This window comes from Spirochaeta dissipatitropha (genome assembly GCF_054657935.1).
Window position 1 is genome coordinate 1 of sequence record NZ_BAAHXT010000014.1, and the last position, 99,706, is coordinate 99,706.

Below are 99,706 nucleotides of genomic sequence, written 5' to 3' on the forward strand. Positions count from 1 at the left end.
TATACGCAAATACAATCAACAAATAACACTATAATACGTATATTTACGTATTGCAAGCATATTAAAAGAATATTATTATACTTACGTGTAAAGACGCGTATAAACACGAATTAAAGCGTATTCAGATAGTTTAGATTTTCTGAATGCCTGATTTGTGAATTCGGGTAATGAAATGGGCATACGTGATGCCATAGGCACGACAGATATGTTTACCTAAACCGCTGCGCAGTTTAGGTCACATATCGCGTGCTTAAGGGGTGCCCCCTTAAAAACCCCGGAAGAGCCAGAGGAGGAAGAATGGCCCGACCCAAAAAGACTGCACACAACAAGCTTGACTGCTCTGTTTGTGTTCGTTTGAGTCGTGAAGAATATGATCGCTGGAAGGCAAAAGTAGCAGAAAGCGGTTTGAGCACAAGCGAGTTTTTCCGGCAGGCGATTATTCATAATCGCAGCAGTGTGCGCGCTCAGCGGAAAATCACGAAAGAACAACGCTCCAGGATTTATCTGTACAGCAAAGCAAGCAATAACATGAATCAGCTTGCCCACCGTGCAAACAGGGATCACTTGCGTGGACTGCTGGATGCAGAGACGTATCATTCTATTCTGATTGTACTTCTGCAGATTTCTGATTATTTGCGAAACGGAATAGCTGATGCTGATTAGAATTCGAGGTGGCAAGGCCGGTATCCGGGAATATCTGCAGACCGGGCGAAAGAAAGGACGTATACACAGCCGTGATCAGCTGGACAAGCGAGTTATTCTGCATGGAGATCTGCTGGCAGCCGAAAAGATATATGAGACTGCGCCGGGCAGGGGAGAGCGGTATCTACACATTACCATTTCATTTCGTGAGGATACCGTGCCTGTTGATATTCTGCGTGAGATCAGTAATGAGTTTCGGGACTTTGTAACTGCAGCCTATCGCAATGATGAGTTCTACTATTACTGCGAAGCACATCTTCCAAGAATACAGGCAGAATTAGATCAGAAAACAGGGCAGATGCTACAGCGCAAACCTCATCTACATATTGTAATTCCAAAGGTCAATCTGCTTACAGGGCAGCGTCTGGATCCATTCGGGAAAGTGCGTCGGCACATTGACTACATCGATGCCTTTCAGGAACAGATGAATAGCAGATATCAACTTGAAAGTCCAAAAGATCATAGACGGTTGAATATAACTGACCGAAGTGAAGTAATAAGTCGTTATAGCGGAGATTTTTTCCGACCCATCGGCAGAGAATTAAAGCAACAACTTCTACAGAAGGTATGTACCTGTGTTGATTACAATGATTTCAAGACATATTTACAGACACTTGGCGTGCTTCGGGAACGTAATTCCGGAGCTGATAACGCGTATCTGAATCTCAAGCGATCCCAGGACAAACGTGGAATAAATCTGAAGGAGTTTGTCTTCACTCGAAAATTCCTTGACCAAGCCAGCAAAGACCGTATAAGACAACTACAGAACCAGCTGACCCAATCGGCGCTCCTTCAGGAACAGGGTACAAGTTCTCCTGTTGTTTCGCTGGAAGAATTGTTAGCCGAATGGAAAGATCTGCGAAGCCGCGAGGTTAAGTACCTGAACAGTGGAAACAGGGCCCAGTGGAAAAAATACCAGGCAATGGACACCCAGCAGCGCAGACAGATGCTGAATGAACTGGAAGATACCTTTTATAAGCGCTGGACTCCATTGGAAGCAGAGCTTGAAGGTGTGGATTTATATTTACCCAGTGAGTATAAGGAAAACTTATTACAACAAGCGGATGCTGATGAATCCCATGATTCCGGTTCCCGTTCCAACCTACAGGAAACAGCAGAAAACACTCCAGATTCAGAAATCGGTCAGCTTCTTAGGGATGCTGAAAAAACAACAGCATATACAAGTGCTTACAAAAAATTTCAATCCATGTATGTCGAAAAATTGGATCTCCAATTACTTTTGAATCATTTGAGCCAAAGTCATGCAATCAAGATTGAAGACTACAAGGTTCGAAATGAAGATGGAAAAAATCTCATTCACATGAAGGATGGTAGATTGCTTTCTGGAATTGATTTTCTGATCGAAATACTACACCTTAGTCCTGATAATGCGCTACAGCTTATACAGCAGGTATGTAACAAAACGCCGCAACAGCAAAGCAATAATCAGCGAATCGATTATTCATCTGAATTATGGCAGGAATTCGCTTGTGAGAAAGAAAATGCATTACTCAAGATTGAACGAGCCAAAAGAGCAAATTATGAATTCGCAGCCAAGCAGCGAAGTATACTTAAAACCAATTATACAGAAAACAAGCGACAGATTTACAATACATACGCTGATAATCATGCTGAACGAAAAGCGGCTCTTTCAGTACTGAATATGGAAAAAGTCCATCGATATGAAGAAATCTATAACATTCAGCAACTACAGAATATTGAACTGGAAGCAGACTTCGCACAAAAATATAAATATTCAACCTGGTTATTCCGCAAGGCCGAGCAAGATGATGAAGAAGCCTTGCGTGAATTACAAAGATTACGCCTCTGGCAAAACCATTGGAATGATAATCATAATGCAACAGGTCCAGCCAGTCCGGAAATTAATAATACCGCTTTGCTCCTGCAGACATTATGGTCACATGCAATAAAAGAAGATGGTTCTGTGATTTATCACTATAAGGACAATGAATCCTTGATCGATTACGGACAGCGAGTTGAGTTCGTGAATAATGACCAAAAAGTCACCGAAACAGGATTACGCTTTTCGCTTATGAAGTATGGAAGCAATCTGCATATCTATGGCTCAGATGATTTCAAACGTGAAGTTATCTCTGCTACTGCCAGGATGAAACTGTCCCTCGTATTTACAGACTCCTGGATGAATGAAGAACTCGCAGCAGCTCGTAAGTCAGAACAAAGGACAAAAGAAAAGGGTAGAGGCCAATATTTTGACAGGGAATGAATGTATATCCAATACAATGTGATCATTTATGCATGTGGATTCCGAAATCAGTATCTATTTAAATACCGTAAGCATTCATGATTCACTACTGAAGGCTTAATTTATATGAATAACCGTGTTTATATTTGAAATAATCAGTTCAATGAACAATAATTGAACGATCATAGCAAATGAGGATAAATGTTTAGCACTGGTGCTTACAAAAATAGCGCATACACTTTCATTATACAATTTGAATATATACGAAACTCTGCGTGTGAATAGAAGTTTTCCAAAATTGCAAAGCAATTTTGGAAAACGAGGCGGCGGGCACGCCCGCCAGCTGTCCTACGTCGCTTCGCAACTTCGGACAACTGGCGGGTATCCACAATGTCCAGTACAAGCCTGCGGCTTTCCCTGGCCACTGCGGATACCCGCCGCCTCGTTATCGGCAATACCGCGCCAAGACAGAAAGTAGATGAAAGAATGGAAATGTGGAAGATCTTAAAATCCCCGCGCCCCAAGAAGCCCGGCGTCCATGCCGGGCTGGAGATGCAAAAGAACTTTTTGAGAAAGTTTATTGTGTATCAGGAGGTATTATTATGGTTTCATCGACTACAACAAAGTGGTTGACACAAAGGCCAAAGTGGCTGCAGGTTGCCGCAAAGCATCTACATGAATCCGGCAATTTGAATGATGAAGCCATTTCTGATCTTGCGATATTATGTCAGCAGGAAGCCAATAATGAGTTTCCTGATATAGATTGCAGCATCCCCGCTGGGGCTTTTGATGCGCATGATTCTGAAGAAATACGTTTATGTTCCATCAGTGAGGTTGCTGGGGTGAACAAACTGGCTCCCCGTAGACCACTTGATTTAGGTGACAGTAATATTGCTGTTGTTTACGGGCAAAATGGCTCCGGTAAATCAGGTTATGTAAGGCTTCTGAAACATATTTGTGGAGCCCGTGACTGTATCCGTGGACAACTGCACAACAACGTATTTTCGACTGAAGAAGTGGCTCAGAAAGCCAAAATTTCCTTTCTCAAAAGCAGTAGTCCAGCGGAGCATGAATGGTCAGGTCAGGGAATCTGCGACGATTTATGTTCCGTCGATATCTTCGATACTTCATTTGGCCGAGTGTTTATGGGGAGCGAAGATGAGGTCAGTTATGAACCTCCGGTCTTGTCCTTTTTCAGCAGACTGATCGATATTTGTGAGAGGGTTGCTTCCAAGCTTGATGCAGATGCCGGGGCACTTAAATCAAAAATGCTGAGTATTCCCAATTCTCTCGTTGGTTCCACCGGGGAGGCTTGGGTTCAAAAACTCAGCGCCAAAACACCGACAGATGAAGTTGAAGCCCATTGTTCTTTCACGCTGGAAAATGAAACAGAACTACAAGACCTCCAGAAAAGGATTTCTGAGACATCTCCAGCGGAAAAAGCCAAGCAATTCCGCACTAAGAAAAGTCATGCAGATGGCCTTGTTAATGATGTCCAGACTTACCTCAATCAACTTTCAGATGAGAATTGCAAAAGGATCATCGCCGCTAAAAAGAAATCCATTCTGAAAAAGTCGGCTGCCGAAACGGCGGCAAAAGATGTTTTCAGTGGCGCAAAGCTCGAAGGCGTTGGATCTGAGATATGGAAAGAACTATGGAGTACCGCACGAAAATATTCGGAAGAAGTGGCATACACTGGACAAGAGTTTCCTCATGTTCAGGATGATTCTGTTTGTGTACTTTGCCATCAACCTTTATCCGAAGAAGCCAAACAACGGTTCACCTCTTTTGAATCGTACATAAAAGGTGAAACACAAAAACAGGCCACAGAAGCAACCAGAGAGGCCAAACAAGCTATCGATGCTCTGCCCGATATTCCCAGTGCCGAGGCATTAAAAACAAAAATAGACGCTGCGGGGATTGAGAATGAGGACATCATTAAGGCTTTGAATGATACTCTCTCCTCCCTCCAAAAAAGAAAAACCCAAGTCCCGTCACTTGATTCAGAAGATGCTCTGGAGACCATAAGCCAATCCCCTGAATGGGTTGAAGAAATACGAAAAATTTCACAAGGCTATGAGGACAGCGCCAAGAAATATGAAGAAGATGCTGAAAAAGATAATCGTGTAGAACTGCAGGCCAAATTAAAGAATCTTCAGGCAAAAAAGTGGCTCTCTGAACAGAAAGCAGTCATTCAGGAAGAGGTTAAGCGCCTGCAAGCGCTCGAACGCCTTCAGGAGGCCAAAAAGAAAACCAACTCCAAAGCCTTATCCACGAAAAAGGGAGAGTTGGCGGAGACGCTAATTACAGATGCATTTGTTCAGAGGTTTAATGACGAGCTCAAAGCTTTAGGGGCATCTCGGCTTAAGGTGAAGCTAATCAAATCCAAGGTTTCAAAAGGTAAAGTCCTCCATACCCTTCAACTGGATGGCGCTACCCACAACCTGAATGAAGTCCTAAGTGAAGGTGAAAACCGCATCGTATCAATTGCGGCGTTTCTTGCTGATGTTACAGGCAGAACCTATCCGGCACCATTTGTGTTTGATGATCCTATTTCGTCTCTTGATCAGGATTATGAAGAAGCCGTCGTTCAACGTCTCTGCGCTATTGCCTCCGAGAGGCAAGTTATCATATTCACCCATCGGCTGTCGCTTCTGACCATGGTTCAATTATATGCCGGAAAGGTTAACATAAAGCCTGAGGTAATATGCATCCGGGAAGAACCGTGGGGAACCGGCGAACCGGGAGATACTCCATTTTTTGCTAAGAAGCCCGATTCAGCTCTGAAGCAACTAATCAATGATCGCCTTGCAAAAGCAAAGAAGCTCCTAAATGAACACGGGAAAGAAGTTTATGAGCCCTATGCAAAATCTATATGTAGTAATTTTAGAGATCTATTAGAAAGGATGATCGAAGTAGAGTTAATGGGCGATATTGTCCAGAGGTATAGACGGGAAGTACATACAAAGAAAATAGCAGGCTTAGCCAAAATATCTGAAGTTGACTGTAAATACTTTGATGATTTGATGACAAAGTATTCAAGGTATGTGCACCCCCAGCCAATAGAAGCCCCTGTTCGCCTACCAGAACCAGATGAGCTTGAAGCTGACTTTAACGAGTTAAAAAAATGGCAGGAGGATTTTAAAAGAAGATGAGGAATTATAAGAAGAACCGCCTCCGCACGTCCTGTGCTACGGCGGTGGGGCGCGGGGATTTTAAGAAACTGAAACCCGAAGAAGGCGCGGTACAGCCTATAACAGCGGCTATATGGTTCCGCTTCGCTTTACCCAAATTTTTGCTCCACTGCGTTCCGCAAAAACTTCATATAGCCGCGGGACGTTTTCCAAAATTGCAATGCAATTTTGGAAAACGAGGCGGCGGGCACCGCCGCCTCGTTATGGGCAATACATTTTTCTGAGGAGTTAAGGAATTGATTAAAAGCACAAATGAACTAAAAAGACTTTATGATAAATTAATGACAGATATAGCTGATTATTCAGGTGATATTTGTCCATTTTTTATCCAAGTTGGAAAAAAATATTTTGATGCGCCGAAAAGATTGCTTTTCATTGGAAAAGCTACAAATGGGTGGGTTACAAAGGAACGAAATTCAACAAAATTCTTTGATTTAAAAAACCCTGATAGGATTGTAAATCGACATGACCAAATGGAATGGGTTTATCATCTTGAAGGCGTAAATGAAAATTACAATACAAAAAAATCAGCATTCTGGAGACTAATAAAGAATGTATCTTTAGATCATTTGGGAAAGGAAGATTGGTACAACTATATTTCATGGTCGAATCTATACAAGATTGCTCCGTGGGAAGGAGGTAACCCAGGAAGTTATTTGCAACAACTTCAACGGGAAACTTGTATTTCGATTCTTAACGAAGAAATAAAAGAATTAAAGCCAAGTGCAGTTATTTACCTCACTTCTGGCTGGGAATCCTTTTATCTTGATTCGATTGGTTTGAGAAAGAGTAAGAATAAAGTGAAATCGTGGAGTGGTTACTCTTCAACATACCAAATATTTAATGAAATACTTTTCATTCAATCACATCATCCACAAGGAAAACCAGAAAAGGAACACAAAGAAGGTTTGTTAAAGATTCTAACGAAGATTACATAGAATGAAAAATGTACTGTCCATAACAGCGAGTACCCGGCTACGCTTCGCTCCGCCCCAATTGGCTCCCGTTGGTCACCAATTTCGGGTACTCGCAAAACGTTGTGCGAAAGGCAGAGCGCCAAGACATTGAAAAGGAAGATGGATTGATGATAAATACATTTCTTAACCCCGCCCCAAGAACGCCATTGGTGCTCATCGAATCGCACCAAGTCCTTGGCGGGCTAAAGAGATAAAAAGGATAAAAGATTTTATGGCAGAATCAGAAGCAAAGACAAGAAAAATCAGAATTGATGAGAAGCTTAAATCATCTCTTCTCAATTGGACAATTATACGCAATGATAATGTATCTGATTACTCTGCCTTGTCGGCCCATGCGGTCGAAGAATACCCCACAGAAACAGGTCCAGCTGATTATGCACTTTTCGTAGAAGGTAAATTGCTTGGCATCATTGAAGCGAAAAAGATTGCAGTTGGTGCAGAAAATGTATTAGAGCAGGCAAAAAGATACGCAAGAGGTGTTCCGAATACCCTTGGTGAATGGCGTGAATATAAGGTCCCATTCCTGTATTCCACAAACGGGGAACTGATTTTTCACCTTGATGTTCGCAAAAAAGAAAACACCTCTCACCAACTTATCGATTTTCATTCTCCTCAGGCCTTGCTGGACAAGTTTAATCGGGATACCGATAAAGCAGAACAATGGTTTTCAGATCGTCCAGTTAAGGAAATAACCCGCTTACGCCCCTATCAGATTGGTGCCATTGAAGCTATCGAAAACGGAATTTGCAATGGTAAAAAATCCATGCTTATTGCCATGGCCACTGGAACCGGAAAGACTTTTACGCTGGTTTCGTCCATGTACCGGCTTTTAAAATCGGGCTATGCCAAACGTATTCTCTTCCTTGTAGACCGAAGAGCCCTGGCAGCGCAAACCGTCTCTGCAATATCTGCCTTTGAAACTCCCGAAGGCTTAAAGCTCGACCGGGACTATGAAGTGTATAGTCAAAAATTCAAACGAGAAGATCTCGATGATGGAAGTAGTTTTGATTCAAAGGCCTTGCCCGAAGAGTATCTGACTAATCCTCAAGAGAAACACACTTTTATATATGTCTCCACCATTCAACGAATGACCATCAACCTGCTGGGAAAAGAGGCGGTAGCAGACTTTGAATATGATGTTGATGCCAACAAACTCGATATCCCAATCAATGCTTTTGATATTATTATCGCGGACGAATGTCATAGGGGTTATTCCGCTAGCGAAACCGGCCGGTGGAAATATGTCCTGGATTATTTCGATGCGATAAAAATCGGTTTGACGGCCACTCCGGCGACTCATTCTCTTGCCATGTTTAAAAACAAGGTTTTTTCGTACAGCACCGAGCAAGCAATCCTTGATGGATACCTTGTTGATTACGATGCCGTGAAAATCAAATCAGATATTCATATCAACGGGGCGTTTCTTAAAGAAGGAGAGATGGTTGGTGAAATTGATATGGCAACCGGAGCGGAAACACTTGATTCCCTGGAAGATGAAAGAGAGTTTAGCGCAAACGAAATTGAACAAAAAATCACTTCACCCGATAGCATCAGAAAAATTGTAACTGCTATAAAAAAATATACCGACCAACACGAGGCCGAGCATAAACGGTTCCCTAAAATGCTGATCTTTGCGGTCAATGATCTGCCTCATGCCTCCCATGCGGACGAAGTGGTGCGCACCTGCAAAGAGGTCTATAGTCAAGGCGATGATTTTGTAATAAAAATAACTGGAAGTCCTACGGTTGACAGACCACTACAGAAAATCCGCCAGTTCAGAAACCGCCCAGAGCCGAAAATTGTAGTCACCGTAGACATGCTCACCACCGGCGTGGATATTCCTGCCATTGAGATGGTGGTTTTTATGCGTATGGTCAAATCCCGTATCCTCTGGGTGCAGATGCTGGGGCGCGGTACACGACTTTGCCCCGAAATTAACAAGGAAAAATTTACGATCTTTGACTGCTTTGACGGCGGCCTCATTGAGTATTTCAAGAATGCCACTGATTTTAATGTGGATCTGAAAAAAGAGACCGTCCCCCTTTCCGAGATTATTGAACGTATTTATGACAACCGTGACCGGGAATACAACACCAATCGGCTTATCAAACGGCTCAGGCGCATTGAGAAAAACATGGGGGCCGAGGCACGGGAAGCCTTTTCAAAATATATTCCCGATGGCGACATGAAGGCCTTTGCGGATAGCTTGAAAATGAACATCGAAACTAAATTTACCGAAACCATGGCCTTGCTTCGCAACAAGGATTTTCAAAAGTTACTGGAAGATTATCCCAGACCCAAGAGAGTCTTTTTTAAAGGCTATGATATTGTGGATACCGTGGAAGATGAGGTTATGTTCCGTGTGGGTGATGAATACCAAAGGCCCGAAGATTATCTGAAACTTTTTGAGGTCTTTGTAAAAAACAACCCCGAACACATTGAAGCCATTGAAGTCTTGCTGTCGCGACCAGCCAAGTGGAATACGGATGTACTGGATGAACTACGGGAGAAACTTCGTAAAAGCGATTTTTCAGAAAAGGATTTACAACGAGGGCACGAGCTGGTGTATAAAAAACCTCTGGCAGATATTATTTCTATGGTGAAGCACGCTTCTAATTATGACATACCCATTTTAACCGCCCAGGAAAGAGTGGAAAAAGCCGTTGCCAAACTCATAGAAAAGCACAGCTTTAGCGATGAACAACTCAACTGGCTTTCGTACATAAAGGAACATTTAATCGAAAACCTCGCAATTTCGCAAGATGATTTTGAGATCATGCCGGTATTTGAGCGTCGTGGTGGATTAAACAAAGCCCGCCAGATTTTCGGGGCTGATTTTGAACCGATAATTCAGGCCATTAACGAGGCGCTAGCCGCCTAATGAATATTAATAAAGGAAAAAACTACTATGTCTGATGTTGTCAATAAACTTTGGGGCTTTTGCCATACTCTTCGGCATGATGGGGTGGATTACGGCGATTATATTGAGCAGTTGACCTATCTGCTCTTTTTGAAAATGTCTGACGAAAAGGGAATTGATCTTTCCACTATCCAGTACGAAGACAATAAAAAAATGGTCAAGCTCGACTGTTCCTGGACTCCCTTTACCCAAAAATCAGGGACAGAACTACTCGACGCCTTTGCCCAAATTTTACGAGCCTTAAGCAGGCAGACTGGCTTGCTCGGTGATATCTTCACCCAGGCCATGCCCCGCTTTACCAATCCGGTCAACCTGAAAAAAATCATTAACATGATCGACGAAGAGGACTGGTCGTCCATGGAGGTGGATGTAAAAGGGGCTGCCTTTGAAGGGCTTTTAGAAAAGTCCGCTGCCGAGGGCAAAAAAGGGGCGGGTCAGTACTTTACACCCCGCGTGCTCATTCAATCGATTGTCAATGTCATGCAACCCGACCCACGGGTAGCCAAAGAATACAAAATCTGTGACCCCGCTTGTGGCACTTCGGGGTTTTTGATGGTTGCCTATGAGTGGTTGATGCATATCACCAAAGGAGCGTTGGAACGAAAGGATGTTCTGCGGATTAAAAAACAGACCTATTATGGTCAGGAGCTGGTTCCGCGCCCAAGACGCTTGGCGTTGATGAACCTGTTTCTCCATGGTCTGGAGCCTCAAATCTATCTGGGTGACAGTATCTACGAGCCGGAACGGGGAGAGCGCTACGACTGCATTCTTACCAATCCCCCTTTTGGAACCAAGGGAGCCAACCAGGCCCCGGTGCGGGATGATTTTACGGTGAGCACCAGCAACAAGCAGCTTAACTTTATACAACATGTGGTCACCATTCTTAAACAGGGTGGACGGGCGGCCATGGTGCTGCCGGACAATGTGCTTTTTGCCGATGCCGCCGGGGATGTGATCAAATATCTGATGGAAGACTGCAATGTGCATACGATTCTCAGGCTTCCCAACGGCACGTTTACTCCCTACAGTCAGGGTGTAAAAGCCAATGTCATCTTTTTTCAGAAGGGTATGAAGACCGAAAATGTCTGGATCTACGACTGTCGTACCAATATTCCCGGTGTCACCAAGAAGGACCGTCCTTTAACCCTTGCCATGTTTGAAGACTTTGAAAAATGCTACGGTAACGATCCCAACGGTCAGGCCAAGCGCAAGGATCAGGGCGAAGAGGGTCGCTTCCGCAAGTTCAGTTATGCCCAGATCAAAGACAGGGATTTCAACCTCGATATTTCCTGGCTGAAAGATGAAAACCTCGAAGACCCCAACTCCCTGCCGGAGCCGCAGCTTTTAGTGGCTGACGCCATAACAGAGCTGGGCGCCTGTGTGGATGAGTTACAGATGATACTGGACGAGATTGAGGCGGAGGGGGTCGAATGAGTCTGTTAAAAAAAGACAAAGACTATTCGGCTTTTTTGCATGAGTTAAAAACTCGTATTCAATCAGTCCAGATCAAAGCAGCTGTCTCGGTAAACCGTGAGCTGATTCTACTCTATTGGGAACTGGCAGAAAAAATTGTCGCGAAACAAAAACGCAGCCAGTGGGGCGATGGTCTTTTAGCCCAAATGAGCAAGGACTTGCAGGATGAGTTCCCGGACATGAAGGGTTTTTCTCTGCGTAATTTGAAATATATTCGTCAATGGTATCTGTTTTGGGCTGACAGTGATGCAATGGGGCAACAGCTTGTTGCCCAAATACCCTGGGGGCAAAATCTACTGATTATCAGCAAGAGCAAAAATCACAAAGAAGCCCTATTCTATGTCCAAAAAACAATAGAAAACAACTGGTCTCGGGCGGTGCTGACCCATCAGATCGAGGGGAATCTCTTTGGTCGTAAGGGCAAGGCGCTGACCAATTTCACGGCATCACTTCCTGCGCCGCAGTCCGATCTTGCCCGGCAAACGTTGAAAGACCCTTATATTTTTGATTTTCTCTCTATTCGCGAGAAGCACGATGAAAGAGAACTGGAAGACGCGCTGGTGAGTCAGGTGACGAAATTCCTGCTGGAGCTGGGCGCAGGGTTTTCGTTTATCGGCCGGCAGTACAAGATCAGCGTGGACGATGAGGACTTTTATATCGACCTCTTGTTTTACCATGTAAAGCTGCACTGTTATGTGGTGGTGGAACTGAAGGCGGTGGCCTTTAAGCCGGAATTCGCCGGCAAACTGAATTTTTATGTGTCTGCGGTGGACGGAATTCTGAAAACCGAAAAGGACAACCCCACGGTGGGAATCATGATCTGTAAGTCGAAAAAGAAGACGGTGGTGGAGTATTCCTTAAAGGATATGCACAAGCCCATAGGGGTCAGTGAGTATCAACTAACTCATGCCCTGCCCGATGAACTGAAGTCCTCCTTGCCTACGATCGAAGAGATTGAAGCAGAGTTGGGAGGGGTTTCTCACGGAGGACACGGAGAGCACGGAGGGGATGATGAATAAATTGAAAAACTCTGTGAACTCAGTGAGCTCTGTGAGAGAAAAAAAAGTAGAGGTTTCTCACAGAGGGCACGGAGAGCACAGAGGGGGAATTGGTGAGGGATTGCCGCAGGGGTGGGTTAAAACAGGATTATTAACTATTTCAAGCATTAGAACTGGTAAATATGACGCTAATCATGCTACAGAGGAAGGCAAATACCGCTTTTATACTTGTGCTTATGAATACCTTAGGTGTGATACAAAAAATTTTTCAGGCGAATGCTTAATACTTCCTGGTAATGGTGCAAATGTAGGAGAAGTTTTCTTTTATGATGGAGAATTTGATGCATATCAGAGAACCTATGTCATTGAGAATATTAAGATAAAGCCTAAACTACTCTATTATTTCTTTTGTACAAATTGGAAAGAGAAAACAACTGAAACCCAGTATGGATCAGCAACTAATTATATACGTATGGGTAATTTTGAGGATTATTCAGTAATCCTCCCGCCCCTGAACGAACAAAAGCGCATTGTCGCCAAGCTGGATACCATCATGCCCCACATTGAGGCGGTGAAAGTGCGGCTGGACAAGGTGCCGGGTATTCTCAAACGCTTCCGCCAGTCGGTACTCACCGCAGCGGTCTCCGGAAAACTCACCGAACAATGGCGGGAAGAGCATCCGGAGGTGGAGAGCGCGGAGGTGTTGTTGGAGAGGATTCGAGGATTAAAAAACTTTGAAATTAAAGAATATCCATATAACTTGCCAGATGAATGGCTTGTGGTAGGTTTTTATGATGTTGCTAATGTAAAGTCGAACCTAGTAGACCCACAAAGCTTTCAAAATCATCCACATATAGCACCTGATAACATTGAGCGAGAATCTGGAAAACTACTTTCATATAAAACAATTAAAGAAGATAAAGTCACAAGTCCGAAACATCTTTTTTATAATGGGCAGATAATCTATTCTAAAATACGTCCATATTTATCAAAAGCTATTCTAGTAAATTTTGAGGGCTTATGCAGTGCTGACATGTATCCAATAGAATCAAAGATTGACTCAAAATATCTACTATACAATATACTTGGAGGAACTTTTCTCGATTTTGCGTCCACCGCTGGAACCAGAAGCGTACTACCTAAAATCAACCAACAAGAACTTGGGCAAATACCAATCCCCCTTCCACCCCTCTCCGAACAACGCGAAATCGTCCGGCAAGTGGACAAGCTCTTTTCCCTGGCTGATAAGGTGGAAGCCCATTACCAAAAGGCCAAAGCCCGGGTGGACAAGCTTTCCCAATCGGTGCTGGCCAAGGCTTTTCGTGGGGAACTGGTGCCGCAAGACCCGAATGATGAGCCGGCGGAAAAGCTGCTGGAGCGGATACAGGAAGAAAAGGCAAAGATGGAAGCAGAGCTGAAAGGTGCCAGAAAAAGAGGAAGTAAAAAATGAAATTATTCTTCGGTAAAATATCCACCAAAAAAGAGAAAGACCAAATCGCCCAGGGCTACTACCGGGCAAACAAAGACAGCAGTTGGTTTAACGGCATACAGCCCGGCGATTACTGCTTTACTATTGGCGGCGGTAAAATACAGCTCTGGCAGGCGAAGTCCTGGGGCAAAAAATCCGGCGATGATGTGTTGGAATTCGATATCATCCATAGCGACCTAGGTATCAATACCAAACAGCTTACTGCGATAAAATATTTCAACCTCACCATGGAGCTGGCAGTTCTCACCGTTCGTTCCACCGCCAAAAGCAAGAAGGCTTTTTTCCCCATAGAATACACGCAGGCCTTTACAGAAACCGTACTCAAAGACATCAACACCTACAAAAATGCCGATACCTTCAGGAATATCCATATTTTACCAGAAAGCCAAACACCACAAAACAACAGTGCGGATTTACAACTTTACAAGAACAACGGCACCTGGTCTTTATATGCCGGAAACTTTATTTCCCGGGATATCCTTGATGCCTTCAAAGACAATACCGGCATGTTGGGTAGCGGACAGATCAATAAAGATAAAACGATCGCCAAGATTATTGATGCTGGCAATAGCGGTAAAAAACTGCCATCCGATGAATTATCCATCTTGCAAATGTATGACCTTTTCTGTTGTAACTATAAAAGTAAGGAAATTGTCTCCGTCGAAGATTTAAGTGGCCAGGACGTGATCGCCGAAGAAAGTGAATTTGAAGCAGCAATCAGTGAAGAATGCAATATCATTCTTTATGGCCCCCCGGGTACCGGCAAGACCTATGAAGTCCTTTCCCTGATTGAAGACTTGGATACTAACGAGAAAGTAGGTGTTCAAATTGAACACAAGGGCACGTTGAATTTGAATAGAACATTCTGGCACCTTGCGCCGGGTCGTAATGGCTATCTCTGGGAAGATTTGAAGAAAGGCAACCGGCTTGGTTATGAATGGTGTGGAAAAGCGTTGGGAGATTTAACAAAACTCGCTTCAACCGTTGATAGCCATCAAATACGCCGCAGGTTTTCTCAAGTTAAGAAAGGCGATTACTTTTGCATCATTCGAGGCAGGCATTGCCTGGGGATCGCCGAAGCAAAAGAGAGTTATGATTTCGAAAAAGCCAAACAGGGGCCTTTCGATTTTCAGTCCTTGGAAGTCGTGTGGCTTGCCCAATTTGATACACCAATCCTGTTAAATACTTCATCGACTATGACGTTTTCAGGAATCAACGGTGGACAGCGGTGGAAACCCCTGATGGAAGGCCTGATCGAAAAAGGATTTACCTTTGGAGAAGAAGTCAAAGACAAAACCGTTTTCAAAAAACTGTATAAGTTCACCACCTTTCATCAATCCTACAGCTATGAAGATTTTATTGAAGGTATCAAACCACGCCTGTCAGAAGATAAAAATGAAGATGAAACCGAACAGATTGCAGAGATTGAATACGAGATAAAACCGGGTATCTTCTACAACGCCTGTGATAAGGCGGCTCAGCTTGCGGGGTTCAGCGATCTGCAAGAAGCCTTGCAGGATACCAAAGAAGGTCGCGCCGATATGTTTTCAAAGGCCCAGCCCTATTACCTCATTATCGATGAAATCAACAGAGGGAATGTAGCCAATATTTTTGGCGAGCTGATTACGCTGATTGAAAAAGACAAACGCCTGGGTGCTCAGCAGGAAACCATTGTTAATCTACCTTACTCAAAAGATGATTTTGGCGTGCCAGCTAATCTGGTCCTTATCGGTACCATGAATACCGCAGACCGCAGCATTGAAGCTCTGGATTCAGCCTTGCGCCGCAGATTCACTTTCATTGAATACGCGCCTGAACCGGAGCTGCTTGCCAAGCCTGCATATACATTGGAACATATAGATTTACAAGCTCTGCTGACGGCCATCAATAATCGTATTGAATTGCTTTTAGATAAGGATCATCTGATAGGCCACTCCTACTTCATGAGCATTAGAACCCTCGAAGACCTTAGGGCGACCTTTAAGAATAAGGTTATCCCCCTGTTAGAAGAGTACTTCTATGGAAAGCCGCAAATGATCGGTCTGGTTTTAGGTCCCGCATTCTTAAAACCAAAGAATTCGGTTACACTGTTTAGTGAATTTGACACCGACTTTTCTGATATACAGGAAAAGAAACGGTTCGAAATTAATATCCCTGACTCCTGGGATGGATACAAGGCTATCTATGGCCGTGATTAGGGTTTTTGAGTATTCACATCTTGCCGTAAACGAAGAGTTTACTGAGAAGCACTTTGAGCAGATTGTCAAATACAATGAAATGCACGGTAACAAGTATTTCAATATTGGGAATAGACGGGTTTACTTTAAAAACTATGTCGGGGTTTTGCAGGTTGGGAATCTCACCATCGAAATACTCCCAAAGGCCGACAGGGTTGAGGGTGAAGCCGCAAAAAACAAGTGGCACAATGCCCTTGTCTATATGCTTCATATCTGTGGTCACCTGAATATCGACAGCATAAGTCAGGCCGATTTACAGATACAAAAGTTATCACTTATCGATCTGTTTTATAAGGTCTTTCTTGCGGAAGTAGAGGCGATTGTCCATCAGGGGTTGATCAGGAAATATCGATACAATACAGACAACCGAAATTATCTGAAAGGACGCTTGATATTCAGCAAACACATTGCCCAGAACCACCTCCACAAAGAGAAATTTTACACCTCCGCACAGGTCTTTGATCATGACAATGTATTGAATCAGATCCTGTTGAAAGCACTTAAAATCCTGAAGCTCAAAAACAAGAGTAATCGTTTTTATAGTGAAGTGTGTGGCCTGCTCTATTATTTCGACAATATTTCCGAACCTCCTCTATCAGATAACACTTTTGATAATTTGACGTTCAACCGAAATACCGCCAAGTATGAAAAAGCCATAACCTTAGCCAGATTGATTATTCAAAATTATTCACCAGATATTAAAACAGGAACGAATTCTGTTATCGGCCTGCTTTTTGACATGAATATGCTCTATGAAAAAGTTGTGTATCGCATGCTTAAAAAACAGGAACCACAGTACCAGCAGCATAAGCTAAAACTATCATCACAATGCTCAAAGAAATTCTGGAACAGCAGAACCATCAGGCCAGATATTCTGGGAGAATTCATTTCTTCCTCAGACAATAATAATCAGTGCTTTATTCTTGATACTAAATGGAAGCGACCCAATGACGGCAATCCCAGCGATGATGATTTGAAACAGATGTTTGCCTATAATGTTCATTTTGGAGCCAATACCAGTATTCTGGTATATCCACAGTGCGATAAGCAGGTGTCAAAAAGTGATGTTTTTTATGACTCTGTATCTATCAGCCATGATTTTAAAAAGCATAGCTGCGCCACCTTTTACATTCAGCTGTTTAATGAAAATGGAAGTATTAATACAAACGCCAGTGTTGCATTGCTCAACTCGATAATAGAGAAGACGTCGGAGGTAGCACTATGAAATCCATCAAGGACATCCCCATTCACGAACGACCTCGGGAAAAATTGCTCAAACAGGGGGCTGCGTTTCTTTCCGACCAAGAACTACTGGCTATCATTCTTGGAAAGGGAACACAAAAGGATGATGTACTTGCTCTGTCAAAAAAGATTGTAAAAATCATCGACGAAAAAGGCCTTGCTTTTACCGCACATGACATAACCAATATTGACGGAATCGGAGCCGCCAAGGCCGCGTCTATTGCCGCCGCCTTTGAGTTTGTCCGAAGGAGAATAAAACCCGAAGGCTTAAAGATAAAATTTCCCGCAGATGTACTACCTTTGATACAGCATTATGCAGATCGAAAGCAGGAGCACTTTTTGTGTATCTCCATCAATGGCGCCAACGAAATCATGACTGTGCGAGTGGTCAGTATTGGCCTGATCAATAAAAGCCATGTTCACCCAAGAGAAGTTTTTGCAGATGTGATTTCCGAGAGAGCATCGGCGGTTATTGTCGCCCATAATCACCCTCAAGGTGAATTGAAGCCAAGCAGGGAAGATATTCAGATAACCAAACAACTAAAGGAAGCAGCCAGAATACTGGGTTTGAGCATATTGGATCATATCATCTTCAATACTAAAGGATACTTTTCCTTTGCAGAAAATGATGAGCTATAAAGCAGAAACCGCCTACGCGCGTCCATGCGCTTCGGCGGAAGAGGGGCGGGATTAAGAAATGAAGATAACCCCCGAGAGTTGCTCTGCCCATCATACAACACGGGGTATATGCGGCGTCGCTTTCGCTCCTTGGCCTTCGGTACATTTGCCCTACGGGCAAACATCATATACCCCGGGAACGCTATTGCATATGCACATAAAAGCCTCATCATCTCATCCCGATATAAGCCCACTCACACTGCGTCTCAGCTGCTCTATGTCACTTTCTGTCACGTGTGTATAGTGAGCCTCCATTTTCGTATTTGAATGGCCCACAAGGCGAATTACCTTTGATTCGGGTAACAGTCCTCTAATGTAGGAAACGAATGTGTGTCGTAATGAATGAAAATTTCTGCCAGATTGGAGATTCAACTGCCGCACTCGTTTTTGTAATGCCTTGGTTATTGCTCTGCCATCAAGAGGTCGATGTGAACCCGATGCAGAATAAATAAGATATGCCGTTGGATTATCTGCCCATGGATGATTATCTAAAAGCTCCTTTATAACTCTGACAGTCATTTCTGGCAAAACCACATTTTGACGGAAGGAATTCCATTTACATGGTTTGAGACCTTCTGTCTGATGCCAACTGTTCAGAATATCTACTGTATTGTCCTGGAAGTTCAGATTCTTGATCTGCAAACCCGTTACTTCACCTAAACGTGCACCAGTGGTTGCCGCAATCATGGCTGCTGCATATTTCCTTATATCTCCCCAGTGTTCAGGGTCATTAAATATCTGGTTCAGTTCTGAAACTTCAAAGATTTTCTGCTCACTCGTTGTTTCTTTTACTTTTCTTATACCTTGTCCAGGATTAACGGGAAGTAGTCCGGTTTCAGCAGCATATTGCAAAGCTACAAACAAGGCCTGTCTCGCTCTGTTAATGGTCCGATGGCTTACTATTTTATTCTCTGCAGCATTTTCACCAGCAGTGTATTCAGGAATTGTTTTATGTTCAAAAAAGTAGTTACGCCATTGCAGAATATTCTGGCGATTCAGGTCAGATAATTTTGTTAGGTTTCGGGTTTCAAAATAGGGGAGTACATATCTTTCCAGTACTCCAATACTATCCGTACAGTATTGTTTACTGATTGTCCGTCCTTCTGCGTTGAGACCTTTTACATATTCGGAGTTCTCATAATCCCAGAAATTCATGAGGTAATTGCGCAGATCATCCTTTGATGTAAATATGAGTCCCTCAGCTATCATTTGCCGGGCAATCTTCTCTGCAGCTGTTCGTGAGCCTACACCTGTTGATTTCATCATTTTGTAGGTAGGTTTTCCATTTCTACCGACTTGATCAGATAGAAAGCCCACATGGTAAATAGGCTTCCCTGCTTTATTCTTTTTCTTGATCAGATGGAATTCGGGTTCTGTACTACCGTACATACGATTATATACTGCCATTTTCTACCTCCGTCCAGAGCGAGGGTCTTCGGCGACCATTGGGCGACTGTTTAATGGTAGTATGGAATAGCAAAAAAATCAACTTGTTGTATTACAATGATTTATTTTACGTCCAACAGGATTCGAACCTGTGACCTACAGCTTAGAAGGCTGTTGCTCTATCCGGCTGAGCTATGGACGCATGATAAAAAAAGCCGGCCGCGTCTGCAACCGGCCTGATCGGGGTGGCAGGATTCGAACCTGCGATCTCCTGCTCCCAAAGCAGGCGCCTTAGCCACTAGGCTACACCCCGTTACGTGATCGCTATACTACCGATATCCGGAACTGTGGTCAAGTAAGCGGGCAATATTTTTTTGATCAAGTTTTCGTCTCTTGTAGAGTAATGCCGTTCCTATTATTATGTTGCTCATGAAACTGTACACATTCATGCGGATTGTCGAGATCCGTACCAAGATAATCAGTATGTCCAGCTTTGGTCTCGCTACACTGCTTGCCTATATGCAGGAGCAGGCATTTCAGCCTTTGCTGTTTGTGCTTATGCTTGCGGCGACTCTGCTGGTGGATATGGGCACCACTGCCTTCAACAGCTTTTACGATTATTATCGCGGGGTTGATGCCCTGGAACATAATCGGGAAAAGGACAAGGTATTGGTTCATGATGGAGTTGCACCTGGCCTGGCACTCCTCATTGCGGTCATTCTTTTCGGCATAGCAGTTCTGCTTGGCGCAATCATAGCTTTCATGACCAGTTACTGGATTGCTGCAGTAGGTGCGCTCTGCATGGCTGTCGGGTATCTGTACACGGGTGGGCGTTATCCTATCTCCTTTACACCGGTAGGTGAGGTTTTCGCGGGCGGATTCCTTGGTTCTGTTCTGTTTATAATTTCCTACTACATACAGACCGGGTTCTGGGATACTTCGGTTCTGCTGGCAAGCCTACCGTCGACATTTCTCATTGCGGCTATCCTGTCTGTCAACAATGCCTGTGATGTACAGGGAGACGCAGCAGCAGGGAGAAAAACCCTGGCTGTACTTCTGCGTCCGAACCACAGCTCACTTCCTGTTCCACTGTTGTATGCTGCGGGCATGTTTTCTCTGATTATCGCTGTACTTCTCGGTATTCTGCCAATTATAACCGGATTGGTTGTACTCCTTGGTCTTCCTTTATCGATTATTGAGTTTCGAAGAATGTATGCACGAGGGTTCATGCATGAAACCAAGGGCCCGAATATGGAAAGCATTTCGAAAATCTTCATGCAGTTCAGTGTGTTTTATGCTGCAGGAATTCTTGCTTCAAACTGGATTTATATCTAATGACAGATGAAGTACAGCGATTGAGAAACATTCTCGATATTCTCTCGCTTGAATTTCCGGATACCAGTCCACCCCTGGATTATAACAGCCCGTATCAGCTCATGGCGGCTGTGCTTCTTTCTGCGCAAACGACTGACAGACAGGTAAATGTTGTTACACCGGAACTGTTCAGACGCTTTCCGGATGCTGAGGCTATGGCAGCGGCTGATCCAGACGATGTTGCCGGGATAATCAAATCAGTCGGCTTCTATAAAACCAAGGCAAAAAATCTCGTTGCCGGCGCCAAACGTCTGTGCAGCGTATATGGTGGCAAGCTGCCTGCAGAAATGGATGAGCTGGTGACCCTTGCTGGCATAGGGCGAAAATCAGCTGGTGTGGTGCTGGCGCATGTCTACAATAAACCGGCAATCATTGTAGATACTCATTTTGGCCGTGTGAGCAGACGTCTCGGTTTTACCGCAGAACAGGATCCTGTAAAACTGGAGCTGGATCTGGCTTCCTGGTGGCCATCGGACACATGGAACCCTGCTTCAATGCTGCTGAATTTCCATGGAAGAGAGTGGTGTACAGCCAGAAAGCCAAAATGCAGCAGCTGTCCCCTTGCTGATTATTGTCCATTTCCTGAATTACAGGAACAAACGGAGCTCTGAATGCCTGACCTCCTGTGGAGACCGGAACTACCCGAAGAAATTTCAGCTATTTTTCAATCAGAAAATCTCTCGCTGCTTGGTATTGCGCCGGTAGATCCAGCACCTGAACTTCAACGCGAGTATCAGATCTGGCTTGAAAAAGGTCATCATGGCAGCATGGCATATATGCAGCGTCATGCTGCTGCAAAATATGAGCCTCGGGCTATGCTTGAAGGCTGTCAGAGTATACTCTTTGCAGGTCTAAACTATTATCAGCATCGGCCTGAGAGCACATCAAAAAATACCGGTAAGATAGCGCGCTATGCCTGGGGCAGGGACTACCACAAGGTACTTGGTAAAAGGCTTCTGCGTGTACGGCGTAAACTCGAGGAGCTGTACCCTGATCATCAATTCCGCAATTTTACCGATGCGACCCCGCTGTCCGAACGTTATTATGCAGGTCTGGCAGGTATCGGCTTTCAGGGACGCAACACCTTGCTTATTTCTTCCCGTTACGGCTCGTGGTTTGTAATCGGGGAAATTCTGAGCAGTCTTGATTTTGCTGATTTAATCAGTCTGAACCAGGAGCACAGCATCAAGGCTGTGAACGGTAACCCTCATGGTGACTGTCCCCGCAGCTGTCGGAAATGTATCGATGTGTGTCCGACCCAAGCCCTGTATGCGCCTCATCGAATAGATGCCTCACGCTGTATTTCATACCTGACTATTGAGCACAAGGGCAGTATTCCAGAGGAACTGCGACCCCTCATGCAGGACTGGATTTTCGGCTGTGACCTCTGCCAGGACGTATGCCCTCTGAATGTACGCCGACAGGTAACATCCGAAGCTGATTTTATCGCTGTGAAAGCCGGTCCGGAACTCGAGTTGAAGGAAATTCTCGAAATTCCGGATTCAGATGCTTTCACCAAAAGATTCGCTGGCTCACCGCTTATGCGCGCAGGCAGAAGCGGGCTCGTGCGGAATGCCTGTATAGCGGCAGCTAACAAAGGGTCTGTAGAGCTGCTGCCGCTTCTTGAAAAACTGACTCACGATGCTGACCCGGTAATTTCCGAGCACGCTTCATGGGCAGTACACAGACTTATCAGTCAATGAAACAATGAAATCCCTGAATATTCTGAATATTATTCTCTTCAGCATATGCACGAATTCCACTAATGATTTTTCCTGTCACATCGGGATCTATAAAGTTCACCGTTCCCGTCTGAATTGCGGATGCCCCGGCCAACAGGTATTCAATCGCGTCATTTGCATTCATGATTCCACCCATTCCGATTACAGGAATCTGTACTGCACGGCTGACCCGGTAGACACAGGCCAGGCCGACCGGTTTGATCGCCGGACCGCTGAGCCCACCGGTTTTCATGGGTAGAACTGCTTTTTTCTTTTTGATGTCAATGGCCATGCCGACAAGGGTATTTATGCAGCTGATCGCATCAGCGCCACCATTTTCTGCTGCACGGGCAATTAATGCGATGTCGGTTACGTTCGGAGAGAGTTTAATTATGACCGGCTTGTCTGTCCTCTTACGGAATTCAGCAGTCAGCGACTCTACCTGTTTCGGATCAGTGCCAATCGCCTGGCCACCACATTTGACATTAGGACAGGAAACGTTCACCTCATAACCCCAGACCTCGCAATGCTGTTCAAGGTAGTCCAGGGTAGCCAGATAATCTTCCGGCTGGCTTCCGGCGACATTCACAATTACCGGACAGGTCAACTGCTTCAGAAATGGATATTTCACACCTACAAATTTTTCACTGCCGACATTAGCAAGCCCGATGGAGTTAATCAGACCACCAGGGGTCTCAATCATTCTGGGAATTGCATTTCCGGGCCGTGGTTCGAGGGTAACGGCTTTTGTATAAAGCGCTCCTAGCGCATTCAGGTCGAATAATTCCTCGTACTCACTGCCATAGCCGAAGGTGCCCGAAGCCACACCAACCTGATTGGGAAGCGTCTTACTGCCAATGCGCACACTGGAATCAAATACAAATGAATCAGGCATTTTTCAGGCCCTCCCAGTCAATAAGTTCGGATGAGAAGACCGGGCCTTCCATACATACACGAGCATAGGGCTGTGGTCCGTGTACAGGGATTACACATCCCATGCATGCACCTACCGCACAGCCCATGGTCTGTTCCATTGATACAAGGCAGCTGAGTTCATGTCTGCTTGCCCATGCATGTGCAGCTGCCAGCATGGGATTCGGACCACAAGCCATAATAATTCCATATGAATGACTGTTGTCATTTTCAGACATGTTCGGAGGACACTGCTGCAGGGCATCTATTACCGTGCCATGTATGCCGTACGTTCCATCATCTGTGGCAATAAGAATTTCAATATCATGAGGCAGTGCATTCAGCGGAAGAAGATCCTTAGTCCGTGCGCCAATCACAAGGACAGGATTATAGCTTCTCAACGCTTCAGCGGTAAAAAGCATCGGGCCTATTCCGACACCGCCCGCAAGTAGAACAGGTCTCCCTGGATCAGGATTACTATCAGATGAAAGCTCTCGAGGAAAACAAGTCCCGAGCGGCGCAAGAATATCAAGTTTGTCGCCTTCATGACAACCACTCATGGCTTGTGTTGCAGCCCCTCGTTTCTGGTAGATACAGCGGACCAGCGCCCCGGAAACCCCGTCACCGGGAATAAATGCCGAGAATGCAAAAGGCCGGCGGAGCAAAGGAGATGGCCCATCTCCAATACGGAGTGTAAAGAATTGCCCGGGTTGCGGTACCGGAGCATCATCAGGCCAGGTCATGGTAAGTTCTATAAAATCATCAGCGACCTGTCTCTGATGAATAACTTCGAGCATTAGATGTTTCATGTTGTCCATTTTACTACAGTCTGGCTGTTTTGTTTAGGAGGAATATCGGCGTAAAGGTGCTTCATAGATAATTTCATTTATCTGGAAATCAGGTTTTTCATCATAGTACGCAGCAATCAAGCGCATGGCAGTAAGCGGCTCAAGTCCATTTCTGAGCTCTTCCATATGCTGGTTCCAGATCTGCGTTCCAGACTTATCGTATCCGGTATGGAATTCACCGATCAGATACCTCGGGCTGGATGTGCTTTCGGTGAAGTTCATGACCTCACTGGCAAGAATATTTTTAAGACAATCAGTCAAGCCTTTATCCTTGAGTTTGATATAGAGTGAATCATCGGTGAATTCAAGAGAATCAATATATAAACTGCCACCCCTGGCGCGCCTCAAATCAGGACTGACAGACAGACTCTGCCACTTTTCCGGCCTGGAACTGCCAAGAATTATTCCCTGTCGAACAGAGTAGGCGAGCGAGGATGATGAACCGGCCTCGAACGCAAGCGAATTCATCTTCATTCTGAACCTGTTTAAAAATGCAGAACGGTTGGAATCAAATACGAGCAACCATAGCATACTCTTTGCCTCAGTCATATCTTATGATATACTAAATTTCTGGAGAGTTCATCAATGCAGAAGCAAGTCAAAGACGTTTTACAGCAGGTTACTGATGTTGTCCGGATATGGCCCGGTATCGAGGCAATTACCTACATCCCGAGTGAGGATGATGTACTGGATCCCTATTTTTTCATTCGATTTGACGTCTATACAAAAAATGGCCTTCCCGACGCAGAGAAAAGAATGCAGGATCTTCATTTTGCCGGAGGATTCGAAACAGCCCCCTTTCATAAAAAAGACCGCTTTCTGGTACATGATATTCCTGTGCGGCTCGACTATAAAAATGTTGTGAGTTTACCTGATCCAGACGATCCAGCCACGGCAGCGGCTTTTATCAGCAGGGAAGAGGGCACATATCCCATGTTCCGTATTTCTGAATCCATTCCACTGTATGAAAAATCAGACTGGTTCATAAACTTTCAGAAGAGTCTCCGCAGTATAAATCAGGATGTATGGAAATTGCTGCAGGAACACTGCTTGCGGAGAATGGAGCATCACCTGAGTGACTATGGTGCAGCAGTTCATCGTAATGACCAGATATTCCAGAAAACTGCTCTGGCTGGTTTCATACGGGGACTCTGCAGCAGTCTATTTGCAATCAACAATAGATTTGAGCCATCCGGCCGAGGTATTCAACGCTACTTATTCCAGCTGGCTGAACTGCCTGAAGGATTCGAGGGAAGATTCGAAGTACTTCTTGAAAACAATCAAAAGCCTGAGCGGATTCTTGAAATTGCCGATATACTTACTAAAAGCATCCTTCAGCTTGCTGAGGCTCATAAAATTTACTGAGGAAAAATTACATGAAAAACCTCCCATCCATGAACATTCTGTGTGCAGTTCTGTGTCTGCTTTTGTTCAGTGCATGTACTGCAGATCCAGTCAGAGAAGTATCCACACTCATATTCCGGGATCACACCGGACAGAGAATCGAACTGTTTACTGATCAATACCCCGAGCATTTTACAGACAACGAGGCTGTTCAGCGATTTCTTCAGGCTGCTACATACAACATTGGCAGTATACGAAGCGCAGCGCATGTTTCAGATATAGATTCCGGAACTAATCTGTTCTATAGAATGGATAGTTTCAGTGATGCATACCATGTTCCTGATGGTAAGGTAATCCGCTATACCTTCAATGCTGTCTCTGCTCCATTGTTGTGGTTTACCATTAACGGGGAAGGTATCGTAAGCTCTGTCGGTGCTATTCCTTCCTTTTCTGCTGATGCCAGCAGTATCAGTGTTGAAATTCCTGTTATTGATGCAATACAGAGTATAGGGTTCATCTCCCTGAAAAAGCTTGACAGTGAATCATCATTTACCCCTCTGATGGAAGTCGTTGACCCAGGCACAGAGTTCATACTCAGTGGAGCAAGATACATTCAGCCAGCATCATTACGGGTACTTGCTAACGGGACCGGAATAGAAATCCAGGGACTTGATATGCTGCTGTCAAGAGTCCCCGATAATCAATTATCATTTCTGACGCTCGATTACAGCCACCAGTTATCGGTCTTGCCCCCCGGACAGCTTCCTGTACAGGAGGAGATTCCTCTGAATCTCCGTTTTACAGATGACACTGAAAAAGCATTCAGATTTCGTCTCCGTCCCGGTAGAAACAGTATTCACCTGCATGAAGGCTTCACCGGTGGAGAAATCAGCAGTCTCAGCCTTGGCACGATCCCGGATGATTTTATACTTCATGGCGGTTCTGCAGATCATGTCTCTAAATCAGCAGACATCCCGGAGCCGCTGCCCGCTGATCTGGGCAGCCTGAATCTCTACAGCCCCGACTACTGGCGAAACAGCAATTATGAGTTATTCAGCTGGAGTTTGTATCCCAATGTTCTCTTTTTTGATTTTTCCACATATGCCGTACAGGGGCGTTTTTTCAGCAGACTGGCTTTTTATGTTGAAAAGGCTGGATATCAGGGACAGCTTTTAAGCAATGAAGAACTGTCTGATCTGCATGCCTACAATGCGCACAACTACAACGGCGAGGGCTTATCCAGTTTCTTTAATTCGGCAGACGCCCATGGTTTCACTTTGAATCCTGAGGAAGAGCTACTGAGACAGATAGTTCTGGATGCTGGAATAATCACCGGAGAGCGCGGAAGTTATGAGGCTGGCAGAGGTGGCATACTGTCGATCAGTCAGCAAGCTCCATTCGGAACCGGACTCAGAAATCTTTTTCTTGTGCATGAGGCAATGCACGGAATTTTCTATGAAAACCAGGGTTTTTATGATTTTGTATGGGATTTCTGGAATAACGAAATGACGGAGCAGCAGAGGGAATTCTGGAAGTTCTTTATGGAAGCGATCAACTATTCGCCGGATGATACATACCTGGTGGTCAATGAAATTCAGGCATATCTGCTTCAATACCCGCATTCAAACAATAACTGGTATTTTTCGGTCCGCATGCCTCAGCGGATTCTTGAAACCTTTCCTGACAAGCGTCATGTAATCGACTCATTTAACGCGCAGAACCCTGGATTCTTCATTGATGCATCATTGCGAATGAATCGCGAATTATTCAGAACCACCGGGATGATAGGGGGAGATGTCCGCTGTCTCGTACCTTAGCACGTTCTTTAGATCGAATAAATAAAGGCTTGCTGATTCTTCTGATACCGTTGAATCAGCTCTGCGAGACTGATATCCAGTTCTTTATAGATTGCAGACTGAACCTTGTCCAGGAAAAAATCGAGGCGTTCAGCACCTCCAACTCCAGGCGCTACTTCGAGTTCGCCTTCCAGACACGCAAGAATATCATAAACCTTAATTTGATCAGGGCGCTTGTTAAGAGCATAACCGCCCTGGTTACCACGAAAACTCTGCACCAGTCCGCTCTTTTTGAGAGCAACAAGAATCTGTTCAAGGTAATGCTGGGGTATGGTATGTGCAGCAGCAATTTCCTTGATCTGGATAGGGCCTGTATCACTACGTACCCCGAGTTCCAGAACAGCCGTAAGTCCATATAAACCACGTGATGATAGGGTGAACAAAAATAGCCTCCTTGCAGCAACTGCTATCTAAACTACGTGAAGAGGGAATAAAAATCAATCTTTTTATACTATATTGATCAGCTTGACAAACGCCTTCCTGTCCTGACGTTTTTTCGGTATTTCGCTGAGGATGGATTTCAGCTGCCCTTCGTCCCATTCCGGCATCATCGGTAGCTTTTTCATCCATTGAGCGGGAAGCTCGAATCTATCCCATTCAAATTCCCGGCAGACGAGCTGCAGCAGCAATTCTTTTTCTCTGCTGTCCAGGGGACTTCTACTTGTTAGTTCTCTCAAAAATACGGCCATTCGATGCCAGTAGGAATCAACAGCCAGGGGCGGATCACTGCAGCATCGGCTACAGCCGAAACATGGCTCAGGTTCACAGTCCATTTTTCTTAAAAGGCTTTCCCGATGGCATCCTGGTTCATTTATCCACTCGATTAGCTGTTCAAGCCGTTTTCTCTGAAATCCTTTCGGCATCCGCCGGGCTGACGTGAGATCAGGAGGGCTGATCAGAAGTACAGCCTGGCAAGCAGTCCTGTCCCTCCCACCACGCCCTGCTTCCTGAATATAGGACTCCACTGATTGAGAGATGTCCCGGTGAATAACCGAGCGGATATTCTTCTTGTCTACCCCCATGCCATAGGCACAGGTCGATACGAGTATACCATCATTACTCGAGAAAAACCAGGATTCCAGAGAATCCTTGATCTGCTTTTCCAGCCCTGCATGGTAGAAATTGACACAGTCCCCGTGATCCTTCCTGAGGCGGGTAGCCAACTCTTCTGTGCCAGATCTGCTTGCGCAGAAGACAATTGCCGGTCTCGGCATTTCTGCTCCCGGTGTCCACATGGGTAACTCAGCAGTACCACCCCTTATTCTGTCTGTTGATCGAAACATCTCGACTATACAGGTATCCTTGTCTGCTGTCGCCATGATCCGGATAGCCATGTTAGGTCTGTCAGGTGTTCCAATGAGCTCCTGTGGTGAATAATCGGGGAATAGATTCTCACGTATGGTTTCCAGAACCTGCGGTCCTGCGGTAGCCGTGAATGCACTCAGTACAGGAATGCGGGCATAATTCTGTATTCGAGGTATTTCCAGATACCCGGGTCTGAAGGTCTTTCCCCACTCACATATGCAGTGGGCCTCGTCAACTATCAAATGCACAATATGCATATCTTTCAGCATCTTCAGGTTTGCATCCTGAATCATTGCCTCTGGATTACTCAGTATTGCCTTGATTTCCCCTTCTTTTACAGCGCGCCAGATCTTTGAGCGCTCCTGTTTTGATTGACCACCGCGTATTACAGCGGCAGGTATTCCAAGTTCGTCAAAGCGGCGTTTTTGATCCTGAAGAAGGGCCAGCAGGGGATACAGTACAAGCACAGGCCTTCCATCCAATGCAGTGGGAATCTGAAAACAGAGACTTTTCCCTGCTCCGGTCGGGAGAACGGCTATTTGCCCTCGTGGATGATACTCCTTGATGAATTCCGATTCTTCAAACTGCAAGGCATCCAGAATTCCAGCGATTACCATTCGTTGAACAGGAAACAGAAACGATATACCTGCATTCATCTGTGCCCATTCCTGTACCGGATCCGTATGATTTGATCTGTTGCTTTTCATACATAGAAAACACTACAGCAAAATACATTTACGGTTGATTTCTCAGCTTGATCTGAGTACTTTATCCCCATGGCTGACGGTAACGCAGGTGACAATCAAGGAAAATTCAACAGTCTCGCAGGACATTTTCTCATATCTGAAACTGATTTAATGGATCCTAATTTCTATCATTCAGTTATCCTGATTACAGATCATAACGAAGATGGTGCCTTCGGTCTGGTTATCAACAGACCAGCAGATATAGTCCTTCAGGATGTTGTTCCCGAGTTTGCTGATACAGCGGCCGGAATAATTCCGGTATTTGTAGGAGGGCCGGTTGAGCAGCAGTACCTGTTTCTGCTGCACGACGGACTTGACGGGATCGAGCTTCCTGAACCACATATGCATCCGGTAGATGGTGTCGTGTTTCAACCACTGACAGAAACCATAGCAGGATTACTACCTCAGATAATCAAGCAGGACCGGAAAACAGTTCGCAGGCATATACATTTATTCGCAGGCTATTCGGGCTGGTCTTCAGGTCAGCTTGAAGCAGAGATCCTGGAAGGATCATGGATCACGCATCCAGCATCCGCAGAAATAATTTTCCATTCTGATCCTGCTCAAGGTTGGCAGGATGCCATGTCACGAAAAGGTGATTTATATAGAATAATCGCTCAAACCGGATTCAGACCTTCCATGAATTGACAATTTTTCGGTCTATTTTGTTGACTTTCATTTCTTTTTACATAAAATTAATTCAATGATCAGGTCAATGTGCCTCTTTGCTTTTTTTCTGCTTGCCCAAATCTGGAATGTTTCTGCCATAGATACCCCGCGATTTGAGCAACTCAGTTATCGTGACGGCCTGGTTAACTCTGCAGTTTCATCCATTATCCGCGATCCTGACGGTTATTTATGGTTTGGATCACAATCAGGTCTTCACAGATATGACGGATATTCAATGGAAGTCATAACCAGTGTGCCTTTTTCCGATGAGGGCCTGAATCATCATCTCGTACAAACCTTATACATGAGCAATCAGAACAGTATCTGGATCGGAACTTATGATGGAATAAATGTTCTGGATCTGAACGATTATTCCATGCGTTCGTATCACACAAGTGCCGAAGTTGTGACGGCTATCGCACAGGATTCAAGCCAACGCTACTGGGCAGGCACTCTGAACGGGCTGGAACTAATTAACACCGAGAGTGGTGAAATGCGGCGTTTTCTTCATAATCCTGAGAATGAAAGAAGTCTTCCCGAAAACACTATCCGGACTTTGCACCTGGATTCAAGGGGAAATTTATGGATCGGGAGTTATGGTGGACTTTCACTCCTGATTGAGGATGCCGATGATCCAGCTGATTATGAGTTCAGAAATTTCAAAGTTGAAGATGGGCTGACATCTCCTTTTATAATGTCAATAACAGAAGACTCCGATGGGGATCTTATAATCGGTACCTGGGGCGGCGGTGTCCTGCGTTTTGATCTGAACAGCGAAGAATTTTCAGTCATCATTGATACCGCAGAACCGATATATGCACTTGCATATCACAAAGAATATGGTTTATTTGCTGGAAGCTGGGGAGGGGGGCTGTACCATCTGAATCCGCATGACGGCTCAGTCAGCAATGCGCGGCATAATCCACAGCAGGAACGCAGTCTTGCCCATGATATTGTATACTCACTACATATAGATGATTACGGGGTAATCTGGATCGGCACCAACGGAAATGGTATCAGCAAGCTTAACTACAATCAAAAAGATTTTATTCTTATCGATTCCCAGGGAGGTAGCCAGAAAGGTATTGCTGCAGCGAGGGTCAGATCCCTGCTTGAACTGGAGAATGGAAGCATACTTATCGGTTTTCAGAATGCAGGCATAGATCGATACGACAGAGACACGGGTATTGTCTACTCCTACAGAAACGGTAATGAACCGAATGGACTTGGTGACAATACCATAAACGATTTATTGCGCCTGAATAATGGTCTTGTTCTGGTGGCCAGCAACAACGGTATCTATGAATACAATCCTGAATCGAGAATTTTCAGACATGTAGATTATAACCCGGACCCTAACGGCAGCGTTAATGAAAACATTATCTACTCACTGACCGAACAGCAGGATGGTACTCTCTGGATTGGTACCTATAACAGAGGTGTGATCAAATGGGATCCAGATGGAAGACATGTTAGATTCGAACATGATCCTGAAAACCCGGGGTCTCTGAGTAATAACCTGGTCTACCAGGTATATATCGATAGCAATAATAACGTCTGGGTCGCTACCAATGTTGGATTAAATCTATATCACCCTGAATCAAGTACCTTCTCGCACTTTTTCCACGATCAGTCAGATACGAGTACCATTACGTCGAATTCAGTCAGCTCTATCTATGAGGATTCCAGGGGAATGTTATGGATTGGTACCAGAGCAGGCGGTTTAAACCTCTTTTCCCCGGAATCTGACAGATTTATCCGGCATTTCACCACCAACACGGGACTTGAATCAAACTCTATAATGTCAATAAACGAGGGCCCCGATAATTTTATGTATGTAGCCACCTCCAATGGTTTGCATACGATCAACCCGTTTAACTTTGAGATTAAAATTATTTCCGAAGCCGATGGACTGCCGATACGTGAATTTTCCGGTTCTTCTATTAAACTTGTCGACGACAGTCTTGTGTTCGGGTCATTCGGTGCCCTTATCCATATAAGCGAAAGCATTGTACCTACAACTGCAATTGAACCAGAGACAATCATTACCGATATCAAAATTCACAATGATTCCCTGCAGGATACAAACTCCAATAGAGTTCGGGAACTTGATTTGAGACACACAGATAACCGGATCGGTTTCGCTTTTGCATCAACTGATTTTACCTTGCCTGCGCGTAACAGATACGAGGTCAGAATGTCCGGTATTGATGAAGACTGGCAGCTGCTGGGAAACCGACAGTTCGTTGAATACGTGAATCTCTCGCCTGGATATTATTCGTTCAAGGTTCGGTCTACCAACAGTCATGGAATCTCTGATACAAGCGGACGGGAAATTTTTATAAGAATTCAACCGCCTTTCTGGCAAACTACTATTTTCAGAGCCGCGCTGCTTTTTATGCTTCTTGGTTGTGTCGTTCTGCTCAATTACCTGAATACCAACCGTCTTCGTATTCAGAACATGCGATTGGATAATCAGATCAGGAAAAGGACATCCGAACTGACAAAAGTCAACGAGGAACTCACAGCCTCCCAGGAAGAAAAAGATAGATTCTTCCACATTCTGGCTCATGATCTTCGCGGACCCATTGCAGGTTTAAAAAGTTTCAGTGAGGGTTTATATGAAGTCCGGAATAATCTGTCACCCGAGGATATCGAGGAAGCCCTTTCAACCATATTCGATACCAGTACGGGTATATCCAGTCTGCTTGAACGCTTGCTGGAATGGGGAAACCTTCAGCGAAACAGGGATCCACTGGTCTTTCAGCAGATCCTTCTGAAGGATCTAACTGATGAATGCTGTTCGGGGTTTGCCAGCATGCTGGAAGCCAAAGGCATTCAACTTACCGTTGATATTGATCCAGAACTGAATTTCTTTACGGATTCCAAGATTCTATCCAGTGTAATCCATAACCTGGTTCACAATGCTATTAAATTCAGCGAATCCGGGGATGTCATTCACCTGAAGGCAGCTTTGAACAGTAATTCCGAACTCGAATTCTCAGTCCGGGATACAGGAATCGGAATCCCGGAAGATAAACTCTCGGATGTTCTGCTTCTGGATAAATTTGAATCTACTCGAGGGACTGCCGGAGAAAAAGGCACAGGGCTTGGACTGCCTCTGGTGAAACAGCAACTGGGAATACTCGGTGCAGGTATGAAGATCAGGAGTGAGGAAGGAGAGGGGACGGAAATTACCTTCCGTCTCCCTCTGCAGGAAGAATAGCCCTTATTCCATTCCCCCGGTATTGTGTCGTTTTATCTTCTTGGTTGTTGTCATCGGAAGGGCTTCATTCAGTATACTGTGACGCTGTATTCGCTGATACGGAAGCAGCTCACGGTTAACTTCAGCAATTATTTCTGCAATTCTTTCGGCGCCCGGCCTGTTTTCAGGATTGGGATATACAAGGGCTTCGATTCCCTCTGTTTTCATTTTTTCATCAAGAACATAGCCACGGACCATTATCTGCTCTATTTCGTCGTACAGCTGGAACTGGTCTTCAATCTCTTCCGGATACACATTTTTACCGCCTTCAGTAACTATCAGCAATTTCTTCCGGCCAGTGAGGTACACGTAGTTATCCTTATCGATGTATCCCATATCCCCGGTGGTGAAATAACCGTCATCCGTAAAGACTTCCCGTGTTGCCTCATCGTTTCTGTAGTAGCCCTGCATGACCATGGGACCTTTAACAACTATTTCACCGGTTCCCTGTGCATCTATATTTATAAGCTTGATATCTGCCTGAGGCAGGGGCAGACCTACAGAACTTGTCCGGTACGCATATGTCGGATTCAGGGTAATTATTGGTGAGGTTTCAGTCAAACCGTAACCCTGAACAAAGGAGAGCCCCAGTTGATTGAACTGCTTGAAGGTACTCGAAGGTAAGGGTCCACCGCCGCTTATACATATGCGAATTCTGTCCATGGACAGTTTTGATCTCAGTCCGCGGAATAACGGCCCGCCTATATTGATTTTCAGAACAGTCTTGAAAAAACCACTGACAGCCATAAGGAATTTGATAATGCCGTAGAGAACAATTCCTTTTTCCCTGATTCCCTTCATCAGCCCCTTGAGAAGTTTGTTGAAGAGCATCGGAACACCAAGAAACATCGTTACATTTCCCTGTCGAAGATCCTTCAGAACCTGAGATACAGCCAGCTGCGGTGTAAATACCGTTTCGGCACCGACAGAAAGTGATTCGAGGAATACAGCCAGCATGGAATAACTATGATGCAATGGCAGCAGAGCATAAAAGACATCGGTATGATACAGCGTCATATGTGCCTGGGCAAGAAAACAGTCTGCTGTCAGATTTTGGTGAGTAAGCACAACTCCTTTGGCATCCCCGGTTGTACCGGAAGTAAACAATATAGCTGCAATATCTGATTCGGACCTGTCAGCACGCTCGAACGATTCTTCAGGAAGCCCGAAAATAAAGTTCTCCATGCCTTCATCCAGTGCGTAGAGATGCTTGATATCCGACTGAGCAGAGAAGTACTCAAATTTATCGTCATCGGCAAGCAGCATACTGCATTCAGCTCTCTGGAGGAGGCGATGAGTGTCCTTGCTGCTGAGCATATGATCAATAGGTACAACAACTCCTCCAGCAAAAAGTATAGCCAGATACGCAATCCCCCATTCAGGTGAATTCTTTCCGGTTAATCCGACCTGCATTCCCGGTTCCAGTCCATCATGCTGAAGTTTACCTGCCAGATGTTCAATCTTTATAAGTACTTCGTCATAGGTCCAGCTGCGTTCTTTTGGAACAAAGCTGCTGAAACAGCGCCGTTCACCAAAACGTGCGGCGCTTATTCTTACCATTTCCGGTATAGTTGGCCATTCTCCCTTGCACATGTCAGGTCTGTATTCTGCAAGAAAATCCCATGGATGCGTAGACATAATTCCTCCTTTCTGAAATCCGCTGCTACATTGATTTCCAGAATTTATAATTGTTCTCTTCAATTTCCCGGTTGTTCGGCATTCTGAAAAAGCGGTATTGCTCACCTGCCGAAAACATAAAACCGTGGCGTATGAACTTATAAGGTATCTTATCGAATGAGCTATCAAGCGCTAGTCCTTTCGAGGTTTTATCCCTGGCTACTTTAAGTTCAAAAATCGCATCCCGCAGTTTTGAGGGATGCAGCCCGGGAATAGGAGCCGGCATTAACGGATTTGATTCAAAATCCCTTAAAAAACTTTCGGTGTCGAATTCAAGCTGGGTGTAGAATAATGCCGGCACATTACGCATACTGTCAGTCCCGCCGGTTATTGATTTCCCGAATTCAATAAAATCAAGTTTGGTCAGAACAAGCATCCGCAACGGTGTTATTTCGGCGAATATCCGGAGAATTCCCGGTTCCCTTGTTTTTACATCATCGTTGGCAGGCTGCAGCTCAAGTACTGCTGCTTCCGGGCTAGTCAGATACACCTTCTGGATAGCATCAAAATCTACATGTTCAAGAACTCGATATATAGAAATAAACTTTGTGGCTTTCGGGCGGCCGTCTTCATGAGGAACCAGCTGTTTGAGACCTTCCTCAATCGCAAATTCCGGATGACGGTAGTTTATGTCGACCTCAGCAAACACGACTTTTCCATCATAATAGCGCGTACTGCCTGCTATATAATGTCTGGCAAACTGCTGCGGACTATACTGCGACGCAACCAGTGATGGATTCGGATACAAGATAAGATACAAGTGATTGATATATTCCATATTTACCCCCAATAGGAATTCAGCATTGGCGCAATTACCAGGCTGACAACGGCCATAAGTTTGATAAGTATATTGAGTGCAGGACCTGCGGTATCCTTGAAAGGATCACCAACAGTATCACCGACCACAGAAGCTTTATGTGCATCGGAGCCTCGTCCGCCTCCAGCTCCAGCTTCTATCATTTTTTTTGCGTTATCCCAGGCACCACCGGAATTCGCCATAAAAATCGCCAGCACAACACCCGACGCGGTTACCCCGACAAGAAGCCCCACCAGCATATCTATGCCGCCGGTAAATCCTACGATGACCGGTGTAAGTGAGGCGATTATTCCAGGTAGAAGCATCTGGCGAAGTGCGCTTGCGGTACTGATATCCACACAACGCCCGTAGTCAGGAACTTCAGTATCCAGCAGTATCCCGGGTTTCTCCCGGAATTGCCTTCTGACTTCTTCAATCATTAAAAATGCAGCCTTGCCTATCGCATTCATACTGAGTGCACTGAACAGGTAAGGAATGACGGCTCCCAGCATAAGTCCAACCAGAACACGGACATCCATAAGGTCTATTACCCCGGCTCCTGACTGCTCACGAAAACTGGTAAAAAGAATAATCGCAGTCAAAGCAGCAGAACCAATAGCGAAGCCCTTACCGATTGCGGCAGTGGTATTTCCTACAGCATCCAGTTCATCGGTTATTTCACGAACGCTTGCAGGGTAGCCGGACATAACAGCCAATCCGCCTGCGTTATCAGCGATCGGTCCGTATGCATCGACTGCAAGCTGAACCCCCAGTGTTATCAACATGCCCAGGGCAGCGATTGCTATACCGAATAGACCTGTCAGGGCATGACTTACAAGAATAGTAACACCGATAATCAGTATGGGAAACAGGCTGGACATCATACCCATGCCAATTCCGGTGATTATGGTTGTTGCAGCCCCTGTATTACAGCTTTCAACGATCTTCTTTACTGGATATGTATTGGTTCCAGTAAACATCTCTGTCAGAATACCAATGGCAACACCTGCGACCAGACCGACCATTACGCTTCCGACAAGCTCCCATAATCCAGCACCAGCAAACTGCTCACCGGACAGCAGGATCGCTGCAGCCGGAATGGTCAGAAGAGCAGCAATAATAGATGCTCCGAATGTACCTGTGTTTAATGCCTTTTGGGGTGATCCTCCAGGTTTTGCCCTGACCAGAAACACACCAATAATCGAAGAAAACAGGCCGATTGCACTCAGTATTATCGGGAAGGAGAACAACCTCAGCCTCATATCGACAGGAGCATCTACCGTCAGAGCAAGAATCATACTTCCGACAAGCGAACCGACAAAGCTTTCAAAGAGGTCAGCACCCATCCCCGCCACGTCGCCTACGTTATCGCCGACATTATCGGCGATAACAGCCGGGTTTCTGGGATCATCCTCAGGAATTCCTGCCTCTACCTTACCTACCAGGTCAGCACCTACATCCGCTGCCTTGGTAAAAATTCCGCCACCGACCCTCGAGAACAATGCAATGGAACTGGCCCCGAGAGAAAAGCCGGAGAGAATAGGAAGGATAACGCCGGAGATAGTATCCGGATCATCACCATAAAGAAAGAAACCAATAAGAAGTATGATGCTGGATCCCAGCAGAACCAGGCCTACCACACTCATGCCCATAACTGCCCCGCCTGAAAATGCTACCTTCAGAGCAGGATTAAGACCACGCATCGCAGCATGAGTAGTGCGGGAATTAGCAGCCGTTGCTACCTTCATTCCAATAAAACCAGCAAGAGCTGAAGCAAGCGCACCGACCAGAAAAGCCAGTGACTGCATACGCAGAGATCCTGTATTTGCAACTGCCAGAAAGGCAGTAACTATAACCACAAAAGGAATGAGCACCCGGTATTCCCGGTAGAGAAATGCCATTGCCCCTTCAGAAACAAAACCGCTAATCCGTTTTAGTTCATCACTGCCCGGATCCTGCTTATAGATCCAGCGCGTTCGAAGTAAAGCGAAGATAAGCGCGGTGAGACCGCCGCCGATTCCGGCGACGAGAAAAATTGCTTTAACCATTACCAAACTCCAGTTTTGTCTTTATTATAGTACTCATAATACTGGTCGAAACGGAAATACGCAAACGTTTCTTGAAAGGAAGGGAAAAAATGACTAAACAACTCAAGGTTTACGCCCGTGATTTAGCTGACTGTGACATACACTGCTTTTTACTTCATGGATTTGGAGCTGATGCTCACGATCTCATGAGTCTCAGTAATGAGATGCATACGAGCGCTGTTGTGGACTATCTTTATCCACAAGCCCCTTATGAAATAGTAATGAACGGTATGAAAAATGGCACTGCCTGGTTCCCGCGGAATGAGCCGGAAATTATGAAAGCACTTACCGGTGACTATTTTCTTGGTCTGAGCAGGATTGATCCGCCAGACATGAAACTTTCGGCGGATGAGCTTCTTGCATTTATTGAAGATACAGGAATGGATTGGAGCAAGATCATACTGGGAGGATTCAGTCAGGGCGCCATGATTGCGGTTGAAACTGCTCTCAGAGCCCCAAAACCACCTGCAGGATTGATGATATTATCCGGTGCCCTGGTAGCACGTGAGCGCTGGGCAGCACTTGCTTCTGAACTGCCGTCCAGATGGGGAAAAGACATACAGGTACCAGTATATCAGTCGCATGGCCGGCAGGATGCAATTCTCGATATTGTAGGTGCTGAGGAACTACAGGAACTGCTTTCTGAAAGTGGTGTTTTTTGCGGTGAGCTTGCATATTTCAGCGGGCCACATACAATTCCATTTGAGATTCTCAAAGACATTGCTGCATTTATTGATGAAACAGCAAACCGGGTAAAGGACTGATTTTTAACATGCGAATATCGGAAATAATGCACAGCAGCCGAGGAAGGTTTTTCTTCTCAATGGGAATCATCGTTGTTTCCGTATTCGCAATGATTATTGTACAGGCCAATATACATGTCGATCACTATATCGATTTACGAAGAAACGAGATCATGCGAATCGTTGAGGTCGGTGTGCACAGTCTGGATCCAGTCCTGAAGCAGTACCGCAGGGGTGATATCAGCTTTGCCAGGGCTAGAGAAGACGTGCTGTTTTCCATACTTGATCTCCGCTTTACCGAACAGGATGGAGAGAGCTATTTTTTTATCGGCACCTATGAACTTTCGCCCATCGTACTCCCTTCAGCAATGACTGATCGAGAATATCATCGAATACCGCACTCCTTTGCCCATGGCATTGACATCATGCATCAGTTAATTGAGGTTGCACGCAGTGAAGAAACCAGCGGATTCCTTGCCTACGAGGTCGTTGAACAAGAAAAAGTTCATTCCAGAATTGCATATGTACAGGGAATTCCTGAGCTGCAGCTGTACATCGGCGTAAGCCTGTTAACAACAGATATACATCAAGCGATTTCCGAGGTTATATTCAGGTCGGTGTTTTTCGGAAGCATAATTGTATTGATTATGCTTGCAGCACTTTATGCTGCCTTGAAACCTTTCACTGTTATCTCGAATGAACTGACCGGTATTTTCCTTCAGATAACCAGAGATCCTCTGGGCACACTGGAATTCAAGGATTTCCGTCAGCTTCGCTGGCATGAAGGTCAGGTGATTATTCAGGGACTCGAACGCATGCTGAACAGCCTCAGGACAGCCAGATTCAGGCAGGAAGTCTCAGAAGACAGGTTCAGGCGACTTTTTTCTGATTCCAGAGATGCAATATTGCTTACATCCGGTATGCAGCTGCTGGAATGCAATCCGCAGGCAGTAGAGTTTTTCTCCTCCTCCCGGGATCTTCTGATCGGCCGCGATATTCAGGAACTACTGCTGCATACTGCAAGTCTGCCTCCTTCTGAATTGAAATCCTTGTTTGAACGGGCAGTGGATGGGGAAACAGTAAGCCTCACTCTGGACCTGAATCGAAATAATTCCGCCATCGAGAGCCGATCGGTGGACATGAGTATTCATCCACAGTATCTCGATATGGAATTCGGATTTCAGATCGTAATGCATGATATTACCTCGATCCGTGAAACAGAAAAAATGCTGCAGAATCTGAATGAGAACCTCTACCGCACACTCTACAGTATTGGTGACGGGATCATAGTTACAGATTCGGAAGGAAGAATCACCAGGATGAATCGTGTAGCCGAGTCCCTGGTTGAATGGACTCAGGATGAGGCTATCGGACGGAACCTGAGGGAGATTGCCAGACTGCAGGATATTAACAGTGGGGCAGTTGTTTCATGGTCACTCGAAAATGTTCTTTTTAACAGCGAAGAAAACACAACCGAAATACGAGAACTGATTACCAGATTCGGCACAAGGCGTTCTGTATCTGAAAACGGTGCGCCGATACGCTCTGGTGACAATGTGATCGGTGGTGTGCTTGTCTTTCGGGATGTCAGTGCTCAGTTGCTCATGCAGAAGGAATTGCGTGAGAATCAGAGAATTCTGAGCCTGGTACTGGATTATACCCCTGTCGGTGTCGGGGCATTCACCCGCCGTGGAGATTTTATTTATGCAAATCCCCGTTTGTGTGAACTGCTTGGCTACAGCGCACTCGAACTGAGACGCATGAACTTCCGCGCTATTATTTCACCTGATGAGATGCATTCATACGCCAGAAACTTCCGGAGACTGATACTGGGGTCAGAACGGGAGTCTTTCGAAATCAGATATAAGAAACGGAATGGTGAAGAGCGATTTGCAGTTCTGCGCGGTGGCGGAGTACAGAGTGAAGGGGATCAGCGCAAGCCTGATTTTCTGGTAGTAATTATCCAGGATGTCACAGAAATGAAGCGCGTTCAGCAGGAAAGCAGTAAAAAGGAACAGTTGTTGATTCAAGCCGAGAAGCTGGCTGCACTTGGCGAACTCTCTGCCGGTATGGCTCATGAAATCAATCAACCTCTTACAGGAATCTCTATGGCAGCTGACAATCTACAATTCCTGTCCTCAGGACAGATTCCAGGAAAAAATATAAGCAGCGAATATGTCATAGAGAAAACCGGACATATTCACGATTACATAGACCGCATCAGGTCAATAATCGATCATGTACGAACATTTTCCCGGGAACAGCTGCAGGAGCAGCAACTGAAATTCCAGTGTTCGGAAGCTCTTGGAAACGCATTGAGCCTCGTTCAGTCACAATATAGGGGACATGGAATAGAACTGGAGATCGAACTCCTGGATGAATTCTGTGTCCGTGGAAACCTGTATCGACTGGAACAGGCAGTATTAAATCTACTGACGAACGCCAAAGATGCGGTGCTGGAAATGAAAAATCATAATCACCATAACAGCAGTGAATACCGCCCCCATATTACTTTACGAATGCAGGCAGCATCGGCAGATAGTCTGAATATCATTATCAGCGATAACGGGACCGGAATACCCGCCGAATTACTTCAGCAGGTATTCAATCCATTCTATACTACAAAACCGGTAGATAAAGGTACCGGCTTGGGTCTTTCGGTTACTTATGGCATTATACAGGAAATGGGTGGAGAGATCGAAATACAAAGCGATGAAGGGCATGGGACTATGGTATTGATCCGACTGCCGATCGCAGGAGATGGTGAATGCTGAATGTGTTGATACTGGATGACGAAGAAATTATCCGTACAGAGGTCAAGGAATTTCTGGAAAACTTTGGATACGCTGTTTTTGAAGCCGAGCGTCCATCTGCTGCCATGGAACTGCTTGGTCAGCAGGAAATTGATATTATGGTACTTGATATCAGACTTCCGGAAAAAGACGGACTGGAGGTTCTTAAGGACGTCAAGAACAGATATCCAGCTACCGAAGTAATTATGATCACCGGTCATGGTGACAGTGATACCGTTCTGCAAAGCATGAAACTCGGAGCATTCGATTTTTTCCATAAACCGATCCGCTTACTGGAAATTCGTACTGCAATTGAACGTACAGAACGCTTCCTTGATATTCAGGGAAAACTCAAGAAACTTGAACGAAGGTTTGATGCCGTCAGTACCAATCTTCAGAGAAGTATTGCTGACATCGTCGGTAGTAGTAAGGCCATTACACAAGTAATCGATACAACCTTGAAAGCTGCAGCATCACCGGATACATCCGTACTCATAACCGGTGAAAGCGGCTGCGGAAAAGAATTAATTGCCCGGGTTCTCCACTATGCCAGCCCTCGGGGCAGTCTGTCCTATGTTCCGGTTAACTGCTCGGCTATTCCTGATACCTTGATAGAGAGTGAATTTTTTGGACATCGAAAAGGTGCTTTTACTGGAGCAATTGAGGACAAGGCTGGTTACTTTGAGGTTGCCGAAGGCGGGACACTTTTTCTGGATGAGATAGGGGACATGCCCCTTCAAGCCCAGACGAAACTACTCAGGGTACTGGAGGACCGAAAGGTAAAACGGATTGGAGGAACCAGAGAAATACCTGTCAACCTGCGCGTGATTGCAGCAACAAATCAGGATATTCCGGAAATGATAGCAGAAAAGACCTTCAGAGGTGATCTGTATTATCGCATCAATACACTTGAAATACGGATTCCGCCTTTGAGAGAACGTCTTGAGGATATCGAGGAACTGGTTCTGCACTTCATCCGGGAGTTCAATCCTCGATTCCGGAAAAAAGTAACAGGAATATCGCCTGAGGCTTTAGTGCAGCTGCAGAAATACGATTTCCCCGGCAATGTACGAGAACTGAGAGGAATGATAGAGCGTGCTATGATTCTGTGTGAAGGTACCGTTCTGGCTGCTGAATCTCTCCTCATTCCTGAAAAAACAGATATGCAAGAGCAGACAGCTCCAGTCTCATCGAAAAAACAGGATGTTCCTCAGGTTCAGAATTATGACTGCAGCAGCTTCAGCATGCTCCTGGGTTCATGTGATAACCTCAGTCTGGACCTGCTCGATTCATTTGAAAGGGATTTGCTGAATGAGGCCCTGAAGAGATGTAAGCACAACAAATCCAGAACAGCTGAAATGCTTGACATTTCTATTCACGCACTTGGTCGTCGGCTGCGCAGACTGGAAATCAGTTAGACAGGAGTGCGTAAATTATCAAACCGAGATACTCCCTCATTGCTATGGAGCTGTTCCGCAGGCTGTTCAGATCAGGTAGGAAAGATTGAAAAATCGGACTGCTTCTCACGGCCTTGAAATCAACAGGCGCTGTGAGAATCTCACCTGTATAGGCACTGAAACTGTATACACTTCTTGGCATATGATATGCACTGGTTACAAGAATCAACTTTGGCTTCGGGTTTTCATTACGAAGAAGATTAATTACCTGTGAAGCATTTTCTGCGGTTGTGGTGCTTCTGTTTTCAATAATTATGTCTTTCCGGTCGACGCCGGCTGCAGTCAGCCAATCGGCAAACAATTCGGCTTCACTTATTGATTCTTCCCGATTCCTTACAATGCCACCGCTGACAAGTACAGGAAATCCTGTGTGCCTATGTAGCAGGTATGCTGCACTCAATCTGCTGAGGGCATCAGGGCGGATACCTATTTTGTCCGGTGAGCCGGGAACTGTTCCGCCGCCCAATACAACGATCAGACTTTCCCGCTCTTTATTTTCCTGCTCTGATATCAATCTGTATGCAAAATCTTCCAGGCCTGCATCCGTAAACTCTACATGTGAATGCCTGTTCTCCAGATTTTTAAGAATTGCAGAAGAAACCAGCTCAGTCGAAAACAGATAAATTCCCGCAGCGGTCAAGCAGAGCAACATAACGGCCGGCAGTTTTCGCTTCCTGAATACAGTAACAAGTAGAACTGCAAGGAGAAGCAGGAGAATAATATTCCCCGGCGGCCATAAAAAAGCTTCAATAAGATCCTGGAGTATACGAATCATGTGTTCACTATCGGCAGAAATCAGTGCTGAACTGAATGACGAATAAGGTCAGTAAAGTATGATTCGATCTCATCGAGCCATTGACGACGCTGTTTCGAGCTTGACCCATAGACCGGAGCAAATACCTGCGGAGGAAGTAATTTAATTGCACAGAAATCACTGATTGAACCGAAAAGACATTCCGCGCGTTCAGTTGCTGTTTCGACTGTACTGTCACTGCATAATACAAGCTGTAATGATTTATCTGCCCATAATCCATGGGATTCAGTATGGCCGGCTCCTTCAGTAAATCCATATGCGATTTCAGGCCTCAGCACCCTGTCCAACAGGCCCTTCAATATGGCTGGTGGTCCGCCCCACCATTCCGGGTATACGAGGACAATCAGCTTGCTATCCTGAAACTTCTGGATGTATTGCTGGGTCTGTGAATCAAACGGAAATTTCCTTCTTAGTTCAGGTAGTCCAAGCAGGGGATCGAAGCCCTCTTTGTACAGATTTATTTCACATACGGCTGCGCCTTGCTGTCGAGCCGTTGAAACAAGCCTGCCGGCAGCAGCGACAGTGAGGCTTTCTTCATCGGGATGAGCAGTAACACAGCAGATATTCATTGGTGTATATTAGCATAGATGTATTTTTTTAGGGAATCCTAACTTTTACTCTTTCCGAAAGATGCTCTTTTTAGTAGTATAACTAGTATAAAGAATTAAGAGGGAGGCAGCATGATTTCCAAAGCTGAATGTCTTGATGCTCTGCGGGAAGTTATTGATCCCGAAATTGGATTGAATATAGTTGATATTGGACTGGTATACAGAGTTGAACCGAAAGAAAAAAGTATTGAGGTCGATTTTACCCTGACATCACCAGGCTGTCCACTTGCAGATGTCATCATGCAGGATATCAATGATAATCTGCAGCAGGCTGCAGGCGAAGATGTAGAAATCATAGCTCAGGTGGTCTGGAGTCCTCCCTGGAGCATAGAGTTCATGAGTGAAGAAGCCAGGCTTGAACTCGGCTATCCTATCTAATTCTAGTAGTACACACACACAGGAGAAAAACATGAAAATTGAGATCCGCGATTTACACGCAAAAATTGAAGATACCCAGATATTGAACGGCATTAATCTCGAGCTTGAAAGCGGCAAGATACATGCCTTGATGGGCCCGAACGGTTCGGGAAAAAGTACCTTGTCGAATATTATTTTCGGAAGCCCGAGTTACGAGGTAACCAGTGGAGAAATTCTGGTAGATGGAACAAACATCCTTGATCTTGAAGCGCATGAACGGGCACGCCTCGGATTGTTTCTCGCTTTCCAGTATCCGGTTGAAATCCCCGGAGTGACTGTCGGCAGATTTCTCAAACGGGCAGTTGAAATCAGACACGAATCTCTGGGAAGTGAGATTACCGCCAGGGAATACATCAAGCAGCTTCGAGCTGCAATGGACTTCCTGGAAATAGATCAGCAATTTATTAACCGTTACCTGAACCAGGGATTTTCGGGTGGTGAAAAAAAACGGATGGAAATACTACAGATGATGCTCATGAAACCTAACTTTGCTGTCCTCGATGAGACCGACTCAGGTCTTGATATCGATGCATTGCAGGTTGTCTCCAAAGGTGTGAACACACTGAAGGGGAATAACTTCGGAGCACTCATTATAACTCATTACCAGAGAATCCTTAATTATATCCGCCCTGATTATGTACACATTATGTATAAGGGCCGCATCGTTACCTCTGGAGCAGAGGATCTGGTCACTACACTTGAAGAAAAAGGCTACGACTGGGTCAAGGAACAGCACGGCATAGAGGAGGACGCATGAGTGAAGTAACTGAAAACATCGATCTTGGAGAATACAAGCATGGTTTTTCATTCCCCGACAATTCGGTCTTCAGGGCCGAAAAGGGACTTACAGAAGAGGTTGTCAGAGCGATATCCAGATACAAGAACGAGCCACAGTGGATGCTCGATTTCCGGATCCAGTCACTAAAGGCGTTCAGGGAAAAACCCATGCCTAATTGGGGCGGGGATCTTTCTGCTATAAATTTCGACGATATCTATTATTACGCCAAGCCTACTGAGGAAAGCAAAGCCAGCTGGGATGATCTTCCGGATGATATCAGAAAAACATATGACAGACTTGGAATACCGGAGGCCGAGCAGAAATTCCTGGCCGGTGTAGGGGCCCAGTACGACTCGGAAATAGTATATCACAGCATACAGAAGGAACTCGAAGACAAAGGTGTTATTTTCTGTGCTCCTGAAGAAGCTGTTCTTAAATACCCTGAACTTGTTCAGCAGTACTTCGGCACCATTATTCCGTATAATGATAACAAATTTGCCGCTCTGAACAGTGCCGTATGGTCGGGTGGAAGTTTCGTTTATATCCCACCGGGCGTAAAAGTAGATGTTCCACTCCAGGCCTACTTCCGGATTAATTCTGAAAGTTTCGGTCAGTTCGAGCGTACACTCATTATCGCGGACAAGGGAAGCTTCGTTCACTATATTGAAGGATGTACTGCGCCTATATATACCAAGGACAGTCTGCATAGCGCAGTAGTCGAGATAGTTGCACTTGAAGGTGCGCGTGTCCGCTACAGCACAATCCAGAACTGGTCTTCAGATGTATACAATCTGGTTACCAAGCGGGCGATCGCCAATAAGAATGCAACCGTAGAATGGGTAGATGGCAATCTGGGCAGCAAGCGCACCATGAAATACCCCGCAGTATACCTTATGGGTGAAGGCGCTCACGGCGAGGTTCTTTCGATAGCATTTGCGGGTAAGGGTCAGGAGCAGGATACCGGTGCAAAGATGGTACATGCAGCGAGTAACACCAGTTCTGTGGTTACCAGTAAATCTATCAGTAAGGATGGTGGTACATCCAGCTACCGGGGGCTGCTAAAGGTCAATGACGGCCTTGAGAACGTCAGGTCTCACGTTGAATGTGATGCATTGATTCTCGATGAAGATTCAATCAGCAATACATATCCCTATATGGAAATCAAATCAGACGATGTCTCGATCGAGCATGAAGCAAAGGTAAGTAAGATCAGTGAGGATCAGCTCCATTACCTCATGACCCGCGGAATCGATGAGGAAGAAGCTTCTACAATGATTGTAAATGGTTTCCTGGATCCACTTATAAAACAACTGCCTATGGAATATGCAGTAGAGCTCAACCGCCTGATTGAACTTGAAATGGAAGGTTCGGTTGGCTAATACCGGCCAAGGAGATTTATACATGAGCATAACCAATACAAAACACTACACCGGTACAGACGCCATACAGGAATTTGTTACTTCAATACCAGGTGAACCCGAATGGCTCGGTAGCTTCCGGCAAGATGCGGTACAGGCTTTTCAGAACTCTGCATGGCCGGATAGTTCTGCTGATGAGGAATGGAGACGAAGCGATCTTTCGTTTCTTGAGTTCGGCAAGCTGTCATACGAGTTACCCTTCATGCCTTCACAGGCTATAGAAACTGCCGAATCAGGCAGCGCTGCCGCAAGCACCGCTATGGCTGAACTGGCGGGACCAGCAGTTCCTTTACAGGACCTCAGCGCATACGTGGCATACATGAATGGAGAGCTCGTATTACGCGCTGTAGATCCCGAAGCTGCCGAAAACGGGCTTGGAGTATACAGTCTTGACGATATCCGTCGGGGAGTTTTTCCCGAATCACTTACCGGGGCACTCGAGTCAGCTTTGCGCACCTCCCTTGATGCGGCTGATTCGCGTCCCCAATACTGGCATTATGCCCTTATGGACAGTCTGACTGTCGTGGTAGTACCTGAATTTCTTGAGCTTGATAAACCTGTTCTTGTTGATCAGCTGTTTTCAGGTGATGACATGATCCGTTCGCCACATATTGTAGTGCTTACAAAGGATGGCGGCAGACTCAGGATAATTGAGCGTTTCAGATCTTCCTCACCGGATGATGCAGTGCTTGTCACGCATGGAATCGACGGTAATTCAGCACCATCCGCTGCTGTTGATTATTTCCTTGTGCAGGATCTAAATTTTGAGAGTACTGTTCTCAGGTTCGGACGTCTTGACGTTTATCAATCCAGCCGCATGCATCATTTTGAAGCCCATTTCGGTGCTGATTTCGTAAAAGGTCGTATTGAAGCTGATATGCAGTCTTCCGGCACCGATGTTGTACTCAACGGTATATATTTCGGCTCAGAAGAACAGCATTTTGATATGCGGACTGTACAGCGCCATATCGGCCGGAACGCAAGCAGCCAGACCTTTTACAAGGGTGCTGTACGCGATGAAGCACATACCGTATATCAGGGCCTGATCGAGGTGAAACCCGGGGCAGCATTAACAGATGCCTATCTTACAAACAACAATCTCGTGCTCAACAGCGGTGCCTTTTCTGAATCCATACCGACACTTGAAATCAAGAATAACGATGTAAAATGTTCTCACGGCTCGACTACCGGGAAAATTGAACCAAGCTATATCTTTTACCTTATGTCACGGGGATTTGATCCTGTTGAAGCAAAAGCCCTCCTTGTAGAAGGCTTTTTCGCTGAAGTATCAGTTCAGGCACCTGGCTTCGTTCAGAATCAGCTGAACGCACTGGTCATGGACAGACTGCAGAAAGAGTATAATTAAAGCTATGGCAAAATGGATCCGTGCAGCACATGTAGATGATTTTCAGCGCTCTATCGTGTTTCGACACAAGCGTAAACAGGTCGCACTTTTCAAGCTTCCTGACGGCATTTTTGCACTGGACAATGTCTGTTCGCACGAATACTCGGAACTTGCAGAGGGCATGGTGGTAGATGGAACTGTTTACTGTCCCAAGCATGGGTCACGTTTTGAAATCTGCAGCGGGAAGGTTCTTGATCTTCCCGCTACATCAGATGTCAAAACGTATCAGCTAGATATTCGTGATGGTGAAATTTATATATACATATAAGCACTTTCTTCTGATCTGAAATTCTGATAGGATAATTACGTGCAAGATCAAACTCAACATGAAACCAGATATTTTACCGAGGACAGTATTGCCAATGCTGCCAGGATACTTCTCTCAGGCGGTCTGGTGGTTTTCCCTACCGAGACTGTCTACGGCATCGGGGCTGACGCTTCCAACGATACAGCATGCAGCTCTATCTACAAGGCAAAAAACAGACCCGAAGATAATCCTCTGATAGTACATCTGTATTCAATTGATCAGCTGGAAAATTGTGTGTCAGTGTTGCCGGAAGCAGCCAGAGAACTGTATGCGCGTTTCAGTCCTGGACCGCTGACAATAGTGCTGCCTAAATCAGACCTTATCTGCAATACAGCAACTGCAGGGCTCCCTACCGTAGGAATCAGAATCCCGAGTCATCCCATTGCCAGAAGATTTCTGGAAGCTGTACAAATTCCAGTCGCTGGTCCCTCTGCAAATATGAGCGGCAGGAACAGCCCGACAACCTTCCGTATGGTCATGGATTCAATGAAAGGAAGGGTCGATGCAATTATTGACGGAGGCGACTGTAATGTAGGCCTTGAATCGACTATTCTTGGCTTTGAAAACAATAAAATCAAGATCTACCGCCCTGGTGCAGTAACATACGAAATGATAGTCGAAGCCCTTGGCAAGGATGAGGTTATTACTCCATCCTTTAAGAAAAAGACAGTGGAGCGACCTGAGGCTCCCGGCATGAAATATGCACACTACCAGCCAAAAGCGCCTGTATATCTTCTGAGCGAAGTTTCAATCGAAACAATTGAGACCCGCTTTCCTTCAGGGAAGATCGGTTACATGGGTCTGCTGGATCCCAGTCCAGTACCGGAGCGCATTATAGTCAGGAATTTTGAGGACACCGTCAGCTACGCAAGAAACCTTTACCGCAGTTTTCATGATTTTGACGAACTGGGTTGTCAGGCAATCGTTGCCGAACTTCCCCCGAGGACAGGGCTTGGCATGGCATTGATAGACCGATTGGACAAGGCTGCCGACGGCAGAATACTCTGAACTATTATCCTTAGCCGTGCACGAATTTATACTGATCAGCATCAAGATGCCCGGATAGATACTCTGTCAGGGCATTTTTCATTTCTTCCACTGCTGAATCAGAATAACTTGCCAGGCCGTTTTTCGCCTCAAAACTATGGTAGAGAATATCCGAATCTGTTCGTGCACTGCGCAGCTGCTTCAGGAATTCCGTTGAAAGTCTGAATACCCCGAAACTGAACTGCTCGATAGATTCAGGCGGTATTCTGTCAAAAATAGAACTGATGCATTTCTTGTATATGTTTTCCCAGTCAGGAATTCTGATAACCGGGTCAAGACAGAGTCTTACACGCCATCCTTCTGCTACCGCCTGTCTGGCAGCTAACAGTCTGCCCTGAAATGAAGCAGTGCCACGCTCATACTGGGCTGCTACCGCAGACGGGGAGAGCGACCATACAAGTATTACATTCTGAGGTACATAGCCGAGTTTCTTACTGGTTTCACGCAGCACACTAAATGCATCGCTCTTACTACGAATTTCTATGGTGACTGCAGCTTCCATGGATTTATCAGCAAAGGAGAGGAGCCAGTCATTAATAACTCCGAAGTCCTGCTCCATGCCCAAGAGATCCGTAAGATAAGATATACTCAGATAAATTTTTTCATCGGGAAGATCTTTTACAGCCTGTACTGCATCTTCGTGATTCACAAAATACAGAAGGTGACCGGATTGATGCATCCCCTGAAGAAAGCAGTAATCACAATTAAAAATGCAGTTCCTGACTGGATCAATAAAATATACAGGAAGATTACCATGAAAACTGTTAACCCTCTCTCTGGCCTTGTACACTGTCTGACCATTTTTTACTGCAAGTATTAGGGCTTGTGATTTTTTCTGTATCTGAAAGCTCTGATTTTTCCGGTTAAAAATATCCTGATAGCGCTCAATTATCTGTACTGGAAGATACGAATAACGTTCCATAATTCTGATTGCCGCAGGATTACTCAAGGCATCCTTCTCTACATATAGCCTGCTGAACTTCACTTTTTCAACGCTCCCAGCATAGCTTCCAGTCTTTCATAGATCTGTATTCTGAGCTCGGCAGACAGCTCTTTGCTCTCTGTTTTTTTATCGGTCTGCAGGCGCATGATTTCCGTTCTGACTATATCCAGAATTCTTTGATCATATGACCTTTCACGCACCCTGAATTCCTGTAACCGCCTGGCGAGTATCTCGCTTCTTTGTCTGCTTAATCTCAGTGTTTGATTAATCTCCTGCAACTCTGACCTGTCCTGCTCATCGATTTCCCAATCGGGGAAGCTGCTGACTGCAGCATGATCCTGAACATACCTCATGATTCTTTTGACTGTATCAGTTTCTGCATCCGGTCTCAGATGAAAAGCCAGCATTGAATGTGTAGATATCAGCCTCTGCAGGCCCATGAGCAGATGTATAAATGTCTGCGGTGCCTCATGGCATTTCACACTGAACTCTGAATCCGGTGGAATCAAAATATCCGGATACCATTTAATGTCTGTGTTGTTTTCCGGCAGTATGGCAGAAATAAGTGCAGATTCTTCTGATATGCCGTTAAAAATCCCCAGATAACAAACGCGGGCTTCCGAAATAGATTTACCGATGTTTCTGCTGCCGGAGGATATTGCCAGAGCGCAGACTACAGGCAGAATAGCCGTTTCAGCATGCAGACAGAACATCTTTTCCTTGATAGTAAAACCATGTACACCAGGTATATCAAGGAAGGCAGAAGGCTTGGTCCATGCTGTATCGGAATCAAAGAAGGCTGCTGCTCCAGTATTAAACGCGAGTTCTATTTTTTTCAGTATATTTTGATTTTCACATATAAAGATCTGCATGGATTTAACAGCATTCAGCGCTTAAAATATAGTCAGTGCTGTCACCCGCGCTGATTTCCAGGTCCAGACTCTTGATCAGAACGGAAAAATACCGGTTATACGCAGCACTGAAATCGGCATTAAAAGCCTCCGGCAATCTGAATCTAACCGGGCAGTATGACTCGCCATAGCCCTGTGCATAACCTGATTCATCTATCTTCTCGACAAGTACTTCCTGCGTCTTACCGATCAATGATCTGCGGAAAGCGATCTTCTGATTATCGGCAATAGTCTGCAGCTGTTTAAGGCGTTCGGATTTAACCTTACTGTCGACGTGTCCGGTCATGCGCTCTGCCCTGGTTCCCATACGCCTGGAGTATGGGAAAATATGGATGTGTCCAAATCCGATCGATTCAGCTGCCTGGCAGGATGCCAGAAAGTCTTCTTCGCTTTCTCCGGGAAAACCAACGATTATATCCGTTGTAATGTTAAAACCGGGAATTAATGTCCGGATTTTGTCTGCTATAAAGCGATAATCAGCATAGCTGTACATACGCCTCATTGCCAGCAATATGCGCTCACTGCCGCTTTGGAGACAGAGATGCAGATGACGACACATTTTAGGATGTTTTAACAGTCCCAGAAATCGGTCGTCAAGTTGATCTGGTTCGAGACTTGAAATTCGCACCCGAAAATCCCCGGTGCGATGCAGAATTGCGTCAACAACATCTGAAAATGAATGATCCTGCCATATATATCGGCTCATGTTTACACCGGTAAGTACAATTTCCTTGAATCCGGCAGCTATCAGAGAATCTACTTCCTCGAGTATGTCCGGAAGCGGGCGACTGCTGCCGCGACCACGGACAAAAGGAATTATGCAGAAGGTACAAAAATTATCGCAGCCATCCTGAACCTTCACCATTGCTCGGGTGTGCACAGATCTGTCTGGAATACTGTAATGAAAAAGATCCTTTGGAAGCGCATTCGGATGAAGAAGCTCTCCCTTGAAATGAGAATGTACCATTTCAAAAATATGAGCCTTTCTGGCATTATCAACGGCATAGGTCAGCCGATCATCTGATTCCATCTGGTCTCGATGGCTGTCAACGAAACAACCTGTGATTACGGTTATGGAATCGTCTCTGGCATTCTGACGCAATGCGCGGTTCATTATGTTGCGGCTTTTACGGTCGGCTTTATTCGTGACTGTGCAGGTGTTTATAATATAGCAATCAGCTTTTTCAGCAGAATCTACCAAAGTATAGCCACCCCGACGGAACTGTGCCGCAAGTGAATCGCTTTCATACTGATTCAACTTACAGCCCAGTGTCTGAAATGCTACCTTTTTTGCTTCTGTATTTTTTTCTATCATATGATTATCGATGTATGTATCGCATTTACCTTATCATAATACTAAGGTAAATTCAACACATGACCTTCCATGGACATGTTGGCTGCGGAAGTTATTTTAACATCGACAAAACTACCCATAAGCTCATCAGTACTGCTTCCCTCAGGAACAGGGAACCTTACTATCAGCTTGCCTTCAGTTCTGCCGCTCAGATAACCTTCTTTTCTGTCCTTCCTGTCAACCAGAAGTCTTACCGTTTTGTTGGTCATTTTATCATTATGCTCACGGCTGATTTCCTGCAGCACCTCTGTGAGCTCATGCAGTCGACGCTTTTTTTCCTCCTGATCGATATCGTCCTCCCAACGTGCGCTTTTTGCACCAGGGCGGGGGGAATACATTGCAATATAAGCCATGTTATAACGGTACTCTTCCATGGCTTTTTTGGTGTTCTGAAACTGCTCTTCGGTTTCACCGGTAAATCCTACGATAATATCGGTAAAGAGGCTGGCTTCCGGCAGAATACGGCGGACGTTCATCACGACCTGACGGTAACGTTCAGTATCATACTGACGATTCATTTTAATCAGAACCTTATCATCACCGCTCTGTATGGGCAGATGAATCTGTTTGGCAAGTACAGGGTATTCTGCTATTACTTCAAGCAGTTCCTCTGTCATATCCCTTGGATGGGGACTGGTAAAATAAACCCAGAATTCCTTTCCGCTTTCTACACCGAGTTTGCCAATGCGTCTCATCAGTTCAGGGAAATCAATTTCGTCTCCATGTCGATCCAGTCCGTAGCTGTTCACATTCTGTCCAAGTAGAGTAATCGATTTATATCCTTGATGAATGAGATTTCGAACTTCATCGATTATCTCATCAGCCGGACGGCTGACTTCACGGCCCCTGGTGTATGGAACTGCACAGAATGAACAGAACTTATCACAGCCATTCTGGATTGGTATGTAGGCATCGAATCGGGATTGATAACTTGGTTTGACCTTCCAGTAGCCTTTTTCTGTATCAGTTACGCTCTCAGGCGGAAGCAGGTTTTCATCCAGCGCTCCGGCAGAAAGAGGTGTGTGAACTCCATATTGCCGGATCATCGAAGGAAGCTGTGGCAGTTCCTGTATTGTGAACAGCAGATCAAAACGTTTGAGGAATTTCTCCTTGTCCGCGGGTAGAATACACCCCGAAACGAAGGTAACCAGACTGCGTTTCTGCTTCCAGTCATTCCAGCGTGCGATCCGGGCATAGACACGGTCTATTGCCTTTTGACGGACGGAACAGGCAACTATACCGAGCAGCTGTGCTTCTTCTTCTATATCTGTACGCTCGTAGCCAAGACCTTCCAGAACCGAACTGATGCGTTCGGAATCTGAAAGATTCATCTGGCAGCCGAGGTGAACAAGGCAGTATTTCATAGCTACCCAAATTAGCATTAACTGATCGAAAGAATCAAGATTAAGTAAGCCTGCTCGTATCGGGAAGTATATCCTTGTATTCTGCCAATGCTGAATGTCCTGCTTCATGCAGACGGTACAAACCATGTCCACATCGCTCGAACCAGCCGTAATGATTGGAATACAGAATTGATCCGGCTTTTTCTGCTGCGCCCAGTTTTTTACATACGGCAGGACTTAATTCGCCATGCTTCTTGAGAAGGGAAGCAATAATAAGGGCTTCTTCCCGATAGGCACTGATTATCTTACCGCGGGTTCCCCCTGCTGTAGTGTCAGAACGCCGGGCATGAAATTCCCTGATAATAGCTCGTCGCCGTCTGGTTTTCAGGCCTGCCCTGTGATCCTTCGGGTGACAGACAATTTCAACCCTAACCCGATGTTTCATATATCTGACTATCATCAGGCCCAGGCAGAGACGTGTTATCAGTTTATGTTTGGCTTTCATATCTGGAATATGCCCGCTTCCTTTTACAGGTACTGCTATGTAGACTGAATCACAAGCCTCCTGCCTCTCTACTGCTTGAAGAATAAGCTTCATATTGATACTTTGCTTCAGCTCAACTGCGATCAATTCATCACCTCTGACGGCGGCAACATCGCAGGCAGCAATCTCACCCTTGACACTGTAACCGAGTTTTTCGAGGTAATTTTTGACATGCGGGTATAGATCCGATTCCTTGATTTCTGACACACGCCATGCTAGCATGAAATTTACTGACAGACAAGATTGGACGTGGGATCATGTATGGGTTATATTAATCAATCCAGGCTGTTATGTGACCATAAAAGGAGTTAAGAATGAATTTACGAAGATCAAGCACCGACAGGGTATTTGGTGGAGTATGTGGAGGCATCGCGTCCGCTATCGGCATGAGCTCAAGCACTGTCCGCCTGCTGTTCGTGCTGGCTGTTGTTATAGGCGGACTGAGTGCATGGGCTTATATAATTTTGTTGATACTGATTCCTTCTGAATAATTCCTCTTCAAGTTTTTTTCCGTTGTGAAACAGCGATAGGCTTCCATTTTTTTCTCTCATAGCGAGCGGCAGACATGTTCTGCCGCTCCTGTAGAGACGAAAGCTCATCACGCTGCTCCAGATATTTCTCATATCTGCTGACGGGAAGCTCACCAAGTGAGAGTGCTTGCTGTACAGCGCAGCCAGGCTCACCACTGTGTTTACAGTCACGGAATCTGCAGGATACGGATAATTCTGTTATTTCCGGAAAGCTGTAATCCAGATCATCTAAGTCTGCCCATAGCTGGAGTTCCCGCAATCCGGGAGTATCAATCATAAGGGCAGCCCCAGGGAGGCACAGGAGCCTGCTGCTGCTTGTTGTATGACGTCCCTTGTTTTCTATCCTGCTGACACCGGAAACCTGCTGAATTTCAGACTCACACAGTCTGTTAACAAGACTCGATTTACCTACACCGGATCTACCTATACAGCAGTAGGTCCTTCCGGGCTCTAATGCATTTTTCAGTTCATCCATTCCAGCACCGGACTGTGCTGATATCATAAACAGCGGAACATCTTCAGCTGTCAGTCTGCACATTGATAAGGTTTTCTCTATCAGTTCCGGATCAGCAATATCAAGCTTATTCAGAACTATTACAGCCTGGGCTCCACACGCAGCAGACATAGTCTGCATCCGCTCAAGCAGTCCCACACTGAAATTTCGATAACCATCCAGGGCGAAAAGAAACAGAATAGTGTCAACATTAGCAGCCAGCACCTGTTGATCCCCGCGGCTTCCTGAACTTGTACGCGAAAGACAGGTCCTTCGTGTGATCAGTTCCTGAATACTACGTCCTTCGTCAGATAGCAGCACCCAGTCACCTGTGACCGGATAATCACTGCTCTCAACTACTTGATATTCAAAAGCTCCTGTAATCTTTGCTCTTGACTCCAGTGCATCAGATTCCATTGCTGTGCCATGTATGACGGAGTACTCATGGTGATATTTGCCGACAATTCTGCCTATAGCCCATCCGGCAGGGAGCCTGGAGAATTGTGAAGCCTCATGTTCTGTGATTCCTAAATGCTTCAGTTTATACATGCTGGAGTACCTCCAGCGGGAAGGGCAGTCTGGTGAGCGGCTTTGCTGCCAATGCAAGCAAGGCAGTCTCACTGTCATCCGGTGCTATGCGGTTCAGCTTGATGACTCCGCATTCCCCGCAGCGATGAATAATGCTCCATTCTCCATTTGACTGTACATAAACAGAGATAGCCTGCATTTCTCCTCTGCAACCGCAACGTCGGTCCCCTGGACGTATATCGACATGCCGGCTGCATAGACAATGCGGACAATGGTTTCTGTTTTTTGTTGCACTTTCTGCCGGTATAACTGTTCTACCGCAATGAATACAAATGAAACTTTCCTGAGAAGTATGAATAATGTGTTTTTGGCGTGACATGCCTTCACCTCGAAATCTTTGGATCTCTCGCGTGGGGCAGGGTACACCTGTTCGTGAGCTTATCGATTCAGAACTCTGAATGCTTGTGGGTGTGCGAGGGCAAGCTGACAGGATTTACATCAAAAAAGGCATAGATCCTGGAACAGGTGCACCTATATTACAAAAGTTTTCATATAACAAATATCTACACCCTTATTCTCTGTTAGTCAACACTTTTCTCAGGGAATGAGTATGCCCCTTATGGTATAGAAAATCAGAGCAGATATCAGAGCTGTGCCAGGCACAGTTATAATCCATGCAGACACAACCCGAAAAATCACAGCCCTTTTAACCAGATCCTCACGATATTCCTTTCTTAGAGTTTTCCGTTCCTTCTTGGTGATATCTGTTTGGCCCTTCTTACCACGTCTCTTGAGCTCTCGGAGCATGAGTCCTTTTTCACGCACAGAAGCAGCTTCAAATGCTGTAAGAAAATCATGCATATCATCCGGATGGCTTGCATTATGTTTATGATGTTTTTCAATTCCCGCGATTATTCGCTGATAGTTGGCTTTCAGACGTTCTCTGAGGAAACCGACACCGAATACCGCACCGATAGTTACATGCGTTGTACTGACAGGCAGGCCAAGTTGTGATGCCAGAATTACCGTCACAGCAGCAGCCATGGCGATACTGTAAGCCCGCATATTATCTATGTCGGTAATTTCTGTTCCTACTGTCCTGATAAGCTTGGGACCGTACAATGCCAAACCAAAAGAAATACCTATTGCACCCAGGGCCATGATCCAGAAAGGAATATGGGATTGGGTCTGGATAAGACCAGTTTCAAGACTGGCAAAAATTGCAGCTAATGGACCGATCGCGTTTGCAACATCATTTGATCCATGAGCAAAACTGAGCAGTGCTGCTGAACAGATCAGTGGAATGGTAAAGAGATTGTTAACTGATTTCTTGCTGTTCTTCATTTTATGAGCATCTTTCAGCAGAAAATATCGTGTCAGCAGCAGGGCACATAGTCCGGTGAGACCACCCCAAACTACTGCAGTAAAAAAACTGACGTGTACTATGCGGCTCAAGCCCTTCAGAAGGAGGTATGTACTGAATGCCCATGCCATAAATCCAATTAATACTGGAACCAACTGCCCGGATGCGCTTACCATATTCTTGCGATAGGTTATGCCATGCTTGATAATGAACAGAAAGAAGGCCGCAAAAAAGCCTCCCATAAGCGGAGATATGACCCAGCTCGCTGCAATACGACCCAGAATTTCCCAGTTCGCAATATCCCAGCCCCCTGCAGCAATACCGGCCCCGAGGACACCGCCGACTATCGAGTGGGTCGTGGACACCGGTGCACCGAGAAAAGTCGCCAGATTCAACCACAGGGCAGCACCAAGAAGTGCAGCCATCATCAGCCAGATAAAAGCATCGGTTCCTGGAAGATTTGCAGGATTGATGATTCCGCTGCCGATTGTGCCGACAACATCACCTCCAGCGATAATAGCCCCGGCGGCCTCAAAAATTGCGGCTATTATGACGGCGGTACCGAGTCTCATGGCTTTCGCACCTACCGCGGGGCCGACATTGTTTGCAACATCATTAGCGCCGATATTAACAGCCATATAGGCACCAAATACAGCTGCGATCACCAGAGTAAAACTCAGATAGCCGTACTGAAACCAGGTAAAAAGGCTTACAGACAGAATAAACACCAGGGAAAAAGCCAGTCTCAGATAATCCACGGATAATGATTTGATTTGTTTTGACATGATTACATCCTGTTTCAAAGCACTTAAGGTAATCAGAAATAGTGCGTATGTCGTTTGGTTTTGATTTTATGTTTCAGACAGACAGTACTTTAGATAATAACTGCTGTAAAGAGTTAATTACAGTGATATACTCTGCATATATTAAATCAGATTAGATATGTCAGGAGTTTGCATGCGTTATGTACGAGTGAAATTGAGTGGGGAGTATTCGGAAATAGGACCACAGGTGGGTGGATTACGCGGTATGTCCAGTGGGCCGCATTTTCGCATGGATTATTTTTCCGAGCAGGTATTCAGAGTCTGCAGAAAGAAAAAAATCAGCACCGTATTGATAGTCAGGGACGATTCCTTTTCCGTATCTAATTTTGCGGCGCTTGAATCAATCCGGAACCAGCTTCTTATTCTCAAAAACTCCGGGAAAAGGCTTATATACAGTGCAAGCAATTACAGTATGCAGGATTGCTATTTATCCAGTGTCTGCCAGGAGAAAGCCATAGATCCACTTGGTGCTATAAGATTCCTCGGGATGTCGGTAACAGGAAAGTTTTTCCAGGGTTTGCTGGAAAAACAGAATATTAAGGCCGATATTATCAGACGCGGACGCTACAAGAGTGCGGGAGATCCCTTCCGCAGCAAGGAATACGATGAGTTCAACCGGGAACAGCTGGCGAGACTTCTGGAGGGTGCGGTAACAGAACTTCAGAATACAGTACGCGATAGCGGATTTATGACGGAAGAACAAATTCAGAATCTGTTGAACGGTACTTCCTTGACTGCTTCACAAGCTGCAGAGCAGAAACTGGTTCAGCATGTGAGCACCTCAGCTGATCTGGAAGATATGCTGAAAGAAGATAAAATCAAGTCTGCAAAACTACCAAAAGTAAAATCCCGCTACGGTCGGGGAAAAAGAATCGCTGTTCTTGTATTTGAAGGCGCAATTATGGATGGAAAAAATCAACAGCATCCACTATTGGGTCAGATAATCGGTTCTGATACCTTCATTAAAGAGATTCGCTCTCTGCGTGAGAATAAAAAAATCAAGGCCGTGGTGCTGCGGATCAATTCCGGAGGGGGATCAGCAACCGCATCCGATGCCATAGTCCGGGAGCTTGAAAGACTGAACAAGGAAAAACCCCTGGTAATATCCATGGGACAGATTGCCGGAAGCGGGGGGTACTGGATAGCAACTTGCGGAAGAAAGCTCTTTGCCCAGAACACCACAATAACCGGATCCATTGGTGTAATAAATCTTCACTTTGAGCTACAGAGTTTTCTGAAAAAATTCGGGATCTCAACTGATGTAATACGAGCTGGCAAATTTGCTGATATTGGATCTTCTCTACGCCCGATGACTGAAGAGGAGCATGCCTTTTATGAAAATGAAATTGAGCGGATCTACCAGCTGTTTCTCAAGCGATGTGCTGATTTCCGTAAAACTGATACGAACACCATACACAATGTGGGTGAAGGCCGCGTATGGCTGGGTTCGGATGCTAAAACTAATGGATTGATCGATGATATTGGAGACCTCTATAGCGCTGTCTCCCATGCAGCAGACCTGATTGACTGCCACAGATACAGTATTCAGTACGGTCCGCATATCAAGCAGCCCTGGATTCTGAGAAATATCGGAAAGAATAATGCTGCTGTGTATACAGGCCTGAATGCCATGGATAAGAATGTATATTCGGGTGTATCAATGAATGCAGATTTTGCTGTCAGAACAGCAAAAGAACTCGCAGCAATAAGTGGTAAGGTCCTGGCACTTGATCCGATGCTGATGCAGCTGCACTGACAGGCCTTGCGTATCAGGTAAAAAACATTTATCATCTGATTCACCGTTGCAGGTCCAGAATCTGCAGCAGTGAATCAAAAAATCAAGCGAAGGATGCATGCATGGGACGACGCGGTGAGCTGTTTTCAGCCAGGTCGATATCTGAGAAACGAGTGTTTTTCTTTAATGTAAAGGAAAACAGACGTGGAGATATGTTTTTAAATATCGTAGAGAGCAAACGGGGCAGTGAAGACGGGGCACCGGAAACCGATCGTCATCAGATTATCATCTACCAGGAAGAGCTTGAGGACTTCTATAAAGCCATGACCGATGCGGTGGAGCACATAAAAGGCCGACGCTGGCATGCATTCAAAGATCAAAGAAAAACACGTGAATCTCACAACGAGACTGAGTCCGGAGGAAAATCTAGATTCCGGATCAAGAACAGCGGTGATGACACTTCAGACGGCGTCCAGGAATCTGCAGACAGTGTCAAACCAGCAGGACCTGAAAAAAAAGAATCTGCTGGAAAGAGTATTGTCAGGAAAGTACGCCTGCGCCGCGAAAAGAACGTCGATGAATCGGAGACGGACCAAGCAGCTGAATAGCCTTTTTATGAGCAGCTGTCGGGTATCCTTTATGAAGCGAAAAGCCATAACCTGGCCATACTTCATCGGCTTCGGTCATCCATCTATCACGTGCTGTTTTTGCAAGAATAGACGCTGCCATAATCTCGGGAATCCGATCATCACCCTTAATTTCTGCCTGGCTCGGCTGACTGAATTCCGGACATCGGTTTCCGTCAACAAGAATCAGATCAGGGACCAGGGGAACTGCATCCCATGAGCTATCATCAGCTTTTCTGATAATGATACTTTCAGGCTGCGAGGGAAATTGGATTGCTGAGGGATCACGGCGGTGGACGCATGCCTGATACAGCTGGGAAACAGCTCTCTGCATGGCACACAGGCTTGCCTGAAGGATATTGATACTGTCAATTTCTTCCGGCCAGGCCCAGCCGATTCCGAATGCAAGAGAAGATGACCTGATAACCGTTTCAGCATAGGCTCTACGTGAAGCTGACATTTTTTTGGAATCCCTCAGGATTTCAATCGGGAAATTTTCCGGGAGAATTACTGCGGATGCTGTCACCGGGCCGGCAAGGGGACCCCTGCCTGCTTCATCGACTCCGCATACGAGCTCTGTTGACCGTGCTTTGTGCATGGTGATAGACTTTCATATTATTATTGATTTTACTACTGGGTTGAACTTGAGGGAGGGCGAGTGTTTTTAAAAAGTGTCGAAATTTTCGGCTTCAAATCCTTCGCAGATAAAAGTCGTATCGAATTTTCGCCGGGTATTTCGGCTCTGCTTGGTCCGAATGGCTGTGGAAAAAGTAATGTTGTAGATGCTATCAAATGGGTGCTCGGGGAACAGGCGAGCAGGAGTCTGCGTGCCGAAAAAATGGAAGATGTCATTTTTAACGGTACGGATTCCAGAAAGGCACTCAATATTGCTGAGGTTACCCTCACATTATCTAACGATACCGGCCTGCTTCCCCTGGATGTCCCTGAAGTTGAAGTCAAGCGTCGACTGTTCCGCTCGGGCACCAGCGAATATTTCATTAACGGTGCACCAGTACGTCTCAGAGATCTGCGGGAGCTGTTCTATGATACAGGAATCGGAAAGTCGGCATACTCCATTATGGAGCAGGGTAAGATAGACCAGGTACTTTCTACTAAACCAGAAGAGCGCCGGACAATCTTTGAAGAAGCCGCCACAATAACCAAATACAAAATGAAAGGCCTGGAAGCCGAGCGGAAACTTGAGAAAACCGTTGAGAATATGGGGCAGGTCCGCAATATTCTCTCGGAAGTAGAAAAGCGCTATAACACACTGGAAAAACAGGCAATCAAAACCCAGCGCTATCGTGAGCTGAAGGATATCATTTTCCATACGGAGGTCGACCAGACGCTTCTCAAGCTCAGAAAAGCAATTAACGACCGTGACAAAACAAGTCAGCAGCTTCAGGAAGCCATTGAAAAACGGGATGAACTGAAGCAGAACATTGATCAGATAAACGAAAGTCTTGAAGAACACATGGAAGAAGTTCATTCCATGGAAGAAAAACTCGTTGAAGCCCAGAAAAATCTATATCGTCTCGAAGTAGAGCAGAAATCAAGTCAAAGTCGCAGAGGCATGCTTGTCGAACGGCTTGAAGAGGTTGAGAGCAAGATTTCCAGTGAGACTGCGCGGCTTGAGGCTCTTAGACAGACTATCGAAAGAATTGAAAAAAGCATTGCAGTCAAAAAAGAGCAGTGTACAGATATCAACAGCCGAATTCTCGAACACGACAAGAACATTGGTGAATTTCAGGAATCAATAGAATCAGCTTCAAGAAGAATCAAGGAAAACGAACTGTCAGCTGTACAGCTGAATGAAGAAGTGGCTACACTTGAAAACGATCAGGAGCAGCTAAGTGAAGAACTTCGCGGAGTCACCGATGTAATCGTTAAGGAGCTTGATGAACGTCTTCGTGAAAGCGGATATTCCAGTCGTCAGCGCAGCGAACTTGAAGAGAAAATGCGACATGCCCTTTCATCAGTACGAATCAGTCTTGAAGGGAAAAGTGATACCCTCGGAGACCTCAGTAAACGTGATTCAGTCAATGGAACTGAATTAAAACCAGTTCTGGAAAGTTTACTTGAACTGCCAGGGAAATTGCGTGATACCGAGCTGTTGCTGGATGAATATCACGCAGCAAGCCCTGCTTTTCTTGATGACTTTCTGGCGCCAGAAGGTATAATTACCAGAAAACGTGAAATTGACGACAGCATCTTTGCCTGTCGCGAAAAAATCCGTGAGAACCGTAGCAGGATACTGGAATTACAGGAAGAAAACCGGAATCTGCAGCGCAAGCGCGACGAATACCGCAAGACTCTTGAAGAACTTCGCCTTAACCGGGTCCAGCTGCAGAATCAGCTTCAGACCCAGGAGCAGGAAATACAGAGAGATGTCCGCAGTATAGAGCAGCAGCAAAAAAGCTGTGCTGAGATCGACCAGAGCATATCAGTCGAACGGGACAGGATACAGGGATTGAAGGAACATATTGCCCAGGTCGATGCTCAGTTCGCAGAACTCTCCAGTGCAGAAAAAACCGCCAGAAAAGATCTCGATAAGCTCAGTACACAGATATCATCGCGAAATAAAAGTGTACTTCAAAACGAAAAGCAGGTAAAAGATCAGATGCAGTCTCTTGCCAGACAGCAAGAGAAGGTTGAGCAGATTCATCTCAAGGAAGCTGATATCAAGGCTGATATCAGAAACCTCTATGAAAACTTTCGTGAGAGACATTCCCGTGACCTCTCGGAGTTTGAATCCCGTACTTTTGAAATCACTGAACAGTATTCAGAAGTAAGAGACCATCTGCAGCGTCTGAAAGGCGAACTCAAGGATCTTGGTCAGGTGAACCTCATGGCTCCCGAGGAGTTTGCAGAGGTAAAAGAGCGGTTCACGTTTCTCAACAAACAGCTTGATGACCTGGCCCGTGCAAAACAGGACCTTGACCGTATTACCGCTGAAATCCGCAAGGAATCAACCCAGATGTTCCTTGAAACATATGAAAAAATTAAACGGAACTTTCACACCCTGTTCAGAAGACTGTTCGGAGGTGGCCGGGCAGAAATCCGCCTGGCCGATCCGGATGATGTCCTTGAATCAGGAATCGATATACTTGCCCAGCCTCCCGGAAAAAAACTTGAGAACATCAACCTGCTCTCTGGCGGTGAACGATCCATGACCGCAGTTGCACTGCTTTTTGCCACATATATGGTAAAGCCTTCGCCGTTCTGTCTGCTCGATGAGATTGATGCAGCTCTTGATGAGGAGAATGTTGGTCGCTTTGTAGGAGTACTTACCGAATTCTCGAAAAGCAGTCAGTTTATTGTTATTACACATAACAAGAAAACCGTCGGCGGTGCCCAGACTCTACTAGGTGTAACTATGGAAGAGTCCGGGGTTTCAAAGATTATTTCAATACGTCTGGATACCAGACCAGAGGAATCAGAGGAGCTTGAGGAGGAGGAAATTGCAGAACTTACCTGATATTCCGGTAAAGCTCATCGTACGGGCCACCCTGGCTGTCTCTGTACTGATTGTTGTCTTGCTACTGATTATTTCTGCTTTCAGCGGTAGATCGGATAGGAACAGACAGCCAGCAGCAGTCGCAGCCCCTCAGGTTCTTTCACCTCTTGAACAGATTATCGGGCCGCTGCAGCTTCATCACTTTATAATTCCGAATCCTGAAGAACAGTACATGAATCCGCAGATCATTCCCTTCCGGGAAACAGGAAGTCCCTGGTCTGAAGAAGAAATAGAACCATTCTGGCTGGATCCCTTGATGATCGGTCTTGAAGAGACAACGAAAGAAAACCGACGTCTGATACAGGAATTATATGAAAATATACCGTAATGTAATGCTGATTCTGCTGATTCTCATTTACTGTATTTCCTGTGCCAGCATAGCAGAGGAATCCGAAGGCCCGGTCGAGCCCGTGGAAGTAATTGATACGATTGGCCCCGCGGATTCTGTGCACTTGCCACCAGAAATAGACCCGGATATTATTGTCAGACAAAGAAGCAGTAATGCTATGAGTGATGAACAGACACCTGTACTCATGCTGCCTGAGGTTCCTGTTCAGCCTGCTGAAATCCTTGACAGGCTTGTTGTCCAGCAATCCTGGTCTGATATTCCCCTGAAAGTTCCAGAACCTCCGGAAGCCACAGTCCGTCCAGTCGAAATCCCGGAGCCAGCTGATACCGCAATATCCGATCCGCCATCTCCATCGATCACATCTGCTACTCCAACTAGTGAAGCTGCTGCAGTCCCAGGTCAGGTTACTCAAACCCCTGCAGCAGACAGAAACACTGGCAGCCGAATAACACCGCTTCATGACAGTCCTCCGGACATCAGCGATCGAAAGGCAGAGATTACACAGTCTTCTGCTGTGAATCAGCCATTTATAGTACTTCTGCCCGGCGACGCCTGGATTTACATCGGCGAGGAATCAGGAAACCCCGATATTTCTTTCCGCTCACGAAGCAGCGATGACGGAGATACTGTATTTCGATTTATTGCTGAAACTACAGGTGATTATCTTCTTGTGTTCCAGCGCCAGGATTTACAGAAAGGACTTACAGAACGGAAGCTCGCAGAAATAACCGTACTCAGAGCACTTCCTCCCGGTGAAGAAACCGCAAGCACTGCAACTGCTGATACTATCAGCGAGCAGGAAAATCAAACTGATGCCGGTTTACTGTCAGGTAATGAGCCGGATGATAATACCACTGAGAATTACATCTTCCAGGATATGGCTTCTGCACTTGCTGAAGGGGACAGTTCAACTATCCGGGAAACCATAAACAAGCAATATCTCCTGCCGGAATCAGGCAGAAATCTCCTCGATGATATCGATGCACTAAGTTCCGCAGCAGAGATTCTCAGAAGCAGCTATGATCCTGGAGACAGCATTACTGCACGAACCCTATCAGCTCTGAATGAAATATCTGCCCTGGGACCTGAGGGGCTATTCTGGCTCGGACAGCATTACGAAAGCGTTGGTGTCAGGGATTATCAACAATCGGTACGGTTTTACGAGCAGTTAATCAGACAGTATCCATATCATCAGTTAGCCGAGCAGGCAGGTGTTCGCAGTCGTTTTATCCGCAGACATTTTCTGGACATCCTGTAGAGCTTTTTGCAATTTCCTCTGTAAAACAAAAAAATCAGAAATCCCGCTGTTTAGCCATGGAATTTCTGGGCAGCTCTGTTCCGAACATGTACGAGGATGGACGCTGCACTGAATCGAGAGAATGGGCTGCCCATGACCGAAGACTTTGCTCGAGACTAATGTTGTCTTCAGGAAAACGGTGTTCAGCACTGGATGGAACAATAAATATTTTAAGTCGGGTTCCTGCCTGGCTATCATAACTACGCACAGATGCCTCGGATACCTGATCCAATCCTGCGAATAATTTCTCTATTTGTGCCGGGTATACATTTTTACCCATGATCTGAAGCGCATGGTCTTTTCTGCCATGCGGAATGAATTTCCTGCTTTCAAGCCATTCAAGATTATCCGGTGGTTCAAGTATTGCCTCCAGTCCGGATCTGGTCAGTCCTGCATGACTGTATTTCCAGTAGGGAAAAAGGCAAAATGCTGCTTCAGAATGTCTGCGCCAGCCGATACCGGAAGTCTCACTTGAACCGAAAATTTCGATGTAATCTATGCTGCTGTTGTTCAACCAATCAGCATCCTCTGTAGACAGTGGAGATGTAGAACTGAGTACAGTTATACCAGCCGGAAGACTTCTGTCCTGTAAGCGCCATTGCCGGATCCATGCAGGAATGGATAACACGATATCTCCCTCAGTGAGTTCCGGAAAAGCACCATGCTGCCTCACTGCAGGCAGTCCACTAAGGGAAGGAAGCAGTATGGAAAACAGAAAGCCGTAAATGTGATGTGCAGGAACAAGCGATACTATTCGTTTTCTGCCTTCATGAATCAATGACAGGACAGTCTCAACTTCTTCCTTGAGTAAATCAGTCTGATGAACGATCTTTTTCGGACTACCGCTGCTTCCCGATGTAAAAAATTTGATATGGCTGCTGTAGTATGAAAGGGAAGTTTCCAGTAGGTTACTCCAGTTCATAATCCCGGGCTTTGCAAGCAGAAGATCTTCCAGGCCTGACTCTTCGATAAAAAAGATATCATTCAACTTGCCTGCAAGCATGGCTATTTCCATTGAATCACAAAACAAGGGGGCTGAATTCAGAAGCCCATCCGGATTTTCATCAGAAACCGGATGGGGGATTTCTGTATAATCTCTCATACTTGACAATTCTGATTGAACGAAGTCGCTCAGAAAGCGACGACAGGCTGCTGTATCAAGCTGCATAGATCAGATTATATTCTTTTCACAAAAATGTAGAAGCCGTCACCGACCACAGACTTGATCATATGAACCTTCACTTTTGTCGGTGTCATTTTATAATCGAAGACATATTCAAACATGGTATTCAGATCATCAGAAGCTACACCTGCCTTGAATTTACCATAAAATTCAGGTTGGTTTGTACAAGGAGCAACTTCTGTAAAAAAGTTCTTGCCGATTACTGCTTTGGGGTCCCTACCGGTAATATCCCCCTCGGCCTTGTTGTAACTGAGAATTCTGCCTGCAGCATCCAGTTTAATAGCCCCGAATGCCAGACCGTTAATATCAGAATCATTCAAACTGGACATAACGTTTTTCACATCTTCAGTTCCGAATTTAATTACTTCCATCATTTTACTCCTTGCGCTGTACACAGCTATGTTGTAAAGATAGTAAGATATAGATGCAAAGACAATCAGTTTATCGTCATGGAGTGTAGATGAAAGATCAAAAGCAGCTGCCACCGAACAAATCCTCAACCCCGCTCACCGAAAGCACGCTCGTCAGAACCTGTATCAAGCTGATTCTTGTGTTCAGCACTATTTTTATGGCTACTCAGATTGGATTCGTTTTCAGACCCATTATCGTGCTTTTTTCGACCCTTTTCCTGCCAGTACTTATTGCAGGAGCATTTTTTTATCTGCTCAACCCGGTTATTACATTCCTGCATCGTCTGGGACTGCATAGAACCCTGGCTATATTACTACTCTATATCGCAGTGATACTGTTGCTCGTACTCATTGTCAGTCTGGCAGGCCCGCCTTTGAGCCGGCAGATCGAAACATTAATAAACAACACGCCGAATCTCGTACGCGAAGCCCGCATCTATTTCGAAAACCTGCAGCAGCATGAACTCGTTGAACGCTTCATTCCAGATTTTTCAGACATCTCGTTAGGTGAGAGGGCGGCCGAGATTATAGAGGATCTCTACAAGGGTATAGGCAGAAATCTTCAGGCCTTCACCAGCTTTGTTACCGGTATTACGCTTGTTCTGTCGACAGTGCCGTTTATTCTGTTCTTCATGCTGAAAGACGGTCATCATTTGCCGAATGCAATAATGCGTTTTTTTCCTCCGGAATACCGTCCGGAAGGTAAAGAAATTCTCATGCATATGAATGCAACACTCGCGGCCTTCGTACAGGGTCAGATGATTGTAAGCCTTTTCGTCGGTACATTTGTCTATCTGGGCTATCTGCTGATCGGAGTTGATTATGCCTTGTTGCTGGCTTTTGTAGCTCTTGTTACCAATCTCATTCCCTATGTCGGCCCGATAATCGGAACGGTTCCCGGCCTGGTTGTTGCTCTGTTGATTTCTCCGGTCACAATGCTTCAGGTTCTTGTGCTGATAATTATAGTTCAGCAAGTGGAAAGCCAGCTCATATCCCCGCTTGTAATGGGAAAAAAGCTGAAACTGCATCCCCTCACAGTGATATTTGTGTTGCTGACCGCTGGCAGTCTCGCAGGATTTTTCGGGCTACTGCTAGCCGTTCCCGGTTATGCAGTAGCCCGAACAGCAATTGTGCATGGTTACAAACTATATATGCTGAAATTGAGAGCTGACAGAAAAATCATACGCCTCTGATATTTTGACCTCTTTCGGAAATCAGCGATCGCTTTTTCTCATCGAGAGAGAAATACGTTTACGCTTACTATCCACATCCAGAACCAGGACATTCACTTTCTGTCCAACCTTGACCACCTTGTGAGGGTCCTGGACGAATTCGTCAGCCAGCCGGCTTATGTGAACCAGACCATCCTGGTGAACACCTATGTCAACGAAAGCCCCGAAAGCAGTAACATTGGTGACCACGCCCGGCAGGAGCATGTGCTCACGCAGATCACTGATCTCGTTTACTCCATCGGCAAAACTGAATTCCTCGAATCCCTGACGCGGGTCACGGCCCGGTTTTTCAAGTTCAGCCATAATATCCATGAGGGTCGGCATGCCTGTATCATCACTGATGTATTTCTTAAGATCAATTTTTTTCCGGAGTGATGCATCATTCATAAGATCATGCACACTGCATCCCAGATCTTTAGCCATTTTCTGAACAACCGCATAGCTTTCGGGATGCACAGCGGAAGAATCCAGGGGATTTTTTGCCCCGCTGATGCGCAGAAACCCCGCACACTGCTCAAAGGCCTTGGGGCCGATTCCCGGTATTTTTTTCAGCTGTGCCCGTGAAGCTATAGCCCCTTCGCCGTTTCGAAACGTCACTATTGATTTGGCAATCTTGTCGGATATACCAGAAACAGAACGCAACAGCTCTCTGCCGGCCATATTCAACTCAACACCAACCTTGTTCACACAACCAGTAACAACATCGTCCAGACTGGTTTTCAGAAGCTTCTGGTCAACGTCATGCTGATACTGACCGACACCAATGGATTTAGGATCAATCTTGATCAGTTCCGACATTGGATCCTGTAGCCGGCGTCCTATAGATACAGCACCTCGAACAGTAACGTCAAAGTCGGGGAACTCATCGCGTGCAGTCTGCGAGGCAGAATAGATGGAGGCACCACTCTCGTTGACCATTTCCACGGGAATCCCCAGCTGCAGTGAGCGACAGAAGTCTGCAGCCTCTCGACCTCCGGTTCCATTCCCGACAGCGAGGGCCTCGATTCTGAATTTCTTGACCAGTTCCCTGATGATTCCGGCACTTTCTTCTTTCTTGTTTCCGGGTGGAAGAGGGTAGATAGCCGTATTGAACACCAGTTTTCCCTGGGAATCCAGACAGACCAGTTTACATCCTGTTCTCAAGCCGGGATCAAGAGCGAGAACAGGTTTTCGACCGAAGGGCGGTGACATGAGCAGTTCACTTATATTTTCAGAAAAAACCTGAACTGCCGCAAAATCTGCCCGCTGTTTGAGTCTGGACAGCAGCTCATTCTCAAGTGAAGGCTTCAGGAGGCGCTGATACGCATCCTCGGCAGCAGTTCTGACGAAATTGCTGTCTTCGCTGCGGCCCTTGACAACACGCCTCTCTATAGCCCTCATTGCCGTTTCGTCTTCTGGCACCGCATGAACAGCAAGAACACCTTCTGCCTTACCACGCAGGATTGCAAGTATACGATGGGATGGAGCATCAGCAGCGATTTCGCTCCAGTCAAGCCAGTCAGCAAACTTGGAATCGCTCTTCAGTTTTTCGGTATCCTGTCCCTTGGCTGGCACAGAAATAAGTTTCGCCTTGGTTTCAAACAGACTTCTGAGCTCTGTACGAACATCAGCATCTTCATTTATCCATTCTGCAATTATATCAGATGCGCCTTGAAGGGCAGAATCTACATCCGGCACCTCAAGTTCCGGATTAACGAAGTCCACAGCCTTTTCCGGCGGCCTGCAGCCTTTTTGTGAAAAAATAATTTCAGCAAGTGGTTCCAGACCCCGCTCCCTGGCTATACTGGCCCTTGTGCGGCGTTTGGGACGGTAGGGAAGGTATATATCCTCAAGCCGCGCCATTGTTTCTGCGGCTTTAATTTCCTTTTCAAGCTCTGGACTCAGCTTATCCTGGTCGGCTATGCTTTTCAGCACAAACGTCCGTCTGTCCTCCAGCTCCTTCAGCTTTTCAAGTGAATCACGAATGCTGATAATCTGGACATCCTCCAGACCACCTGTCCGCTCCTTCCGGTAACGTGCAATGAAAGGTACGGTTGCTCCGTCATTCAAAAGTTCAGCTGCCGCAGAGACCTGCGCAATACTGATTCCGGTTTCTCTGGCAGTTCGTTCAATGATAATGTCTGACATATATTGACTATACACCCTGCTGAGCTATCTGCTCAAGCTCGTCCCATCTTTCAAAGGCAGACTCGAGTTCAGCCTCTGCTTTCTGGAGCTTTGAACTGTATTCCGGTATCAGTTCAGCATCGTTTTTATATACTTCTGGATCAGCAAGCTTCTCCTGAAGAACTGAAATTTCTTCTTCGAGTGCAGAAATCTGATCAGGGAGGGTCTCCAGTTCCTGTTTTTCCTTGAAGCTTATCTTCCGTTGACGGCTCTGCGGACGGTCCTGAGTGGGGGGCTTACTGTTTTGTGACAGATTACTATCAACAGCTACATTATTCAGATTTCTGTTACGCCAGTCACTGTAGCCGCCTACATACTCTTCAAATCCAGCATCGCCTGTAAAAACAAGACAATCGCTGACCACATTATCAAGGAACTCGCGGTCATGACTAACGAGCAATACCGTACCGCTGTATTCAAGCAGAAGATCTTCAAGCAGATCAAGTGTTTCCATATCCAGATCATTGGTCGGTTCATCCAGCACCAGCAAATTCGATGGCTGCGCAAACAGTTTTGCCAGCAGTAATCTGTTCCGCTCCCCGCCGGACAGAATCTTAACCGGGTTCCGGGCTCTGTCCGGTTCAAACAAAAAGTCCTGCAGATAGGCATGTATGTGCCTGGCTTTTCCGTTTACCATGATCTGGTCATCGCCGCCGCTGAGGTTTTCCTGTACTGTTTTCTCAGGATCCAGCTGACTTCGCATCTGATCAAAATACACCGTCTGTATGTTGGTTCCCAGCCTGACGCTTCCGGTATCCGGTTTCAGATCGCCGAGAAGCAGTCTGATCAAGGTTGTTTTCCCGGCACCATTAGGTCCGGCAATTCCTACTTTATCTCCCCGCATTATACTGGTATGCAAATTTTCTATAACGGCAGCCCTTTCTCCGGGGTAGGTAAAACTGACATCATGAAGTTCAGCCACCAGATCGCCCGAACGGCCTGATTCCTGCAGACTGAACTGGACATTACCCTGACGTTCCCTTCGCTGCCTGTATTCATCACGCATTCTCATAAGAGCCCGTACGCGGCCTTCATCCCTGGTTCTCCGGGCCTTCACACCGCGCCTCAGCCAGGCTTCTTCCTGGGCCATTTTTTTGTCGAACTGAACACGCTGCTGCTTTTCTGCGGCAAGCAGTTCATCTCTGCGCTGCAGGAATTCGGTATACCCACAGTCGAAACTATACAGTTTTCCTCTATCCAGCTCGGCAACACGGTTACCCACAGCCCTGGCAAATGCCCTGTCATGAGTTATCATTACCAAGGTTCTGGCGTTCTTTTTGAGATGATCTTCAAGCCAGATAACCGTATCTATATCCAGATGGTTTGTTGGTTCGTCGAGCAGCAGGACATCTGCCCCGCCGGACAGAACAGCAGCAAGCATAACCCTGCGCCTTGCACCGCCGCTCAAAAAGGACAGATCATCTTCAGGATTAATGCCAAGGCGGTTCAGATAAATTTCCGCATCTACCCGTGTAGCAGCATACTCAAGACAGTAGTCTATCGCCTTGCCCTGCGATGCGGCATCTGACTCCTGATCAAGATACAGAAGCTTTATTTCTCTGCTCACCGCACAGTCCCCGCTGTCCGCAGTGTACTGCCCATTCATTAAACGAAGAAGAGTGGATTTTCCGGCACCGTTCCGACCGAGAAGACAGATTCTGTCACCTTCCTGTATATGTAGATCAATTCCGTCGAACAAAGCTTCATCGCTGAAACGCAGACGGAGATCCTTTAAACTGATCAGAGCCATTATTCCTCCTGATTGTGTAAAATTTAGATGAACCGGGCCTGCTCATGAATATCTTCGATCTCTTTCATCCAGAAAGCCTTGCTTCCCCAGGAAGGAAAATCACTAATAAAGCCTTTATCCATGCGCTGACGTGCCGACCATGCCAGATAATAAATCATTCTCATCAGGCGAAGTCCTTCAATATATGATTTCCACCGGTAATCAAAGCTGCGGAACTGCTCGTAACCTTCCGCGATCAGATTGAACTCCCTCGGGCATTCTTCCGCTCGTTCGGGAAGCAGCAGCCAGATATCCTGAACCGCAGGCCCGAGCATCATATCATCAAAATCTATGAGAAGTAGTCCTTCCTCTGATCTGTCAAGAATATTCCCTCGATGAAAATCGCCGTGTATTCTGAATCTTGGCAGCTGTGAAAAGTCGTCATTGATCTTGAGAAGAAGTGATTCGACCAGTTCGAAGAAATCGTTTGCCAGATCGGGGTGTACACAATTGCTTTCCCTGAGTTCCGCGACATAAGAATCCAGAATGTCCCGAGGAGTCCAGCTGATTCTGTTTTCAACATTCCTCATGGCTGACACACTGTGCAGTCTACCCGCAAGTGCACCAAGCCTGAGCCAGTCATCATCGGATTCAGCATCAAAATTACGACCGCTTCGTTTAGGAAACAAGGCAAAAGAAAACTCTACAGATCTTTCATCGGAAGAGGATTCGACACTGAACAGACTGCTTCCATCCTCATCACGCAGGGGAGCAACCGTAGGTATTTCTGAACCGGCACAATCAAAAATAAACTCATGTTCTTCAAGAATTGCCTCATCTGTCCACCTGCCGGGTCGGTAGAACTTTGCCATGTACGGTTTGCCGGCAGCATCTCTGACCTCATAAACCCGGTTAATATAACTATTATATTGATTTATCGTTCCATCCAGTTCTATGCCGATGGCTTGTTCTACTGCCGGTATAATCAACTCTGGCCGGAGCTGCTCAAAATCAGCACTACCTTCGGCTGCATTTATTTCTGGGTTATTCTGCATATTTTTCGACTGTAGCATGAATAGAATTGCTTGTAACCAGTATTAGTAGTCATGGAGGTTGTCATGAATAAATATGTGACAGCAGTTATAGTTGCAGCACTGCTTTTGGCAGGTATATTACTGACCGGAGGCTTTTATCTGGCTGTAATTCATTTGTCTAATGCTCCGATATGGCTGGCAGCAGTTGTTGCAGTCGGGCCCATTGTCGGTACAGCAGCAGTAATAACAGCATTCGTGCTTAGAATAAAAGAACTGAAAAAGGAGAAAGAAGATGATTATAGTAAATACTGATTTTGTATCAGACAAGGAATGCAAAACCATTCAGGTAGTGAAGGGTTCCATGATTCAGACGAAACATGTCGGTCGTGATGTAATGGCGGGGATTAAATCCCTGTTTGGAGGTGAACTCACCGGATATTCACAGATGATCAACGAAGCCAGAGCAATCGCAACCAAGCGCATGGTACAGGAAGCTGAAACACTGGGCGCAGATGCTATTATAAATGTGAGATACTCATCGAGCATGGTCATGACAGGTGCTGCAGAGATGATGGTCTACGGAACTGCTGTTACCTTTTCATAATCTGAATCATTATCTGAATAAATCCTGCAGGACAGTGCTGTTCAATCAGCCTGTCCTGTAGAATGAATAAAGCAGTGAAGATCATCTGCTTTTCTTCGCTTTACAAAGTTCTGAGGACTTAGATCCTGGAAGTTCCTGATCCTGTTTCGGCATTGCATGCCCTTACGGGTCAGGGCGGTGCACTGGCAACCGTCAGCTATGTACTGCTTCCAGGCGATATAGTCATCTTTATGTATTCCACATTCAGCTGCGAAAAAAGAATCTCGATCCTTGATCATTGCAACAATGTCCTGTGGACTCGGATGAAAACTACAACCTATCGGCTCATAGATGGCTTCAGTCTGTATACCATTCTGGTTTAGCGCGTGTACTACTTGTTGAATCTGTTGGGGGCTGATTTCCTGCATATAACCCAGTATAGCCCATGATATAGTTCAATACCAGTCAAAAATAAACTTCCGCATGAAGCTGGGAGGAGGGGATCCCCTGTTCCTGCAATATATCAAAAACCTCATAAATCATATCACAGTTCCCGCAGAGGTAGCATCTCGTGGTCAAATCACTTACAGGATTCTGTCTCAGGTAATCCGTAACCCTGCCGGTAAAAGATCCGGTATCTTTATCTGTAGGCTTGCTCAGACAAACCGTGAACCGCTCATGAGGGTAAAGCTGCCAGTCATAGTTTTCCTCACTGTATCTGACCCCGTGCAGCAGTTTGTAATTCAGGCTTTTATTATTACTGAGCATACTGTGGAAGGGAGATATCCCGGTACCGCTGGCCACCATCAAAACAGGGCTATTGTCCTCAGATAAAGTAAAATATCCGAACGGTCCCTCAACCTGCAGGTGATCACCTTCCCTGAGCCCGTATAGTTTTCTGCTCACTGTACCGCCTTCAACAAGCTTGACGAGTATCTCCAGATACTCATCCTCTGGACTTGAATAGATACTGTACTCACGAACGTGAAGATCCTTATCGATACCTACTGTGATATACTGACCAGCAGAAAACTGCATGTTGTTGCGGTCAAATCTCACAATAAATGCAGAAGAACTGAGATGCCTGACTGAATGGACTGTATAAACTGACATTACATGTCTCCTGCACTGAAATCACTATTGGCCATCGACAGTATCTCAGCAAACTCATGCTTTTCAACCGGGAGTACAGACAATCGATTGCCCTTCTGCAGTAGACGCATTCCCTCAAGTGCAGGGTTACTCTTCATTTCATCCAGAGAAACGATGCCTGGAAATATTTCTTCAAGTTTAACATCAACCATATACCATCTGGGATTATCGGCACTGGCCTTCGGATCAAAATAGTTACTTTCAGAATCAAGAGCCGTGAAATCCGGATATCCTTCGCGAACGACGCGGCAGACTCCGACTACACCGGGCGGCGAGCAATTACTGTGGTAGAAGAGAACAAGATCATTTACTTTCATATCATCCCGCATGAAATTGCGCGCCTGATAGTTTCGAACGCCATCCCAATGCTCGGTTTGGAATGGCTTGGCAGCAAGATCCAGTATGGAAAAGGTTGAAGGTTCAGTTTTAACAAGCCAGTACATGCCGAGTAAATTACTAGATTAATGCTTCCTTGTCGAGTATGGATGTTGCCTTTCACCGGCCTATGGGGCTACATTATGGGCATGCAAAAACCTGATTGGCTGAAAATTTCTCTTGAAACCAACGCCGGATTCACCGGTATCAAACGGCAGATGAGGGCTGGTAATCTGCATACTGTCTGCGAAGAAGCACGCTGCCCAAACATACACGAGTGCTGGGGACAGCATAAAACAGCTACCTTCATGATACTCGGTGACACATGTACCCGCAGATGCAGATTCTGCAGCGTGAAAACAGGTCTGCCCGGAGAACTCGATGTCACTGAACCTCGAAAGGTCGCTCAGGCAGTCAAGGAAATGCAGCTCAAGCATGTCGTTATTACTATGGTAAACCGCGATGATCTGAATGACGGCGGATCCAGAATCATGTGCAATACCGTGCTTGCAATCAAGAATCTGTCACCGCAGACCAGCGTAGAAGTACTGGCATCCGACATGATGGGCAAAACTGAATCAATTGCAGTTCTCATGGAATCAGGTGCAGAAATAATGAGTCACAACCTTGAAACTGTTCGCAGGCTGACCCCCCTGGTGAGATCCCGCTCGACTTATGAACGAAGTCTGGATTTTCTGCGAATCGCAGGCGAGATTGATAAAACGGCAGTAATCAAATCAAGTCTCATGGTTGGTCTTGGTGAAAGCATTGAAGAACTCGAAGAAGCTATGGATGATCTTCTTGCCAACAATGTAGGAATGATGAATATCGGCCAGTATTTGCAGCCGACCAAGGCTCAGCTTCCAGTACAGAAATACTACCATCCAGATGAATTTGCTGCCCTGAGAGAAAAGGCCCTTGCAAAAGGCTTTCTGCAGGTGCATTCCGGTCCCCTTGTGAGATCCAGTTACCATGCTGGCGAAAACTACTCGGAATACCGGAAGCAGATACATCCACTGGCAAAAGATCCAGAGCTCTCGGCCTACGTCTGATCAGTGCGTTTCCTGCCGTGAATTCTTCCACCCGACCTCCTCAGTAAGAAACCAACCAGATAGGGGAACAGGGTATTGGCAGCAAGAAATAAACGGCCTGATGCTGTACTTGCATGAAGCAGCTTTTTCGAAAAAGCAGCACGTAAAATTACCAGGGCACTCTGGCGCTGAGTTGAACCTGAAGATCTCGAGTGGTGTACCAGCTGACCGGCAGCGTTGAAAATCCGCTTTTCCGGATCGTTTTCTGTAAACCCCAGTGCTGCCAGAGAAATATTTACTCCACTGTGACGCGTTTCAATCGAGACAGATTCTGCCAGTGCAAGCAGGGCCATGCGTGAAGCGGAGTACACTGCGGTATTCGGGAATCCCCTGATTCCAGCAAGACTGGATACAATGACAGCCCTGCCTCGACTCTGCTTTAACTCTGGAAGCGCTGCCTGTAGACAATAGCTCGTTCCAATGAGATTGACCGAACAAATCTGTCGAATGACCTCTGGACTGGTTTCTTCAAATAAACCTCTCATTGACAGCCCGGCATTCAGAACTATACCATCAAGTCGGTGAAAGCGCTCTCTGGCAGTGTCGACAAGCCTGGATGCTGTCTCCGGGTCCGATATATCACCAGTGCATATCTCGATGTTGCTCCGCAGGCAGTTGGTGTCCTTCTGAAGCGAGTCCGCGGTGGTGTTTACCACAATAGAATCGCGACCATGAAGCACAATAAATGCCCCGTATTCAAGCAGCACGCGAGCAGTTTCCCGGCCAATTCCACGAGATGATCCAGTTACAATCCAGACTGAGCCGTGAATCTTCCTGATTGTCCCCGCCGAAAGTTTATCATTCATTATTCGATAATAAAGATCTCGGCTCGGCGGTTCAATGCCCTTCCGTCAGGACTATCATTATCTGCGACAGGCTCTGTGCCGCCACGTCCTGTGTACAGAAACCTGTCTGCAGGTATTCCGCGCTGAACCAGCTCCTGGACCATTGACTCGGCACGCTCAACAGAAAGTCTGAGTTGATTTTCGGCAAGACCTATGTCAGCTGTATGACCTACTACAAGAAAGGTAATGTCCGGGTTCACACGCAAGGCTTCCTTAAGACTTTCAGACAGGCTCTGCAAGCGATTGCGCTCCTCAGGGAGGAAGCGTGCCTGATCCGCCACGAAACGCAGTGCAGGCAACGAGAGACGTATACCAAGCTCGGTCTCATCAATACGTATCTGATCAGCAGCCTGGGCTTCGGGGATAGTCTCCCAGGCAACTGCAGGGCCAGTTTCAGGTATACGGTCAGGCGCTGGCTTTTCCTGTTCCTGAATATCCTGTCTGGCAGCAAAACGCTCCCGCAGAGCAGTTGTATTTCTCGAAGCAGGAGTATCGAAAAATGTCAATCTGAATCCGCTCATAGTTACTACAGTACCATCCTGATACTGAAATCTATCATCCAGGGTATCCCGGATAAATAGAGGACGGGTACCATCTGCGGACATGTAGATGTGGAGAATATGTCGACCTTGTATGGCACTCAGTTCCGGATCTCCGTGTCGGTCCTGACCCTGTCTGTACCTCAATGCATATTGCGCTGAAATAACAGCGGCATCCTCTCCATTATATGTATCGAAACCTTCAAAACGATAGCCGATGTACACCGGCACTCTGGTAAGTGCATTATCCTGAAAGGGGTCCACAATAACTTCGCCATATGCTTCCCAGGTATCACCGGGAGAGAGCTCTTCATTCGGAAAGCTTGGTATTGATCGTACAGCCGCAGCATTTCCTGGACTGTGTATGAAATATCTCCCGTCATGGGATATATGCAGATCGATCGGGATTACATCATTTACAGAGCGGGCTGCAAGGCGTTGATCACGGACGGTTGTAGACAACTGGAATGCGCTCCCCCTGTAACTCGTTCCGGGGGGGAGGTCTCCGCCTATATTAAGATCTATTCTCTGCACCTCATCGAGAACAATTCTTTCCTCTCCGTAACGGAAACCCAGATAATTGTTGTTAAGATGCAGACGCACACTGGTCCTGGTTGTTATTGTCATCCGGTCACCAGGCATAAAGCCGAATAATACAGCTTCTTCGCTCAGGATCGTGCTGCTTACACCGCAAAGAAAAAGAACAAGAAACAGTATTTTATGGAAGTTCAGTTTCATAATCAGCAATTATAGCTTAGACTGATATAAAAATCACTTATGGAAGGTGCAAACATGGCAACAGAGATACGTAATCGATTGAATAAGCTAATGGAAGAAAAAAATTACCTGGCGGCAATCCTTCTGTTAAGAGAAATTCCCCAGTATTCGGAGGACAGACAGGAACTTCCGGGTCTGATAGCAGAACGCCTGATCGAAGAAATAGATTCGCTCAGCAGAGAGAAAAAAGAGAGAAGATTGTATTTACGTTCACTGCTTCAGATGTTGATGCGGGAAGTACCAGGTCTGGCAGCAATATACAGGGATCAAGTGCGGGCTTCCAGCGGTGAAAATGATCCCATGCAGCAGGTATACAAGAACGTAAAGAACTGGTCGGATGTAGCTTCCGGCAAAAAATCATTCCGTGATGGTGTTGATGATACCGCAGAAAATGTACAGCAGGGATTCGAACAAGCCGGCGAATCAATCCGAAGCGGTGAATTCTCGGAGAATCTGAAGGGATTCTTCAATGTTGCAGAACAGGGAATACAATCAGGACTCAAGACTCTGGACAGCTTCTTTCAGGGAAGCAGTGTAGAAAAAAAACCTCAGGAAAACATGGAAGATGAGTACAAGGACGCAGTTGTCGAGGAAGTCGATGATGTTGAAGAAATTATAGTAGAAACAGACGACGATTGATCATGTCGGTTCCTCTGCTGTCCGTCGAAGGACTAAGTATCAGCTTCCCCGGAAAAAGGGGGAGTAAAAGTGATTTTATCGCCGTTGACAACATAAGCTTTCACGTAAACCGATCGGAACAGATTGCCATAGTAGGTGAAAGTGGGTCCGGAAAAACAGTGAGCTGTCTTGCCCTTACCCGACTCATCGAGCACTATGGAGGAAGAATCAGCAGGGGGTCTGTAAGCTATGAAGGCAATGCTATACTGGACATGAGTCCGGAAGCCCTGCTTGGATTAAGACGGAAGAATATATCCTATATCTTTCAGGATCCGGTTAAAGCATTGACCGAGCATCAAAGTATTGAGCAGCACTTTATATCGAGACTGCGCTCGGCAGGAATCACAAATCGCACAATTTCCAGAAAACGTATTGAAACTGCTCTGACGGCAGCCCAGCTGAAACCCGAGTCCCGTATTCTATCTGCATTTCCCCGAGCACTCAGCGGCGGCATGGCTCAGCGAATTATGATTGCTCTTGCCCTTTTATTTGAACCGGATTTACTGATTGCAGATGAACCAAGTACTGCACTCGATCTGAGCACCCAGACTGAAATTGTTTCCATGTTGTCAGAACTCTGCCATGAGCGTCACATGTCCATGATACTGGTCACACATGATATAGGACTTGCCGCTCATATATCGCAGAGAATCATGGTAATGAAAGATGGCCAGATTATAGAGCAGGGAACCACTGCCAATATACTCAGCAATCCCGGACAGCCGTATACAAGAACTCTCCTGAAATCAGTTCCACTTCTGAAGAAACATCATGAGAATAGCACCGAAGTACAGAGAGAAGCAGTACTTGAAATACAGAATCTGAACGTGAATTACAACGGGGCATTCCATGCCGTGAAAGATACCTCACTGTGCATCTATGCTAATCAGATTACAGGAATTATCGGAGAGAGCGGCAGCGGCAAATCGTCACTGCTGAAGGCTGTTACCGGTATTATTGATTCTTCAGGAGATATCCGCTATCGAGGTGCAGAGGTACATGAAATGACAGCCCGTGAGCGCCAGGGCATGCGCAGTAATCTTCAGATGATTTTCCAGAATCCTTTCCGCTCGTTCCAGCCATCCTCGAAAATTCTGTTCAGTATTCAGGAGCCGCTTTTCAGACTTGGTACTTGTTCTGCTTCCGAAAGATCCGGACTGATTCAGGATATATGCAGGAAAGTCGGACTTGAGATCGCGAATCTTGACCGACTACCTTCTCAATACAGCGGGGGACAGCTTCAACGGGCCAGCATCGCCCGGAGCCTTTCAACGGAACCGGAAATTCTCTTTGCTGACGAGGCCAGCAGCTCCCTCGACGTATCAATTCAGTCTCAGGTACTTCTGCTTCTGAAACGAATACAGGAAACCACAGGCTTGAGTATAGTTTTTGTTACCCACGATCTGGCGGCAGCGGTACAGATCTGCGACAGGATTGTGGTAATGGAACAGGGCCGGATAATCGAAGAAGGAAGCGTCACAGAAATTCTTGAAACACCAAAGCATCCATACACACGGAAACTCGTGGAAGCAGCCCGGTATTTTGATCCGGGCAAATTTATCGGGGAAAGTGTACATGTGGAAGAATAGACTGAAAAATTCCCTCCAGATAATGACAGAAGGCAGTTTTCTGCTCATTTCTTTTCTTTCCCTGACCTACCTGATTCAGGCTTTCCTCTTTGGTAGACCTTCGACTCAGTATCATGTTTTTTATGATTATTACATGTATATCCGGGACATTCTTCTGTTCAGGACTGGCTACACATCTTCCGGTGTACGCGTTAATCTTTTTATTTATCCCGGACTGGTCAACTCGCTCAGTCTTCTGCTCCCGGCTCTTATAATCTCCCTGCTTGTATCATTTGTACTTGTCAGAGGAGTCTATATTTACGGATTAAAAAAAACCTGGTCTGCACTGACAGTACTCAGCAGCTGGTTTACTCTGCTTCCGGTATTCTGGCTCGGCCTGCTGTTTCTGGCAGTTTCAATCGCGAGCGGTATATTGCCAGCAGGGGGTGTGGAATCGCATTATGCAATTGACATGAACTTGTCAGCACGGATCCTGAATCGGATCTATCATCTGATTCTACCTTTCCTGAGTCTGGCCCTGCCTATGATCGTTCACTTATCGGTGTCAGGAAAACAGCAGATGGATACCGAGCAAAAGAGCCCGGCTGTCAAAACCTTGATAAGTCAGGGTATGACAAAAAAGGGGATATTCCGCTTCCAGATTTCCCGACCCTTGACCAACGAGCTTCTTCTGCAAGCTGGTGCATATCTGCCCATGTTAATCAGCATGATGGTTCTTGTTGAGCGTGTTTTTGTGTATAGCGGACTGGGGACGCTTGCCGTTTCGGCATATCAGGCAAGAGGGATGGTACAGCCTGTTCACGCTCCTGAGGTAACCCAAAGTGCTCTGGCGTATCTAGGTGTAATTTCCATACTGTTTCAGTATCTGATCCGCCTGCTCAGAGGCATGCTGTATCCTGAAATCAGCAAGCAGACAACGCAGTCATCCCGCAAGCGGATCGGCATGCTTCTGGCAGTGATCTTCTCCGGTCAGATCGCTGTATTGATTTTCGGCAGGGATTTTGCATCACAGTCTCTCAATCCACTTTTAATCGAAAGAATTGTCTTTCTGTTCATTTCCTGTGTAATTATCTGCCGGGTTCTTATTGGCGGGAACAGATCAAGAAAAACTGCGGCGATCAGTTCAGGGAACGGACACAGATCAGTAAATCTCGGCTTGAAGAAGAATCTTTATGCATGGACCCTGAAAGATATTTCACCACTATTTGCAGTTGCAGCTGCTGCCGTACTGATCCTTCTTGTTTCTGCCTGGTTCGTACCTGTACGGGTTGCGCTCCGACCATTGATGAGAGGATCTTCAGCAGCTGATCTTTCATGGTGGGCTTCACTCTGGCAAAGAGGGAGTCTTTTTGGACGAAGCATTATCGCAGCAAGATTTCTTGTCATTCCCCTGTCAGCTGCCCTGGCAGGTTCATTACTCGGTGCAGCAGGCGGTGTGCTGCAGGGGATGTACGGGAAAAAAGGACTTGAAACGGGAGTAAGATTCCTGGAGATGTTTCCCTCTGTTCTGCTGGTAATTATGTTTTCAGGCCTGCTGACTGGGAGTATATGGGGATTGTTGATTCCGCTGACTGTGATTTCAGCCTTGAGAATGTACAGGATAATCAGTTGGGAAGTACACAAAATCCGTGACATGGAGTATATGGAATATTCACGCATGCTTGGAGCCTCCCTGCCGGGACTGATTACCAGTCACCTGCTGCCCCAGCTGTCAGTACTCTGGATGCGTAACGCTATACGTCTTTTCTGTGACGCAGTCGTTATTGAAGCTAACATGAGTTTTCTGGCGCGCCTTTACAGCCTTGGTCCATCAGCTTCAGCAATGATGCCCGTAGAAGGCTGGGGCGTGCTGATGCGTGATGCCAGATACCAGTTCATAAGAGGCCAGTGGTCCGACATCATAATCCCTGCTGTCATTTTTCTGGTCTTTCTTGGTTCACTTCGAATACTTTCTGAAGTCAGTCCCTTACGCAGGAGTCTGTCATGATCAGGACTGCAGCAAGAATCCTGTTGATTATGCTTGCCCTGCCGATGAGCATTTCATCAAGGGATATCTTCATCAACTACACGGAAAAGGAAAGCATTATATATCCTCAGTATACTTGGCTCGATGGAACAGGCACTGATTCGGTAAAAGGTCTTGTCCTGGCTCCAGGAAGAGAGCTCAGGTTGCTTGAAGTATCACGTACAGACAGTATGGATATTTCATCCTTCGGGGCAGGCACTGTAGCACCACAATACGAAGTCCGCGGTATTCATATGATCTCTCACAGTATTGGAGATCTCGCACTCGTACATATCACGTCCAGAAACAATGCCGGCATATTTATAATCGAGATCGAAAAAATAAGAGAAGGATTATATAAAAATCATGTTTTCAGTTCCGAAGACTGTATACTAAATATGACAGTCTCAGAACGCTTCTCCGACTGGCACGCAGATATAGATTCCCAGGGGATTCTATATCTGATCAGACCGGACCGAGGTGCTATACGTCAGAGTGCAAAGGCACTATATCTTCATCGATTCAGTCCTGATTTTCGTTTAATAGATGAATCTATACAGATATATCACACTGAAGGATATCTCCTTCAACCGAGAATCGTTTTTCAGAATGACCAGAAATATGTATTCTGGAGAGAGGGACAACGCACCGATCAGGGATTTATCTCTGCTGGAATTATATCCGATGGATTGCTCAGGGTTGTTTGCAGCATGGATGCCGACTTCAATTTTCCCTTGAACAGTAGTCTGCCCCCGGATCTGTTCTTCGAGCAGGTCAGTCGAAGAGATCCTGGAATGCAGGTTATTACGATTTCCGATTCACAGGTACAGCTCCTGTATCAGCATATTCCGGTACAGCAAAGCGAGCTTACACAGTTTCAGACAGGCCTGCGTCTGCTCACGCTCCGATTTGAAAATGAGATTGTAATGGCGGCAAGCGTACATCAGATTGCCGCCGCCCGGACAGGGCAGATATTGTATCCTGGAACTGCATTGTCACAGGATACCTCACTGCTGATTCCCTTCTCGAAACATAGCAGACAGGGTCAGGAGGCCTTCTATCTGGAGTTTGACCAGGATGCAGCACCGGGGCCTGATAATTATTCAAGATTGCTGCAATCACCAAGAAATCAATCCCTGCCGTTTTTCTTCAGAACGCCCGCAAGACCGGCAGCCCTGTTTTTCTCCAGAATTCCAGACCATGCGTATACGCTGGCTATTCATCCTTCGCCTTTAGCTGTTTCCGGGGGAATAGAGAGTAGCATCTCAAGCTTGTTTGTCTTTCATTACGGAAACCGGATTGAATCACTTACGTCCAGTCTACTGACGTTTCTTGCCGCAATAATGCTATCTATTCTCGCCGGGAGTCTGGCTGCATTCCCCGGTCTGCTGGTCTTTTGGCTGCTCCTGGCAATACTGAATGTATTCCATCCTCAAAGCCTGTACCTGAAGCGCGGTAGCCTTGCTGCAGCAGGTATGCTGATAATACTGGCTTGTGCCTGGCTGCCGGACGCAATACCAATGGAGTTACTGCCAGGATCTATTGTTTTCAGATATATTCTGATCTGCCTCATTCTGACTGGAGCAGTAACAAGTGCCAGGCATCAGCTTGCAGGAAGCAGAGGGTACAGCGGCTTACTCAGGATCGTGTGGTTGCATACCGTACTGCTTACCGGTTTTACTACCTGGCCGGCTTTATTTTTATTTCTCTCGGACTGGTTTTTACCATAAAAATGCATTATTATATAAATAGTGAAACAGAATCCGGCCAGGTATTAGTTTGTGACATCTGCTTTCGGGGTTGCCTCCTTTGCCCCGGAAGCATCTTTTTTTTTTACCCATAGAGAAAATTAAAAAATTACCTGCAATTTCCTCCTCGCATCAGTAGCGAATTTCAAAATGTAATTTTGCAAAAAAGCTCCCGATATAATTCCAGCTTTGCCTGTTTACGGGCTTGATTAATCAACCGATATACATCGTATGAATGCATCAATTAAACACCGTTATGTTTTCGGCTTGGTCCTGTTTCTACTGCCACTGCTACTGCTTTCTTCATGTGCCAGCACAGAAATCCCTGAAGAACCTGTAGAGATTTCTCTGCCTGAAGAAGAAATTACAGTCGAAGTAATTCCTGAACCAGAGCCAGAACCCGAACCGATTATCGAAACCCCTGTGCCGCTATATGTTAATCAGCGTTTTCTCTTTCTGGTAAACAATTCGATGTACGAAATATCCCAGCCAAGGGGGCTGCGATTTACGGTCAGATATAGAGAACTTTCTGACTTCGCCCGAATTGATCATGCTCCGTCCTTGTTCATTTATACTTCCAGTGATCCATACCCAAACGCTGATCTTCAGAGATTATTCGGATTAGACCGGCAACGACTCGACGCAGCCCTACAGGGACGCAGAGCAACATATTCGGTAATTGATCATCCCGGAGGCCAGTCAGTAGGAATACTTGCACGCAACATCGATATAGCTCTTATCGCAATCGAGCGGGATCAGGAATTGCAGGAATTGATTCTCGACATACTTGGAGAGCATTTCTACGAGCTCTGATCAGAATAGATATGACGCTTGCAAGTCCTGTACAGTTTTCGGTAGTATAGGATTTGCAGGAGTCAAAAATGGAAAATCAATTTCGCGATGAATTCGGATTAGTGCAGGAACTTTCTACGTCCACAGGGCCGGTCCGCTACATCAGTCTGCCAAAACTAAATGAACTGACAGCTGCCAGGCGTCTGCCTTTTTCTATCCAGATTCTCATGGAATCGGTAGTGCGACGCATAAACGGAGCTGAGGTTACCAGAGAGCATGCCGAAAACTTTTTTGCATACCAGCCCGAAAACCCGGGCACTATAGAAATCCCCTTTACACCAGCCCGCGTGCTGCTTCAGGATTTCACCGGTGTTCCCTGTGTTGTCGATCTTGCTGCCATGAGAAGTGCTATGCAACGGCTGAACGGGGATCCTTCACTTATTAATCCCCAACTGCCGGTCAATCTGGTAATCGACCATTCCGTATCGACTGATTCATTTAATTCACCATTGGCCCTTCAGCAGAACTCCGATCTCGAGTTCAGCAGGAACCGTGAACGCTATGAATTTCTCCGCTGGGGTCAGGCATCGTTCTCCAACTTTGACGTAGTTCCACCAGCCAGCGGCATCTGTCATCAGGTTAACCTTGAGTATCTCGGCAAGGTTGTTCAGCTTGATACTGATCAGGAAGTGCCCATGGCCTACCCGGACAGCCTGGTAGGTACAGACAGTCACACACCGATGATCAACGGACTTGGTATTGTTGGTTGGGGAGTTGGAGGAATTGAAGCCGAAGCTGCCATGCTTGGCCAGCCTATCTACATGCTGGCGCCATCTGTTGTCGGCGTACGGATAAGCGGTAAGGTCAAAGCCGGTATTACTGCTACAGATATCGTACTTACCATTACCGAAATGCTGCGCAAACATGGCGTAGTCGGAAAATTCGTCGAGTTCTTCGGGCAGGGACTTGCCAGCATGAGCGTTCCGGACCGGGCGACTCTGAGCAATATGGCACCAGAGTATGGAGCAACCGTTGGCTACTTTCCGGTAGATCAGAAAACCCTTGACTATATGTACAGCACCGGTAGACCGGAAGAGCTGATCGAACTGGTTGAGAAATATACAAAAGCCCAGGGTTTATTCAGAACAGAAGATACACCGGACCCGGAATTTGAAACTATTCTTGAGCTGGATCTTTCAAGCGTAGAGTCCAGCATCTCCGGCCCCAAAAGACCACAGGATAGAATCACCCTTAAGGATGTCAAAAAGAACTGGCAGCAGACCCTTGGGGCCCCCATAGAAGAGCGTGGTTTTGCAATACCGACTGAAAAACAGGCAACGAGCGTACATACCCGACTGGCAGATGGCTCTGAAGCCGAACTGACACATGGTGATGTAGCTATTGCCTCCATTACCAGCTGTACCAATACTTCCAATCCCTCGGTGCTTCTCAGTGCCGGTATACTCGCCAGGAAGGCAGCAGAGAAGGGCTTGAAGACAAAGCCCTGGGTCAAGACAAGTTTTGCTCCCGGGTCGCTTATTGTGACGGATTACCTGAAAACCGCCGGCCTCATGCCGTATCTCGAAGAGCTTGGATATTATCTTGTCGGCTACGGCTGCATGACCTGCATCGGGAACAGCGGACCTCTCCCCAAGGAAGTATCGGATGCAGTTGAGCAGGGTGATCTGGTTGCCGCAGGTGTTCTATCAGGAAACAGGAACTTTGAAGGCCGGATCAATCCGCATACGCGGGCAAATTATCTCGCTTCACCTCCTCTGGTAGTAGCCTATGGCCTGGCCGGGACTGTCAATATTGACTTTGACAAAGAACCGATCGGTCAGGACCCGAATGGAAACGATGTATTCCTCAGAGATATCTGGCCGGATGATGAAGAAATTCTCCGCTTTGTAGATAAAGCTCTCGACAGAGACGCTTTCATCAAAAGCTATACAGGACTGGAAGAAAGCAACGAGCAGTGGAATGCAATTCCGGTAGCTACAGATGCCCTGTATGCATGGGAAGAATCCAGTAGCTACATTCAGGAACCCGATTTTTTCGCCGGAATGCAGGCTGACCCGGGCCAGATTACAGCAATCACCGGGGCACGTGTTCTGGTGAAGGCCGGGGATAGCATAACAACCGACCATATAAGCCCTGCTGGTGCAATTGATCCATCTTCACCAGCCGGACTGTACCTGCAGTCTCTCGGTATTCAGCCAAAGGATTTCAATTCCTACGGAAGCCGGCGCGGAAACGACCGGGTCATGACTCGCGGAACCTTTGCCAATATCCGCTTCCGTAACCAGCTGGCACCCGGGACCACCGGCAGTGCAACCACGTATTTCCCGAGCAGAGAGGCTATGTCAATTTATGATGCCGGCATGCGTTACAAGGCCGAGAACGTTCCGGCGATAGTCCTGGCAGGAAAGGATTACGGAATGGGATCAAGCCGTGACTGGGCAGCCAAAGGTCCGTTTCTCATGGGTATCCGGGCGGTAATTGCCGAGTCCTACGAACGAATCCACCGCAGTAACCTGGTCGGCATGGGTATTCTGCCGCTGCAGTTCAAGAACGGTGAAACCGCTGAAACACTTGGACTGGACGGTAGTGAGAGCTATGACATTATGGTTGACGATTCCGTGAAGCCGGGACAGCTGCTGGATATAAGGGCAATCAGTGACAGCGGAAAGAAAACAGAGTTCCAGGCTGTCTGCCGAATCGATTCTACTGTTGAAGTTGAATATTACAGGCACGGCGGGATTCTCCACCGGGTGCTGCGGAACAAACTGAGCAGCAATTAATACCTGCTGAGTCAGGGAAATCAGCGGGTGAGGATATCTTCCCAGCGGATTCCCTGTCCAGCATCCACTGTCCTGCTCAAGCGAACACCGACAAGCGTTTCTGCATACTGGGGAGGAATCCCCGGATGCAGAATTTTTTCGGTCCTGAGTACGGCAAAATCATCTGGTTTCAGCCGGCTGCCTGCCTGCAGGTCGCGCAGTGCATGAATGGATCTGTTGGTGCGGCCGTAGTTAGCCTGCTCACTGCCGGCAAGCAGTTTCTGTCCTGTCCCCAATACCGCATCTACCGTTTCACTGCCATATACAGTCCTGGCCTTCTGCAAAGCTGCATCAGGACCTTCCTCTTCGGCAAACCTCAAACCCCTGACCATTTCACTGAACTGCCGGGGTTCCAGCGCGATCGGATCATCGAGTCCGGGATCAGTATGACTCAGACAGATATGCTTCTCGACTATTGAGGCCCCCATAGCGGCTGACAGGAGCGGCACAAGTACCGGATCAAGGCTGTGATCAGAAACCCCCACAGGAACGCCGAAAAGGGCGCTCAGATGCGGAATAAGGCGTAAATTATAGTCTTCAGCCGGGGCCGGATAAGCGGTTACGCAATGCAGCAGGCTGATTCGGGGATTCTGATGCTCTGCATCTGCAGCTGCAGAATACAAGGCCTGCAGGGCCCGCTCTATATCCTGCAGCATGGAGACACCGGTAGATACAATCAATGGCAGACCGGATTCAGCAGCCCCTCTGAGGAGCGGGAAATGGTTCAGTTCCGGACTGGCTATCTTTAGAGCATCCGCACCAATGTCCAGTAGAATTCCAAGACTGCGGAGTCCGAAAGGGCTGGAGAGAAAATCAATACCGTATGCCGCACAGATTTCTTTCAGACGAAGGTAGAAATCAGCGTTCTGCTCAAGTTCACGGAATCGTTCATACAAAGGGATGCTTCCCCCGGGCAGTGGAACATCGCCGACATTGACCGGGACGATCTCATCGGCAAATACGGTCTGGAATTTGGCGCAGTCCGCACCGGCATCCCGGGCCGACTGAATCAGCTTTTCTGCTTTGTTCAGACAGCCGTTATGTCCGGTGCCAATCTCGGCGATGACGTACATGTAAGCTATCCGCGCGGCTTGATGCAGTCAAAGCCGGTGTAGGGCACAAGGGCTGCGGGGATCCTGACAGATCCATCAGCCTGCTGGAACAGTTCAAGTATTGAAACAAGGGCTCTGCTGACAGCAATTGCCGTGCCGTTCAACATGTGGACCGGCCGTGTTTTTCCTTCTGCATCGCGGCAGCGTACATTCAGCCGGCGAGCCTGGTAGTCTGTACAGTTGCTGGTAGATGTAATCTCACCCCATTCACCGCCTTCACCGCGGCCAGGCATCCATGCTTCAAGATCGAACTTGCGATATGCAGGTGCCCCGAGATCTCCGGTGCAGGTATCCACAACACGATAGGGAATTTCCAGTTCCTGAAAGATTTCTTCTTCTATGGCGCAGAGTCTGTTATGCTCGGCCTCGCTCTCTTCAGGGCTGGTATATACGAACATTTCAACCTTGGTGAACTGGTGGACACGGTACAAGCCGCGGGAAAACTGACCAGCGGCACCGGCTTCACGGCGGAAACAATGCGACATACCAGCCAGCCGGATCGGCAGAGAATCCGTCTCAAGAATCTGGCCGGCATGATAACCGCCGAGGGTAATCTCTGCAGTTCCTACAAGACAGGTACCGGTTCCTTCCAGGGCATAGATATTACTTTCTTCACCGCGTGGCTGAAAGCCAATTCCAGCTACAACTTCCTCTTTGGCTATGTCCGGGGTTATCGTAGGAGTAAAGCCGTGCTTCTGTAATTTTTCAAGTGCAAAACGTACCAGAGCAAGCTCAAGGAACACTGCCTCGTTTTTCAGAAAGTAGAATTTTGAACCAGATACCCTGGTAGCGGTTTCGAAGTCTATAAGATCCAGATCCGCAGCAATCTCGACATGATCACGGATTGGAAAATCGAAGGAAGGAATAGTTCCCCAGGTACGGAGCTGAAGATTATCCTTGTCCTCTTTTCCGATAGGAGCATCCGGGTGGGCGAGATTCGGAACCTTTTCCATCTCTGTAATGTACTCTCCGCTTACTCGCTCAAAGTCCTGTTCACATTCAGGAATTCTGCTTTTGAGTTCCTTTCCGCGTGCGATCAGCACCTCACGCTCAGACTGCTCGAGTTTGCCCTTCATTGCTGCCGCAGTTTCGTTGCGCTGCTGCCGGAGACTGTCCAGTTCCGCCTGCAGTCGATTTTTCTGCTCATACAGTTCCAGACAGCGTTCAGGATCAGCCTTCATGCCGCGAGCTTCAATGTTCTTTTTATGCTCTTCCAGATTTTCTTTAATGTGCTTTATGTCAACCATTCGCCCATCATAGCGCTGCAAGGCCCCCAATGACAAGCTGAAAGAAATCGAATTTCTCACGAGCTTTCTGCAACTTCCTCTCTCCTGTTAAAGCTCTGTGACATTCCATGTAGTAGAGATGGATGGAGGGCTCATGAAATTCATCCTTTCATCACTCATTCTTGCGATAAGCTTTGTTTCCTGCGAAGCGATCCAGATCCCGGAAATTCCGCCGGTATTCATTCATGATCTGTATATCTGCAGTTCACCGGAATCCGCTCTGTCCGATAACTCAGGAAGAATCAGGATACTGCTGAATCTGGAGAATACCGGAGATCGTGTGATCTCACTGTTGAACGCCCGTTTCAGTCTGGCTGACGATTCAGGAACGTACTATGTACAGGGAACAAATCACCGCTACTCGATCGAGGTCGGGGTCGATCTGTCTCCGGGCTTGATTGCCTCTGTAGAAATTCCCCTTGATCAGATTTTTATTACGAATCCCGGGAATGGAGTACAGATATCAGGATTTGTTATTTCTGCCATTCATTTTTCTGAAGGCAGTCCCTGGCTCAACCCCTATGGATTTCATGAAATCCCTCAAACCGGAAACCAATCAGGAGCACAGATATGAGAACTTCATATCTGTACATCCTGTATATCCTGTGTTTTTTTATGCTGCTCATATCAGCCTGTGAAAATCCGGTAGAAATCGGAAACGTTCAGACCAGACAGGAGCATACAGAAATTACTGTGCTGGTTTCACCCGAAAACAGCGGCCGGGTGGAAATTACACCAGTCAAAAACTATTACCGCGTCGGTGAGCACATTACCGTACGTGCAACAAGTTCAAAGGATTTTCATTTTTTATCCTGGATTGATTTGCCCTCGGGGCAACAAGCTGAAATGGATTCAGAAGAGATCACGCTCGTGGTTATGCAAGATCAGGATCTCCATGCAGAATTCCAGAAGAATCCGGGTATCAGCACTGTGGTAGACCCCGAAGGCGCTGGCAGGATTATCATTGAACCGGCTGTGGAATTCTATCCGCCGAACACAGAAATACGCCTGAGTGCAGCTGCAGAAGAGGGATTTTTTTTCAGCCATTGGCTGGAACACGAGGGTGCAGGGGCAGATCTGCATACTGCAATTGAGCGTGAGCCGCTTCATTTTACCGCAGTCTTCACATCTGAACCAACTCTTACTGTACAGAATCTGCCTGAAGAGGCAGGACAAATCTACCAGTACCCTGGTGGACTGCAACACAGTCCCGGCACAGTGATCTCACTCAGAGCAGAAGCCGCCGAGCAGTACTATTTCACACACTGGATCTGTACAACTGAACCAGATATACCACTTAGTACAGAAAAAGAAATTTCTATTACACTGAATAACACTCGTTACATAACAGCAGTTTTCCAGCGATACTCCTTACTTGAAACCCAGGTAGTACCCCCAGGATCAGGAGTCATCCAGTTTGAACCGGAAGGAAGTCTATTTGAACCTGGCACCTTAGTACATGCACGAGCCGATGCGACACATGGCTACTTTTTTTCTTCATGGAGCGGGCCGGTATCCTCCCTGAATGACTCAGTAGATTTTGAGGTTCCTTCAGCTGATAGTATTCTGACAGCGTATTTTTCTGCTGAACCTGAAATCCATATCTTTGCTGAACCCCCTTATGGAGGCACTTTCAGTGTAAGTCCGCAAGGATCCTCATTTGCTCCGGGAACTGAACTGAGTTTCTCGGCTGCAGCAAGTCCGGATTTCATTTTCAGTCACTGGAACATAAATGATGAAGTTTTTTCCGAGACTGATCTGGTGTTTATCATAGAGAACACAATACATGCCAAGGCTGTATTTATTCCCCGCAGAAAAACGATTTTCATCTACATGGCTGCTGACAATGAACTTGAAAGCTATGCCTTGCAGGATCTCAACAGGCTCGAACAGCATAACATAGAAGCAAAGGGAATCAGTGTGCTGATTCTTCTGGATCGGCCTTCAGGTGCGGGTTTGTATCAATTGCAGCCTGATCCCCTGGGCTATCATCCTGCTATTGCATCCCGGCAGCTGGACTCGCCAGAACTGGGATTAAGCTCACAACAACTTCATCCTATCAACATGGGAAGTCCGGAAACCCTCAGGGCCTTTATCAGGGAAGGTCTGAACAGATTTCCGGCTGAACAGTACAGCATTATTATCTGGGGGCATGGCTCCGGCTGGCGTTCGCAGGACGATCCTGCTGATCCAACCGCAGATCCCATGGGCACAGCCTTGTTTCGTGCAACTGCCTATGACGATGGTTCCGGCGATGCACTCTATACCTTGGAACTTGCAACGGGTTTATCCGAAATCCATAGGGTAGATCCAGAGCTTAGCTGGACCTTGATTGGACTTGAAGTCTGTAAGGGCATGATGATGGAAGTTCTCTATGAGTTACGCGGACTTTCATCTTTTGTTGCCGGTTCGCCGGATGTGATTCCTGCGGCTGGCTGGGATTACGGCTTGATAGCATCCGGACTGATAAGCCTTGATCATACACAACAGGATGCTTTTGGAAATCTTCTTACAGACAGTTTTGCTGCTGCATATGGAGGAACAGCGAAAGCAGCATTTTCTGTTATTTACCTTGATAAAATACATGAACTGCACTCGGCATGGAACTTATTTTCGATTGCTATGAAGGACTATGCTGCAGTTGAAGCACAGCGGCAGAATCTGCTCCGTGTACTATTCCATGAGGTACAGGATTACTACCTGGTTCCAGGTGATCTGAATATTGATATGGGACATGCCGCCACTGTCATAGCTTCTGAAATACCGGAATTGTTCAGCGCAGCTGTGGAATTTCTTGATATCTACCAGTCCAGTGTATTTCGATTGTTTTCCTCCGGCATCGCAAACAGCAACGCAAGCGGAATTGCCATTCACCTTGTTCCTCTCAATGAATATGGAACAGCCACTCTCCCGCATGCCTCTGCCTATTTCACGGACGGCCAGGTATCTCATGCACTGGATTTCATGAAGGACTCACTCTGGCCCCCTGACAGTCAGGGAGGCGGTCTCCTTGGCCGCCTGTGGTACGGGGAGTAAAACATGAAGACAATAAAGTCATTCTGTCTGCATGTATCAGTCATTTTTGTTTTATGCCTCCTGCCGGGAATTGAAAAGCTTTCTGCCTCAATCGAAAACCAGACCACTACACAAATCACATATTCTGCTTCTGCGAGCCCTCTTGAAGCTGGATCGGTTAGTCCCAGAAGTAAATTACTTGATGCTGGAGCTACTATGGAGGATGTCAGTAATGCGTTCTCATATACCGTCAACGAAGGGTATGTATTCAACCGCTGGAGAAGAACACTGTACAGCAATAGTCCAACTGCAAGTGTAACAGCTCTTTTCAACAGGAAAACGTATACCATACAAACAGGAGAGGTTGAAAACGGGACGATATCCATATCACCTTCAGGATCTGTTGAACATGGTACAACCGTAACTATTACATATAATCCTGCCACAGGTTATGAACGGGCATCCGGGTCCAACACCGAGACCTTTGAGGCTTCCAGAGACAGGACAATCTCTGAAAGCTTTGTACGAAAGAAATACAATGTCAGTATCGGCACAATAGCAAATGGAAGCGTCACGCTATCCCGGCAAGGAATAGTTGAGCATGGAACCTGGATATCTGTCACTTACCATCCGGATGAGGGCTACGAATGGGCTTCCGAGGATAATCCAGAAAAAATTGAGATCACAGGGGATACGTTTGTAACTGCCAGATTCACGCCCAAACCTTATACGCTCAGCATCGGTACCATTGAAAACGGATCCATAACGCTATCTCCTCCAGGGGGAATCATTCCTTATGATACTGTAGTAAGAATTACCTATTATCCTGATACAGGGTATACAACATCGCCAAACGGTAACCCGGCTACCATAATAATCAAGGGAGATACTACCGTCTCTGCGAGCTTTGAACTGAAGACCTACAGCGTGGGTACAGGTACAGTACGAAATGGTACGGTAAGCGTCAGTCCAAATGGCAGTAACATTCCGCACTTTACCAAGATAAGCGTTCGCTATGAACCGGATTGGGGAATGAAACATCCGCAAAGCAAAACAGAAGAGGACTTCCCGCTGGAAGGGAATTATTCAGCCTCTGTCACCTTTATAGAGGATGGCAAGGCAAGTGACACGGACGAGAAAATTAATGAGGCAGATGAGGTTAAAGAAACCAACAAGGAAGACGTAGAGGATGCCGAAAAAACAGACACGGGGAATACCAGCGAAACAGAGGAAAACATAGGCGGGGCGGAATCTCAATCAGCTGTAGACAATGAAGAGGTAATAAGCTCCATGTGGGACTCCCGTCAGCTGCATACAGTAGCGGAACAGGTTCTCAATCGGCAAACGGATACAGATACCAACGCCTTGACAGCTGGAGATCCTGTCTATCTTCCGACTGGTGATTTCGTCCATGAAGAAACTGATATAGCTATTCCTCTCTTCTCCGCTTTGCCATTTGGTGTAAAACGCAGTTACAGGAATAACTTCTATACAGAAAGCGGCTTTGGCAATGGATGGTTTGCTGATTTTGAAGTACGGGTGCTGTTGGGGCACAAGCCAAGAAGCCGCGAAGAACTGCAGGAGCTTGAAACAATACGTAATGATGCATACGAGCGATGGATCGAAAATGCCGGCTTTCTTACTTATGAAACAGAACGCATAGCTGCCAGAATTGCTCAATACACTGAGGGAATCAGAAAGGCTGAAGAAATTACGGCTGCATACGAGGCCGCGCTGCTGCCTGCCGGAGAAATCGATTATGAGCCTCACCGGAACAAGCAGATCGAAAAAATCAATACAGAAATTGGAGTCTGGAAAAACAAGACTGCAGAAATACAGAAACTCCTGGATGAGGTAAAGAGGCAGCAACGCGAGGATATCCCTGCATTAACTGCACGAGTTCAGGGACTGAAAGCGCATTATGAGGCAATGAGAGACATAGCTGCGTTCAGCCGTTATGAACATGAACACAGCGAAGATCATATTATGCAGGCTTCGAGGCACAGCAGCCGTTCGGGGATTCAGTCAGCATACAGCGGCACGGGACTGGACAGGATCGTCTTTTTCAGCGAAAACGGCAGCCCCATGATTTTCCGGCTGACCAGGGATCCGGTGTACGGAGGGGAATCTTATTTCCCCGAGGGAAGTCCTGCTGAAGCAGTGGGTTTGTCAACTGACAGAGTGGAACTGCATGCGGATGGTAGCATCAGCAGGCGTACTGTAACGGGCAGAAAATATATCTACAACATTCATGGACAGCTGGATTCAGTACAGGACAGGCATGGGAATTCTGTACGCTATCTCTACAGTGACGATGGTAAAATAGAACGCATACAGGAGTCCGGCGGCCGCAGCATCCGGATTCTGTGGGAAGGCAATAGAATCAGCGCTCTGATTGATCCACTCGAACAGGAATACCGCTTTGAATACAACAGCGCTGGTGAACTGATCAAGGCCATAGATCCCGATGGTGACTGGCTATCGTATGCATACCGACAGAACACGATACACCGAATCGGGAAACCAGATGGCAGCGCGATCGATTTCGGTTATGAGAATCAGAATGGAGTACGGGTGACCTCCTGGACTCAGGACGAAGAAGATAATCGTGAACATTTTGATTATGATTTTGATGCCCGGCAGACGGTCTACACCGATCCTGCCGGAGTGTATCTCATTCACAAGTGGGATGAACGGCAGCTGGATATTCATAGCAGGAGCGCTGGCGGAAATGGAATGCCGGATCGAATTATCGAATCAGACTACACAGCCGAACAACGTTTGAAACGAAGCATTGAAAGGGCAGCCGGTTACAGTGAGCAAATACAGACCGATTTCAATTATGACAGCAACGGAAACATTACCTACATCAGACATCCAGACGGCAGTACAGAGACCCGGGAATATAGAACAGATGCTCAGCCACTGTATTATCTGAATCCCCATGGTGGAAGAACCGTATACGAATATTCAAGGGATCTTCTTTCCTCAATCAACTATCCGGATGGAAGCCGTGAGAGCTTCATGTATTATGACGACAGCAGACTGCGGCGTCACACGAACCGACTCGGACTGGTAAGTGAATATGAGTACGATCAATACGGCTATGTGTCGCGTCTGTTGCAGCGCGATGGCAGCACACAGGCCGAGCAGATCTTCCGGCATGATGCACTGGGTCGCTTGACATACCACCGCGATGCTGATGGACGAGCCACAGAATACAGCTACAATGCCTTTAACCAGATTACTCGCATCCAATACCATGACGGCAGGGAAATGCATAAATCCTACAACGAGCGCAAGGACCTTATACGCGAGGAACTGCGTCTGTATGAATTATCCGGGGCGGAGAGCTTTATCCTGCTCGATGCAACAGATTTCTCCTACGATGCACGGCACCTGCTTGAATCAATTACTAATACCTACAACGAGCGAATTGAATACGATTATGACCCTGCGGGGAAGCTTGAACGGCGGCGCTTTATAAATACAGATGACCTGCTGATACGGGAAATACACTACGAGTATTATCCGCAGACCGATCTGCTCATGAAATCCACTGAGACCGCGGCAGATGTTCCGGGGAACAGGAACCGGCAGTATCGCTATGACCATCTCGGACGTCTGCAGTACGAGCAGAATCCGGCAGGGCAATGGCAGCGCTACAGATATAACTACGGCACTCGCCAGCCGATATCTGTGGAGATCTCACAAAGCGCTGATTCACCTGTCGGACAGCAGTATTATTCGCTTCAGAACTTCAGCTATCGGAATGGAACGCTGGAAACCGTGCAGAACGAATGGGGGACAATCAGAAAGTTTGAATATGACAGTTCCGGCAGACGCACAGCTGAACATGTTTTAACAGACGGCATAGGGCTGCTTGGATCATACGAATATTTGCCGCAGCAGCGAAAGACTATCCATACAGATGGAGAAGATCAGCGTAGCTGGCAGACCACGGATGCCTGGGGCAGGGTTCTGACCCGTCACGACCGGGAAACGGTTGCCCGTGGACTCTCCTTTACCAGCAGAAATGAATACAGTCCCGGAGGAATGCTGAATGCTCTGGAATATGCCGAGGGACTGCGGCAGGAATACACGTATACTGCAACTGGCCGGATCGAATCAATTCAGATAGTGAATGCCCGGCATGAAGAACTGTGGTCTCAGGCCAACAGCTATCATTACGATGCCGATGGCTATCTACATGTGGAAGTGGAAGATGCCCGGGGTAACAGCCGCCGGCAGATCTACGACCGACTGGGTCGGCTGGTAGAGAGCAGGGATGCGTATAATGCTTCCCGTTACTATACCTATGATTTTTATGGAAATATCGTGACCTTTACTGATGAGACAGGTCTTGAGACACGCCTTGAATACGATGGCTATGGTCGACAAACCGCGGAGTACCAGGGCGGTCAGATTACGGGCTCCTGGGATTACAATTCCCTCGACCAGGTAATACGGCATACCGATGGAGAAGCTCGTGTGAGTGAGTTCGTCTACGATGTATATGGCCGACTCGTCTCACGGCAGCAGCTGGATGGATCCAGGGTCGTGCTCGAGACCGAGTATCTCTATGACTATGCTGCAAGAACTATGACCGAACGAACCGGGAACCATGTCTACACCACACATTACGATGGCCTGGGTCGCGTGGCAGAGTATATGGATGCCTTCAGCAAGCGGAGGCAGTTCCGCTATGATGGGGCCGGGCGACTTGAAGGCATGACCGATTTTAACGGCAGTGAGTTCAGGTACGATTACGATGCCAACGGCAGGATTCTCTCGGTACGCGCCAATGGAACAGAGCAGCAGAGTTTTCTCTACGATGACCGCGGGCGCTTAATCAGCAGCGAGAATGAACATGCAGCCTATCAGTTTGACTATGATGATCTGGGCAGGTTACGGCAGCAGCAGAACACCAGCAGCGGTCATTCGCTCAGCTTCGGCTACGACCGGGCAGGAAACCGGATTTCTGTAGCTGACTCTCACGGGAGCTATGCCCGTTACAGCTATGGAGCCAACAATGAGCTGCTGAACGTGCGTGACCAGTATAACCGTGAGACCAGCTTTGCCTACGATGCTGCCGGGAGGGAGATTCTGTCCGAGCGCTGGAACGGGACTTCTGTTGCAAGAAACTACAACGAACAGGGCCTTTTATCTTCGATTATCGAGTACAGCGGAACAGGCCGGGTAAACTCACAGGCTGTCTGGGCAGAAGCCTATGTGTATAACAATGCGCAGCAGGTCAGCGGG

The 99,706-nt window shown here is 46.4% G+C and carries 79 protein-coding genes and 2 tRNA genes; 47 read left to right on the forward strand and 34 right to left on the reverse strand.

The window, feature by feature from the left end; genetic code table 11:
- Positions 1-297 precede the first annotated feature (297 nt).
- From ACYQ2L_RS14365 to radC, 12 genes are all read left to right on the forward strand, one after another.
- Positions 298-663, forward strand: a complete 366-nt coding sequence (locus ACYQ2L_RS14365) for a plasmid mobilization protein (RefSeq protein ID WP_460057102.1) — start codon at positions 298-300, stop codon at positions 661-663.
- Positions 653-2,947 (forward strand): LPD7 domain-containing protein, encoded by a 2,295-nt coding sequence (locus ACYQ2L_RS14370; protein ID WP_460057104.1) that lies wholly within the window; start codon positions 653-655, stop codon positions 2,945-2,947. Before ACYQ2L_RS14365 ends, ACYQ2L_RS14370 begins: the two co-directional genes overlap by 11 nt.
- A 369-nt stretch (positions 2,948-3,316) precedes the next feature.
- Positions 3,317-3,559: a hypothetical protein gene (locus ACYQ2L_RS14375; protein WP_460057106.1), complete on the forward strand. Its 243-nt coding sequence runs from the start codon at positions 3,317-3,319 to the stop codon at positions 3,557-3,559.
- Complete coding sequence (locus tag ACYQ2L_RS14380) at positions 3,529-6,081, forward strand: AAA family ATPase (RefSeq protein ID WP_460057109.1); 2,553 nt, start codon at positions 3,529-3,531, stop codon at positions 6,079-6,081. The genes ACYQ2L_RS14375 and ACYQ2L_RS14380 overlap by 31 nt, the downstream gene beginning before the upstream one ends.
- Before the next feature lie 275 nt (positions 6,082-6,356).
- Complete coding sequence (locus ACYQ2L_RS14385; RefSeq protein ID WP_460057112.1) at positions 6,357-7,058, forward strand: hypothetical protein; 702 nt, start codon at positions 6,357-6,359, stop codon at positions 7,056-7,058.
- Between the two features lie 238 nt (positions 7,059-7,296).
- Complete coding sequence (locus tag ACYQ2L_RS14390) at positions 7,297-9,978, forward strand: type I restriction endonuclease subunit R (RefSeq protein WP_460057291.1); 2,682 nt, start codon at positions 7,297-7,299, stop codon at positions 9,976-9,978.
- A 27-nt stretch (positions 9,979-10,005) separates the two neighbouring features.
- A complete protein-coding gene (locus tag ACYQ2L_RS14395; protein WP_460057115.1) occupies positions 10,006-11,451 on the forward strand; it encodes a class I SAM-dependent DNA methyltransferase in 1,446 nt (481 codons plus the stop codon).
- Positions 11,448-12,509: a PDDEXK nuclease domain-containing protein gene (locus tag ACYQ2L_RS14400; protein ID WP_460057117.1), complete on the forward strand. Its 1,062-nt coding sequence runs from the start codon at positions 11,448-11,450 to the stop codon at positions 12,507-12,509. Before ACYQ2L_RS14395 ends, ACYQ2L_RS14400 begins: the two co-directional genes overlap by 4 nt.
- Positions 12,502-13,938, forward strand: coding sequence for a restriction endonuclease subunit S (locus tag ACYQ2L_RS14405; protein ID WP_460057120.1), 1,437 nt, complete (start codon positions 12,502-12,504; stop codon positions 13,936-13,938). The genes ACYQ2L_RS14400 and ACYQ2L_RS14405 overlap by 8 nt, the downstream gene beginning before the upstream one ends.
- Positions 13,935-16,175: an McrB family protein gene (locus tag ACYQ2L_RS14410; RefSeq protein WP_460057122.1), complete on the forward strand. Its 2,241-nt coding sequence runs from the start codon at positions 13,935-13,937 to the stop codon at positions 16,173-16,175. The genes ACYQ2L_RS14405 and ACYQ2L_RS14410 overlap by 4 nt, the downstream gene beginning before the upstream one ends.
- The gene (locus ACYQ2L_RS14415; protein ID WP_460057124.1) at positions 16,162-17,439 is read left to right on the forward strand and encodes an McrC family protein; all 1,278 of its coding nucleotides are present in this window, start codon (positions 16,162-16,164) and stop codon (positions 17,437-17,439) included. Before ACYQ2L_RS14410 ends, ACYQ2L_RS14415 begins: the two co-directional genes overlap by 14 nt.
- A complete protein-coding gene (gene radC, locus ACYQ2L_RS14420; protein ID WP_460057127.1) occupies positions 17,436-18,095 on the forward strand; it encodes a RadC family protein in 660 nt (219 codons plus the stop codon). The genes ACYQ2L_RS14415 and radC overlap by 4 nt, the downstream gene beginning before the upstream one ends.
- A 213-nt stretch (positions 18,096-18,308) precedes the next feature.
- Here the strand turns inward: radC and ACYQ2L_RS14425 are convergent, their stop codons facing one another.
- The 3 genes from ACYQ2L_RS14425 to ACYQ2L_RS14435 form a co-directional block, all read right to left on the reverse strand.
- Positions 18,309-19,541, reverse strand: coding sequence for a tyrosine-type recombinase/integrase (locus ACYQ2L_RS14425; protein ID WP_460057130.1), 1,233 nt, complete (start codon positions 19,539-19,541; stop codon positions 18,309-18,311).
- A 107-nt stretch (positions 19,542-19,648) separates the two neighbouring features.
- A tRNA-Arg gene (locus ACYQ2L_RS14430) sits at positions 19,649-19,722 on the reverse strand.
- Between the two features lie 38 nt (positions 19,723-19,760).
- Positions 19,761-19,833: transfer RNA gene (locus tag ACYQ2L_RS14435), tRNA-Pro, on the reverse strand.
- A gap of 116 nt (positions 19,834-19,949) precedes the next feature.
- Here ACYQ2L_RS14435 and ACYQ2L_RS14440 point away from each other — a divergent pair.
- The 3 genes from ACYQ2L_RS14440 to queG are packed head-to-tail and all read left to right on the forward strand — an operon-like array spanning position 19,950 to position 22,597.
- Entirely contained in the window at positions 19,950-20,855 is a 906-nt protein-coding gene (locus ACYQ2L_RS14440) for a UbiA family prenyltransferase (protein WP_460057133.1), read from the forward strand.
- Positions 20,855-21,505, forward strand: coding sequence for an endonuclease III (gene nth, locus ACYQ2L_RS14445; RefSeq protein ID WP_460057137.1), 651 nt, complete (start codon positions 20,855-20,857; stop codon positions 21,503-21,505). Before ACYQ2L_RS14440 ends, nth begins: the two co-directional genes overlap by 1 nt.
- Positions 21,506-22,597 carry a tRNA epoxyqueuosine(34) reductase QueG gene (gene queG / locus ACYQ2L_RS14450; protein WP_460057140.1) on the forward strand — a complete coding sequence of 364 codons (1,092 nt, stop codon included), beginning with the start codon at positions 21,506-21,508 and terminating at the stop codon, positions 22,595-22,597.
- On the opposite strand, the gene ACYQ2L_RS14455 is transcribed toward queG, so the two are convergent.
- From ACYQ2L_RS14455 to ACYQ2L_RS14465, 3 genes are read right to left on the reverse strand one after another with little or no spacing between them, the layout of a single operon-like run.
- Positions 22,587-23,510, reverse strand: coding sequence for a dihydroorotate dehydrogenase (locus ACYQ2L_RS14455; RefSeq protein ID WP_460057143.1), 924 nt, complete (start codon positions 23,508-23,510; stop codon positions 22,587-22,589). The genes queG and ACYQ2L_RS14455 overlap by 11 nt on opposite strands.
- Entirely contained in the window at positions 23,503-24,336 is an 834-nt protein-coding gene (locus ACYQ2L_RS14460; RefSeq protein WP_460057146.1) for a dihydroorotate dehydrogenase electron transfer subunit, read from the reverse strand. The genes ACYQ2L_RS14455 and ACYQ2L_RS14460 overlap by 8 nt, the downstream gene beginning before the upstream one ends.
- Before the next feature lie 33 nt (positions 24,337-24,369).
- The gene (locus ACYQ2L_RS14465; RefSeq protein WP_460057149.1) at positions 24,370-24,849 is read right to left on the reverse strand and encodes a hypothetical protein; all 480 of its coding nucleotides are present in this window, start codon (positions 24,847-24,849) and stop codon (positions 24,370-24,372) included.
- A gap of 111 nt (positions 24,850-24,960) precedes the next feature.
- Here ACYQ2L_RS14465 and ACYQ2L_RS14470 point away from each other — a divergent pair, with 111 nt between their 5' ends.
- Both ACYQ2L_RS14470 and ACYQ2L_RS14475 read left to right on the forward strand, forming a co-directional pair.
- Complete coding sequence (locus tag ACYQ2L_RS14470) at positions 24,961-25,740, forward strand: hypothetical protein (RefSeq protein WP_460057152.1); 780 nt, start codon at positions 24,961-24,963, stop codon at positions 25,738-25,740.
- Between the two features lie 11 nt (positions 25,741-25,751).
- On the forward strand, positions 25,752-27,536 hold the full coding sequence (locus ACYQ2L_RS14475) for a hypothetical protein (protein WP_460057155.1): 1,785 nt from the start codon (positions 25,752-25,754) through the stop codon (positions 27,534-27,536).
- 8 nt (positions 27,537-27,544) lie between these two features.
- Here the strand turns inward: ACYQ2L_RS14475 and ACYQ2L_RS14480 are convergent, their stop codons facing one another.
- Positions 27,545-27,958 carry an RrF2 family transcriptional regulator gene (locus tag ACYQ2L_RS14480; RefSeq protein WP_460057158.1) on the reverse strand — a complete coding sequence of 138 codons (414 nt, stop codon included), beginning with the start codon at positions 27,956-27,958 and terminating at the stop codon, positions 27,545-27,547.
- Positions 27,959-28,021: 63 nt separating this feature from the next.
- Positions 28,022-29,587, reverse strand: a complete 1,566-nt coding sequence (locus ACYQ2L_RS14485; RefSeq protein WP_460057161.1) for a RecQ family ATP-dependent DNA helicase — start codon at positions 29,585-29,587, stop codon at positions 28,022-28,024.
- Positions 29,588-29,656: 69 nt separating this feature from the next.
- On the opposite strand from ACYQ2L_RS14485, the gene ACYQ2L_RS14490 reads away from it, so the two are divergent.
- Both ACYQ2L_RS14490 and ACYQ2L_RS14495 read left to right on the forward strand, forming a co-directional pair.
- Positions 29,657-30,274 carry a YqgE/AlgH family protein gene (locus tag ACYQ2L_RS14490; RefSeq protein WP_460057164.1) on the forward strand — a complete coding sequence of 206 codons (618 nt, stop codon included), beginning with the start codon at positions 29,657-29,659 and terminating at the stop codon, positions 30,272-30,274.
- 55 nt (positions 30,275-30,329) lie between these two features.
- Positions 30,330-33,521, forward strand: a complete 3,192-nt coding sequence (locus tag ACYQ2L_RS14495; RefSeq protein ID WP_460057166.1) for a ligand-binding sensor domain-containing protein — start codon at positions 30,330-30,332, stop codon at positions 33,519-33,521.
- A 3-nt stretch (positions 33,522-33,524) separates the two neighbouring features.
- On the opposite strand, the gene ACYQ2L_RS14500 is transcribed toward ACYQ2L_RS14495, so the two are convergent.
- From ACYQ2L_RS14500 to ACYQ2L_RS14510, 3 genes are read right to left on the reverse strand one after another with little or no spacing between them, the layout of a single operon-like run.
- Positions 33,525-35,198: an AMP-dependent synthetase/ligase gene (locus ACYQ2L_RS14500; protein WP_460057168.1), complete on the reverse strand. Its 1,674-nt coding sequence runs from the start codon at positions 35,196-35,198 to the stop codon at positions 33,525-33,527.
- A gap of 25 nt (positions 35,199-35,223) precedes the next feature.
- On the reverse strand, positions 35,224-36,015 hold the full coding sequence (locus ACYQ2L_RS14505; protein WP_460057171.1) for a hypothetical protein: 792 nt from the start codon (positions 36,013-36,015) through the stop codon (positions 35,224-35,226).
- Positions 36,016-36,017: 2 nt separating this feature from the next.
- Complete coding sequence (locus ACYQ2L_RS14510; protein WP_460057174.1) at positions 36,018-38,081, reverse strand: sodium-translocating pyrophosphatase; 2,064 nt, start codon at positions 38,079-38,081, stop codon at positions 36,018-36,020.
- A gap of 89 nt (positions 38,082-38,170) precedes the next feature.
- On the opposite strand from ACYQ2L_RS14510, the gene ACYQ2L_RS14515 reads away from it, so the two are divergent.
- The 3 genes from ACYQ2L_RS14515 to ACYQ2L_RS14525 are packed head-to-tail and all read left to right on the forward strand — an operon-like array spanning position 38,171 to position 43,073.
- The gene (locus tag ACYQ2L_RS14515; RefSeq protein ID WP_460057176.1) at positions 38,171-38,884 is read left to right on the forward strand and encodes an alpha/beta hydrolase; all 714 of its coding nucleotides are present in this window, start codon (positions 38,171-38,173) and stop codon (positions 38,882-38,884) included.
- Positions 38,885-38,892: 8 nt separating this feature from the next.
- Positions 38,893-41,637 carry a PAS domain S-box protein gene (locus ACYQ2L_RS14520; RefSeq protein ID WP_460057178.1) on the forward strand — a complete coding sequence of 915 codons (2,745 nt, stop codon included), beginning with the start codon at positions 38,893-38,895 and terminating at the stop codon, positions 41,635-41,637.
- Positions 41,631-43,073 carry a sigma-54-dependent transcriptional regulator gene (locus ACYQ2L_RS14525; RefSeq protein ID WP_460057180.1) on the forward strand — a complete coding sequence of 481 codons (1,443 nt, stop codon included), beginning with the start codon at positions 41,631-41,633 and terminating at the stop codon, positions 43,071-43,073. Before ACYQ2L_RS14520 ends, ACYQ2L_RS14525 begins: the two co-directional genes overlap by 7 nt.
- Here the strand turns inward: ACYQ2L_RS14525 and ACYQ2L_RS14530 are convergent.
- Together ACYQ2L_RS14530 and ACYQ2L_RS14535 are read right to left on the reverse strand one after the other, a co-directional pair.
- On the reverse strand, positions 43,066-43,887 hold the full coding sequence (locus tag ACYQ2L_RS14530) for a YdcF family protein (RefSeq protein WP_460057182.1): 822 nt from the start codon (positions 43,885-43,887) through the stop codon (positions 43,066-43,068). The genes ACYQ2L_RS14525 and ACYQ2L_RS14530 overlap by 8 nt on opposite strands.
- Positions 43,888-43,907: 20 nt before the next feature.
- Positions 43,908-44,495 carry an NAD(P)H-dependent oxidoreductase gene (locus ACYQ2L_RS14535; RefSeq protein ID WP_460057184.1) on the reverse strand — a complete coding sequence of 196 codons (588 nt, stop codon included), beginning with the start codon at positions 44,493-44,495 and terminating at the stop codon, positions 43,908-43,910.
- A gap of 111 nt (positions 44,496-44,606) precedes the next feature.
- Here ACYQ2L_RS14535 and ACYQ2L_RS14540 point away from each other — a divergent pair, with 111 nt between their 5' ends.
- The 6 genes from ACYQ2L_RS14540 to ACYQ2L_RS14565 are packed head-to-tail and all read left to right on the forward strand — an operon-like array spanning position 44,607 to position 49,867.
- Positions 44,607-44,912, forward strand: coding sequence for a metal-sulfur cluster assembly factor (locus ACYQ2L_RS14540; RefSeq protein WP_460057187.1), 306 nt, complete (start codon positions 44,607-44,609; stop codon positions 44,910-44,912).
- Positions 44,913-44,943: 31 nt separating this feature from the next.
- The gene (gene sufC, locus ACYQ2L_RS14545; RefSeq protein ID WP_460057189.1) at positions 44,944-45,708 is read left to right on the forward strand and encodes a Fe-S cluster assembly ATPase SufC; all 765 of its coding nucleotides are present in this window, start codon (positions 44,944-44,946) and stop codon (positions 45,706-45,708) included.
- Positions 45,705-47,108, forward strand: a complete 1,404-nt coding sequence (gene sufB / locus ACYQ2L_RS14550) for a Fe-S cluster assembly protein SufB (RefSeq protein ID WP_460057191.1) — start codon at positions 45,705-45,707, stop codon at positions 47,106-47,108. The genes sufC and sufB overlap by 4 nt, the downstream gene beginning before the upstream one ends.
- Positions 47,109-47,130: 22 nt before the next feature.
- The gene (locus ACYQ2L_RS14555) at positions 47,131-48,513 is read left to right on the forward strand and encodes a SufB/SufD family protein (protein WP_460057194.1); all 1,383 of its coding nucleotides are present in this window, start codon (positions 47,131-47,133) and stop codon (positions 48,511-48,513) included.
- Between the two features lie 4 nt (positions 48,514-48,517).
- A complete protein-coding gene (locus tag ACYQ2L_RS14560) occupies positions 48,518-48,820 on the forward strand; it encodes a Rieske (2Fe-2S) protein (protein WP_460057196.1) in 303 nt (100 codons plus the stop codon).
- Between the two features lie 39 nt (positions 48,821-48,859).
- Positions 48,860-49,867 (forward strand): L-threonylcarbamoyladenylate synthase, encoded by a 1,008-nt coding sequence (locus ACYQ2L_RS14565; RefSeq protein WP_460057198.1) that lies wholly within the window; start codon positions 48,860-48,862, stop codon positions 49,865-49,867.
- A 10-nt stretch (positions 49,868-49,877) separates the two neighbouring features.
- On the opposite strand, the gene ACYQ2L_RS14570 is transcribed toward ACYQ2L_RS14565, so the two are convergent.
- Genes ACYQ2L_RS14570 through ACYQ2L_RS14590 form a run of 5 tightly spaced genes read right to left on the reverse strand, consistent with a single transcriptional unit; the run spans position 49,878 to position 55,208 of the window.
- Positions 49,878-50,891: an SPL family radical SAM protein gene (locus tag ACYQ2L_RS14570; RefSeq protein ID WP_460057200.1), complete on the reverse strand. Its 1,014-nt coding sequence runs from the start codon at positions 50,889-50,891 to the stop codon at positions 49,878-49,880.
- Positions 50,888-51,721, reverse strand: a complete 834-nt coding sequence (locus ACYQ2L_RS14575) for a hypothetical protein (protein WP_460057202.1) — start codon at positions 51,719-51,721, stop codon at positions 50,888-50,890. Before ACYQ2L_RS14575 ends, ACYQ2L_RS14570 begins: the two co-directional genes overlap by 4 nt.
- A 4-nt stretch (positions 51,722-51,725) precedes the next feature.
- Complete coding sequence (gene mtaB / locus ACYQ2L_RS14580) at positions 51,726-53,075, reverse strand: tRNA (N(6)-L-threonylcarbamoyladenosine(37)-C(2))-methylthiotransferase MtaB (protein ID WP_460057204.1); 1,350 nt, start codon at positions 53,073-53,075, stop codon at positions 51,726-51,728.
- A 41-nt stretch (positions 53,076-53,116) separates the two neighbouring features.
- Positions 53,117-54,478 (reverse strand): tRNA (N6-isopentenyl adenosine(37)-C2)-methylthiotransferase MiaB, encoded by a 1,362-nt coding sequence (miaB, locus tag ACYQ2L_RS14585; RefSeq protein ID WP_460057205.1) that lies wholly within the window; start codon positions 54,476-54,478, stop codon positions 53,117-53,119.
- Positions 54,479-54,518: 40 nt separating this feature from the next.
- On the reverse strand, positions 54,519-55,208 hold the full coding sequence (locus tag ACYQ2L_RS14590; protein WP_460057207.1) for a DUF2161 family putative PD-(D/E)XK-type phosphodiesterase: 690 nt from the start codon (positions 55,206-55,208) through the stop codon (positions 54,519-54,521).
- Positions 55,209-55,315: 107 nt separating this feature from the next.
- Here ACYQ2L_RS14590 and ACYQ2L_RS14595 point away from each other — a divergent pair, with 107 nt between their 5' ends.
- The gene (locus tag ACYQ2L_RS14595) at positions 55,316-55,492 is read left to right on the forward strand and encodes a PspC domain-containing protein (RefSeq protein ID WP_460057209.1); all 177 of its coding nucleotides are present in this window, start codon (positions 55,316-55,318) and stop codon (positions 55,490-55,492) included.
- A gap of 7 nt (positions 55,493-55,499) precedes the next feature.
- On the opposite strand, the gene rsgA is transcribed toward ACYQ2L_RS14595, so the two are convergent.
- The 3 genes from rsgA to ACYQ2L_RS14610 form a co-directional block, all read right to left on the reverse strand.
- Entirely contained in the window at positions 55,500-56,573 is a 1,074-nt protein-coding gene (gene rsgA / locus ACYQ2L_RS14600) for a ribosome small subunit-dependent GTPase A (protein ID WP_460057211.1), read from the reverse strand.
- A complete protein-coding gene (locus tag ACYQ2L_RS14605) occupies positions 56,566-56,931 on the reverse strand; it encodes an RNHCP domain-containing protein (RefSeq protein WP_460057213.1) in 366 nt (121 codons plus the stop codon). Before ACYQ2L_RS14605 ends, rsgA begins: the two co-directional genes overlap by 8 nt.
- A 218-nt stretch (positions 56,932-57,149) precedes the next feature.
- Positions 57,150-58,700 carry an inorganic phosphate transporter gene (locus tag ACYQ2L_RS14610; RefSeq protein WP_460057216.1) on the reverse strand — a complete coding sequence of 517 codons (1,551 nt, stop codon included), beginning with the start codon at positions 58,698-58,700 and terminating at the stop codon, positions 57,150-57,152.
- A 172-nt stretch (positions 58,701-58,872) separates the two neighbouring features.
- Here ACYQ2L_RS14610 and sppA point away from each other — a divergent pair, with 172 nt between their 5' ends.
- A complete protein-coding gene (sppA, locus tag ACYQ2L_RS14615) occupies positions 58,873-60,495 on the forward strand; it encodes a signal peptide peptidase SppA (protein WP_460057219.1) in 1,623 nt (540 codons plus the stop codon).
- Positions 60,496-60,596: 101 nt separating this feature from the next.
- Positions 60,597-61,082 carry a DUF3276 family protein gene (locus tag ACYQ2L_RS14620; protein ID WP_460057222.1) on the forward strand — a complete coding sequence of 162 codons (486 nt, stop codon included), beginning with the start codon at positions 60,597-60,599 and terminating at the stop codon, positions 61,080-61,082.
- On the opposite strand, the gene ACYQ2L_RS14625 is transcribed toward ACYQ2L_RS14620, so the two are convergent.
- Positions 61,015-61,698, reverse strand: a complete 684-nt coding sequence (locus tag ACYQ2L_RS14625) for a ribonuclease HII (RefSeq protein ID WP_460057224.1) — start codon at positions 61,696-61,698, stop codon at positions 61,015-61,017. The genes ACYQ2L_RS14620 and ACYQ2L_RS14625 overlap by 68 nt on opposite strands.
- 60 nt (positions 61,699-61,758) lie before the next feature.
- Here ACYQ2L_RS14625 and ACYQ2L_RS14630 point away from each other — a divergent pair, with 60 nt between their 5' ends.
- The 3 genes from ACYQ2L_RS14630 to ACYQ2L_RS14640 are packed head-to-tail and all read left to right on the forward strand — an operon-like array spanning position 61,759 to position 66,224.
- Positions 61,759-64,578 (forward strand): chromosome segregation SMC family protein, encoded by a 2,820-nt coding sequence (locus ACYQ2L_RS14630; RefSeq protein ID WP_460057226.1) that lies wholly within the window; start codon positions 61,759-61,761, stop codon positions 64,576-64,578.
- The gene (locus tag ACYQ2L_RS14635; RefSeq protein ID WP_460057228.1) at positions 64,562-64,945 is read left to right on the forward strand and encodes a hypothetical protein; all 384 of its coding nucleotides are present in this window, start codon (positions 64,562-64,564) and stop codon (positions 64,943-64,945) included. Before ACYQ2L_RS14630 ends, ACYQ2L_RS14635 begins: the two co-directional genes overlap by 17 nt.
- Positions 64,929-66,224, forward strand: coding sequence for a tetratricopeptide repeat protein (locus ACYQ2L_RS14640; protein WP_460057231.1), 1,296 nt, complete (start codon positions 64,929-64,931; stop codon positions 66,222-66,224). Before ACYQ2L_RS14635 ends, ACYQ2L_RS14640 begins: the two co-directional genes overlap by 17 nt.
- Positions 66,225-66,258: 34 nt before the next feature.
- Here the strand turns inward: ACYQ2L_RS14640 and ACYQ2L_RS14645 are convergent, their stop codons facing one another.
- Together ACYQ2L_RS14645 and pyp are read right to left on the reverse strand one after the other, a co-directional pair.
- Positions 66,259-67,431 (reverse strand): AMP-binding protein, encoded by a 1,173-nt coding sequence (locus ACYQ2L_RS14645; RefSeq protein ID WP_460057233.1) that lies wholly within the window; start codon positions 67,429-67,431, stop codon positions 66,259-66,261.
- Between the two features lie 8 nt (positions 67,432-67,439).
- On the reverse strand, positions 67,440-67,820 hold the full coding sequence (gene pyp / locus ACYQ2L_RS14650) for a photoactive yellow protein (protein WP_460057235.1): 381 nt from the start codon (positions 67,818-67,820) through the stop codon (positions 67,440-67,442).
- A gap of 86 nt (positions 67,821-67,906) precedes the next feature.
- On the opposite strand from pyp, the gene ACYQ2L_RS14655 reads away from it, so the two are divergent.
- Positions 67,907-69,049: an AI-2E family transporter gene (locus ACYQ2L_RS14655; protein ID WP_460057237.1), complete on the forward strand. Its 1,143-nt coding sequence runs from the start codon at positions 67,907-67,909 to the stop codon at positions 69,047-69,049.
- Between the two features lie 21 nt (positions 69,050-69,070).
- On the opposite strand, the gene ACYQ2L_RS14660 is transcribed toward ACYQ2L_RS14655, so the two are convergent.
- Genes ACYQ2L_RS14660 through ACYQ2L_RS14670 form a run of 3 tightly spaced genes read right to left on the reverse strand, consistent with a single transcriptional unit; the run spans position 69,071 to position 74,038 of the window.
- Entirely contained in the window at positions 69,071-71,215 is a 2,145-nt protein-coding gene (locus tag ACYQ2L_RS14660) for a Tex family protein (RefSeq protein ID WP_460057239.1), read from the reverse strand.
- Between the two features lie 7 nt (positions 71,216-71,222).
- Positions 71,223-73,004 (reverse strand): ATP-binding cassette domain-containing protein, encoded by a 1,782-nt coding sequence (locus ACYQ2L_RS14665; RefSeq protein ID WP_460057242.1) that lies wholly within the window; start codon positions 73,002-73,004, stop codon positions 71,223-71,225.
- Positions 73,005-73,027: 23 nt separating this feature from the next.
- A complete protein-coding gene (locus ACYQ2L_RS14670) occupies positions 73,028-74,038 on the reverse strand; it encodes a serine/threonine protein kinase (protein ID WP_460057244.1) in 1,011 nt (336 codons plus the stop codon).
- Between the two features lie 63 nt (positions 74,039-74,101).
- Between ACYQ2L_RS14670 and ACYQ2L_RS14675 the strand changes: the two genes are divergently transcribed.
- The gene (locus ACYQ2L_RS14675; protein ID WP_460057246.1) at positions 74,102-74,329 is read left to right on the forward strand and encodes a hypothetical protein; all 228 of its coding nucleotides are present in this window, start codon (positions 74,102-74,104) and stop codon (positions 74,327-74,329) included.
- Positions 74,310-74,621, forward strand: a complete 312-nt coding sequence (locus ACYQ2L_RS14680) for a YbjQ family protein (protein WP_460057248.1) — start codon at positions 74,310-74,312, stop codon at positions 74,619-74,621. Before ACYQ2L_RS14675 ends, ACYQ2L_RS14680 begins: the two co-directional genes overlap by 20 nt.
- A 41-nt stretch (positions 74,622-74,662) precedes the next feature.
- Here ACYQ2L_RS14680 and ACYQ2L_RS14685 read toward each other — a convergent pair whose 3' ends face one another.
- From ACYQ2L_RS14685 to ACYQ2L_RS14695, 3 genes are read right to left on the reverse strand one after another with little or no spacing between them, the layout of a single operon-like run.
- Positions 74,663-75,028 carry a hypothetical protein gene (locus ACYQ2L_RS14685; RefSeq protein ID WP_460057251.1) on the reverse strand — a complete coding sequence of 122 codons (366 nt, stop codon included), beginning with the start codon at positions 75,026-75,028 and terminating at the stop codon, positions 74,663-74,665.
- A gap of 37 nt (positions 75,029-75,065) precedes the next feature.
- Positions 75,066-75,713, reverse strand: a complete 648-nt coding sequence (locus ACYQ2L_RS14690) for a ferredoxin--NADP reductase (RefSeq protein WP_460057253.1) — start codon at positions 75,711-75,713, stop codon at positions 75,066-75,068.
- On the reverse strand, positions 75,713-76,195 hold the full coding sequence (locus ACYQ2L_RS14695) for an EVE domain-containing protein (protein WP_460057256.1): 483 nt from the start codon (positions 76,193-76,195) through the stop codon (positions 75,713-75,715). The genes ACYQ2L_RS14690 and ACYQ2L_RS14695 overlap by 1 nt, the downstream gene beginning before the upstream one ends.
- Before the next feature lie 81 nt (positions 76,196-76,276).
- Here ACYQ2L_RS14695 and lipA point away from each other — a divergent pair, with 81 nt between their 5' ends.
- On the forward strand, positions 76,277-77,179 hold the full coding sequence (lipA, locus tag ACYQ2L_RS14700; RefSeq protein ID WP_460057258.1) for a lipoyl synthase: 903 nt from the start codon (positions 76,277-76,279) through the stop codon (positions 77,177-77,179).
- On the opposite strand, the gene ACYQ2L_RS14705 is transcribed toward lipA, so the two are convergent.
- Together ACYQ2L_RS14705 and ACYQ2L_RS14710 are read right to left on the reverse strand one after the other, a co-directional pair.
- Positions 77,170-78,024 carry an SDR family NAD(P)-dependent oxidoreductase gene (locus tag ACYQ2L_RS14705; protein WP_460057260.1) on the reverse strand — a complete coding sequence of 285 codons (855 nt, stop codon included), beginning with the start codon at positions 78,022-78,024 and terminating at the stop codon, positions 77,170-77,172. The two genes, lipA and ACYQ2L_RS14705, sit on opposite strands and share 10 nt — an antisense overlap.
- Positions 78,024-79,340 (reverse strand): OmpA family protein, encoded by a 1,317-nt coding sequence (locus ACYQ2L_RS14710; protein ID WP_460057262.1) that lies wholly within the window; start codon positions 79,338-79,340, stop codon positions 78,024-78,026. The genes ACYQ2L_RS14705 and ACYQ2L_RS14710 overlap by 1 nt, the downstream gene beginning before the upstream one ends.
- Positions 79,341-79,394: 54 nt before the next feature.
- Here ACYQ2L_RS14710 and ACYQ2L_RS14715 point away from each other — a divergent pair, with 54 nt between their 5' ends.
- From ACYQ2L_RS14715 to acnA, 6 genes are all read left to right on the forward strand, one after another.
- The gene (locus tag ACYQ2L_RS14715) at positions 79,395-80,018 is read left to right on the forward strand and encodes a hypothetical protein (protein ID WP_460057264.1); all 624 of its coding nucleotides are present in this window, start codon (positions 79,395-79,397) and stop codon (positions 80,016-80,018) included.
- A 2-nt stretch (positions 80,019-80,020) separates the two neighbouring features.
- Positions 80,021-81,646, forward strand: a complete 1,626-nt coding sequence (locus ACYQ2L_RS14720; protein ID WP_460057266.1) for an ATP-binding cassette domain-containing protein — start codon at positions 80,021-80,023, stop codon at positions 81,644-81,646.
- Positions 81,633-83,633, forward strand: coding sequence for an ABC transporter permease subunit (locus tag ACYQ2L_RS14725; protein ID WP_460057268.1), 2,001 nt, complete (start codon positions 81,633-81,635; stop codon positions 83,631-83,633). The genes ACYQ2L_RS14720 and ACYQ2L_RS14725 overlap by 14 nt, the downstream gene beginning before the upstream one ends.
- Positions 83,630-85,381: a hypothetical protein gene (locus ACYQ2L_RS14730; RefSeq protein WP_460057270.1), complete on the forward strand. Its 1,752-nt coding sequence runs from the start codon at positions 83,630-83,632 to the stop codon at positions 85,379-85,381. The genes ACYQ2L_RS14725 and ACYQ2L_RS14730 overlap by 4 nt, the downstream gene beginning before the upstream one ends.
- Before the next feature lie 249 nt (positions 85,382-85,630).
- Positions 85,631-86,212, forward strand: a complete 582-nt coding sequence (locus tag ACYQ2L_RS14735; RefSeq protein ID WP_460057272.1) for a hypothetical protein — start codon at positions 85,631-85,633, stop codon at positions 86,210-86,212.
- A 68-nt stretch (positions 86,213-86,280) separates the two neighbouring features.
- Positions 86,281-88,992: an aconitate hydratase AcnA gene (acnA, locus tag ACYQ2L_RS14740; protein ID WP_460057275.1), complete on the forward strand. Its 2,712-nt coding sequence runs from the start codon at positions 86,281-86,283 to the stop codon at positions 88,990-88,992.
- A gap of 20 nt (positions 88,993-89,012) precedes the next feature.
- Here the strand turns inward: acnA and ACYQ2L_RS14745 are convergent, their stop codons facing one another.
- Positions 89,013-90,104 (reverse strand): N-acetylneuraminate synthase family protein, encoded by a 1,092-nt coding sequence (locus tag ACYQ2L_RS14745; RefSeq protein WP_460057278.1) that lies wholly within the window; start codon positions 90,102-90,104, stop codon positions 89,013-89,015.
- 5 nt (positions 90,105-90,109) lie between these two features.
- A complete protein-coding gene (serS, locus tag ACYQ2L_RS14750) occupies positions 90,110-91,390 on the reverse strand; it encodes a serine--tRNA ligase (protein WP_460057281.1) in 1,281 nt (426 codons plus the stop codon).
- Positions 91,391-91,523: 133 nt separating this feature from the next.
- On the opposite strand from serS, the gene ACYQ2L_RS14755 reads away from it, so the two are divergent.
- From ACYQ2L_RS14755 to ACYQ2L_RS14765, 3 genes are all read left to right on the forward strand, one after another.
- On the forward strand, positions 91,524-92,003 hold the full coding sequence (locus ACYQ2L_RS14755) for a hypothetical protein (RefSeq protein ID WP_460057283.1): 480 nt from the start codon (positions 91,524-91,526) through the stop codon (positions 92,001-92,003).
- Positions 92,000-94,465 carry a clostripain-related cysteine peptidase gene (locus ACYQ2L_RS14760; RefSeq protein WP_460057286.1) on the forward strand — a complete coding sequence of 822 codons (2,466 nt, stop codon included), beginning with the start codon at positions 92,000-92,002 and terminating at the stop codon, positions 94,463-94,465. The genes ACYQ2L_RS14755 and ACYQ2L_RS14760 overlap by 4 nt, the downstream gene beginning before the upstream one ends.
- A gap of 3 nt (positions 94,466-94,468) precedes the next feature.
- Positions 94,469-99,706: InlB B-repeat-containing protein (locus ACYQ2L_RS14765; protein ID WP_460057289.1), on the forward strand; the 5,238-nt coding region annotated here is incomplete at its 3' end.

Excerpts from the sequence above, each read along its gene's own strand:
- ACYQ2L_RS14365 (WP_460057102.1), top strand. The coding sequence starts at position 298 with ATGGCCCGACCCAAAAAGACTGCACACAACAAGCTTGACTGCTCTGTT.
- ACYQ2L_RS14370 (WP_460057104.1), top strand. The coding sequence starts at position 653 with ATGCTGATTAGAATTCGAGGTGGCAAGGCCGGTATCCGGGAATATCTG.
- ACYQ2L_RS14375 (WP_460057106.1), top strand. The coding sequence starts at position 3,317 with ATGTCCAGTACAAGCCTGCGGCTTTCCCTGGCCACTGCGGATACCCGC.
- ACYQ2L_RS14380 (WP_460057109.1), top strand. The coding sequence starts at position 3,529 with ATGGTTTCATCGACTACAACAAAGTGGTTGACACAAAGGCCAAAGTGG.
- ACYQ2L_RS14395 (WP_460057115.1), top strand. The coding sequence starts at position 10,006 with ATGTCTGATGTTGTCAATAAACTTTGGGGCTTTTGCCATACTCTTCGG.
- ACYQ2L_RS14400 (WP_460057117.1), top strand. The coding sequence starts at position 11,448 with ATGAGTCTGTTAAAAAAAGACAAAGACTATTCGGCTTTTTTGCATGAG.
- ACYQ2L_RS14405 (WP_460057120.1), top strand. The coding sequence starts at position 12,502 with ATGAATAAATTGAAAAACTCTGTGAACTCAGTGAGCTCTGTGAGAGAA.
- ACYQ2L_RS14410 (WP_460057122.1), top strand. The coding sequence starts at position 13,935 with ATGAAATTATTCTTCGGTAAAATATCCACCAAAAAAGAGAAAGACCAA.
- ACYQ2L_RS14415 (WP_460057124.1), top strand. The coding sequence starts at position 16,162 with ATGGCCGTGATTAGGGTTTTTGAGTATTCACATCTTGCCGTAAACGAA.
- radC (WP_460057127.1), top strand. The coding sequence starts at position 17,436 with ATGAAATCCATCAAGGACATCCCCATTCACGAACGACCTCGGGAAAAA.
- ACYQ2L_RS14425 (WP_460057130.1), bottom strand. The coding sequence starts at position 19,541 with ATGGCAGTATATAATCGTATGTACGGTAGTACAGAACCCGAATTCCAT.
- ACYQ2L_RS14440 (WP_460057133.1), top strand. The coding sequence starts at position 19,950 with ATGAAACTGTACACATTCATGCGGATTGTCGAGATCCGTACCAAGATA.
- nth (WP_460057137.1), top strand. The coding sequence starts at position 20,855 with ATGACAGATGAAGTACAGCGATTGAGAAACATTCTCGATATTCTCTCG.
- queG (WP_460057140.1), top strand. The coding sequence starts at position 21,506 with ATGCCTGACCTCCTGTGGAGACCGGAACTACCCGAAGAAATTTCAGCT.
- ACYQ2L_RS14455 (WP_460057143.1), bottom strand. The coding sequence starts at position 23,510 with ATGCCTGATTCATTTGTATTTGATTCCAGTGTGCGCATTGGCAGTAAG.
- ACYQ2L_RS14460 (WP_460057146.1), bottom strand. The coding sequence starts at position 24,336 with ATGAAACATCTAATGCTCGAAGTTATTCATCAGAGACAGGTCGCTGAT.
- ACYQ2L_RS14465 (WP_460057149.1), bottom strand. The coding sequence starts at position 24,849 with ATGAAGATGAATTCGCTTGCGTTCGAGGCCGGTTCATCATCCTCGCTC.
- ACYQ2L_RS14470 (WP_460057152.1), top strand. The coding sequence starts at position 24,961 with ATGCAGAAGCAAGTCAAAGACGTTTTACAGCAGGTTACTGATGTTGTC.
- ACYQ2L_RS14475 (WP_460057155.1), top strand. The coding sequence starts at position 25,752 with ATGAAAAACCTCCCATCCATGAACATTCTGTGTGCAGTTCTGTGTCTG.
- ACYQ2L_RS14485 (WP_460057161.1), bottom strand. The coding sequence starts at position 29,587 with ATGAAAAGCAACAGATCAAATCATACGGATCCGGTACAGGAATGGGCA.
- ACYQ2L_RS14490 (WP_460057164.1), top strand. The coding sequence starts at position 29,657 with ATGGCTGACGGTAACGCAGGTGACAATCAAGGAAAATTCAACAGTCTC.
- ACYQ2L_RS14495 (WP_460057166.1), top strand. The coding sequence starts at position 30,330 with ATGATCAGGTCAATGTGCCTCTTTGCTTTTTTTCTGCTTGCCCAAATC.
- ACYQ2L_RS14500 (WP_460057168.1), bottom strand. The coding sequence starts at position 35,198 with ATGTCTACGCATCCATGGGATTTTCTTGCAGAATACAGACCTGACATG.
- ACYQ2L_RS14505 (WP_460057171.1), bottom strand. The coding sequence starts at position 36,015 with ATGGAATATATCAATCACTTGTATCTTATCTTGTATCCGAATCCATCA.
- ACYQ2L_RS14510 (WP_460057174.1), bottom strand. The coding sequence starts at position 38,081 with ATGGTTAAAGCAATTTTTCTCGTCGCCGGAATCGGCGGCGGTCTCACC.
- ACYQ2L_RS14515 (WP_460057176.1), top strand. The coding sequence starts at position 38,171 with ATGACTAAACAACTCAAGGTTTACGCCCGTGATTTAGCTGACTGTGAC.
- ACYQ2L_RS14520 (WP_460057178.1), top strand. The coding sequence starts at position 38,893 with ATGCGAATATCGGAAATAATGCACAGCAGCCGAGGAAGGTTTTTCTTC.
- ACYQ2L_RS14525 (WP_460057180.1), top strand. The coding sequence starts at position 41,631 with ATGCTGAATGTGTTGATACTGGATGACGAAGAAATTATCCGTACAGAG.
- ACYQ2L_RS14530 (WP_460057182.1), bottom strand. The coding sequence starts at position 43,887 with ATGATTCGTATACTCCAGGATCTTATTGAAGCTTTTTTATGGCCGCCG.
- ACYQ2L_RS14535 (WP_460057184.1), bottom strand. The coding sequence starts at position 44,495 with ATGAATATCTGCTGTGTTACTGCTCATCCCGATGAAGAAAGCCTCACT.
- ACYQ2L_RS14540 (WP_460057187.1), top strand. The coding sequence starts at position 44,607 with ATGATTTCCAAAGCTGAATGTCTTGATGCTCTGCGGGAAGTTATTGAT.
- sufC (WP_460057189.1), top strand. The coding sequence starts at position 44,944 with ATGAAAATTGAGATCCGCGATTTACACGCAAAAATTGAAGATACCCAG.
- sufB (WP_460057191.1), top strand. The coding sequence starts at position 45,705 with ATGAGTGAAGTAACTGAAAACATCGATCTTGGAGAATACAAGCATGGT.
- ACYQ2L_RS14555 (WP_460057194.1), top strand. The coding sequence starts at position 47,131 with ATGAGCATAACCAATACAAAACACTACACCGGTACAGACGCCATACAG.
- ACYQ2L_RS14560 (WP_460057196.1), top strand. The coding sequence starts at position 48,518 with ATGGCAAAATGGATCCGTGCAGCACATGTAGATGATTTTCAGCGCTCT.
- ACYQ2L_RS14575 (WP_460057202.1), bottom strand. The coding sequence starts at position 51,721 with ATGCAGATCTTTATATGTGAAAATCAAAATATACTGAAAAAAATAGAA.
- mtaB (WP_460057204.1), bottom strand. The coding sequence starts at position 53,075 with ATGATAGAAAAAAATACAGAAGCAAAAAAGGTAGCATTTCAGACACTG.
- miaB (WP_460057205.1), bottom strand. The coding sequence starts at position 54,478 with ATGAAATACTGCCTTGTTCACCTCGGCTGCCAGATGAATCTTTCAGAT.
- ACYQ2L_RS14595 (WP_460057209.1), top strand. The coding sequence starts at position 55,316 with ATGAATTTACGAAGATCAAGCACCGACAGGGTATTTGGTGGAGTATGT.
- rsgA (WP_460057211.1), bottom strand. The coding sequence starts at position 56,573 with ATGTATAAACTGAAGCATTTAGGAATCACAGAACATGAGGCTTCACAA.
- ACYQ2L_RS14605 (WP_460057213.1), bottom strand. The coding sequence starts at position 56,931 with ATGTCACGCCAAAAACACATTATTCATACTTCTCAGGAAAGTTTCATT.
- ACYQ2L_RS14610 (WP_460057216.1), bottom strand. The coding sequence starts at position 58,700 with ATGTCAAAACAAATCAAATCATTATCCGTGGATTATCTGAGACTGGCT.
- sppA (WP_460057219.1), top strand. The coding sequence starts at position 58,873 with ATGCGTTATGTACGAGTGAAATTGAGTGGGGAGTATTCGGAAATAGGA.
- ACYQ2L_RS14620 (WP_460057222.1), top strand. The coding sequence starts at position 60,597 with ATGGGACGACGCGGTGAGCTGTTTTCAGCCAGGTCGATATCTGAGAAA.
- ACYQ2L_RS14625 (WP_460057224.1), bottom strand. The coding sequence starts at position 61,698 with ATGCACAAAGCACGGTCAACAGAGCTCGTATGCGGAGTCGATGAAGCA.
- ACYQ2L_RS14640 (WP_460057231.1), top strand. The coding sequence starts at position 64,929 with ATGAAAATATACCGTAATGTAATGCTGATTCTGCTGATTCTCATTTAC.
- ACYQ2L_RS14645 (WP_460057233.1), bottom strand. The coding sequence starts at position 67,431 with ATGCAGCTTGATACAGCAGCCTGTCGTCGCTTTCTGAGCGACTTCGTT.
- pyp (WP_460057235.1), bottom strand. The coding sequence starts at position 67,820 with ATGATGGAAGTAATTAAATTCGGAACTGAAGATGTGAAAAACGTTATG.
- ACYQ2L_RS14655 (WP_460057237.1), top strand. The coding sequence starts at position 67,907 with ATGAAAGATCAAAAGCAGCTGCCACCGAACAAATCCTCAACCCCGCTC.
- ACYQ2L_RS14660 (WP_460057239.1), bottom strand. The coding sequence starts at position 71,215 with ATGTCAGACATTATCATTGAACGAACTGCCAGAGAAACCGGAATCAGT.
- ACYQ2L_RS14665 (WP_460057242.1), bottom strand. The coding sequence starts at position 73,004 with ATGGCTCTGATCAGTTTAAAGGATCTCCGTCTGCGTTTCAGCGATGAA.
- ACYQ2L_RS14670 (WP_460057244.1), bottom strand. The coding sequence starts at position 74,038 with ATGCAGAATAACCCAGAAATAAATGCAGCCGAAGGTAGTGCTGATTTT.
- ACYQ2L_RS14675 (WP_460057246.1), top strand. The coding sequence starts at position 74,102 with ATGAATAAATATGTGACAGCAGTTATAGTTGCAGCACTGCTTTTGGCA.
- ACYQ2L_RS14680 (WP_460057248.1), top strand. The coding sequence starts at position 74,310 with ATGATTATAGTAAATACTGATTTTGTATCAGACAAGGAATGCAAAACC.
- ACYQ2L_RS14685 (WP_460057251.1), bottom strand. The coding sequence starts at position 75,028 with ATGCAGGAAATCAGCCCCCAACAGATTCAACAAGTAGTACACGCGCTA.
- ACYQ2L_RS14690 (WP_460057253.1), bottom strand. The coding sequence starts at position 75,713 with ATGTCAGTTTATACAGTCCATTCAGTCAGGCATCTCAGTTCTTCTGCA.
- ACYQ2L_RS14695 (WP_460057256.1), bottom strand. The coding sequence starts at position 76,195 with ATGTACTGGCTTGTTAAAACTGAACCTTCAACCTTTTCCATACTGGAT.
- lipA (WP_460057258.1), top strand. The coding sequence starts at position 76,277 with ATGCAAAAACCTGATTGGCTGAAAATTTCTCTTGAAACCAACGCCGGA.
- ACYQ2L_RS14705 (WP_460057260.1), bottom strand. The coding sequence starts at position 78,024 with ATGAATGATAAACTTTCGGCGGGGACAATCAGGAAGATTCACGGCTCA.
- ACYQ2L_RS14710 (WP_460057262.1), bottom strand. The coding sequence starts at position 79,340 with ATGAAACTGAACTTCCATAAAATACTGTTTCTTGTTCTTTTTCTTTGC.
- ACYQ2L_RS14715 (WP_460057264.1), top strand. The coding sequence starts at position 79,395 with ATGGCAACAGAGATACGTAATCGATTGAATAAGCTAATGGAAGAAAAA.
- ACYQ2L_RS14720 (WP_460057266.1), top strand. The coding sequence starts at position 80,021 with ATGTCGGTTCCTCTGCTGTCCGTCGAAGGACTAAGTATCAGCTTCCCC.
- ACYQ2L_RS14725 (WP_460057268.1), top strand. The coding sequence starts at position 81,633 with ATGTGGAAGAATAGACTGAAAAATTCCCTCCAGATAATGACAGAAGGC.
- ACYQ2L_RS14730 (WP_460057270.1), top strand. The coding sequence starts at position 83,630 with ATGATCAGGACTGCAGCAAGAATCCTGTTGATTATGCTTGCCCTGCCG.
- ACYQ2L_RS14735 (WP_460057272.1), top strand. The coding sequence starts at position 85,631 with ATGAATGCATCAATTAAACACCGTTATGTTTTCGGCTTGGTCCTGTTT.
- acnA (WP_460057275.1), top strand. The coding sequence starts at position 86,281 with ATGGAAAATCAATTTCGCGATGAATTCGGATTAGTGCAGGAACTTTCT.
- ACYQ2L_RS14745 (WP_460057278.1), bottom strand. The coding sequence starts at position 90,104 with ATGTACGTCATCGCCGAGATTGGCACCGGACATAACGGCTGTCTGAAC.
- serS (WP_460057281.1), bottom strand. The coding sequence starts at position 91,390 with ATGGTTGACATAAAGCACATTAAAGAAAATCTGGAAGAGCATAAAAAG.
- ACYQ2L_RS14755 (WP_460057283.1), top strand. The coding sequence starts at position 91,524 with ATGAAATTCATCCTTTCATCACTCATTCTTGCGATAAGCTTTGTTTCC.
- ACYQ2L_RS14760 (WP_460057286.1), top strand. The coding sequence starts at position 92,000 with ATGAGAACTTCATATCTGTACATCCTGTATATCCTGTGTTTTTTTATG.